The sequence below is a fragment of the Pseudomonas sp. MIACH genome (genome assembly GCF_001269925.1).
In the GTDB taxonomy this organism is placed as follows: Bacteria; Pseudomonadota; Gammaproteobacteria; order Pseudomonadales; family Pseudomonadaceae; genus Aquipseudomonas.
Genome location: NZ_LHVO01000033.1, coordinates 173015 through 286488, shown reverse-complemented (window position 1 = coordinate 286488; position 113474 = coordinate 173015). Strand labels below are relative to the sequence as shown.

Genomic DNA, 113474 nt, shown 5'->3' with positions numbered 1-113474 from the left:
TGCGCGACGTGTCCGCCATCCTCAACCCCCGGCAGCTTGCCAGCCTGGGCCTGGAAGCGAGCCTGCGCGCGCACCTGCTCAAAACCCTGGAAAACACCCCGGTGCACTGGAGCCTTGAGTGCCAGCAACGGCTGACCGGCATCCCTGAAGAAATGGCCGTGGCGGCCTTTCGCATTACCCAGGAAGCCGTGACCAACATGCTGCGCCACGCTGAGGCGCGCAATCTGCTGGTGCGCCTGCAACGCCTGCCCGAGGGCCTGTCGCTGACCATCTGCGATGACGGCCAGGGCTTTGCGCCCGCCATCAACCCCGGCCTGGAAGGTCAACGGGGCATGGCGGGCATGTCCGAGCGGATTGATCAGCTTGGCGGTTCATTATCCGTCAGCAGCCAGCCAGGCCACGGGACACGGATCGACGCGATTTTCCCCTGGGCGCCCCGCGCCCTCGAACGGGCAAGCGCCCCTAAGGTTATCGAGTGACCTGCACATTACTCCTGGTGGATGACCACGCACTGATCAGGGCAGGCATCCGTGCGCTGGTCCAGGATATTCCCGGCTACACGGTGGTCGGCGAAGCCAGCGATGGCGCGCAATTGCTGGAGCAGTTCAATACCTTGCTGCCGGATATCGTGCTGCTGGACCTGTCGATGAAGCACACCGGTGGCCTCGACGCCCTGCAGCAACTCAAGCGCGCACACCCCAAGAGCAAGGTGCTGATCCTGTCGATGCACACCGACCCGGAGCTGATCATGTGTGCGCTGGAAGCGGGTGCCCACGGCTACCTGCTCAAGGACACCACGGCCAACGAGCTGGAACACGCGCTGCTGGCCTTGCACAACAACGAGCGCTACCTGAGCCCGGCGATCGCCCATACCGTGATCAACCAGGCGCTGGTGCGCAGCCAGGGGCCCATCACGCCCGCCGGCCACAGCCATAACCTCACGGCGCGCCAATTGGAAATCCTGCGCCTGATCGTACGCGGCAAATCCACCCGCGAGATCGCCCACGGCCTGGGCCTGAGCATCAAGACCGTAGAAGCTCACCGTTCGCAAATCATGAAGCGCCTGCAGATATTCGACGTGGCGGGCCTGGTGTTATTCGCCGTGCGCGAGCAGATCATCAGCCTGGACGACTAGGGGCGAACCCACCGGCAGATGCACGCGCAGGGCCTTTGGCAAGGCCTCGAAGTGCAGGTCGTCACCTTCCAGCGGCTCGCCATCCAGGTTGATGTACAAACCCTGCGCGACCTTGATATTCACCCACGGCAGACGCGCACGCACGAACATCGCGTCCAGCTCCCAACCGTTGCCCATCAGCTCGCGCAAGGTGCCGACCACTTCCTGGGGCGCCGGCAGGATGCTGACGTCCAGCAAGCCATCATCGGCCAATGCGCCAGGGCACAGCACATGCCCGCCGCCCGCCTGGCGACCGTTACCGATGCCCAGCGCCAGCAGCTCGCCCTTCCAGTGAAAATCCGGCCCGTCCAGCTCGGCATAGGCGGCCTTCAACTCGCTGAAGCGCGTCAGGCCGGTGAACAGGTAGGCGGCGCCGCCGAGGACTTTCTTCAAATCTTCGGAGGTATTGGCGGTGACCTGACTGCCGAAGCCGCCGGTGGCCATATTCAGGAAAATTTGCCCGCCCACCTGACCGAGGTCGATTGCCCTCGCTGGCACGTCGAGCAACGCCAGGGCCCGAGCCGGCTCCAATGGCACACCGGCAGCCTTGGCAAAATCATTGGCGGTCCCCAGGGGCATCAGCACCAGGCTGGCATCGCCCTTGGCCTGGGCCATGGCCTCGGCCACATCGCGCAACGTACCGTCACCGCCACCGGCAATGATGTGGGTGTAACCACCCTCCAGGGCCTCCTTGACCAGGCGCTGGGCATCACCGCCCTCCCAGGTCACCCGCACCGCCAGCTCCCAACCTTGCTCGCGCCGGGCCAGCACGGCGCTGCGCACGTCCTCGTTGAGGGCTTGCTTGCCGTGGAGGATCAACAGTGCCTTGGGTGTGGTCATGGATGGCTTACTCCTGGATTCAAAGGTGCTTGAAGGATGTGGACCTTGGGCGACCGAAAAAAAGCCATGAATATTGAAAATTAATCCCGCGACTGGTTAGAAGTTATCCATCGCGCTGCACATCGACAGCTTGCCCTTGGGCGCAGGCTCCACGGCGACCCATTGCTTGGCGCCCGCCGGCAGTTCATGCAACTGGATCGAACAATTGGCATACATGGACGCCTGCACCATGTAATCCACCCCGGGCCGAGGCACGAAGGCCATGCTGGCGGAGCATTGCCGGGAATACTGCAATTGCCCCAGGTAATGAAAGGCGATCGGCTTGTTCGCCGGCACCACCAATTCCGACGACACCGCAGCCGCCCACGAATAAATCGGCCCAGGCATGCCCAGGCTTTCACCGTTGTGATCGGGGAAGCCCGCTTTCGTCGAGGCCATCACCCCGGCGCCCGGCACGTTCCAGTCCAGGCAGTCACGCCCCGGCACCGCCCGCACCAGACCATCGGTGATCAACCGCACGCGGGCGGTCTCGCCGGCCTGCGGTGCAACGTAACCGGTGGACAGGGAACGGATATTCGCCACCTGGCCGCAGCCGGTCAGCAGTACCAGCAACGCCACGGGAACCACACGTAAAAGGCTCATCAGCATTCAACTCGCAGAGGAATAAAGGGCCGCTTACGGCTGACGGCAATTCTGGTTGACCGACAGCTCTGGCGCCGGCTCGTACTTCACCTGCTGCAAGCCATCAGCGCCCTGGAAGATGAAGTATTTGATCCGGCAGTCCTTGAACATCGGCGAATAACCCTCAGCCCGGAAGCCTTGACCATCGACCTGCTTGGTCACCGCATTATTGCGGCTGACCACCGCCAGCACCTGGGCGTAACTCTGGCCCATCTTCACCCCCGGCTCGCCGGTGACCGTCATCGACGAGGCGCAACCGCCCAGCCCTGCCGCCGCCAATGCCAGCGCGACGCCGTACAGTCCATTGCGTAGATCGTTCATTCCTTGCTTCCTTTTAGTGATGGATCAGCGGCGGCCTTCGCACACTGGAGATTCGCCAATGCGGCCAAGCTTGCACAGGTCCAGATTATCCTTGCGGGTAAAGCCAGCGTCCTTCATGCAATAGAAGTGCTTCAGTTTCTCATCGATTGAGCCGCCGCCCGTGCCCGCCACATTGGCGTACCCGCACGCGAGCATGCTGCTCTTGACGCCTTCAACCGACACCCCGCTCTTTTGCCAATAGGTAAAATCAGGCGGCGGAGGTTGAAAGCCCCTGCCCGTGCAGCCGGTCGTTAACACCGCGCAAAAACTTAACAGCAGACACCGACTGAACATGGCGTTCTTCCTCATGGTTTAACTCGAACAAAGTGTGAGACACCGTCGGGTGAATCCCGCCAGAAAGGCTGGCAGGCTGGTCCGCCATCGCCATAGCAGTTGTGCACGGTGTTTTCGCCGCCCAGCACCTTCAGCCACTCCCATACACGAACGCTTCCCTCCGGGATCGTACCGCCTGTGCCAGCGTTAAACCCTACGCCGGGTGTTCGCGCAACGGGGTCGAAATTATGATTCTGGTACTGCAGCGCCATCGCCTCGCGTTGCTCCTCAGAACTGAACGTTGAGCGGTTCTGCAATATCCCCAACAGCGAGTCAGCCTTTTGCACCCCGTAGGCTGCACCAAAGAAGTTCATCGACGTCTGACCCAGAACGCCAGCGTTGGCGGGATCACGGGCCAATGATTCCATCGCACTGCCGGTGGTCAGCGTGCCCCGGCTGTGCCCGTCGATATGCAACCCGCTCTGACCGAACTGGACCATGTAGTCCTTGGTTTGCACGGTGGCATTGGATAAACCCCAGAAGTCATTTTCAAGGTTTTTCTGATACGCCGCGATCATCAGCTCGGACGTGAAATTGTTGGCTTTCTCAAAGTGGATCAAATATTGCGGCCCGGTATCGGCGGTGCTGTGCTGGTTAGCATATTTAGCGGCACCATCGATGTCGTTGAAAATGCCGTTGTTAGCGATATGCACCTTGCCGTCTGGCCCTTTCTTGAGGTGCTGTTTCTCTTCGTCGCTCAACTCCCGACGTTCAACCTTGCCGTCTTTATCAATCAACGCCTTGCCATCCTTGTCCTTCAAGACCTCATACACCCGCGCCTTCTCGATAAAGATCTTGCGATACGCCTCATCCGCCAACAACGAGACCTGGTGATAGAACTCACGCTTGATCTCCTGCTCGGCCTCGACCTTGCGCCCCATTTCCGCCACATCCAGGCGCTCCACGGCGGCATGGGCGGCTTCGGTGTTGCGGTTCAGGTTGGCAATTGTCTGGTCGACGGTCATGCCGCCGACCACGCGCTGGCGCTCGGCGTTGGTGATCACCAAGGTACCGGCGCTGATCGCGCTGCGGGTGTCGGTGGATTCGGAGTCGGAATCCGAGCCATTGTTGAGGCTGTTGGCGAGCAGCGCCTTGGCCGTGCCCAGCTTGCCGTCGAGCATGTCGGAACTCAGGTCGACCCCTGACGTCTTGGCGCTGGCTTCGGAAAAGTTGTGGATGTCGGATACCGTCAGCGTACCGGTGGTCAGGCTGTTCTTGCCGTCGGCGATGGCCTTGTCGGAACTGGCGATCACACCGCCCTTGAGGTCGGTATTGCCGCGCACGTTGATGTCGAAACCACCGTCGCCGGCGCGGATGCCCGATTGCTCGATCACGCTGGCGAAGTTGGACTTCTGCTTGCTGTTGGTCGAGCTGAAGCTCGCCGTAGCGGCACCGGCGCAGACCGGCGGGATACAGATGCTGATACCGGCGCTCATGCTTTTCTGCTGGGACGCAAAGGTGCTGGTGTCTTGCAGACTCTCGACATTCAAGTCGCCGCCGACGTCAGCCTTGACCTTGTCACCCGACACCACTGCGCCGCGAATCGTGGTGTCCTTGCCGGAAATCAGGCTGACCTGATTGCCGGCCGTCAGGTGGGTATTGCTCCAGACCAGGTCGTTGCCATCGGCATTGCCACGGCTCTGGGACGCCGAGGCATTGAAGCTCAGGCCATTTTTCTCGCCGCCAAAGGAGATGCCGATGCCAATGCTGCCGCTGATGCTCTTGTTGGTGCTGTGCTGCTCCATGGTGTTCTGCGCGCCCACCAGCAGGATATTGCCGTCGGCTTTCAACAACGCATCGTTGCCCGCCGTGATCTGGCTGCCCTGCACCGTCAGGTCGTTGTTGCGCGTGCCGCCACTGGACACAATCGACACATCCCCACCCGCCGCAACGGTCGAGCCGGCCGCGGTGCTGCCATTTTGTTCGCTCTTGCTCGAACTCTGGTTGGTGCCCAGGGAAATACTCAGGTTGATCCCGCCCATGGCGGCCGGATCAGCCGCCACCTGGGTATAGGCATCGCTGGCCGCCCAAGCGGTATTCAACGCCGCCAGGGTTTTCATGCGTTTGTCGTCGGTACGTTCGGCGGCCTTGTTCATGCGCTGGCCGGTTTGCACCGCATTCACGATCGGGTTGGTCAGGGTCAGGCTGACGCCCGTCTGCTTGAAGCGCTGCTCTGTCTGCATCGAGCTGAGGTTGCGCGCTTCGAGGATGTTGACCTCGGAGGCGTCGATCGACACATCCCCCTTGGGCGCGTTGACGTTGCTGCCCACCTGGCGGTACTCGCCACCCGCACTGACCAGCACATTGCCGTCAGTGGCGCCGATATTACTGGCGGCCGCCGTGCTCTGGCGCGAGCGCTCTTCATTGGTCTGACGCTGCGAGCCGATGGTGACGGCAATGGCGCCGCCGCTGAACATGCCGCTGGTTTTCACGTCCTTGCTGTGTTCTTCGCTGAGGTGCTCGGTGGCAGCCTGCACCTTGATGTCATTGCCTGCCGAAAGCAGCGTCCCCGAGGTCGAGACCACATTGCTGCCGGTGATCGCGATGTTGTTGCCGGCTTGCAGTACCGTCTGTTCACCACTCAGTGTCGCCGCCTGTGCGCTGGTCTGGCTCACCGTATCGCGGGTGGTGATGGTCTTTTTAGAGAACATGCCGTTACTGCCGGTGACCTTGTGCGCTTCATCGGCGCTGTTGAAGCGCTCGCCGGCTTCCACGTTGATATCACGCGTGGCACTGACGACCACGGCACCGGCGTCACTGCCGACTTGCGCGCCGCGCACATTCACGTCACGCCCGGCACCCAGGCGAACATCGCCGGCGCCTTGCACGGCGCTGCCGACTTCATTGCGCCCGGCTTCCTTGCGCCAGTTGCTCCCGTCCCACTGGTTAGCCTGGGTATAGGACTCACTCACGGTGCTCAAAGTGATGTCGTTACCCGCCACCAACGCGGTATTGCCGCCAGCGCCCGTGTTTTTGACCTCAGCACCTTGCAGGTTGATGTTGTTGCCGGCGGTGGCAAGCAGGTTGGCGGCAGGCGCCGAGACATAGAGCCCGGCCACGCGCGACAGGCCGGTGCGTGTGCCCTGATCGCTCTGGCTGTCGGTGGTGGTCGAACGCACATTCAGGTCATTGCCGGCACTCAGGGACAGGCGGTTGTTGGCGCTGATCAGGCCACCGATATTGTTGATGTCCTGGCTGGCACTGAGCGCCACCTCGTTGCCCTGGATCCGGCCACCGAGGTTATCAAGGTTCTGCACGCTGATGTTCACGCCGTCACGCCCGGACAGGCTGCCGGAGTTGACCAGGTCACCGCGCACATCGAGGTTCAACGTGCGCCCGGCCATCAATGCACCGGAGCCATCCACATCGCCCTCCCGGACCCGCACATACACCTGCGGCACCAGCACCTGGCGGACTTCGCCACTGGCCAGGGTGACGTCCTTGGCTACCAGCCAGACGATGTCGCTGGTCAACTGCGCCATTTGCTCGGCGGTCAGCGCCACGCCCGGAATCAGCTTCCACTGATCGGCCAGGGTTACGGCACTGTCGATCATGCCGCGATACTGCTCTTCGTCACTGGCATAGCCGTCGACAAAGCGCCGCCCGGTGAGTTGCGCCACTTGCTCGCGGATCAGCTTCTGCTCGTAGAAACCGTCGCCCAGGCGTTGCTGGGTCGCCGCCGGATCAAGGTTCAGGCGTTGCAGCATGTAGTCCGACGACAACCATTGGCGGTAATTGGCGAAACGCGGATCGGTCTCCACCAGGTAGCCGGCGGTGCTGCCGGGATTGGTGCGGAACAGGCTGCTGTTGGGCAGGTCCGGGTTGAAACCACCGGTACGAATCTGCTCCACCGCGCCGGCGGCATTCTGCTGGGTCAGCGCTTGCACCTGGCTGATCGGACTGACGGCGTAGGTTCTGCCAGCGCCGGAGAGATCACCCGTACCGACGGTGTTATCCGCGACCTTGGCCAGCACCAGTGCGCCGACCTGCGTACCCGTGCCATTGATGGCCGCGTACTCGCTGAACACGGTCGGTGTCAGCTTGATCTGCTGAATCAACGGTGCCGGCGTATACGCGGTAGTGCTGCGGCCCTGACGGTCGCGGCCCTTGCGCTGGATACGATAGAAGTTACTCAGCGTGCCGGTGTCGGTGGTGATGCGCTGGCCATCCACTTCGGTATTGATCACGCTGCCGACGTTGGCGTTCAGGGCCTGACCGGCAATGATCCGGCTCTTGTCGTTGATCACCTGGTCGGCGATCAGGGTGAGGTTGCCGCCGGCAAGCAGTTGCCCAGGGTCGGATTGGGTAATCCGCGTTTCTGTCACCTCGCGGGTGTAGTCATAGCGGTTCCAGCGGTCGTCATAGCCCTCCGGAGTGACCAGGTGCAGGACCTCATTGTTGTAGGTCGAGACCTGCTCTGGCGTGTAGCGATTGGTGGAGCCAGAGAGTTGGAATTCCTGCAGCACATCACGGGATACCACCGTCTTCTCGGTAGCAAAGTGCTCGTTGGTATTGCGAATAACCTTGGCGTTCACATTCAGGCTGCCCAGCGCTTCAACGGTCGCACTGGCATTGTTCAATTCCTGCGCCTGGCCGCTGGCGTTGCCGTTGGCATCCAGGGTCGCGCCGATCGCCAAATCGCCGGCACTGAAGATCAGGCCGTGCTCGCGGTTGTTCACCGACTGGCTGGCGATATCCAGACGGTTGCGCGCCGCAACCGTCGCGGCGACGCCCCCTTCCAGGGTGTTGTTCAGGGTCGTGGCGGCGATGGACAGGTGATCGCCGTAGATACGCCCGGTGCCCAGGTTGTTCAGCGTCGCGGTGTTGATCCGCGTGACCTCACCGTCGATCAACCCACGGTTATCCAGTTGGCTGGCCGCATTGACTTCGACCTGGCGCGCGCTGATCAGACCGCTGGCAGTGTTGTCGAGGGTGCTGGCGTTCAGGCGCAGCAGGTCACCGGCCTGGAAGCTGCCTTGGTTGGTCAAGCGCCCGCCGGTCTCGACCGTCAGGCCGCCGTTGGCCTGGAACACGCCGCTGTTGGTAAAGTCATTGGTCAGCCGAAACGTCAGGTCACCCAGGCTCAAGGCCTTGCCGCTGCCGCTGTAACGGGCACTGTCGAGTAGCAGGGATTGCCCGCCAATCAGCGTGCCCGCCGTGTTACTCACCGTCTGGCGTTTCTGGGCCAGGTCACGGTCGGCCACGGTCAGCGCACTGCCGGCCGAAACGATGCCTTGCTCGTTATCCAGGGTGCCGCTGCCGGTGATGTTCAGTGCCGCGTCGGAGACGATCGAGCCGCTGCGGTTGGTAACATCATCGGCGTCGATATTCACCGACTGCGCCTTGATGCCTTGGTTGGCGCCTTGGGTCGAGCTGTTATCGACACTGGCTGCCGTGAGCGCCAGATGGCCGTCGGCGCGCAACAGGCCGGCCTGGTTACTCAGGTGCTGGACGTCGACTTGCAAGGTTTTGGCACTGCCGATAAAGCCCTGGTCGTTGAGCAGTTGCCCGGCGCGCACATTCACCGCAGCCTGGCCAAGAATGCCGCCGCTGGTGCCGGAATTGCGGTTGCTCAGCAACTGGCCGTGAGTGTCCAGGGTCAGGCCCGACTTGGCCTGTACGGTGCCGCCATCATTGTTCAATACGCCGCTGTTGACCGTCAGCGTATCGCTGGCGTTGAGCGTGCCCTGAGCGTTGTCCAACTGCTGACCCTGGGTGTCGATCAGCAACTGCGCGCCGGTGATCACGCCGCCTTGGTTGTTCAAGCCCAGGGCGTTGAGGGTCAGCGCCTTGGCGGCTTCAAGACGGCCGCCCTGATTGTCGAGGCGTTGCCCGCGACTGTTGAGGATCAGCCCGGCGTCCACCGAACCCAGGGTGCCGCCCTGGTTGAGAATACTGTCGGCATTGACCGTCAGCGTCTTTGTGGCCGCGACGGTGCCTTGGGCGTTGTTCAACTGCCCGGCGTCAACGTCCAGCGCACCGCCGGCGGTGATCTGCCCGTTACGGTTATCGAGGCTGCCGCCGTTGAGGGACAGCTGCGCGGCGGTGACCAGTTTGCCGCGCTGATTGTCCAGGCGCTCGCGGGCGCTGACGTGCAAGTCGCCCTGCCCGCCGGATTGCACCAGGCCATCCTGATTGCCCAGCGTGTCGGCACTGACGTCAAGGCGGCCACCGCTGGCGAGGGTGCCGTTGCTGTTGTCGAGACCGTGCGCGACCGTGATGCGCATGCCCGCGCTGCTGGTCTGCACCCATTTGCCGCCGACGTTGGACAGGTCCACCGCAGTGGCGGTGATCTGTGCCGCGCCCACCTGCGCAGCATCGCTGAGCAAGGTTTGGTTGGCATTGGCGGTCAGGGCTTGGCTTGCGGTGACGCGACTGCGGCGCACATCGAGGTTGCCGGCAGTGCTGGTCAACGCCACGCTCTGGGCCGAGGTCTGGCTGTCGCTGAGGTCGACCGCTGCGGCGGTGGCGCTCAAGTGCTGTGCCGCAAGGTTTTGGCCTTTAGCCGTCAAGGTGCCGGCCGAGGTCAAGGTCAGCGAGCCGCTGCTGCCCAGCTTGCCGGTGCTGTCGACGCCAGCGGCCAGTGCGGAACCTGCCTGGCTGCGAATCGCCGACTGCGCGCCGGTGGTCGTCAGGCGCGCATTGCCCTGGGCGGACGCAATACCCTTGTTGTCGATATCCCCGGCAGAACTCAATGCCAGGTCGCCTTGGGCAAAGAGCGTACCGCTGTTATCGATGCCCTTGGCGGCCTCGGCGGTCAACTGCGTGGCGCTGCTGATCCGGCCGCTGTTCTCGATGCGGCCGTCACTGCCAATCACCACCTCGCCGGCACTGGCGCCGATCTGCCCGGCGTTGCGCACGCCGACGCCAGCACCGTTGCCCACCAGGGTGATCTTGCCGGCATACATGCCGCCCAACTGCGCCACATCGATGCCGACGGCAGGAGCGCTTGCCTGATTTTTATCGGTGGCGCCCGCCTTGATGCTCAAGTCCTTCGCCCAGATCCCAGCGTTGACTTCAACCGTACGCGCGATGATCTCGGTGTAGTCGGCGCGGGTGCTGTCCATGCCAGCCCCGCCGATGCTGACCTTGCCGCCGGAGACTTGATAGCCGCTGATCAGGCCGTTCTCGAACTGGGCGCGGCCCGTGGTCAGTGTCGCCCGGTCGGCGTTGATAAAGCCGCAGCCATCGCAGGCAATGCCCGACGGGTTGGCAATCACCACCTGGGCCTTGGAGCCTGCCACTTCGACAAACCCGCGCAATTGGCTCGGGTTGCTGGAATTGACCTCGTTGAGAATCACCCGTGCACTGCCGTTGGCCAGCGCCCGGTTGCCTTCGATCCAGCCGCCCAGTTGGGTCTGGCTGTTGGTCGCACCGTTGTTGAGGATCACGCCGCGCTTGTCCACATCGAACTGCGTATAGGTATTGCGCGACACGCCCGCCCCACTCGGCGCGGTGATATCCACCACGGGCGCGCCGTTGCCGGCGGCGCCGATCGTCGGGCGCTGACCGGCCGGCGCAGAACCGTCGACCACCACCTGGGCTTGCGCCGGCATCACCAGTGCGACCCAGCCCATCCCCACCATCAGCGCAAACCGCAGCGGTGTCAGGGTCACCACGGCGGTGCCGGGCTGGGACACGGCGCTCGCGGTGCCGGGCGCCTTGCACGCACTCTTGACGTTCTCGGCCACCACCATCATCAGGCCGCGAGCCTTGTTGAATACAATTCGATATAGATGCTTATTCATGCAGGTCCTTTGCGCGGTGGCTGATCAGAGCGCGTCGCTGGGTAACGGGTGAGTGGCAAACCAGGCTTGCGCCTCCAGGTCCAGGACGGCGATACCCTGGAAATTCATGACGCGCAGACCGCGCTCATCGCCTCGGTGGTACAGCGAACGGCAAATACGATTGGCCCACAGGCGCCGACGTAACAAGCTCATGACGCGCGGCGTATGGCCAAACGGCGCGACCCAGTCGCTGACCCACATGCGTTCGCCGCTGTTCCAGTCTTCCTGCGGCAGGCACACCGCCGGCTCGCGCAAATAACGCGCCTCGGCCTCGGCACTGAGGTTCAGCCACGACAGGAAAAACACCGGCCGCCCGTCTTCGCTGATCAAGATGAACTGGCGCAGCTTGATGGCCGGCAATAACAGGGTCGACAGGCTGTGCAACGGCGCATCCCGGTGCGCGGTCGAGTGCATCCACAGCCAGACCGCCGAGCCCAGTACCTGGGCTTCATCGATGGGGCTGTCGGCCTGTTCCGGGGCCAGCACTTGCAGGGTGTCGTGGCGCATGGGGGTCTCCTTCAAAATGACCAGTTGGCGCTGAAGCCACTGGTCACGTCGGCCGTCTGGAAGCCCTTGGGTTTTTCCAGGGGTTTGCCGGTATAGAGGTCATAGGAAAACTGCTTGTAGCCGCCGCGCAGGCCCACCACCGCACCCGCCAGGCGTCGGCCCGAAAGGTACTGGGTCGAATGCCCGCCGACTTCGCCGTAGTCCACACCCAGGTACAGTTCCTGACCGGTGTTGGCCAGGCTCAGGCCCAGGTCGTTGCTGAACGTCCAGCCGCGCTCGGCGGACAGAATCTGCTCGCCATCGAAGCCGCGCACGGTGTAGCGCCCGCCAATCGAAAAACGGTCCTGGGGGATCAGCGGCGTGCGGTTCCATTGCCCGCGCCAGCCGGCGATGTAGCGCAGCCGCTGCTCGCCCAGGGTGAACGGCAGTTGCAATTGCGCGTTGGCGGAAATCAACTGCGAGCGCGAGGTGCCTTCGCCGTTCTCTTCCTCGGGGGCGCGCAGTGCATCACGGGCACCGGTGCCACGGCGATAGCCCACGCCAAGGTCGAGGGTGCTGGCGCCGATAAACTCACGGTGATTGATCCCGGCCTGCCAGCCGGCCATGCGCCGGCGCTGCAGTTCGATTTCGGTGTCTTCGATGTAGTTGCTGGAGGTGCGGCTCCACCCGCCGACAGACACGGTGGTCTTGCGCACGGCATCGCGATAGATCACCCGCGACAGCTGGATTTCGTTGGTACGGCTGCGGCCACTGTAGGAATACGCCTGGTTAATCCCGGCAATCGTCTGGTGGTAGTCGTACTCGCTGGAGGTCAGGCTCAGTTGCCAATAATCGTAGGGCACCGAGTAATGCACGGTGTGGCCCTTGGAACCGCGGTCGCCACTCTGGCCGCCGCCCAGGTCGTGGTTGAAGCTGATGTAAAACAGATCGTTGAGGGTCGCCAGGTTATCCAGCGACAGGGCAACGTTGCCCTGATACTTGCCGGTCTGCTTGCTGCCGGAATCGTCCACCGACAGGCTGACCCGCACCGGCACCGCCTGCTTCCAGGCGATGACCACGTCGCTTTCCCCAGGCTGTGCGTTCTCGCCCTCGGCCGGGGTGATCTGCACATCCGCTTCGGCGGTGGGCACGCGCTTGAAGTTCTCCAGCGCCTGCTCGATGTCGCGCAGGTTCAGCACGTCACCGGCGGACGCGGGCATGGCGTTCCAATAGTGGGCGCGTGCGGAGGTGCCTTCGGCAAAACGGATGTGCTTGATGCGGCCCGGCACCAACACCAGCGACAAGGTGCCTTGGTTCAAATCCTGGGCTTGGGCCAGCACGCGGGTGGTGATGAAGCCCTTGGCGATAATCGCGTTCTGGATGCGTTTCATCGTCAGGTTGATGCCGGCGGCGCCGACGCAACGTCCTTGCACCGGATCATCGGACGGGTTGGCGGCGCGCAGGGCCCACTGGAAGTCTTCGGCCTGATCGCCACTGAGCACTATGCGGTCGATCTTGAAGCAGGGCGCTTCATTGCGCGGCAAGCGCAGGCCACCGGCGTTGTCTTGTGGCGCTTGCAGGCGCACGTCGGGCGAAGGCTCCAACTGCTCGCGCTGGGCGCGCTCACGCTGTTGCTGCAACAGCAATTGTTGCGCAGGTGCCTGGGGCTCAGCCGCCAGCGCCGCATAACTGGTTAGAAAACCAACAAGGGAGCAGGTCGCGACGCAAGACTGCAGCAAAACAGAGGGTTTTGTTCGAGGTAGAGCGTCGACAGACATTTCGCATCCTTGTGAATGAAACTTCCTACATGCGCAGGTTGGTCATCACAAAGACGTAAAAGTGCCATGGAGAAACATGGCACTGTGACACATTCGACACAATCAGCCGCAGCCGACACCCATGAACTTCAAGACCGAAGGCTCTAGCTTAAGGGATAGAGAGGTTTTGCACGGTATACACCGTGCAATCAGCTTTTGTGTAATTTACTCATCAACTGCGCCTCAGCCTGGGTCAAACCACACGACTGGGTCAGTTCATCCACGGTAGCGCCCATGCCCACCAACTTCGCCGCCTGGGCAAATGACAGGCTGGAAGGGTCACGCTGCTCGATCTGCGCCAGCTTGTCCGGCAACGGCGCAAGAATGGCGCGCAGTTCATGCACCTCATCCCCGACCTTCACCGCCGTCTGCTGGAAGTGATCAACCCGCTTGACCAGCTCCAGCACACGCCGATCACGCACCGCATCACGCTCGGCCTGCTGCAACGCCAATTCGCGCTGCTGGCGCATATAGCGCAGCAGAAAACCCAGGGTCCCGGCCCACAACAGGGCCAGGACAATCACCGCGACCTCAAGGAACAATCAGATGCTCTCCAGTTCCGACCATTCTTCTTCGCTCATCATTTTGTCCAGCTCAACCAGAATCAACAGTTCGTTGTTCTTGTTGCACACGCCCTGGATGAACTTGGCGGATTCCTCGTTACCCACGTTCGGCGCGGTTTCCACTTCCGATTGGCGCAGGTAAACCACTTCCGCGACGCTGTCGACCATGATCCCGACCACTTGCTTGTCGGCTTCGATGATGACGATACGGGTGTTGTCGCTGACTTCAACCGTGTCCAGGCCAAACCGCTGGCGGGTGTCGATCACCGTCACCACGTTGCCGCGCAGGTTGATGATACCCAGCACGTAGCTTGGCGCACCGGGAACCGGGGCGATCTCGGTGTAGCGCAGCACTTCCTGCACGCGCATCACGTTAATGCCGTAGGTTTCATTGTCCAGTTTGAAGGTAACCCATTGCAGGATCGGATCATCCAAACCTTGTGCGGACGCTGACTTGTTCATATCTCTGACCCCTTCAAATGCCGATGTAGGCGGCGTGTGTACGTCTTTTGGCCGCACGCGCGTGCGGCCCTTATTGTCCAATCAACTGCGTTTGTTCAGCGGCATCGCTTTAACGGCACCACTGGCGATCAACTCGGCCAGTTCGGCGACATCCAGCAATGCGCACATGTGTTCGATCACGGTGCCTGCCAGCCAAGGCCGCTGGCCCCGGTGGCTGCGCCATTTGATTTCATTCGGGTCCAGGCGCAGCGAGCGGCTGACTTGATGCACCGCCAGCCCCCACTCGTAGCCCTGCACCGAAATCACGTATTGCAAGCCTTGGCGAAAATCATCGCGGTAGCGATCGGGCATCACCCAGCGCGCGGTGTCCAGCACCTTGAGGTTACCGGCCTGGCTCGGCAGGATGCCGAGGAACCACTCCGGCTGCCCGAACAGTGGGGTCAACTCCTGGCCTTCCAGGGAATAGATCGAGCCCAGGCACACCAGCGGCACCGCAAGGGTCAACCCGGCGACGTCGAACAGCAAACATTCGAACGGTTCGGCAGCCCAGGCCGGCCGGTCATCGCCGCTCACCGGAGGTGGCGTGATGCTCGGTGGCATGTGCACTTCCACGACCGGCTCGACCACCGCAGGTGCAACAGGCATGACCACCGGAACGGCCACCGGCACAATCACCGGCGCGACATGTGCATCGCGGGCCTGTTCTTCCAGTACAGCCAACTGGAACTCATCCAGGCTGCTCGAGGACGGCACTTCGACCGCAGGCTCCAGCACCAGGATCGGTTCCGACAATTCTTCGGCGGTCGCGTCCTGCAGCAAGGCATCCAGGTAGGATTCCAGTGCCAGTTGCGGCCGGGTCTTGACCTTGAGTTCGACGGGACGATTCATCATCAAGCTACCTGTGCCACGAGCTGCTGGGACAGCAGGTGCTTGAGCAACGCTCGGTAAGCCAGCACGCCACGGCTTTTACCGTCGAACTGCGACGGCGTGAGGCCGGCACGGCTGGCATCGCGCAGACGCGTGTCCACCGGGATATAGCCATTCCAGATGGTCTCCGGGTAGGCGTCGCGCAGTACGCGCAAGGTACCGAGGGAGGCCTGGGTACGGCGGTCGAACAGGGTCGGCACGATGCTGTAGGGCAGCGCCTGTTTGCGCGAGCGGTTGATCATTGCCAGGGTGCTGACCATACGTTCCAGGCCCTTGACCGCCAGGTGCTCGGTCTGCACCGGGATCACCAGTTGCTGGCTGGCCGCCAAGGCGTTGACCATCAGCACGCCGAGCAGTGGCGGGCTGTCGATGATCGCGTAGTCAAAGTCCTGCCACAGCTGCGCCAGGGTCTTGGCGATCACCAGGCCCAGGCCGCTCTGGCCCGGCGACTGGCGTTCAAGGGTGGCCAGTGCGGTGCTGGACGGCAGCAGGGAAATACTGTCGTTGCTGGTAGGCAACAGCAATTGCCCCGGCAGGTCGGCCGGTACGTTGCCTTTGTGCAGGAACAAGTCGTAGTTGCTGTGCTCCAGCGCATCCGGGTCGTAGCCGAAATAGCTGGTCATCGAGCCGTGGGGGTCGAGGTCGACCACGACCACACGCTTGCCCGCCTCGGCCAGCAAGCCGGCTAAAGCGATGGAGGTGGTGGTCTTGCCGACTCCACCTTTTTGATTGGCAACTGCCCAGACTCTCATTCGGATGGTTCCTCCCGGTGGGCACACGCGCGACCGAGACATTGCATAGGGTTATTGAGCCGGTGACGGAGAATTGACGGCACTCTGCCGAACCGGCGGCTTTGCAGGGGCCGGTGCAGTTTGTGTGCCAGCGCGCTTCAAGGCCGCGTCCGGTGTTGCATTAGCCGTACCGGTGCCGGTCAGGCTACGGCGCACATCCAGGTTGCGTGACACCACCAATACCACCCGACGATTGCGCGCGCGGCCTTCAAGCGTGGCGTTATTGGCCACCGGCTGGAACTCGCCATACCCCACCGACGCCAGGCGCCCAGGGTTCACGCCCTGCATCGCAAGCATGCGCACGATGCTCGCGGCGCGGGCCGAGGACAGTTCCCAGTTGGTCGGGTACTGCGCGGTACTGATCGGCACATTGTCGGTAAAGCCTTCAACGTGGATCGGGTTTTCAAACGGTTTGAGGATCGCCGCCACCTTGTCGATGATGGTGAATGCCTGGTCGCTGGGCAACGCATCGGCACTGGCGAACAGCAGGCTGGAATTGAGTTCGATCTCGACCCACAACTCATTGCCGCGCACGGTCATCTGGTTGGAGCTGATCAGGTCGCCGAACGCGGCGCTGATATCGTCGGCAATGCTTTTCAGCGGGTCGCTGGTACCGCCCACGCCGGCAGCGGTTTCGTCGCTGTCGTTGACCAGCGGCTTGGCCGGGGTCACGGTCTTGGGCCGCTCTTCACCAATCGGGATCGGCTTGAGCGAACGGTCGGTGTCATTGAATACGCCGATCAGCGCCTGGGAAATAACCTTGTATTTGCCTTCGTTGATCGACGAGATGGAATACATCACCACGAAAAAAGCGAACAGCAAGGTGATGAAGTCCGCATAGGACACCAGCCACCGTTCGTGGTTGACGTGTTCTTCAGGCTCGCGACGGCGACGGCTCATTGGCGATTACCTCCGCAAAACAAATCAACTGTAGGAGCGAGCTTGCTCGCGAAAATCGTCAACGATAACGCGGGCATCCTGGATGAACGCGTTGTTCTCGGGTTTTTCGCGAGCAAGCTCGCTCCTACAGGGTTCATGACCATCAATCCATGAAGCCCTGGAGCTTCAATTCGATGGAGCGCGGGTTCTCGCCCTCGGCAATCGACAGGATGCCTTCCAGCAGCATCTCGCGGTAACGGGACTGGCGCATGGCAATCGACTTGAGCTTGCTGGCCACCGGCAACAGCACCAGGTTGGCACTGGCCACCCCGTAGATCGTCGCGACGAAGGCCACGGCAATACCGCTGCCCAACTGCGACGGATCGGCCAGGTTGCCCATGACGTGAATCAGGCCCATCACCGCCCCGATGATGCCGATGGTCGGCGCGTAGCCGCCCATGCTTTCAAACACTTTGGCGGCATTGATGTCGCGACTTTCCTGGGTGTAGAAATCCACCTCCAGGATGCTGCGGATCGCTTCCGGCTCGGCGCCGTCGACCAGCAATTGCAGGCCTTTGCGCGAGTAGCTGTCGGGTTCGGCATCAGCCACGCCTTCAAGGCCCAGCAGGCCTTCCTTGCGTGCGGTGAGGCTCCAGTTGACCACCCGGTCGATGCCACCGGCCAGGTCGACACGCGGCGGAAAAATGATCCAGATGACGATCTGCATCGCACGCTTGAACGAACTCATCGGTGACTGCAACAACGCGGCGCCCACGGTGCCGCCGATCACGATCAACGCCGCCGGGCCGTTGGCCAGGGCGCCCAGGTGACCGCCTTCGAGGTAGTTGCCGCCGATAATGGCGACAAACGCCATGATGATGCCGATCAGGCTCAAGACATCCATCAGAGGCAGGCCTCCACCAGATGCTTGCCGATGTCATCCAGGCTGTAGACGGCGTCGGCCAGGTCAGCTTTGACGATGGCCATGGGCATGCCATAGATCACGCAACTGGCTTCGTCCTGGGCCCAGATCGCACTGCCGCCCTGCTTGAGCAGGCGCGCGCCTTCACGGCCGTCGGCGCCCATGCCGGTGAGCACCACCGCCAGAACTTTGTCGCCGTAGGACTTGGCCGCCGAACCGAAGGTGATGTCCACGCACGGCTTGTAGTTGAGGCGCTCATCACCCGGCAGGATTTTGATCGCGCCACGGGCATCGACCATCATCTGTTTGCCGCCTGGGGCCAGTAACGCCAGGCCAGGGCGCAGGATGTCACCGTCCTCGGCTTCCTTGACGCTGATGCGGCACAGCTTGTCCAGGCGCTCGGCAAACGCCTTGGTGAAGGCGGCGGGCATGTGCTGGATCAATACGATCGGCGCCGGGAAGTTGGCCGGCAATTGAGTCAACACGCGTTGCAAGGCGACCGGACCGCCGGTGGAGGTGCCGATGGCGACCAGCTTGTAGGCCTTGCGCTTGGGCGCAGGCGAATGGGCAGCAGAGGCTGCCGACGTACGAACCGGCGGTGCGGCAGGCCGTGCAACCGGCGCAGGCGCCGGGCGGTTGAACGACGAACTGGTCGGTGCAGCCGGTGCAGCCACCGGTGCCGGCGCAGGGGCTGGCGCGCTGAACAGGCTGCGACGGTTGCTGCGGGAAATACTGTGGACTTTCTCGCACAGCAGTTGCTTGACCTTCTCGGGGTTGCGCGAGATGTCTTCGAAATTCTTCGGCAGGAAGTCCACCGCACCCGCATCCAACGCGTCGAGGGTCACTCGGGCGCCTTCGTGGGTCAGCGAGGAGAACATCAATACCGGGGTCGGGCAGCGTTGCATGATGTGCCGAACTGCCGTGATGCCATCCATCATCGGCATCTCGTAGTCCATGGTGATCACGTCCGGTTTCAACGCAATGGCTTGATCAATCGCCTCTTTGCCGTTGGTGGCCGTGCCGACCACCTGGATGCTTGGATCGGCGGAAAGAATTTCCGAGACGCGGCGGCGGAAGAAACCCGAATCGTCCACCACCAGGACCTTGACTGCCATAAACACTCCGTTAGGTGGGGCGGGCAAGACCGCCCTGCCCCACCAGAATCAAATACGCCGAGCGGCGTAACGCTTGAGCATGCTCGGAACATCGAGAATCAGTGCGATCCGACCGTCACCGGTAATGGTCGCACCCGACATGCCCGGGGTTCCCTGCAGCATTTTGCCCAAAGGCTTGATGACCACTTCTTCCTGGCCCACCAGTTGATCGACGACAAAGCCGATTCGCTGGGTGCCCACGGAGAGAATCACCACATGGCCCTCGCGCTGCTCTTCATGGGCAGCCGAAGCAACCAGCCAGCGCTTGAGGTAGAACAGGGGCAACGCCTTGTCCCGAACGATCACCACTTCCTGGCCGTCCACCACGTTGGTGCGTGACAGGTCGAGGTGGAAGATCTCGTTGACGTTGACCAGCGGGAAGGCAAATGCCTGGTTGCCCAGCATCACCATCAGGGTCGGCATGATCGCCAGGGTCAACGGCACCTTGATGACGATCTTGGAGCCCTGGCCCTTGGTCGAGTAGATATTGATCGAGCCGTTGAGCTGGCTGATCTTGGTCTTCACCACGTCCATGCCCACGCCACGGCCCGACACGTCGGAAATCTCGGTCTTGGTCGAGAAGCCAGGGGCGAAGATCAGGTTGTAGCACTCGGTGTCGGTCAGGCGGTCGGCGGCGTCCTTGTCCATCACGCCACGCTTGACTGCAATATTGCGCAGAATCGTCGGGTCCATGCCCTTGCCGTCATCGGTGATCGACAGCAGGATGTGGTCGCCTTCCTGTTCCGCCGCCAGGATCACCTTGCCGCCACGGGACTTGCCCGAGGCTTCACGTTCTTCCGGGGTTTCGACACCGTGGTCGACAGCGTTGCGCACCAAGTGGACCAGCGGGTCGGCCAGGGCCTCGACAAGGTTTTTGTCGAGGTCGGTTTCTTCACCCACCAGTTCCAGGTTGATCTCTTTCTTCAGTTGGCGCGCGAGGTCGCGAACCAGGCGCGGGAAGCGGCCGAAGACTTTCTTGATCGGCTGCATCCGCGTTTTCATCACCGCGGTTTGCAGGTCGGCGGTGACCACGTCGAGGTTCGACACGGCTTTCTGCATGGCTTCATCGCCACTGCTCAAGCCCAGGCGCACCAGGCGGTTACGCACCAATACCAGCTCGCCGACCATGTTCATGATGTCGTCCAGCCGCGCGGTATCGACCCGTACGGTGGTTTCGGCTTCACTGGCCGGTTTTTCCGCGACGGGTGCCGCAGCGGCACGTGCCGGAGCCGGGGCAGCAGCGGGCGCAGGCGCAGGCTTGGCGGCCGGCGCGGCAGCTTTGGCAGCGGGTTTGGCCGCAACCGGTGCCGCCGTGGCCACGGCAGCAGCCGGGGCGACTTCGGTGAACTTGCCTTTGCCGTGCAAGTCGTCCAGCAGCGCTTCGAATTCGTGATCGGAGATCAACCCATCGTCCGCAGGCTTGGCAGTGGCAGCGGGTGCTGCGGCCGTAGCGGCGACTTCCGGCAAGGCGTCGGCCGCAAAGGTGCCCTTGCCATGCAACTGGTCGAGCAAGGCTTCGAATTCGTCGTCAGTGATGTCGGTGCTGGCAGACGCGGCAGGCGCATCCACCGCAGCAGGGACAGCACCGGCAGGCGCTACGGCGTCGGCCGCGAACTGACCTTTGCCGTGCAACTGGTCGAGCAAAGACTCGAACTCAGCGTCGGTAATGTCTTCGCTGCTCGGCGCGACAGCCGGGGCAACGGCGGCCGGAGCTTCGGCCTCGGCCTTGACGGCACTGAGGGAGTTGAGCAGTTGTTCGAACTCACTGTCCGTCACATCTGCTTCAGGCTCCGCCACCGGTTCCGGTGCGGCTTCGACCACCGGCGCTGCCGTGGTGTCGGCCGGCTCTGCATAGCGCGCCAGGGCGGCCAGCAGTTCCGGAGTGGCTGCGGTGATCGGGGCACGCTCGCGAACTTCGCTGAACATGCCGTTGACCGCATCCAGTGCTTCGAGAATCACGTCCATCAACTCCGAATCAACGTGACGCTCACCCTTGCGCAGGATGTCGAACACGTTCTCGGCGATGTGGCAGCACTCCACCAGCTCATGGAGCTGGAGGAAGCCGGCGCCCCCTTTTACAGTATGAAAACCGCGAAAAATTGCATTGAGCAGGTTCGCATCATCCGGGCGGCTTTCCAGCTCGACCAGTTGTTCGGACAGTTGCTCTAAAATTTCGCCGGCCTCTACAAGGAAATCCTGAAGGATCTCTTCATCGGCGCCGAAGCTCATGTGGGTGCTCCTTAGAAGCCTAAACTGGATAACAGGTCATCTACGTCATCCTGACCTGACACAACGTCTTCACGTTTATCGGCATGAATCTGCGGACCTTCACCCTTGGCGAGATGTTTTTGTGGATCTTTTTCCGAGAGGATCGCTTCGCGGTCATGTTCGATGCCGGCAAAACGGTCGACCTGGCCGGCCATGAGCACCAATTTGAGCAGGTTGCTTTCCACTTCGGTGACCAACTGGGTCACACGCTTGATCACCTGACCAGTCAGGTCCTGGTAATCCTGGGCGAGCAGAATGTCATTGAGGTTGCTGGCAACCGTGCGGTTTTCCTGCTCGCTGCGTGACAGGAACCCTTCGACTCGACGGGCCAGCTCACGAAACTCTTCTGCACCGACTTCACGGCGCATGAAGCGGCCCCAGTCGTTGCTCAGGGCGTGGGCCTCAGTGGCCATGCCGTTGACCAGGGGCGTGGCGTTTTCCACCAGGTCCATGGTGCGGTTGGCCGCCGCCTCGGTCAGCCTGACCACATAGGACAGGCGTTCGGTGGCATCGGTGATCTGCGAAATCTCTTCGGCCTGGGGCATGTGCGGATCAATCTGGAAATTGACGATCGCACTGTGCAGCTCGCGTGTGAGCTTGCCCACTTCCTGGTACAGGCCGCGGTCACGGGTCTGGTTGAGCTCATGGATCAACTGCACCGCGTCGCCGAAATGGCCTTTTTCAAGGCTGTCGACCAACTGGTGAGCATGCTTTTTCAGGGTCGACTCAAAGTCGCCCAGTGACGTTTCTTTATGCTCCATAGCTCCCCCGCGATGGCATTAGCCGTGGATGCGTTCGAAGATCTTTTCGATCTTCTCTTTCAAGGCCTGTGCAGTGAATGGCTTGACCACGTAACCGTTGACCCCGGCTTGGGCGGCTTCGATGATCTGTTCACGCTTGGCCTCGGCGGTCACCATCAACACGGGAAGGCTGCGCAGTTTTTCGTCGGCACGCACGTGGCGCAACAAGTCGATACCGGTCATGCCCGGCATGTTCCAGTCCGTTACCAGAAAGTCGATGCTCCCGCTGTTGAGGATCGGAATCGCCGTCAGGCCATCATCCGCCTCGACCGTGTTTGTGAACCCCAGGTCACGCAACAGGTTTTTTATGATCCGCCGCATCGTTGAGAAGTCATCAACGATGAGGATTTTCATGTTCTTGTCCAATTCGACCTCCAAGCAGTCTTAAACGCGCCCAGCACCTGGACGCGCCATTTCAATCAACAGGCATTACACAACAAGGACTGCCGGGGGCACCACGGGTCGAACCCGCGAAGGCCAATCACCTTCGCGGTATCGCTTTGCAATGCTCCCCACACTGCCTGTCAGCGCGCTCGCCACTCTCCCAAACGCCCCCGCAAGCGGGCCGCGCACTGGCTGTGCAACTGGCTGACACGCGATTCGCTGACCCCCAGGACCTCACCGATTTCCTTGAGGTTCAGCTCTTCGTCGTAGTACAGCGCCAACACCAACCGCTCGCGCTCCGGCAGGTTGGCAATGGCGTCCGCCAACGCCCCCTGGAAACGTTCGTCTTCCAGGTCACGCGACGGCTCCATATGCGCGCTCGCGCCGTCCTCGTGCAGCCCTTCGTGCTCGCCGTCCTGCAACAGGTCGTCGAAACTGAACAGGCGGCTGCCCAAGGTATCGTTCAAAATCCCGTAATAATCGTCGAGACTCAATTGGAGTTCGGCCGCAACTTCGTGATCTTTAGCGTCGCGACCGGTTTTTGCTTCAATTGCCCGAATTGCGTCACTGACCATGCGCGTATTGCGGTGCACCGAGCGTGGCGCCCAGTCACCCTTGCGCACTTCGTCCAGCATCGCGCCACGGATACGGATGCCCGCATAGGTCTCGAAACTTGCACCCTTGCTTGCGTCGTACTTGGTCGACACTTCGAGCAGGCCGATCATGCCCGCCTGGATCAGGTCTTCGACCTGGACACTGGCGGGCAGGCGTGCCAGCAGGTGATAGGCGATCCGCTTGACCAGCGGCGCATAGCGCTCGATCAACTCGCCTTGACTGTCACGGGCAGACTTCTTGTACGCGTTATAGCCGTTCGCTGTCATAGCACCGGTCCTGCACTCGTCTGATGCACCAATCGCTCGACGAAAAACTCCAGATGCCCCCGAGGGTTGGCAGGCAACGGCCAGGTATCGACCTTCTGGGCAATAGCCTTGAACGCCAATGCGCATTTGGAGCGAGGGAACGCTTCGTAGACTGCACGCTGCTTTTGCACAGCCTTGCGCACACACTCGTCGTAGGGAACTGCGCCGACGTATTGTAAGGCCACATCGAGAAAGCGATCCGTGACCTTGGTCAACTTGGCGAACAGGTTGCGACCTTCCTGCGGGCTCTGGGCCATGTTGGCCAGGACGCGGAAGCGGTTCATGCCGTAGTCGCGGTTAAGCAGTTTGATCAGGGCGTAGGCGTCGGTGATCGAGGTGGGTTCATCGCAGACCACCAGCAAGACTTCCTGCGCCGCGCGCACGAAGCTGACCACGGACTCGCCGATCCCGGCGGCGGTGTCGATCACCAGCACGTCGAGGTTGTCGCCGATATCACTGAATGCCTGGATCAGGCCGGCATGCTGCGCCGGACTCAGGTGCACCATGCTCTGGGTGCCGGAGGCGGCCGGCACGATGCGGATCCCGCCAGGGCCCTGGAGCAGCACATCGCGCAGCTCACAGCGTCCCTCGATCACATCGGCAAGGGTGTGTTTGGGCGTCAGCCCCAGCAGAACGTCGACGTTCGCCAGCCCCAGGTCAGCATCCAGCAGCATGACGCGACGGCCAAGCTCTGCCAGGGCCAGGGACAAATTCACTGACACGTTAGTTTTTCCGACGCCACCTTTGCCGCCGGTCACCGCGATCACCTGTACGGGATGCATGCTGCCCATTTTATTTCTTTACCTTGTCTTGCTTAGACGCAGGCTACATGGCTTGGCCGCGTGAATCGCTTGCAGACCATCGATGTAGGTACATTTCACGGTGTTCATCGCGCCTCAACCCACCCGCTTTGCCGGGTTGTGGTAAAGGTCGGCGAACATATCGGCCATCGCTTCCTCGCTAGGCTCTTCTTGCATTTGCACGCTCACGGCGCGGCTGACCAACTGATGACGGCGCGGCAGATGCAAATCATCCGGGATCCGCGGCCCGTCGGTCAGGTAAGCAACCGGTAGTTCATGGCTGATAGCCAGGCTCAACACTTCGCCCAGGCTGGCGGTTTCATCCAGTTTGGTCAGGATGCAACCGGCCAGACCGCAACGCTTGTAGCTATGGTACGCAGCGGTAAGAACCTGTTTCTGGCTGGTGGTTGCAAGCACCAGGTAATTTTTTGACTTGATGCCGCGCCCGGCCAGGCTTTCCAGTTGCATGCGCAACGCCGGATCGCTGGCTTGCAGGCCGGCGGTGTCAATCAGCACCACACGCTTGCGCAGCAACGGATCGAGCGCGTTGGCCAGGGACTGGCCCGGGTCGACGTGGGTGACCGGCACATTGAGGATACGGCCCAGGGTCTTGAGCTGTTCCTGGGCGCCGATGCGGTAGCTGTCCATGCTCACCAGCGCGATGTTATTCGCGCCGTACTTGAGCACGTAACGCGCCGCCAGCTTGGCCAGGGTGGTGGTCTTGCCCATGCCGGCAGGGCCGACCATGGCAATCACGCCGCCCTCTTCCAGGGGTTCGATTTCCGGGGTGGCGATCATCCGCGCCAGGTGGGCCAGCAACATGCGCCAGGCCTGGCGAGGCTCTTCGATTTCGGTGGTCAGCGCCAGCAGGTCGCGGGACAACGGTCCGGACAGGCCGATGCGTTGCAGGCGACGCCACAGGTTGGCCTGTTGCGGCTTGCTGCCTTGCAGCTGGGTCCAGGCCAGCGACCCGAGTTGCACTTCCAGCAGTTCGCGCAGGCCGTTGAGTTCAAAGCGCATCGAGTCGAAGACGCGCTGGTCGACTGCGGCAGCCGGGGCTGGCGCAGCAGGACGCGGCGGTTCGATAAAGGTTGGTTCGACCAGCGGCTCGGCGGCGGTCAGCGGCAGGCCGGCGAACAACTGGCGATTGGTGGTGGCATCGCTGTCGCCACGCATGCTCAGTTCAGCCTGGGCCGAGACGATGCGCGACGCAGTCTTGCGCAGCTCGTCTTCAAGCTCCATGTTCGGCACACGCGGCGCCAACGCCGAGGGGGTGTAATCCAGGGCAGCCGTCAGCTCGACACCGCCGGCAATACGACGGTTACCGATAATCGCGGCGTCGGCGCCCAGCTCATCGCGGACCAGTTTCATGGCCTGACGCATATCGGCGGCGAAAAAACGCTTAACTTGCATAACCCACTACCCTCAGCCGTTGGGCCCTACTGTCGCGACGATAGTCACTTGCTTGTTGTCAGGAATTTCCTGATAAGCCAAAACGTGCAAATTCGGTACTGCCAGACGTCCAAACCGCGACAACATCGCCCGAACCGGGCCTGCCACCAGCAGAATCACCGGTTGGCCCTGCATTTCCTGGCGCTGTGCAGCGTCGATCAACGAACGCTGCAGTTTTTCAGCCATGCTTGGCTCCAGCAGAACGCCCTCTTCCTGGCCTTGTCCCGCCTTCTGAATACTATTGAGCAATATTTGTTCCAACCTTGGTTCCAAGGTGATCACAGGCAGCTCGGAGTCAAGCCCTACAATGCTTTGCACGATTGCGCGGGACAATCCGACACGCACTGCGGCCACCAGCGCGGCGGTATCTTGACTCTTGGCGGCGTTGTTGGCGATAGCCTCGGCAATGCTGCGAATGTCGCGCACCGGCACCTGTTCGGCCAGCAACGCCTGCAGCACCTTGAGCAGTTGCGACAGTGACAGCACGCCCGGCACCAACTCTTCCGCCAGTTTTGGCGAAGCCTTGCCCAGCAACCCCATCAATTGCTGGACTTCTTCGTGACCGATCAGCTCATGGGAGTGCTTGTACAGAATCTGGTTGAGGTGCGTGGCGACCACCGTACTGGCGTCCACCACGGTGTAGCCCAGGGACTGCGCCTGGCTGCGCTGGCTGATTTCGATCCACACCGCGTCCAGGCCAAAAGCCGGATCTTTGGCGGTGATGCCGTTGAGGCTGCCGAACACCTGGCCGGGGTTGATTGCCAGCTCGCGGTCCGGGTAGATCTCGGCTTCGGCCAGGATCACGCCCATCAGGGTCAGGCGGTAGGCACTGGGTGCCAGGTCGAGGTTGTCGCGGATGTGCACGGTGGGCATCAGGAAGCCCAGGTCCTGGGACAGCTTCTTGCGCACGCCCTTGATCCGCGCGAGCAACTGGCCGCCCTGGTTGCGGTCCACCAATGGAATCAGGCGATAGCCGACTTCCAGGCCGATCATGTCGATAGGCGTCACGTCGTCCCAGCCCAACTCCTTGGTTTCCTGGGCGCGCGCCGGGGATGGCAGCAGTTCCTGCTGGCGCGCCACTTCCTGCAGGGCCTGGACCTTGACCGCATTTTGCTTTTTCCAGAACAGGTAGGCAGCGCCGCCCGCCAGGGCCGCCATGCTCAGGAACGACACATGGGGCATGCCCGGCACGATGCCCATGATCGCCATGATGCCCGCTGCCACGGCCAGGGCCTTGGGCGAGGCAAACATCTGCCGGCTGATCTGCTTGCCCATGTCTTCGGAGCCCGAAGCACGGGTCACCATGATGGCTGCCGCTGTAGATAACAACAGTGATGGCAATTGCGCCACTAAACCGTCACCGATGGTCAGCAAGGCGTATACCTTGCCCGCATCGCCGAAGGTCATGCCGTGCTGGAAGATCCCGACCGCCATGCCGCCGATCAGGTTGATAAACAGGATCAGCAGGCCGGCGATGGCGTCACCGCGCACGAATTTGCTGGCACCGTCCATGGAGCCGTAGAACTCGGCTTCCTGGGCCACTTCCAAACGGCGGGTCTTGGCCTGGTTCTGGTCGATCAGACCGGCGTTGAGGTCGGCGTCGATGGCCATCTGTTTGCCGGGCATGGCGTCGAGGGTAAACCGCGCGCTCACCTCGGAAATCCGCCCGGCGCCCTTGGTCACCACCACGAAGTTGATGATCATCAGGATCGCGAACACCACGATACCGACCACGTAGTTACCGCCGATCACCACCTCACCGAAGGCCTGGATTACCTTACCGGCGGCGGCGTGGCCGTCTTGGCCGTGGAGCATCACCACCCGCGTGGACGCCACGTTCAGCGCCAGCCGCAGCAGGGTCGCCACCAGCAGGATCGTCGGGAACACCGCGAAATCCAGCGGCCGCAGGGCGTAGACGCACACCAGCAGCACCACGACGGAGAGGGCAATGTTGAAGGTGAAGAACACGTCCAGCAGGAACGGCGGCATCGGCAACATCATCATTGCCAGCATGACCAGCAACAACAACGGCACACCCAGATTGCCCCGCGAGAGGTCAGTCAGGGTGCCACGGGCCGTGCTGAACATTTGAGAGCGATCCACCACCGGTATTCCTCGTTTCCTTGAAGCAAACTTTTGACGCCGGGAGGCGTCCTGGAGGCGGTATTGCAAGAAGCCTTCCAACTTTGCTTTTAGTTTCGGACCTCCTCATAAAGGACACAATCCAGCGGGTATAAATCGATTGGACTGTGGGGGGGGCTTGCTCCCGATTGCTGAGTGTCAGGCACTGATGTTTTGACTGATCCACCACTATCGGGGGCAATCCCTTTCCACACTTTCGAGCGGGGGTAAGCTTTTAAAGAGGTCGTATATTCCAGGCCTGCGGGTCTTTGTGACCTTGCGAGATGTCATATTCCTCTGGCAGTAAGAGAACAATCAAACACCGAGCAATTCCACATCAAAGCAGAGTGTTGCATTTGGTGGGATTAGCCCCCCAGCGCCCCTTGCCCCATACCCAAGCTGAGGAGGGATGATCAACCTTCGCTGCCCGCCAACCTTCATTCCTTGCACACCCTCATCCCACCCACGAATAACTTGACCCGCACCCAATGCAAACACGAATGGATCGTTGCGATCACGGCTCGAGTCAAACTTGGCCCCTTGTACGCCATTTTCCCAAAGCCAACCCGTGTAATGAACGCTGACACGCTGGCCAGCCTTGGCTTCAACACCTTCACCCTCTGTCGTGTCCCCATACTGAAGACCGCTGTCGGTAGTGATCATCAGAAATCCCTCCTTCCTCAACAAGATTTACGCACGCCGTGTGCGTTCCGCCCCATCAGATCGCGATACCGTGGCGGCGGCTACTGTTAAGGTTGACAGGTAGCAAGTACAACTCACTAGCAAAGGCCCAACGGCCAACTGAGCTTATCGAGGTGAAATCGGGGCCAAATATTGGAGGGGCTTACCCCAGATAGCCGTGTGTCAGGCCAAGGGTAGGCTGCTGATACACCGCTATCGGGGTGTAGAACCGTAGACATCGTTTACATCTGAAACCGGGGACATCGTTTACACATTTGAGGCCTGGACGCGGACGTTTTCAGCCTGAGCACCTTTGGGCCCTTGGGCAACCTCGAACTCTACTTTTTGCCCCTCTTCAAGGGTTCTGAATCCGCCGCTCGTTATGGCCGAGTAGTGCACAAATAGATCGCCCCCACCGTCCTGAGTGATAAACCCAAACCCCTTCTCCGCGTTAAACCATTTCACCGTACCCGTCGCCATTGCCGTTCTCCGTACACTTCAATTAAGGGCCAGCACGGGTGTCGTCAGATCAGTTTGATGTCGCACGCATAGACGCCATCGGGCCGATGAATCATCCGAAACGACACTTTCTGACCCTCCGAAAGCAAGCGCTCACCCGAGCTGCGCGAATCTACTGACACGTCATCGCCGCCACCCTCCGGCGCAATAGAGCCTTTGCCGGTTTGCGGGTCATAAGCTTTGACTCTGCCTTTAAACAACTGCATCACCTCACATCCTGCATCGTAATGCGCAGTGCCTGAAGGCCATAGAACCGCGAGAAGGTAATGCTGGCTACTGTCAAAGTTGACAGGTCGAGGGGAGTTTTCGACGAGCGGTGGCACTATAAATGCGGGAAAGATCAGGAATCGCGACGCAACTCCGGCGGAATCGGCAGATCCTTGAGCGGATCCGGGCGCTTGCCCTTGCCGGCGCGGTATTGGCGAATCTGATAGACATACGCCAACACCTGGGCCACGGCCAGGTACAACCCTGCGGGGATCTCCTGGTCAAGGTCGGTGGAGTAGAAGATCGACCGCGCCAGCTCCGGCGATTCCAGCAGCAGGATGTCGTGGGCCACGGCGATTTCGCGGATTTTCAATGCGGTAAAGTCGCTGCCCTTGGCCAGCAGCATCGGGGCGCCGCCCTTCTCCGGGTCGTACTTGAGGGCCACGGCGTAGTGCGTCGGGTTGGTGATGATTACGTCAGCATCGGGCACCGAAGCCATCATCTTGCGCTGGGACATTTCCCGCTGCAGCTGGCGAATGCGTTGCTTGACCTCGGGACGCCCCTCCTGGTCCTTGTGCTCGTCACGCACTTCCTGCTTGGTCATCAGCAGTTTCTTGTGGCTTTCCCACAGCTGGATCGGCGCATCCACCGCCGCGATGATGATCAGCCCGGCGGCCATCCACAGCGCACTCCAGCCCACCACCTGCACGCTGTGGATGATCGCCGATTCCAGCGGTTCATGGGCGATGCGCAGCAGGTCGTCGATGTCCGACGACAACACCATCAGCGCGACGAACAGAATCAGGATGAACTTGGCCAGGGCCTTGAGCAGCTCTACCAGGGCCTTGGCGGAGAACATACGCTTGAGCCCTGCCGCGGGGTTCATGCGGCTGAACTTGGGCGCCATGCTGCCGGCGGCGAACAGCCAGCCACCGAGGGCGACCGGACCAATCAGCGCGGCCAGCAGCAAGGTGATCAAGATGGGCTGCACCGCCAATATCGCGATTTTGCCCGAGTGCAGCAGGTATTGGCCCATGGAGCCGGGGTTGAGCAACACATCGCGCGGCAAGGTGAAGTTGTGCTTCATCAGCTCCATCAGGTCCAGCGCCAGGCCGCCGCCATAGATCAGCAAGGCCCCGGACCCGGCCATCATGGTCGCAACGGTGTTGAGTTCCTTGGAGCGGGCAATCTCGCCCTTTTCCCTGGAGTCCTTTTTACGTTTCTCCGTGGGGTCTTCTGTTTTGTCCTGACCACTCTCGCTCTCGGCCATGGCTCAGCGCGCCCGTGCCAGATCGCGTAAGAACTGCAAGGCGTCGGTCGCCAGCGGTTGATACTGATTGAGAATGTCGGCCAGGCCGATCCAGAAAATCCCCATGCCCAATACCAGGGTCAGCGGGAAACCAATCGAAAAGATGTTCAACTGCGGCGCCGCACGGGTCATCACACCAAACGCAATGTTGACCACCAGCAGCGCGGTGATGGCCGGCAGCACCAGCAACAGCGACGCGCCAAGCACCCAGCCGAGGCGCCCGACCATTTCCCAGAAGTGATTGACCACCAGCCCAGAGCCCACCGGCAAGGTGGTGAAGCTTTCGGTCAACACCTCGAACGCCACCAAGTGACCGTTCATGGCCAGGAACAACAGGGTCACCAGCATGGTCAGGAATTGTCCGATCACCGCCGCCGACACGCCGTTGGTGGGGTCGACCATGGACGCAAAGCCCATACCCATCTGGATCGAGATGATTTGCCCGGCAATCACAAATGCCTGGAAGAACAGCTGCAGGGAGAAGCCCAACATGGCGCCGATCAGGATCTGCTCGGCGATCAGCATCAGGGCACTCAGGTCCAGGGCATTCACCGGCGGCATGGGCGGCAACCCGGGCACCAGCACCACGGTAATTGCCACGGCGAAATACAGGCGCACCCGGCGTGGAACCAGGGTCGTGCCGAACACCGGCATGGCCATCAGCATGGCCGTCACCCGAAACAACGGCAGGATGAACGAGGCCACCCAGGTGCTGATCTGGGTGTCGGTCAATGCCAGCAGGGAATTCATTCGATCAGCCGATCAACTGCGGAATACTGCCGTACAACTGCAGGATGTATTCCATGAAGGTTTGCACCAGCCACGGGCCGGCGACGATCAGGGTGATCAGCATCACCAACAGGCGCGGCAGGAAGCTCAAGGTCTGTTCGTTGATCTGGGTCGCGGCCTGGAACATCGCCACCAGCAGGCCCACCAACAGGCTCGGCACCACCAGCACGGCCACCATGACGGTGGTCAGCCACAGCGCTTCACGGAACAGGTCGACGGCGACTTCTGGGGTCATTGCGCTATACCCCGCCGAAACTGCCGGCCAGGGTGCCGATAATCAGCGCCCAGCCGTCCACCAATACAAACAGCATGATCTTGAACGGCAACGAAATAATCAGCGGCGACAGCATCATCATACCCATGGCCATCAGCACGCTCGCCACCACCAGGTCGATGATCAGGAACGGGATAAAGATCATGAAGCCGATCTGGAACGCGGTCTTCAATTCGGAGGTGACAAACGCCGGCACGAGGATGGTCAGCGGCGCCTGGTCCGGGGTCGCGATGTCGGTACGCTTGGACAGGCGCATGAACAGCTCAAGGTCGCTGGAACGGGTCTGCGAGAGCATGAAGTCCTTGATCGGCCCTTGCGCCCTGTCGATCGCGACCTGGGCCGTGATGGTCTCGGCCAGGTACGGTTGCAGGGCTTGCTGGTTCACCTTGTCGAACACCGGCGCCATGATGAACATCGTCAAGAACAACGCCATGCCGGTGAGGATCTGGTTCGACGGCGTCTGCTGCAGGCCCAGGGCCTGACGCAGGATCGAGAACACGATGATGATCCGCGTGAAGCTGGTCATCAGCATGACGAACGCCGGGATAAAACTCAGCGCGGTCATGATCAGCAGGATCTGCAGGCTGACCGAATATTCCTGGGCCCCGGCCGCATTGGTACCCAGCGTAATCGCCGGGATCGACAACGGGTCGGCGGCAAACGCCAACGGCGCGGCCAGCAACAGCATGAGCGTCAATAAAACGCGCATTACTTCTTATCCTTCTGATCCTTGCCCAGCAACTCCATCAGGCGCTGGGCGAATTCTGGCGTGGCGGGCTTGGACTGATCCACATTCACCGGAGTCTTGAGTACATGCAGCGGGGTAATGCGGCCGGGGGTAAGGCCCAGCAGGATCTGCTCTTCGCCCACTTGCACCAGCACCAGCCGATCCCGTGGGCCGAGGGCGCGGGAGCCGATCATTTCGATCACCTGCGCGTTGCCGGGCCCCACCTGCTGCACACGGCGCAGCAGCCAGGCCAGCACAAAGATCAGGCCGACCACCAGCAACAGGCCCAGGACCAACTGGGTCAATTGCCCACCCAGCCCAGTGCCTGCCGGCGCGGCGACCACGGCCTGGGCCACCGGCTCGGCGGCCCAGGCGTGCAATGGCAGCGCGACCAACAGTCCCACCATCAGCCGGTTCATATCAGCGCAACTTCTTGATGCGTTCGCTTGGGCTGATCACGTCGGTCAGGCGGATGCCGAACTTTTCGTTGACCACCACCACTTCACCGTGGGCAATCAGCGTGCCGTTGACCAGCACGTCCAGCGGCTCACCGGCCAGGCGGTCCAGTTCGATGACCGAGCCCTGGTTGAGTTGCAGCAGGTTGCGGATGTTGATGTCGGTGCTGCCCACTTCCATGGAGATCGACACCGGGATGTCGAGGATCACGTCCAGGTTCGGCCCATCGAGGGTCACCGGGTCGTTGTTCTTCGGCACGCTGCCGAATTCTTCCATGGGCAGGCGGTTGCCTGCCGGCGCGGTGGCGGCGTCGGCGGCCAGCAGGGCGTCGATATCGTCCTGGCCAACATCGCCGGTTTCTTCCAGGGCCGCAGCCCATTCGTCAGCCAGGGCCTGGTCTTCGGCGGAAGTGTTTTCGTGTTCGGTAGCCATTACATGTCCTCGGCGGAGCAAACATTTATAAATAGGGATCAGCGACGGTTGATCGGCTCAACCACTTGCAAAGCGAGGTTGCCCTTGTGGGACCCCAGCTTGACCTTGAACGACGGCACGCCGTTGGCGCGCATGATCATTTGTTCCGGCAATTCGACCGGGATGATGTCACCCGGCTGCATGTGCAAAATATCCCGCAGGCGCAGTTGACGGCGGGCCACGGTGGCGCTCAGGGGCACATCGACGTCCAGCAGGTCTTCGCGCAGGGCCTTGACCCAGCGTTCGTCCTGGTCGTCCAGGTCGGACTGGAAGCCGGCGTCGAGCATCTCGCGCACGGGCTCGATCATCGAGTACGGCATGGTCACGTGCAGGTCACCGCCACCGCCATCGAGTTCGATGTGGAAGGTGGACACCACAATGGCTTCGCTGGGGCCGACGATGTTGGCCATGGCCGGGTTCACTTCGGAGTTGATGTACTCGAAATTGACTTCCATGATCGCTTGCCAGGCTTCCTTCAAGTCGATGAAGGCCTGCTCCAGCACCATGCGCACCACGCGCAATTCGGTCGGGGTGAATTCCCGGCCTTCGATCTTGGCGTGACGGCCGTCACCGCCGAAGAAGTTGTCCACCAGCTTGAACACCAGCTTGGCGTCGAGGATGAACAGCGCGGTACCGCGCAGCGGCTTGATCTTGACCAGGTTGAGGCTGGTGGGCACGTACAGCGAGTGCACGTACTCGCCGAACTTCATCACCTGCACGCCACCCACCGCCACGTCCGCCGAGCGGCGCAGCATGTTGAACATGCTGATCCGGGTGTAGCGGGCGAAACGCTCGTTGATCATCTCCAGGGTCGGCATGCGTCCACGGACGATGCGATCCTGGCTGGTCAGGTCATAACTTTTGACGCTGCCGGGCTCGGCAGCCATTTCGGTCTGTACCAGACCATCGTCGACGCCATGCAACAGCGCGTCGATCTCATCCTGGGACAGCAGGTCCTGCACGGCCATGTGGTGATCCTACTGCAATACGAAGTTAGTGAAGAGCGCCTGCTCGACCACGACTTTGCCGAGTTCCTTCTGGGCCACTTCCTGCACGCTGGCAGTGACCTTCTGGCGCAGCATTTCCTGGCCCACCGGGGTGGCCAAGCTGTCGAAGCCCTGGGCGGAGAACAGCATCACCAGGTTGTTGCGGATCACCGGCATATGCACCTTGAGGGCATCCAGGTCCGACTGGTTACGCGCCAGCAACGTGATGCTCACCTGCAGGTAGCGTTGACGACCGTTCTGATTGAAGTTGGCGACAAAGGCCGGAAGCATCGGCTCGAAGATTGCCGGTTGCTTGACGTTACTGGCGTTTTCGGCGGCAGGTGCCGGCTTGCTGGCACTGCTGTGCATGATGTACCAGGTGCCGCCCACCGAGGCGCCGATGGCCAGGAGCAAGCCCACGACTATCATCAGGATAAGCTTGAGCTTGCCTTTGCCTGCGGGTGCTTTTACTGCTGCGTCGTCGCTCTTCGCCATGCCAATAATCCGTCACTATTCGGGGATTCATAGATCTACGGAAAGGCAAGAGCAAGTGTTATGCCAGAGTTGTCTGGTTGAACACAGACAACGGAACAGCACAAATCAAATGTGGGAGGGGGTTTGCCCCCTCCCACATTTGAATCTGTACTCGGCTCACATCAGGCGTAGTAATCGACGGCGCTGGAGCCGATCACAGTCGACGTCACGGGCGCCACTGCTTCAGCCACGTCAATGTGGCTGCCGCTGTCGCCGCTATCGCCACCCCGCCCGCTGCGACTGACACCCCCCGTCTGGGCCTGCTGTTGCTGCTGCTGCTCCTGGCCACGGGACTGGTCGGACACGTTCACATCCACCTGCCCCATGCCTTGCTGGGCGAACATCTCGCGCAGGCGGCCGGACTGGCTTTCGAGGGCTTCACGCACCACCGGGTGGGCGCTCATGAAGTTGACCTGGGCCTGCTGGTCAGCGGTCATGTTGACCTTGATATCCAGGCGACCGAGTTCAGCCGGCTGCAACTGGATCTCTGCCGACTTGAGGTTGGCGCTGGAGAGGTACATCACGCGGTTGACGATCTCGTCGGTCCAGCCGCTCTGGTGCATGGCCAGCGGCGCATTCGTCACCGGCGGCAAGGCATTCGCGGTTCTCGGCGTAGCCGCCTGGGTCAATGCGGCCAGGCGATTGGCAAAATCATCGACGCGGGTGTCGCTGCTCGCCTCTTTCAAGTCCTTGAGACCGCCCTCGATCAAGCCGCTGAAGGCCTTGTCACCGCCCTGGTCGGTGCTGTCCTTGGTGGCTTGCTGGTCGACCATCGTGGCCAGGCCGGCGGCAAAGTTCTGTGCGGCGGTTGGCTGGTCCTGGGTGGTCGTCGGTGCGGTTTTGGCCGGTGCCTGGCTGCTGGCCGACACATGCCCGCCCTGCTCCATCGCCAGGCGCACGGCCGGCATGGCGTCGAGGGGATCGGCTTCAGGATCGAAGGCCGGCTTGGCGTCCTCGGTGGCAGCAATGGGCGCGGTCACTACCGGCGCCGCCTTGTCATCCTTGGTCGCCGCAACGGGAGCCGGGGTTTCCACCGGCACGGCTAGCGGGGTGACCGTGGCAATCAATGCAGGGTCGACCACCGGGTCCACCGCAGGCTGCTGCGCCAGGGTGGGATCGGCAGATGCGTCGTCATCCTTACTGGCACTGTCGTCGGACGTGGCTGGCGGCTTGGCAGGCAAGGGATTGCCGCTATCGGCAACCGCTGGCGTACTGGCGGCAGGCTTGTCGTTGACCGCCGCAGGCTTGGTGCTGGTATCGGCAGGCTTGTCGCGGGCCGGCTTGGGCGAGTTGTCATCGGCCTTGACCGTGGGTTTGGAGCCTTGGCTGGCAAACACTTGAGCAAAGCCAGGGCCCTTGTCCCGTGGGTCTGCGGCCACTGCCGGTGGATTGACGGCAGGCGCTTGAGGCTTGGCCGCGGGGGCAGCCTGAAGAAGCGAGTTCGGGGCGACTGGCATAGGTAAAGGTCTCCACTGCATGGGGATCGGGGATGCAGTATCAGGAGGTAGAGCAAGAGTCGGGCCAGTTTTTTAAACGGGTCGAATCAAATCTGAAACCGCTGCCGCTCCGACTCATACATCGGCTTCACCAAGGCAAATTCATCATCAATCTGATCAACCAACGCTCCCAGGTCTGCCACCGCCTCAACCGACTCAACCTCCAGCCGCTGGCACAACTGCGCCAACCGCACCGCCCCAAGGTTGCCGCTGCTGCCCTTGAAGCTATGCGCAATCCGCCCCAGCGCCTTGGCGTCATCCCGTGCCTGGCGCAGCGCTTCGATGCGCTTCTGGGAATCATCGAGAAAGGTATCGAGCAACTTGGGGTACTCGCCTTCCATGACCTCCTGCAACCCCGACAACACGTCCAGGTCCATATGAATCTCAGCCACTTGCTCGCTCCTTGATCAAGAATCGGCGGATTATGCCAGAGCGCCCCAGCAAAACTCTACGCAGACACTGCGCCCACCGTCGGACCAGCGCACCTCGCTGCTCAGTTGGCGCACCAGGCTCAGGCCGCGCCCGGACAGGCGGTCGATATCCAGCGGCCGCGCCAGCACCTGCTCCACGTCGAAGCCTGGCCCACTGTCTTCAAGGCGCAGGCTCATCTTGCCGCCCGCTTCGGTGGGCACCACCTGCACATGCACGCGCACAAAACCGCTGTTCAACTGCGCCAGGCGTTCATTGCGCTGGCGGTAATACTCGGCAAAGCCCTGGGCATTGCGCTTGAGCCGCGAGTCCAGGCCCAGCACGCCATGTTCCAGCGCATTGGAATACAACTCGGCCATCACGCTGTAGAGCGCCCCGCTCTGCTCGCGCAGGCCATGGATCTCCAGCAGCAGTTGCAGCAGGTAGGGCAAGGGGTTGTAACGCTTGAGGGTCTCGGCACGAAACTCGAAACTCACCGCCCAATCCAGCGGGCATGACTGGCCGCTGTCGGCGTATAACGGCCCGGTGGCGCGCAGCGATTGTCCGGGCTGCAAGGTGATTTCCACCATGCTCACGTCATCCCGCGCTTCCCCGCGAAACGCCGCCAGGGCCTGTTCGATGTCCTCGAACAGGCGATCGGGGTCGCGATTGGCGGCGAAGACCTGATGCAACCGCACGGCGCCAAACAGTTGATCGTTGGCATCGGCGGTATCCAGCACGCCGTCGGAGAGCAGGAACACCCGATCACCCAGGGCCATGGGCCAGACTTCGGTGCGGTCATCGAAGGCTTGCGCCGACAGCACCCCCAAGGGCAAATGCCGCGACTGCAGCGGGGTACGCTTGCCACTGGCGATGTCATGCACATAGCCGTCGGGCATGCCGCCGTTCCACACTTCCACTACTCGCCGCTGGGTGCTCAGGCACAACAACGTGGCGCAGCAGAACATGTCCACCGGCAGGATGCGCTTGAGCTTGGCATTCATCTCTCGCAGGATCTGCACCAGGCCGTAGCCCTTGGCGGTCATGCCGTAGAACACTTCCGCCAGGGGCATGGCCCCTACCGCTGCCGGCAGGCCGTGGCCGGTGAAGTCGCCGAGCAGTACGTGCATATCGCCCGACGGCGTGTAGGCCGCCAGCAGCAGGTCGCCGTTGAACAGCGCATAGGGCGATTGCAGGTAGCGGATATTCGGCGCCGCGTTGATGCAGCCAGAGTGAGCGACTTTATCGAACACCGCCTTGGCCACCCGTTGCTCGTGCAAGAGGTAGTCATGGTGCCTGGCGATCTGGTCGCGCTGCTGCAGCACCGTGGCTTGCAAACGGCGCAGGCGGTCCATGGCGTTGATCTTGGCCGCCAGGATCAGCGGGTTGTAGGGTTTGGGCAGAAAGTCATCTCCCCCCGCATCCAGGCATTCGGCCAAGGCGGCGCTTTCGCGCAAGGACGTCAGGAAGATGATGGGGACCAGTTCCTCGCCCGCCAGCTGCTTGATCCAGCGCGCGGCGCCAAACCCGTCCATCACCGGCATCAATGCGTCCATCAGCACCAACTGCGGACGCTCGCGGGCAAATACTTCGACGGCTTCCTCGCCGTTGCTGGCAGTGAGCACGCGGTGGCCCTGACGCCGCACGATGGTCGACAGCAACAGCAGGTCGGTGGCACTGTCTTCGGCGATCAGGATCGTCAGCGCCTCAGGCGCGGGGGCCAGGGTGCTCAATTAATGTCGAACAGTTTGTCGAAGTTGGAGATGGCGAGGATCTTGCGCACATCGGAGTTGGAGTTAATCACCTGGACCTCCGCCTCTTCGCCACCGGCATGGTCCCTCAGGAGCAGGAGCATGCCCAGGGCCGAACTGTCCATGTAGGTGGTCTCTTTGAGGTCGACCACATACAACTCAGGCACCTTGTAGTAACGCTCGTAGGCGTCACGAAACGTCTGGTGACTGCCGAAATCGAACCGACCTTTGATGGCGATCGTCAACTTCTTCCCATCCAGGGATACTTCTGACTCAACTGACATGCGACTGCTTCCTTGTCATTAGCAATAGACACAAGGTGTAGCAGGCGAATGGGATACGAGCAACACCACGCGACAACTGTAGGTGCCGGCGGGGTCAGAATTGTGATTGGCGCGGCAGGCGTTGCGATAGCTCGTCGAGCAGCTTCTGCTCGCGCTTGTCTTCCAAGGCCCGCGCTTCGTCGATGTAGCGCTGCACCAGTTTACGCAGCCCCTCGACCCGGGCAAACGCTGCCTGCCAGCTCTCGCGGGCCTTATCAAGGTTGTTCTGGTGCCAGGCCAGGCTCTGGCGCTGCTGGCCGACGGCCGTTTCCAGCTGATTGAGAAATCCCTGGTAACCCATCAGCCACTGGCCCGACACCCCCTGGGTGCCGCGCTCGATCCATTGCTGCTGGTACTCGCCGCGAAAGCGCTCCAGGTCGCCCAGCTTGCTTTGCGCCAAACGGACTTGCCCCTGGAAATACCCCAGGCGCTGGACGGCGGTTTTTTCGGCCTTTTCGGCCATGTCCACCACCGGGGCCAGGCGCGCGGCGCGGCTGTTGGCCATGGCTTAACCGCCTGGCGCAGGGGCAAAGATGGACTGCAAATGCGCTTCGCTTTCACCCATGCTGATCTTGTCGTTGAGGCCCTGGCGCAAGTAGGTCACCAACTGCGGTTGCAGGGCGATCGCCAGGTCGGTGTCGCGGTCACCCCCGGCCACATAGGCGCCGACGCTGATCAGATCGCGGCTCTGTTGATAGCGCGACCACAGTTGCTTGAACTGCTGCGCACGGGCCATATGCTCCGGCGTGACCACCGCGGGCATGACCCGGCTGATGGACGCTTCGATGTCGATGGCCGGGTAGTGCCCCTCCTCCGCCAAACGCCGCGACAACACAATGTGGCCGTCGAGCACGCCCCGCGCCGAGTCGGCGATGGGATCCTGCTGGTCATCGCCTTCGGACAATACGGTGTAGAACGCGGTGATCGAGCCACCACCGGCCTCGGCATTACCGGCGCGCTCCACCAGCTTGGGCAGCTTGGCGAACACCGACGGCGGGTAGCCCTTGGTGGCTGGCGGCTCGCCGATGGCCAGGGCGATTTCCCGCTGGGCCTGGGCGAAACGCGTGAGCGAGTCCATCAGCAACAGGACGTTCTTGCCCTTGTCGCGAAAATATTCGGCGATGCGCGTGCAGTACATGGCCGCGCGCAAACGCATCAGCGGCGCATCGTCCGCAGGGGATGCGACCACCACCGAGCGCTTGAGGCCTTCTTCACCAAGGCTGTGCTCGATGAACTCCTTCACCTCACGGCCGCGCTCGCCGATCAGGCCCACCACGATGATGTCGGCCTCGGTAAAGCGCGTCATCATGCCGAGCAATACCGACTTACCCACACCCGTACCGGCGAACAGGCCCAGACGCTGGCCACGGCCGACCGTCAATAAACCGTTGATGCTGCGAATCCCCACGTCCAGCGGCACGCTGATGGGGTTGCGGTTGAGCGGGTTGATGGTGGGGCCGTCCATCGGCACCCAGTCTTCGGCCTTCATGCCGCCCTTGCCATCCAGCGCGCGACCGGCGCCGTCCAGCACACGGCCGAGCATGCTCATGCCCATGGGCAGGCGGCCGGTGTCGGCCAGGGGCACCACGCGGGCGCCGGGGGCGATGCCGGCCAGGCTGCCGACGGGCATCAGGAAAATCTTGTTGCCGGAAAAGCCCATCACCTCGGCTTCGACCTGCACCGGGTGATAGCTGTCGTCGTTGATCACCATGCAGCGGCTGCCCATGGCCGCGCGCAGGCCTTCGGCTTCGAGGGTCAGGCCAACCATGCGCAACAGACGCCCTTCGAGGATCGGCTGACCGGGCAATTCGGCGGCCTCGGCATAGCCGCCCAGGCGCTTGGCGAAACTGGTGCGATCAAGGCGCATCGGGGGCGTCCAGGTCCACGCTCAGGTCCGGCTCGGCCGGGTTCAGCGCCTGCTCGTGTTGTTGGTCAAGCAGCTTGGCCATGATCTGGCTGATGCGGGTTTCCACCGTGGCATCGATGCGGCTGTGCTCGGTCTCGACCCGGCAACCACCGGGCTGCAGCGCCGCATCTTCGACGATGCGCCAGGTTTCTTCATGGCGCTCACGCAGGGCTTTGACCTGTTCGAAATCCTGCGGGTTGATGTACAGCCGCACATTGCCGACGCCCAGGGGCAGCAGCTTGAGGGCTTCGCGCATCACGCTTTCGATCTGGCTGGAGTCCAACACCAGTTCGCGCTGGATCACCTGGCGGGTGATGTGCTGTACCAGGCCGACCATGGACTTTTCGATCTGCGAATCCTGCTCGGCGATGGGATCGAACAACGTCCCCATCAGGCGCTCCAGGCTGGCCAGCTTGACGCTCAGCGCCGCCTCGGCTTCCTGGCGCACCTTGAGGGTGGTGCTGCGAAACCCGTCTTTCTCGCCCGCGGCGAAGCCCTCGTTGTAGGCCTCTTGGCGAATGCTCTCCAACTCTTCCAGGGTCAGTGGCTGGACTTCATCCAGCGGCACCTCTTCCATTTCCACGGGAGGCTCTTCGACCGGTTCCGGCTCGGGCTCGGGCACATGCGGATCGAAGCTGGGCAACGACCAGATGTCGAACCCACCGACGTCCCGTGCGCGAATCAGATCGCTGGGCGCCTCATCTTTGTTCGACATGAGTGGCGCCTTAGATCATTTCTTCGCCGCCCTTCCCGCCGAGAACGATTTCTCCGGCTTCGGCCATACGGCGGGCAATGGTGAGGATTTCTTTCTGCGCGGTTTCCACGTCGCTGACGCGTACCGGGCCTTTGGCTTCGAGGTCGTCGCGCAACAGCTCGGACGCACGCTTGGACATGTTCTTGAAGATCTTCTCCTTGACGCCTTCGTCGGAGCCCTTCAGTGCCAGTACCAGCACGTCGGAGGACACTTCGCGCAGCAGCGCCTGGATGCCACGGTCGTCGACATCGGAGAGGTTGTTGAACACGAACATGAGGTCTTCGATCTGGCCGGACAGGGTGTCGTCGATCTCGCGGATCGAGTCCATCAACTGGCCTTCGACCGAGCTGTCGAGGAAGTTCATGATGTCGGCTGCGCGCTTGATGCCACCCAAGGTGGTCCGCGAGGCGTTCGAGTTGCCCGAGAACTGTTTCTCGAGAATCGTGTTGAGTTCTTTCAGGGCCGCCGGCTGTACGGTGTTCAGCGACGACACGCGCAGGATGATGTCCAGGCGCACTTTATGGTCGAAGTGGCCAAGCACTTCACCGGCCTGGTCCGGGTCGAGATAAGCCACCACGATCGCCTGGATCTGCGGGTGCTCGTAGCGGATAACGTCGGCGACCGCGCGCGGCTCCATCCATTTGAGGCTGTCGAGGCCGCTGGTGTTGCCGCCCAGCAGGATGCGGTCGATCAGGCCGTTGGCCTTGTCTTCGCCCAGGGCCGAGGTGAGCATCTTGCGGATGTAGCTGTCGGAGCCGACGCCCAGGCTGGTCTGGTCGCCGACGATCTCGACGAACTCGCTCATCACCTGCTCGACCTGCTCACGGTGCACATTGCGCATCTGCGCCATGGCCACGCCCACACGCTGGACCTCTTTGGGCCCCATGTGACGCAACACTTGGGCGGCGTCGGTTTCACCGAGGGACAGCAGCAGGACTGCGGCTTTATCGACCTTGGTGAGTTTGGCAACAGCGGCTCGACTATCACTCATCTGCGTTAATCCACTCTTTCACGACCTGGGCCACACGGCCCGGGTCTTCTGCTACCAGACTTTTGATTGCGTTCAACTGAGCGTCGTAACCTTCGCTCGGGCTTGGCAACAGGATGCTTTGCGGGCCACCGAGGCTGACGCGGTCGTTGGCCAGTTCGCCATCCAGGCCGCCCATGCCACCCAACTCGACATCGCTGCCACCGAAGGCTGCCAGTTGTTTCTTGCCGTTGCCGGTGATGTTGTTGAGCACCGGGCGCAGCACGCCGAACACCAGGACCAGGATGAACAACACACCCAGCACTTGCTTGACGATGTCCCAGAACCACGGCTGGGTGTAGAACGCCGCTTCGGCAATCACTTCGCCACGCTCGGCGGAGAACGGCATGTTGATCACGCTGACGCTGTCACCACGGCTGGCGTCGAAACCGACGGCGTCCTGCACCAGGCGTGTGAAGCGCGCCAATTCGTCGGCGCTCCACGGCGCACGCGTTACAGCACCGTCAGCGGCATTGACCTTGACCTGATCATCGACCACCACCGACACCGACAGGCGATTGACGCGCCCCTGCTGCTGCTTGGTGTGGCTGATGGAACGGTCGAGCTCGAAGTTCTTGGTGGACTGGTTACGCTTGTCCGCCGGGTATGGCGCAAGCATCGGCTGGCCGGTGGCCGGGTCCATGATCTGCTGGCCGTTGGCGTCCAACAGTGGCTGGCCAGGCTGGATCGCGCCAGCAGTAGCGGCAGCGCCACCGGTGGTTTGCGGCGCCGAGGCCGGGGCTGGCGGCTGGTTGCTCAGGGCACCCGGCACACCTTGCGGGCCATTGCTGGCGGTGCGTTGTTCGCTGGTGGACTGCTCACTGCGCAGGGCCGGCTGGTCCGGGTTGAACTGCTCGGAGGTCGACTCGACGGCACTGAAGTCCACATCGGCAGACACTTCCGCCTTGTAGCGGTCATTGCCCAGCACCGGTTGCAGGATGTTGTGCACACGCTGGGTGAGCATGCTTTCCATGCGGCGGCTGTAGTCGAACTGCTTGCCGGCCTGGGTCAGCGCGGAGTTTTCGGCCATGTCGGACAGCAGGTTGCCCTTCTGGTCGACCACGGTGATTTGCGACTTGCTCAGTTCGGGAACGCTGGTGGCCACCAGGTTGATGATCGCCAGCACCTGGCCAGGCTCCAGGGAGCGGCCGGAAAACAGTTCGACCAGTACCGAGGCACTAGGCTTGCGCTCGTCGCGCACAAACACCGAGCTTTTCGGAATCGCCAGGTGCACGCGGGCACCCTTGACGTTGTTGAGGCTGGAAATGGTGCGCGCCAGCTCGCCTTCCAGGCCACGACGGTAGCGGGTGGCCTCCATGAACTGGCTGGTCCCCAGGCCCTGGTCCTTGTCGAGGATCTCGAAACCGATATTGCTGTCGGACGGGGTCACGCCGGCGGCGGCCAGCTTCATGCGTGCACGGGCCACATCGTCGGCCTTGACCAGCAAGGCGCCGGAGTTGGGCTCTACGGTGTAGGCGATGTCGGCGGCGGCGAGGGTTTCCATGATCTGCTTGGAATCCATGCCCGCCAGGCTGCCGTACAACGGCCGGTAATCGGGTTGCTGCGACCACAACACCACGGCAAAACCAATCGCCACGCTGGCAGCCAGGCCGACCATCAGGCCCACCTGACGCAACATGGTCATTTCCGAGAGGTTTTCCAGGAACGACAGGCCAAACAGCGGCGGCTTGCCGTCTGCCTTGGCGGGTACGTTGTCGGAGACTGCTTCTGCCATGACTTAAATCTCGCCCTTAAACCGGCATCTGCATGATGTCTTGATAGGCCTGAACCAGCTTGTTACGCACTTGGGTCAGGGCCTGGAAGGAGACGCTGGCCTTTTGCGAGGCGACCATCACATCGGTAAGGTCCACGCCACTTTTGCCGATCTCGAACGCATTGGCCAACTGGCTGGAGGCTTGCTGAGTGTCACTGACTTTATTGATGGCCTTGCCGAGCATGTCGGCGAAGCTGCTTTGGCCCAATTCCGGCGCTGGCGCGACGGATTTCGGTTGTGCCATGGCATCCATTTGCATGGAGCGCATATCCAACATCAACCGATTGAACTCAATACCCTGGCTCATGACCTTCTCTCTCCAACCCGCAAATTTTTGACACTACGTAGCGATTACTAGGGGAGGTAGCAACAAGGGTGCCAGCTCTGTATCAACTCGTAAGAAAAGGCGACAAACCTTGTCGACCTTGTTACCGGTTACGTGGCAAACAAATACGCTTCCACATCCATCCCGGCGTCGCGCATCTGCGCCAGCTTGTAGCGCAGGGTGCGCGGGCTGATACCCAGGCGCTCGGCGGCCTCTTTGCGACGGCCACGCTCAGCGCGCAGGGTGTCGATGATCATCTGGAACTCGCGGCGACGCAGGTCGTCGCCCAGGCCTCCGGCAGGCTCCGCCTCTGCAACCACCGGCACGGGCGCCAACGTCGGCAATGGCGCTGCACCACTGCCCATGGCCAGGCAGAAATCCTGGGGTTGGATCAAGCCACCCTGCTGCAGAATCAGCGCGCGCTGGATGGCGTTGTCCAACTCCCGTACGTTGCCGGGCCAGGGATAACTGATCAGGCAGGCCTGGGCTTGCGCCGACAGCCGTGCCTGGGCGTGCTTCATTTTTTTGACGTGGTTGTTCAGCAGGCGCTCGGCCAGCGGAATGATGTCTGCCGGGCGTTCACGCAGCGGGCGCCAGGCCAGGGGGAACACCGAGAGCCGGTAGAACAGGTCTTCACGGAAGCGCCCCGCCGCCACTTCGCCAGCGAGGTCGCGGTTGGTGGTGGCGACCACACGGATATCCAGCTGGATCGGCTTGCGCGCCCCCACCCGCTCCACTTCGCGCTCTTGCAGCACGCGCAGTAGTTTGGCTTGCAGGCCCAGGGGCATTTCCGAAATTTCATCGAGCAGGATGGTGCCGCCATCGGCCTGTTCGAACTTGCCCGCCTGGGCCGCGATGGCGCCGGTGAACGAGCCCTTTTCGTGGCCGAACAGGGTGGCTTCGAGCATGTTGTCGGGGATTGCCGCGCAGTTGATGGCGATAAACGGTTGCTTGGCGCGGGTCGACTGCTGGTGGATATAACGCGCCAGCACCTCTTTACCGGTGCCGGACTCGCCGGAGATCAGCACGGTGGAATCACTGCGCGCCACGCGGGCCGCCAACTCAAGCAATTGTGCACTGGCCGGTTCGAAGGCAATCGGGCCTTCGCCTTCGTGGGCGGCAATCACGCCCAGGGCATGCCGCGCGACCAACTCGATCAGCGCTTTGGGCTCAAAGGGTTTGACCAGGTAATCCGCCGCGCCCTGGCGCATCGCGTCCACGGCTCGTTCAACCGCACCGTGGGCGGTCATCAACAGCACCGGCAGTTGCGGCTGACGCGCACGCAGCAGGCCGAGCAACTGGTGGCCGTCCATGCCGGGCATGTTCACGTCGCTGACCACCAGGCTGAAGGTTTCCTGCTCCACCGCTTCCAAGGCGTCCTCGGCAGAACCGACCGCCCGGTAGTCATGGCCCGCCAACAACAGCGTGTCAGCCAATGCTTCACGCAGGGCGCGATCGTCTTCCACCAACAGAACCTTGATAGCCATATCCTTACTCCGCGCTTGCCGCGCATGAAAACAGCGGCAAGGTCATCAATGCACAGGTGCCACGCCCCACACGGGAATGCAGCTGCAATTCGCCCTGATGGGCGCGCGCTACGGCCTTGACCACGGTCAGGCCCAGGCCGGTACCGTTGGTCTTGGTGGTGAAAAAGGGTTCACCCAAGCGCTTGAGCACCATCGGATCGATACCGCTGCCGCTGTCGCTGATACACAGGCGCAGGGTTTGCTCGCGGTTGTACAGGTGCACCTTGAGCCGCGCGCCGGGGTCGCTGGCCTGGGTGGCGTTTTCGATCAGGTTGAGCAGCGAACCCACCAGGGTGTCGCGGTTGCACAGCAACTCGCCGAGGTGGCTGTCGCACTGCCAGCGCACCTGCACGTCTTGAATATGGGTAGCGGCCGCAGCTTGCAGGGCCTGCATCAGCTCGGCCGGGGTGATGCGGTCGGTCAGCGGCAATTCGCCGCGGGCGAACACCAGCATGTCGCGCACTTGGTGCTCCAATTCATGCAGGCGCTCCTTGAGACGCCCGGCAAAACGCTGGTGGGTGGCGGCCGGCAACTGCTCATCAGTCAAATGACTGGCGTAGATCAACGCGGCCGACAACGGCGTGCGGATCTGATGCGCCAACGAAGCGACCATCCTGCCCAGGGACGACAAACGTTCGTGGCGCGCCAACTGGTCTTGCAGGTGACGGGTTTCAGTCAGGTCGTTGAGCAGCACCAGTTGCCCCGGCTCCGCGTCCAGAGAACGGGTGGCGATGGACAGGCGGCGCCCGTCCTTCAGGGAGATTTCGTGACCATCGTCCTCACGCGGCGCAAAGCAGCGGGTGATGACGTGGCGCCACAGTTCGCCTTCCAGCGGCAGGCCGAGCATGTCGCAGGCAGCCGGGTTGGCTTCACGCACGCGGCCGTCTTCATCGATGACGATCACGCCACCGGGCAACAGCGACAGCAGGTTTTGCAGGCGGTTGGCCAGGCGTTCTTTCTCGGCCAGCTCTTCCATGCGCTGGGCACTGACCACGGCCAGTTCGCCTTTAAGCTCGGAGACCCGAGCTTCCAGCAGGCTGTAGGAATCGGTCAGTTGGCTCGACATCTGGCTGAACTGCGAGAACGCCTGTTCAAGACCCTGGCGGATCGGCGGCTCTACAGGCGGAACCAGCCCCTGGATGGCAGGGGCCGAAGATAGTTGGGCGGCGTGGGGCATCATGCTCTCTCGCTTGGCTGACCGTCAGTTAAACGGAACGTTGCGAGGGCTGTAGCAATAGTTGTGCCGAAAAAAAACCGCTGAAATATCAGCGGCTTGAAAAACAGGCGTCAATCATCTGCCTGTTCATCACCTTCTTTGCGGCTCATACCGTACTTGCGCATCTTCTCCACCAAGGTGGTTCGACGGATGCGCAGGCGCTCGGCGGCACGGGCGACGATGCCGTTGGCGTCGTCCAGGGCCTGCTGGATCAACCCCTGCTCCAGGTTGCCGAGGTAGTCCTTCAAGTCCAGGCCTTCGGGCGGCAGCATCGCGGTGGAGCCGAAGTCCGGGGTGTGGCCGTTGATGGCAACGCGTTCTTCCATGTCGCTGCGCAGGCTGTCGACCAGTTGCTCGTCTTCGTCGTCGACGTAGCGGAATTTCTTCGGCAACTCGACCACGCCGATCACACCGTAGGGGTGCATGATCGCCATGCGCTCGACCAGGTTGGCCAGCTCACGGACGTTGCCCGGCCAGCCGTGGCGGCACAGGGACATGATGGCGGCGGAATTGAAGCGAATCGAGCCGCGCTTTTCATGCTCCATGCGCGAGATCAGTTCATTCATCAGCAGCGGGATGTCTTCCACGCGCTCACGCAACGGGGCCATCTCGATTGGGAATACGTTGAGGCGGTAGTACAGGTCTTCGCGGAAGCTGCCGACCTCGATCATGCTTTCGAGGTTCTTGTGGGTCGCGGCGATGATGCGCACGTCGACGCTCTGGGTCTTGTTGCTGCCCACACGTTCGAAGGTGCGCTCCTGCAGGACGCGCAGCAGCTTGACCTGCATCGGCAGCGGCATGTCACCGATTTCGTCGAGGAACAGGGTGCCGCCGTTGGCCAGCTCGAAACGCCCGGCACGGCTGGTGATCGCCCCGGTAAAGGCGCCCTTCTCGTGGCCGAACAGTTCGCTTTCGAGCAGCTCTGCCGGGATCGCCCCGCAGTTGACCGGCACAAATGGCCCGTCGCGACGCTTGGAGTGGTAGTGCAGGTTGCGCGCGACCACTTCCTTGCCGGTGCCCGACTCGCCGAGGATCAGCACGCTGGCGTCGGTGTCGGCGACCTGCTGCATCATCTGGCGCACGTGCTGGATGGCACGGCTGGTGCCGACCAGGCTGCGAAACAGGTTGGGTTCGCGGTGGCGACCGCGCTCGCGGGCCTGGTCGTACATCTCGCGATAGACCTGGGCACGGTGCAGGGAATCAAGCAATTTGCTGTAGCTGGGGGGCATTTCCAGGCTGGAAAGCACGCGGCGGCGCTGGTCTTCCGGCAGCTCGACAGAAGAAATATCACCAATCAGCAACACGGGAAGGAACTCATCCCAGGTAGACAGTGTCTTTAACAAGCCCAAAACAGCGCCTGGAGCGTTCACCGTCCCGATCAGCACACAAATGACTTCACGGCTCGATGACAATGAGTTGGCCACCTGCTGCCAGTCATGGCTACCGCAGGGCAGATTTTCTTCGCCAAGAAAATTCAAAATCACCGCCAGGTCGCGGCGGCGGACGCTATCGTCATCGATCAGCAGAATTTTGGTTTCACGCCACATGCAATAGCAACTTCCCTAGTAAAACTTCCTGCCCCGAGATTGAGGGCAATCGAGGCGCCTGTAAGACTTCTTACCTTACTAGACGTCTGAAATCTGAAAACAGCACTAGTTAAGTCAAAAAAGCTGGCACGGTCAAATTTATGACGCGCCGGTAGGATTAACTGCGCCTGTTCAGCCGAACAGATGGTAAACCTTTGACGCATTTTTCGCTTGGTTGATCTGCGACATCTCTTCAAAAATCGCCTGGCGCTCGCCGGTCGTCACCTCAAGCAATTGCTGGTACACCGCCAGCAGGCTCTCAAGCTTTTCACGCAACGCATCCTCATCCACCGGCGCTTCGCTGAGCACCTCTTCGATCACGTTGCGACAGCCCATGTCCAGCTCGCCAATGGCGTCCCAGTTACGGTCTGCCAGCGCGCCGATCAGCGCTTCACGGGTTTCATCAATGCGTTGCAGTGCTTGGCTCATGACGTATTCCTCAAGGCCCTCAGGCCCTTCTCTGCTGCGCCTTACTCGGTTGCAGCCTGTGGCACAGCGATAGCATCCCAGCCTTCTTTCACGGTAATCAGCAAACGCGCGACTTCGTCGATCATGTCGGCGTCGTTATGCAGGTTCGCTTCCATCAGACGGTTGGTCATGTACGCATACAGACTTTCCAACTGTTGGACGTAAGCCGGGTTGTCACTCTTTTCAGCATTCAGGCCGTCGCGCAGGCCGATCACGATATCGATGGCCTTGCCGAGCATCAGGCCCTTCTGTGCGATGTCGCCACGCGCCAGCGCCCCCTTGGCCTGGGCCATACGGTCCAGACCGCCTTCCATCAGCATCTGCACCAGGCGATGAGGGCTGGCTTCGGAGATCTGAGCATGGGAATTGACCTTCTGGTATTGGCGAAGGGCTCTCATGGGATTCATGTTTCTACCTCGTGACAGGCGACAGCGAAAAGGATTCTAGTAACCAATATGTCGACTGGCTCGCAAAAAGCTTTAGAGCCAGTCGTGCTCCGATAAAAAAAGGCCAGGCAGTTTGCCTGGCCTTTTTGCATCAGCAGGGGATCAAGAATTGGTTTTGACGTTGTTCAACGCATTGAGTGTGGTCATGACACTGGTGCTTTGCTGACGCAATTGGGCGACCAGGGTGTCCATGGCGTTGTATTTGGCCGACAGGCTGCTGGTGAGCAGGGTCATGCGCTCGTCGAGCGTGGCTTGATCCTTGGTCAGATCCTTCAACGTGTTCGACAAGGAGGTAGAGCGCGTCGCCAGGATCCCGGTGCTTGCCTTGGCGAAGTCATCCGTGGCGCTTTTCATCCGCGCCAGCATGCCGTCTTTGCCACTGAACATACTGTTGATGTCGGCTGCGTTGGTTTTAACTGCCGCATCCCACTTTTTGTCATCAATCGCCAGCAGGCCAGTACTCGAACTGGTGGTCACACCGAACTGAGCCAGGGACTTGAAGGCACCAGTGCCCGACAGCGCGTTGAACTCGTTACGGATCGTGCTCTGCAACGAACGCATGGTCGAGTCACCCGTCAACGCTGCCGCCGTGGTGCTGCCGTCCAGGTTCGTGGTGACCTTGGTTTCAGCGTTCATTGCCGTGATCAGGGCGTTGTAGCTATCAATGAACCCCTTGACCCCGGACTTGAGCGCCGTGTTGTTGGTGCTGACGGTGATGAGCGTGGCGTTTTTTTCGTTGGTCGTCGTGCCCGTTTTGAGCGTCGAGATGGCCACCAACTTGATGTTCACCCCGCTGAGCGCCCCTTCGATACTGTTGGTCTTGGACACAGAAGAAACACCATCGATGCTGTAGAGCGCATCCTTGGGCGGATCAACGACCGTGGCCCCCACATCCAGCCCCGAGGTGCCAGACAGCGTAAGGTCCGAGCCCGTCCCCATATTGGTCGACGTCAGGATCAATCGAGAGCCATTGGAGTCGGTCTGGATGTTGGCACTGAGCCCCGAAGTACCAAACTGGGTATTGATCGAGTCACGTACCTGCTGCAGGGTCGCGCCGGCTGGAACGCTGAGATCGTAAGCCTTGCCGGACTGACTGATGGTCAGCGTCGTCGGCTTATCAGTGGTGTTGACCACTGTCGAGGTGCCACCGCTGAAGTTTTTGCTCGACAGCTTGGACGCTTGGGCCAGTTGGTCGACGATCAGCCGGAAGCTGCCGTTCGAGGCCGTATTGCTGGCCGTCATGGTCGCCGTCTTTTCATCCGAGGACGAACCGGTCAAACCGGTGAAACTGCTGTCCTTGGTCATGGAGTCCAGGGCACCACGAAACGCATCCAGTGCAGCTTGAACCTTGCCGATCGAAGACAGCGTGGTGGTCGCTTTCGCGGACGCGGTATTGATCTGCGTCTGCTTGGGCACCTTTTCGGCGTTAACCAAGGATGTCACGATCGCTTGCGTATCGATATTCGAACCGATACCACTTACCGTTGAACCCGCCATCATCTATCTCCTGTTCGGTGGCTGCCGTTATCTTGACTTATTACGCCTCAAGCCACGACAGCAACAAGTTTCATGCCAGCTCAGGCCTTGTCGTCAAACAACAGGTTGCTTGCGCTGGAAAGGTTCTGTGCCAGCTTCAATGCCGTTTCCGACGGGATCTGGCGAATCACTTCACCACTGTCGGTGGCGATGACCTTGACCACCACACGGTGGGTGGAGTCATCAATGGAAAAGTCCAGTTTGCGCTGGGCCGCTTGTACGAATTCGCGAATATCAGTGACTGCTTTTTCCAGGTCGGCACGCTCAGGCTCTTTGCCTGTGGCCGGTGTTTCCTGGACTTTGGTGACGCTTTTGTCAGTTGCTGCTATCGGTGCAGGCGCGCTTTTAGGTGCAACCGGCGGATAAGACTGGTTCAGCTTTACACTCATGTCCATGTCCAATCTCCTCTAAACCGAAAAAACGGAAGGGCACGTAGACGCGCCCTTCCGTTAGTTACCAAGCGCTGGAATTACTGAAGCAGCTTCAGTACAGCGGATGGCAGCTGGTTAGCCTGCGACAGGATCGCGGTGGAGGCCGATTGCAGGGTTTGTTGCTTGGTCAGTTCGGCGGTTTCGGAAGCGAAGTCGACGTCCTGAACGGTGGAACGTGCAGCGGTGGAGTTCTTCTGAATGTTCTGCAGGTTGTCTGCAGTGGTAGTCAGACGGTTCTGGGTAGCACCCAGGCCCGAACGAACGCCGTCAATGGTGCCGATGGCCTTGTCGATAACAGCCAGCGCGTTTTGAGCGTTGGTAGCGTCGGTCACGTCGGTGTTAGAGATGGTGGTCTTGGTCGACGAAACGGTAGCAGCCGAGAACAAGTCCGATACACCAGTACCAGCGTCGCTCAGGGAGTAGCCTTTAGCCGAATCCAGGGAAACCTGACCGGTCACAACGATTGCAGCAGCACCCAGAGCAGCCGGGGTGGCGAATGCGCCAGCGCCGTCTTTAGCGCCAACCAGGATGTTGGTCTGGGCGTTGGCATCAGCACCAGAGAACGACAGGTTTTCGCCGGAATCCGACTTAACCGACAGGGTTTTGTTGGATTCGTCGTAGTTAACGCTGATGCCCAGTTTGGCAGCGTTCGATTTCAGCTGGTCAGCCAGGCCGGCCAGGTCCTTCACGCCGACGAAATCAACAGCATTACCGCTACCTACAGCCAGTTTGAAGTTCGACGGAGTGGCAGCGCCTACTTCCAGTTTGACTTCAGTGCTGGCGGTAGCGGTCAGGCCACCGATCGAACCGTTCAGGCCCGCAGCGATGTCTTTAGCCGAAGCGCCTGCAGCGTAAGTTACGGTTTTGGTCTGACCGTTGCCGGTAACAGTGATGTCGCCGCCAGCCAGGCCAGTTGCGCTAGGCACGATGGCCTTGGTTTTGACCTGCTGCGAACCAATGTTGTTGGCTGCAACGTTTTCCAGGCTCAGGTTGATGGTTTCGTTAGCGTTAGCGCCAACCTGGATAGCTTTGGTACCGTACGAACCGTCCAGCAGCTTCTGGCCACCGAAAGTAGTGGTTTGCGAGATACGGGTCAGTTCCGAAGTCAGGGCCTGGTATTCGTCGTTGTTCGACTTACGGTCGTCAGCGCTGAGGGAGCCAGTCGCGGAAGACAGAGCCAGGGTACGCATTTTTTGCAGGATGTCGGTCGAAGCCTGCATCGCGCCTTCAGCGGTCTGAGCGATGGAGATACCGTCGTTCACGTTTTTTACTGCTTGGCCCAGGCCGTTGATTTGGCTGGTCAGGCGGTTAGCGATCTGCAGGCCAGCAGCGTCGTCTTTAGCGCTGTTGATACGCAGGCCGGAAGACAGGCGCTGCATGGAGGTGGCCAGGGCGCCGCCGGCTTTGTTCAGGTTGCCCTGAGTAGTGATCGAAGCAATGTTGGTGTTTACTGTTAAAGCCATGACGAAATCCTCGTTGGATGGATACTGCGGCTTCCGGCCCTGGCAACCGCCGGGTGTGGCCTGAGAACCTACGTAATAGTTATCGTCGTGGTAGCCGGTTGCTTGAGGATTTTTTTGATTTTTTTTACTGGCGCCGTGCCACCCCTTGCAATTCAAGGGTTTACGCCGGCCCAAAACCCTTATTTCATTGGGTTTTCTGGCGCCAAATAAAAAACGCCGATGATCCTTCGATCATCGGCGTTTTTTTATATGCCCTGTAAAAGGGTCACGGACGATAAAGAATCGCCGATCCCCACGACAGACCCACACCAAAACCGCTGATCGCCACGCGCTTCCAGGTGGCATCCATCACATGCTTTTCCAGCAGCAGCGGAATGCTCGACGACACCGTGTTGCCAGTCTCGACCATGTCCTTGATGAACTTGTCCACCGGTGCATCTTCAAAACGGCGGGCGACGGCGTCGACAATCGCCGCACTGCCCTGGTGAATGCAGAAGGCATCGATATCGTCAGCCTTGAGGTCCGACTCATTGAGCAGCTCGTGCAAATGCGCCGGCACCTTGAGCAAGGCGAAGTTGAACACCTGGCGGCCGTTCATGAAGAACACGCCGTCGCTGACCTTGAGGTGCGGTGCGCCGGAACCGTCGGTGCCGAACTTGGACTTGCCCAGCAACCACGGTGCCTCTTCGCCCATCCAGGTGGCGGTGGCGGCATCGCCGAACAGCATGGTGGTGTTGCGGTCTTCCGGGTCGACGATCTTCGAATACGGGTCGGCGGTGATCAGCAGGCCGTTTTTCAGGCCAGTGGCTTCCATGAAGCCCTTCATTGCGTAGATGCCGTAGACGTAGCCGGAGCAGCCCAGGGAAATATCAAAGGCGGCCACGTGGGTCGGCAGGCCCAGCTTGTCCTGGACGATGGCGGCCGTGTGGGGCAAGCCCTCTTCATCGCCGTTCTGGGTGACGACGATCAGCGCGTCGATGGACTCGCGCTTCAAATCCGGGTTATTGGCAAACAAAGCGTTGACCGCCTCGACACACAGATCGGAGGTTTCCTGCGCAGCTTCCTTGCGCGGCAGGAACGCCGAGCCGATCTTGCCAATGATGAACTCTTCATCCTTGGCGAACTTGGCACCCTGGGCGTAGTTATCGATCCCGTCTGCGGGCACGTAACTGGCGATGCTTTTTATGCCAATCATTGTGGCTTCCCAATACTAAATAGCTGGAGAACACCCCGAGGACTGCGCCTGGAGTGCTGACAATAAAGGGGATAACCCCATAAAAATCTCGCTGAAAGCCGCCCCGCAAGGACCCTGTGACGACTTATCCTTTTCACACGATACAGTGAAGATGCGCTTTATGACTCACAGGTCACTCAATTTTGTGTGGTTTATGCAAAACGTTTCAACAATTTAGTCGCATAAACGACAACGGCCCGCCCTGTTTCCAGAGCGGGCCGCTTGACTTGACGCCACTTACATCTTGTTGAACAGGCTCAGCTGCGAGACCTTCACGAACGCCAATTGCGAGGCTTCCAGCATGGTTTGCTGCAGGGTCAGGTTGATCGCCGCCTCACCCATGTCGATGTTGGCCAGGTCACTCATCGTGGACTTGTTGGCCAGGCCGACACTGGTATTTTCACTGGACTGCACGGTGAGTGCGTTCTGTCGCGCACCGATGGAGCCACGCACGTTGTCTACCTGGTCGGCCGAACTGGTCAGGTTGCTGACAGCCGCGTTCAAGGCGTCCTGAAGCTTGACCCGCGCGCCCGGGATGCCGTCCGCCGGCTGTTCCAGGGCGTGACGCAGCTGGCTCAAGGTATCGAGGGCATTCTGGGTTTTCTGGGTAGTGTTGCCGACCGAAAACTGATCGCCGACATTTGGCGTACCGCTCAAATCGAAGGTAACGCCCGCCGCAGTGATGGTGTCCTTGGCGGGCGCCGTACCGGGGACGATCACGCCATTGTCGATCGGCTTGCTGTTGGGCGTGTACGGCTGGGCATAGACTTTATAAGCAGTCGGGTCGAGGTCGTCGAACTTGATCAGTACGCCGCTGTTGGGAAACGTACTCGAATAGTCGGCTGCACTGCTGATGTGAGCATTGGTCAGTTGCGTCGCCGAGGTGTTGCTCGCAGTGCGAGAGGTATTGAACGCGTCCGGCTTGGCGGCCAGGGTGAACTCGCGCCCACTGACCAGCGCATCGGCATCAGGCCCGGTGGCCACGTCGGTGAGGTCTACGGTGATATCGAACTTGACCCCGCGCACATTGATGCTGGCGCTGCCTTCCTTGGTGGAGTCGAACGTGCCATTACCTGGGAGCTGCGAGGTAATGTTGTTGTTGTCTTTGTCGGTGACCACGTACTGGGTGCTGCTGGTAAACGTCACCTTGTAGGGCTGGCCGTCAGCAAACTGCTTGGTGTAATCGATGCCCGACGTTACCAGGCCGGCCGAAATCGCGACCTTGTGGTCGTCCACCGACGAAGGCGTCGTGTAGGTGGACTGGGTGCGGCTGCCATTGACCGCCCCTTCGAGGATGGTCTTGCCCGTGTCGCTGGTGCGCACATTCAGCGTCTCGGAGACTTGCAGGCTCAGCTCGTTCTCGTCGCCCTGATAGCTATAGGTGCCATCGTTGTTGCGCGAGTACGGCGGCGTGTCGGTCTTGGAGCCGGAGAACAGATAGTTGCCCGCCGCATCCTTGCTGTTGAGCAAACCCAGCAACTGGTTTTCCAGCGCGCCCACTTCGACCGAGATGGACTTGCGGTCAGCATCACTGGTCACGCCACCCGCGCGCAGCGCCAACTGGCTGCCGGCCTGGATGGTGGTATTGATCGCATCCAGGACGCTTTCTTCGTTCGTCAGGGTATTTTGAATGCTGGTGATATTGCCGCTGTACTGGGCCAGCATGTCTTTTTGCTGTTGCAGCATCAGCAGGCGCTGGGCGGCAACCGGATCATCGGCGGCGGTCTGCACACGCACACCGGAACTCGCCTGCTGCTGGGCCTTCACTACGCTGGAATAGTTGTCCTGATACTTGACGGCACTGGTGTCGTAATACTGCTGTGTAGAAATGCGCATCGTCCCAGACTCCCTTAAAGACTATTGATCAGCGTACTGAAGGTTTCTTGCGCAGCCTTGATGATCTGCGACGACGCCGTGTAGTACTGCTGGAACTTGATCATGTCGCCCGCCTCTTCATCCAGGTTGACCTGGGATACGGAGTTGCGCGCGTTCTTGTTGGCCGTCAACAGCGCGTTGGTGGCCGTGGTATCAGTGGTGGCCGAAGCCGCCTTGGCGCCAACGGTGGACACCAGCTTGCTGTTGGCCCCTACCAGGCTCGCCCCGCCGCTGCCGTCGGCTGACACGCCCACGGTGGCCTTGGTCTGCAGGTTGAGCAGTGCCTGGGCGTTGCGGTTGTCGGACTTGCCGGTGGCATTGAACGAGAACGAAGTGCCGTCACCGTTGGCCGGCGAACCGCCCACCGTGGTGTCGAAACTGAAGCTCTTGGCTGGCGACACCAAGGCGCCGCTGGCATCACGCATCGGCACGTTGATGCTGATCTTGTTGGCCTGCCCCGGAATAATGGTGCCGGAGCCGATCGGATCACCCTGGGCGTTGCTCAGGGTGTAGGGCTGGGTGCCATCGGCCGCCGGCTTACCGAACACCATCTTCACCGGCATCGAGTGCTCAATGCCGGTACGCAGTTGTGCCGTGTCGGCGCCGCCCTGGATATCCAGCGGCACGGTGAGCGTTGGCGGCGTGAAAGTGCCGGTGCCCTGATTGGTCTTGCTGGCCTCGCCCTGCAACGGCGCAGCAAAGGCAATCTTGCTCGGGTCGGTGAGCACGGTGCCGATTTCCTTGGCGCCGTTAGCGGTCGGGCTGACCTTGAAGCTGTCACCGGCCTGCACCGCACCGCTCTTGACCGCCAGGGTAAATCCGTCGATGACCGGCGGCGGCGTGGCACTGAGGTCATAGGTGCCCATGGCCTTGCCGTCGGAGCGCAGCACCGTGACCTTGTTAAGGTTGGTACCGTCGTTGAAGCTGACCTTGTAATCGAAGTTGGTCAGTTGGCTGCTGTCCTTGATCGTTACGCCCAGGGCGCCGTCGCCGAGGTTGCCTTGGGCAGCCTGGCTACGCAGGGCAACGGACGCTGCGTTGTTGATGTCGGTAAACATCGAGGCGCCGAACTCGCCATTGAGGTCCAGGCCCTGGCCCAACTGACTGTTGAGGGCATCGGCGGTGACAATCGCGATACGGCCCAAGTCATTGATCGCCGGCATCAGCGCATCGCTGCGATAACGCAACAGACCACCGATGCTGCCGCCACTGATCACATTGCCCAAGTCAAGCGACGTACCGCCTTCCGCGTTGAGCTGGATGGTGTACTGGCTGGTGTCGCTTTTGCTCGGCACTGCAGAAATCGTATTGGAGCGGTCACCCAGCACCAGGGATTGACCGCTGCCGGTGCTGACGCTGAACACACCGTTCTTTTCAGTGGCGGTCACACCGATCAACTCGTTGAGCGAGCGCACGGCCTCGGCGCGGGAGTCCAGCAGGTTGGCCGGGGTGGTGTTCGATGAACCCTGCACCTGGGCAATCTGCTTGTTGAGGGACGCAATCGACGAGGTCAGTTGGTTGACCTGATCACTCATCGAAGTCAACTGGCTGTTGATCGTCTCTTTCTGCTGGCTCAGTTGGCTGGAAATCGAGTTGAACCGATTGCTCAGGGTCTGGGCGTTCGTGAGCAGGATCTGGCGAGCCGACGTATCGCTCGGGTTCGCCGAGGCGGTCTGCACAGCAGCGAAGAACGAGCTGAGTACGGCCGACATGCCGGTGGTCTTGTCCGACAGGGTCTTGTCGACAGCACTGATCTGGTCCAGGTAAGCCTTGGCGTCGCTATTAAGCGAAGTGCTGTTCTGGTAGGCGGTGTCGAGGTATTCGTTGTAGACCCGGCGCACATCGGCCAGGGTCGTGCCGCTGCCGATGAACACGCCGCCGTACTGGTTCGACGCATTCGCACTCTGGGTAGTCTGCTGACGCGAATAGCCGGCGGTATTGGCGTTGGCAATGTTGTTACTCAAGACCGACAACGATCCTTGAGCGGCGTTAAGCCCCGACATCCCGATATTGAGCAAACTCATGGTTCAGACCTTATAAATGAGTGGTCGCGCCCGCGGCAGCGTAATTCTGATAACTGTTCATGGTTTTAGCGATCTGCGAAATCTTGCTGGCGTAGGCCGGATCCGTTGCGTAACCGGCTTTTTGCAACTCACGCACAAACTGTTCCGGGTTGTCGGCCGACTTCACAACTTCTTTATAGCGATCATTGCTTTGCAGCAATGTCACGAGGTCATGGAAGCTGTCTTGGTAGGAGTCGTAGGAACGGAACTGCGCCGTTTCCTTGACCATCGCCCCATCACGAAACTCGCTGGTGATGGCGCGGGCCTGGCCGCCCTGCCAACTCTGACCGGCCTTGATGCCGAACAGGTTGTGGCTGCTGCTGCCATCCTCGGCGCGCATCACCGACTTGCCCCAACCGGTTTCCAGAGCCGCCTGGGCCACCAGGTACTTCGGATCGACGCCGATGCGCGCGGCAGCCGCCTTGGCCATCGGCAACATGGTGGCGACGAACTCATCCTGGGAGCTGAACGCCTTCTTCGCCGGCGCCAATGGTGGCTGGGCAACAGCGCGGCTGTAGATCTGCATGCGGTCGCTGGGCACGGCAAAACTGCGCGCGGTGCTGTTGATCACGTTGTCATCGGCAGCACTGTTGCGCAGCGGCGCGGCCTTGGCCTCGGTCGCCACTTGAGTGCTCGGCACAATGCCGGCGAGCAAGCGATCGGTGAGCTTGCTTGGCAAGGCGATCCGGCGCTGGTTCATCAGCTCCATATCGTTGCTGTGGGCAGCGGCGGCGCCGGCCTGGGGCTCGGCTACGCGGTAGGCCCACAACGGACGTTGGCCATTGGAGCGCCCCAACGGGCCCTCGGCCTGGGTGCCGGCGGCAATTTCCGTCGGTACATCGGCCTTCTTCACCGCCTCAGCCGCCGCCGGACCCTGCAAGGTGGCCGCCTGGGCTTCCACCGGTTTGTTCTTTTGCATCTGGCGCATGAGTACGTCGGCCAGGCCGATACCACCGCCTTCGCGGGACATCGACACGGCCAGTTGCTGGTCGTACATCTCTTGGTACTGCTTGGCCGCCGGGGTGTTCATCGGGTTGTCCTTACCCAGGGCCTCGGTGGCCGAACGCATGGACTTGAGCATCTCACTCAAGAACAGCGACTCGAACTCCTGCGCGACCTTGCGCATGTTGCCTTCGCTGTTCTTGTCGGCGCCGACCTTGAGCTGGTTAAGCCGGTTCAGGTCGGAGTAAGACCCCGAGTCCGCCGTGCTGCTGATACCGCTCTTGCGCATATCTATGGCCATGGCCTCAGATCACGATCAGGTCGGCTTGCAAGGCGCCGGCCTGTTTCAAAGCTTCAAGGATCGCCATCAAGTCGCCAGGCGCTGCGCCTACCTGGTTCACCGCGCGGACAATCTCATCCAGGGTGGTACCGGGACCGAACTTGAACATCGGCTTGGCTTCTTGCTGGGCATTGACTCGCGAACGTGGCACCACCGCCGTCTGGCCATTGGACAACGGCCCCGGCTGGCTGACGATCGGGTCTTCGGTGATGGTCACGGTCAGGCTGCCGTGGGTCACCGCAGCTGGCGAGACCTTGACGTTCTGGCCGATCACGATAGTGCCGGTCCGCGAATTGATGATGACCTTGGCCACCGCCTGGCCCGGATCCACCTCAAGGTTTTCCAGGATCGACAGGTAGTCCACGCGCTGGCTTGGGTCCAGCGGCGCGGTAACGCGGATCGAGCCGCCGTCGATGGCCTGGGCCACGCCAGGGCCGAGCATGTCGTTGATCTTGTCGACCACACGCTTGGCGGTGGTGAAGTCGGAACGGTTGAGGTTCAGGGTCAGGCTGTTGCCCTGGTTGAAACCGCTGGGCACGGTGCGTTCAACCGTGGCGCCGCCGGGAATCCGACCGGCCGATGGCACGTTGACGGTGATCTTCGAACCGTCGCGACCTTCGGCGTCAAACCCGCCCACCACGAGGTTGCCCTGGGCAATGGCGTAGACGTTGCCGTCGATACCTTTAAGCGGGGTCATCAGCAGCGTGCCGCCGCGCAGGCTCTTGGAGTTACCGATGGACGACACGGTGATGTCGACCACCTGACCCGGCTTGGAAAACGCCGGCAAATCGGCACTGATCGACACCGCCGCGACGTTCTTCAACTGCACATTGCCCGACCCCGCCGGCACCTTGATGCCGAACTGCGAGAGCATGTTGTTGAAGGTCTGCAGGGTGAAGGGGGTCTGGGTGGTCTGGTCACCCGTACCGTTTAGCCCCACCACCAGGCCGTAGCCGATCAACTGGTTGGAACGCACGCCGGAGATGCTGGCGATGTCTTTCAGGCGTTCGGCCTGGACGACTGCGCTCAGACTCAGCAAGAGTGCCGCCGCCATCAGCTGTTTGAGTTTCAAAGTGGCCACCTAGAAAGGGAACAGCGGGCTAAGGAAGAAACGGTCGAACCAGCCCGGCTGGCTTGCATCAGCAAAAGCGCCGGTGCCGGAGTAAGTGATGCGCGCATCGGCAATCCGCGTCGACGGTACGGTGTTGTCGGTGGAAATATCATCGGCGCGAACCATACCGGCAATACGCACCAGCTCATCACCGGTGTTGAGGGTCATCCACTTCTCACCGCGTACGGCAATGATGCCGTTGGGCAACACGTCCGCCACCGTGACGGTGATCGAACCGGTCAGGCTGTTGCCCTGCCCCGCCGCGCTCTTGCCGTTGGTGGCACGGTCGCCGCTGTAGCCGGCGCTCAGGCTCAGGTCGCCATCGCCCAGCGGATTGTTGACGTTAGGTACCGCGCCGAACAACGAGGTCAGGCCAATGCCGGCCTTGCTGGTCTTGCCGACCTGGGAGTTGGCGTTCTTGCTGGCCTGGGTCCGCTCGTTCAAGGTGATGGTGATGATGTCACCGACCCGGAACGCCTTGCGGTCGCTGTACAGGTTCTGTTCGAAACCGGCCTGGTAGATCGAGCCGTTGTTGGCCGCCGCCGGCAACGGTGTGCGTGGCAACACCGGCGCGTAGTACGGGTCATTGGGTTTTGGCGTCGGGGCGACACAGCCCGCGAGCACGGCAATCCCACTCAATGCCAGAACGGAAACATAGCGATTCATGACCCTTACCTCACGGTGTTGCAGGCGCTGTCTACGGCGCCCCATAGACTTGATTACAGATTCTGCGTTACGAACGAAAGCATCTGGTCGGCGGTGGAGATCACCTTGGAGTTCATCTCGTAGGCGCGCTGAGTGGTGATCATGTTGACCATCTCTTCAACGGTGCTCACGTTGGAGGTTTCCAAAGTGCTTTGCAGCGTGGTGCCGAAACCGTTCAGGCCAGGGGTGCCGATTTGCGGCGCGCCGCTGGAAGCGGTTTCCAGGAACAGGTTGTTACCCATGGCCTGCAGGCCGGCCGGGTTGATGAAGTCGGCGGTTTGCAGGTTGCCGATCACTTGCGACGCCGGGTTACCGGCCACGGTGATGGACACGGTGCCGTCGTTGCCGACAGTGAAGGTCTTGGCATCGGCCGGCACGATAACGGCAGGCTCCAGAGCAAAACCGTTGGCGGTGACGATCTGGCCGTTGGAGTCCAGGTGGAAAGTACCGTCACGGGTGTAAGACGTGGTCCCGTCCGGCTGCAGGATCTGGAAGAAGCCACGGCCGTTGATGGCCATGTCCAGCGGCTGGCCAGTCTGCTGCAGGTTACCGGCGCTGAAGTTCTTCTGGGTGCCGACGATCTGCACACCCGTACCCAGTTGCAGGCCCGACGGCAGTTCGCTGTCCTGGGTCGATTGGGCGCCAGGCTGTTTCTTGATCTGATAGAGCAAGTCCTGGAACTCGGCGCGGTCACGTTTGAAACCCGTGGTCGACACGTTGGCCAGGTTGTTGGAAATGGTGGTCAGGTTAGTGTCCTGGGCGGACAGGCCTGTCTTGGCAACCCATAGAGCCGGAAGCATGCTGTTCTCCTTCGTGCGCCTGTTTGTTGGCGCTGCGCTGCAAAATTAGTATTCAGTCAGTGACGCGGCTATCAGCTCATCTGCATGACGCGAGTCATGGCCTGGTCGTCTTCCTTGGCGCTGTTCATCATCTTGATGTGCAGCTCGAACTGCTTGGAGAGCGCCAACACCGCCGTCATTTCTTCAACCGCGTTGACGTTGCTCGCCTGCAGAAAACCCGAGGTCAGCTTGACGCTCGCATCGGCCACGGCCGGCTGGCCATCCTTGGTGTGGATGGTGCCGTCCAGGCCTTTATTCATATTCTTGAGGTCGGGCTGGACCAGCTTGATGCGGTCCACTTCAGCCATCACCCGAGGGCCTTCACCCATGGCGCGAATGCTGATGGTGCCGTCGGAGCCGACTTCAATCTTCTGCTGGGGCGGCACCGAAATCGGGCCACCGTTGCCCATGATCGGCATGCCGTTACCCGCGCGCAGCACGCCCAGCGCATCGACGTTCATGCTGGCGCTGCGCACGTAGGCTTCGCTGCCGTCCGGCGTTTGCACGGCCATCCAGCCGTCACCGTTGACGGCCACGTCCAAGTCACGGCCGGTCTCGATCATCGCGCCAGGCGTGAAGTCGGTGGCTGGGCGCTCGGTCATGGCAAAGGCCCGCGCCGGAAAGCTGTCACCGAACACCGGCATCGAACGCGCCTGTTCCAGGTCACGTTGAAAACCGTTGGTGGAGATGTTCGCCAAGTTGTTGGCATGAGCCTTCTGCGCCAGTGCATTCTGGCTGGCGCCGGTCATTGCCACATAAAGGTACTTGTCCACGCTTCTTCCTCTTTCTGACGCAGGCTTGCCGCCCACCGCTGTACTGATGAGGCTTAAGCAATTTGCGAACCAACTTTTCAAAACAGAGGAAAGTCGAGGCGGGGCGGGGGTTTGCGGCCAGGCAGCAGGATTGGGGAGGCTGACGATAGTCGAAAAAACGGCGGACTACTGCCGCCAGCGGCAACGCCCCCTCCCTCACCGCCTATTTGTCGGCCTTGAGAATTTCGTAATCACGCAATTTATTGGCGATGGTGGTGTGCGACACCCCCAGGCGTTTGCCCAACTGCCGGCTGCTGGAATGCTCGGCATACAGGCTTTCCAATACGGCCTTCTCGAACCGGCCGACGATCTCGTCCAGGCCGCCCTCCAGGGAAAAATCGCCAAGGGGTTGGCGCACGCCGTAGTCCGGCAAGCGAATGTGCTCGACCTTGACCGTGCCGCCCTCACACAGCGACACCGCCTGGAACAGCACGTTTTCCAATTGCCGCACATTCCCCGGCCAATGGTAGTGGCTGAGGCGATCCATCGCGGCGGGCGCCAGCTTGGGCAGCGGGCAGCCGATCTGCCGGCTGGCCTGGTCGAGAAAGTGCTCAACCAAGGGCGCGAGGCCATCGAGGCATTCGCGCAGGGGCGGGATATGCAAGGACAGCACGTTGAGGCGGTGATAAAGGTCCTGGCGGAATTCGCCACGGGCGCAGAGCTCGGACAGGTCCACCTGAGTGGCGCAGATCACCCGCACATCCAGGTAGACCTCTTCATCGCTGCCGACCCGACGAAAGCAACCGTCCTGCAGGAAACGCAGTAGCTTCACCTGCAAGCGCGAACTCATTTCCCCGACGCCATCGAGAAACAACGTACCGCCCGCCGTCAGTTCCAGCAGCCCCAGCTTGCCTTCGGCGCGCGCGCCTTCGAACGCACCGGGGCCGTAGCCGAACAGTTCGGTCTCGGCCATCGACTCGGGCAGCCCGGCGCAGTTCAGCGCCATCAACGGCGATTGCCCCCGCGGGCTGGCCAGGTGGCAGGCGCGGGCCAGCAGTTCTTTGCCGGTGCCGGTTTCGCCTTCTATTAATAGCGGCGCATCCAGGGGAGCCATGCGCCGGGCTTCACGCACCACGGCAGCCATGACCTTGGAGCTTTGGAAGATACTGTCGAAGCCGCGCAACTCCTGTTTGCGCACGTTGTAGATGCGCTCGCCCACACGGTCGGCGCGGTGCAGGGTGAGCACGGCGCCGGCCATGGCTTCGCTGTCGTCATGTTCGGAGGATTGCAGCGGCGCGATATCCGCCAGGAACACGTCACCCTTGACCTTGACCCGCAGGCCATTGATCCGCGATTTACTCGCGCGCACCAGCTCCGGTAAATCGAAGTCCTCGGCGTAGCGCGACAGCGGAATGCCCGGCACCTCGTCCACCCGCACCCCGAGCAACTGCGCGGCGGCACGGTTGGCGGCGACAATGGAGCCGCCCATGTCAATGGACAACACCGGAAACTCCAGGGCACCGAGCAAGGCATTGAGCTCCATATGCCGACGCTCACTGGGCATCAGCCCTACCCGCTTAACGCCAAACACCCCGGCAATCGCTTCGAACTGCGGGCGCAGCGCCTGGAATTGCATGTTCACCAGGTTCGGGCAGAACAGGTAAATCGCGTTGCCATGCTCGCCACCCACCTCCCCCTTGGCGACGTTGACGCCGTACTCCACCAACAGGTTGAGGATGTCCCGCAGGATGCCGATGCGGTTCTGGCAGTGCACTTTGATACGCATGAAAAGGCCCGGAAAGTGGGTAGGCGCCGCGTCTTTTTGTCGCTGGGCGCAGATAGTCGTCAAGATTATGTGACAGCTTACGGGCTTTTCACAGCCCAACTCGGCGATCAGCGGCACAACTGTAACGAATACTTTACGAAAGTCGGTAACTTTTCCTACGCATGGGCCATTCAAGCCGATGGAATCTCGCCCCGCACGGAGTATCAATAGGTTCATCGCAGGACATAACAAGAACGAATGCCTAGCAGGAGAGCCGTATGAAGCAGACGCACTACGTGGCCCGCGAGCCCGATGCGCAAGGTTTTATCCACTACCCGCCGGAAGAACACGCGGTGTGGAACACCCTGATCACCCGTCAGTTGAAGGTGATCGAAGGCCGCGCCTGCCAGGAATACCTGGATGGCATCGACAAACTCGGCCTGCCCCTGGATCGCATCCCGCAACTGGGTGAAATCAACCAAGTGCTGGCTGCCACCACCGGCTGGCAAGTCGCCCGCGTGCCGGCGCTGATTCCCTTCCAGACGTTCTTCGAATTGCTCGCCAACAAGCAGTTTCCAGTGGCGACCTTTATTCGCACCCGCGAAGAACTGGATTACCTGCAAGAGCCGGATATTTTCCACGAGATCTTTGGCCACTGCCCGCTGCTGACCAACCCGTGGTTCGCCGAGTTCACCCACACCTACGGCAAGCTCGGCCTCGCGGCCAGCAAGGAGCAACGGGTGTACCTGGCGCGCCTGTACTGGATGACCATCGAGTTCGGCCTGGTGGATACCCCCGAAGGTCGGCGTATCTACGGTGGCGGGATTTTGTCGTCACCCAAGGAAAGCGTGTACTGCCTGTCGGACGAACCCGAGCACCAGGTCTTCGACCCGCTGGAAGCGATGCGCACCCCGTACCGCATCGACATCCTGCAACCGCTGTATTTCGTGCTGCCCAACCTCAAGCGCCTGTTCGAAGTAGCGCAGGAAGACATCATGGGCATGGTCGAGCGCGGTATGCAGCTTGGCTTGCACGCCCCCAAATTTCCGCCCAAACCAAAAGCTGCTTGAACTGCGTCTTTTAAGGCCAGGTGAGTCTGTTCCCTGGCCCCGCGTTGCTTTAGGGTGACGCCACTGACCTTCACCTATTCGAATTCAGGACACCGACCATGACCACCTTGAACCAAGCCCACTGCGAAGCCTGCCGCGCCGATGCCCCGCAAGTCAGCGATGAAGAGTTGCCGGTGCTGCTCAAGCAGATCCCCGACTGGAACATCGAGGTACGCGACGGCGTGATGCAGCTGGAAAAGGTTTTCCTGTTCAAGAACTTCAAATTCGCCCTGGCCTTTACCAACGCCATGGGTGAAATCTCCGAAGCCGAAGGCCATCACCCGGGCCTGCTCACCGAATGGGGCAAGGTGACCGTGACCTGGTGGAGCCACTCCATCAAGGGCCTGCACCGCAACGACTTCATCATGGCCGCGCGCACCGACGAAGTGGCCAAGGACGCCGAGGGCCGCAAGTAATGCATTTCGATGCCATAGGCCGGGTACCCGGCGACCCGATCCTCGGGTTGATGGACCTGTATGCCCAGGACAGCAACCCGAACAAGTTCGACCTCGGCGTGGGCGTGTACAAAGACGACCAGGGCCTGACGCCGATTCCCCATTCGGTAAAACGCGCGGAGCAGCGCCTGGTCGACACCCAGGCCACCAAGACCTATATCGGCGGCCACGGCGATGCAGCCTTCGGCACACTGATCAGCGAACTGGTGCTGGGCGCCGACTCCGCCCTGCTGCGCGAACACCGTGCCGGCGCGACCCAGACCCCAGGCGGCACCGGCGCCCTGCGCTTGAGCGCTGACTTTATCGCCCACAACCTGCCCGGCCGTGGCGTGTGGTTGAGCGACCCGACCTGGCCGATCCACGAAACCATCTTTGCCAAGGCAGGGCTCAAGGTCAGCCACTACCCGTACGTGGGCGCGGATAACCGCCTGGATGTGGCGGCGATGCTGGCGACGCTCTCCACCGTGCCCAAAGGCGATGTCGTGCTGCTGCACGCCTGCTGCCACAACCCGACCGGGTTCGACCTGTCCCAGGATGACTGGCGCCAGGTGCTGCACATCGTGCGCGAACGCCAGTTGCTGCCGCTGATCGACTTCGCCTACCAGGGCTTTGGCGACGGCCTGGAGCAGGATGCCTGGGCGGTGCGCTTGTTTGCGGCTGAACTGCCGGAAGTGCTGGTCACCAGCTCGTGCTCGAAGAACTTCGGCCTGTACCGCGACCGTGTCGGCGCCTTGATCGTGTGTGCGGCGGATGCCGAGAAGCTGACGGATGTACGCAGCCAATTGGCGAATACCGCGCGCAACCTGTGGTCGACGCCGCCGGATCATGGTGCGGCGGTGGTCGCGACCATCCTCGGTGATGCCGAACTGAAAAAGCAGTGGAGCGAGGAAGTCGAAGCCATGCGTGCGCGAATCGCGCAGTTGCGTTGCGGACTGGTGGAGGCGTTGGCGCCCCATGGCCTGGCTGAGCGGTTTGCGCATATTGGGGCGCAACGCGGGATGTTTTCCTACACCGGCTTGAGTGCCGAGCAGGTCAAGCAACTGCGCGAGAAGCACAGCGTGTATATGGTCAGCTCGGGGCGGGCTAACGTGGCCGGTATTGATGCGACACGCCTGAGCCTCCTGGCCAAAGCCATCGCCGACGTATCCCACTGACGAAACCGGGACTGAAAATGTGGGAGCAAGCCCCCTCCCACATTTTGACCGCCCCCCCCCTCAGCTGGCGACCATCTCGGCTTTCAGCAGCGCTTCTTTCGCCTGCGCATCCGCCAAGCGATACAACTCGATGCTCCCGTCCCAGTGCTCGATCAACGCCGTGCACGACTCCACCCAATCCCCGCAGTTGAGGTAATCCACCTCGCCCACTTTGCGGATCTCCGCATGGTGGATATGCCCGCACACCACGCCATGCAACTCGCGCTTGGTCACTTCGTGGGCGATGGCTTCTTCGAAATCGCTGATAAAGCTCACGGCGGTTTTAACCTTGTGTTTCAGATACGCCGACAGTGACCAATAGCCATAGCCGTACCGCGCACGCCAGTGGTTCAACCAGCGGTTCAAGGTGAGGGTGAACTCATAGGCCGAGTCGCCCAGGAACGCCAGCCAGCGGTGGTAACGGGTGATCACATCAAACTGGTCGCCGTGGATCACCAGCAGATGACGGCCATCGGCCGTGACGTGCACCGCCTCGTCCACCAACTGGATATTGCCCAGGATCAGCTTGGAGTAACGGCGCAGGAATTCGTCGTGGTTACCGGTGACGTAGATCACTTCGGTGCCGCGCTTGGCCATGGTCAACAGCCGGCGGATCACGTTCGTATGGGCCTGAGGCCAATACATGCCGCCGCGCATTTTCCAGCCGTCGATGATATCGCCGACCAGGTAGACCTTGTCGGCGTGGTAGCCCTTGAGGAACTGCGATAGGTGTTCGGCCTGGCAATCCCGGGTGCCCAGGTGCACGTCGGAAATCCACAGGGTACGAACCCGCTGCTTACGGCTGGGCTTGGTGAACTCGGCACTGGTCATGGGCATCCCTCGACGCTGTTTTCGCGAGCTTGCGCCTTGGCGATTAATAGCCCATGACAGTCGTGCGTCAGTCTGATGACAACGCTCACTGGCCGCGAAGCGTTGTAGACTGGCAACCCTGCTGCCCAGGAGACCGCGATGACACCGTCGCTCACGCTACGCCACTACCTCGAAGCGCCCATCGCCCACAGCCATGACCATGCGCAGTTGGTGTTCGGCCTGTCCGGTCACCTGGACCTGGAAGTCGATGGGCGTGGCAGCCAGGTGCGTGAAAGCAGCGTGATGGTGCTGCCCTTCTGCGCCCACCATGCCTGTGGCAGTCGCGATGGCAGCCGCTGCCTGGTGCTGGATGTGCCCACGGAGCATTGGGTCCTGCAATCCTTGGGCGAGCATGCGGATGCCAGCCGCCGCCTGCTTGACCAACCGGCCCGCCTGACCCTGGATGCCCGGCAACACCAACTGGTGCAATGGCTGGCGCACAGCCCGGTGGAAGACCCACTGATCGTCCAACAGGGCGCGGTGCTGTTGCTGACCAGCCTCAATCATCCGCAGGCCCCGCAGGTGCCGGGCCGGCGCCTGCCGTATGCAGCGTTCAATGGGCATATCGAAAAGCACCTCGCCCACCCCCTTCAAGTCGCCGACCTGGCACGCATCGCCGGCCTGTCAGCGGCGCGCCTGCATGCGCGGTTCATGGCCGAGTGCGGGCAGACGCCCATGGACTACATCCGCAGCCGTCGCCTGCAACTGGCCTTGAAACTGCTGCGCGAGACGCCGCTGCCCATCGGTGAAATCGCCGAGCGGGTTGGCTACACCTCACAAAGTGCCTTTGCCGCCGCCATGCTCCGCGAATTTGGCGCCTCTCCCGGTGCGTTGCGGCGCGCCACGTAGGGCGAGCCTTGCGCTAAAAATCGCGAGTCGCACGACAGACGCACGCACCAGCACCCTCTAGACTGCGACCCTGTCACTCCCGTTGGTTCAAGGATCGCAATGACTCCCCGTTCAGCCCTCGGCGCCCTGCATATCGGCGCATTGATGTTTGGCCTTACCGGCGTCTTCGGCAAGCTGGCGGCGGCCTCGCCGGCCATCATCGTCTTCGGTCGCGCCGCGTTTGCCGTGATTGCCCTGGCAGTGTTTGCGCGCTTCGCCAGCAACGCCCCCTGGAAAACCCTGGCGCTGCAGGACTGGCGTCGCCTGCTGGTCAGTGGCGTGTTGCTGGCGGCGCATTGGGTGACGTTCTTCATTGCGGTCAAGGTGGCCGGTGTGGCCGTCGCCACGCTGGGGTTTACTGCATTCCCGGCGTTTACCGTGATCCTCGAAGGGCTGATCTTCCGCGAGCGCATTCGCGCCAATGAAATCGTACTGGTGGCCCTGGTCACCGTTGGGTTGGTGCTGGTCACGCCGGACTTCAACCTCGCCAGCGAAGCCACTGGCGGCCTGCTCTGGGGCATCGCCTCGGGGTTGCTGTTTTCCTTGTTATCGCTCAATAACCGCGCCAGCTCCGGGCGCATCCCTGCCGTACAGGCGGCGCTTTGCCAAAATGTGGTGGTCGCCCTGTGCCTGCTGCCCGTGGCTGCGCCGGGGTTGGCGGATGTGCGTGCGCTGGATTGGTTGTGGATCGGCCTGCTTGGGGTGTTCTGTACCGGCCTGGCCCATAGCCTGTTTGTCGCCAGCCTCGCGGTGATCAAGGCGCGCACCGCTTCGGTGGTGTTTGCCATGGAACCGGTCTACGGCATCACCGTGGCCTGGCTGCTGTTTGCCGAGACGCCGACCTTGCGCATGTTGTTGGGCGGCGCGTTGATCATCATCGCCATCGTGCTTTCAGGGCTGATGGGGAGTGCCAGCCAGGCCAAGCAGCCCGCTGCAACGGCCTGATCTATACTTTAAACATCCGCAACAGTCAGCCGTCGTTAAACGGATAAAGACTCCTCGACGACAGCCATGGTGTTTTCTGCAGTTGCTGCAAGCGAGTGGTCACTCCATCAACGCTATGCAGGGGTTACATCATGGAAATGCTCATCAGCTTGCTGGTTCAGATCATCAGCGGCGCCGTCGGCGGCAACTTGGCCGGCATGACCAAACAGAGCCTGGGCACCGGGCTCAATACCTTTCTCGGCGGCGTCGGCGGCCTGGTGCTCGGCCAGATTGTCTCGGCACTCACGGGCACCTCCGGCGGCGAAGCCCTGGATGTGGCAGCGGTCGGCAGCAATATCGTCGGCGGCGGTGTCGGCGGCCTGGTGCTGACCTTGGTCGTGGGCTTTATCAAGAGCAAAATGGCCGCCAAATAGCGGCGCATCCAGGGGTCACCGTCCTGCAGCGGCGGTGGCCTTTATTGGGTACGATCGTTGTGGCCCAGGTCGCGTTGCGGGTCGATCTGGTCACGCACGCGTTGCTTGAGCACCTTGGCTTCAGGGAAGCCGCCGTCGGCCTTGCGCTCCCAGATCTGCACACCCTCGCAGGTGATGCGAAACGTCCCGCCGGTTGCCGGTTCCAGCGACACTTTGCCCAGGTCCTCGGCAAACGTACTCAACAGCTCCTGCGCCAGCCACGCGGCGCGCAGCAACCACTGGCACTGGGTGCAATAGGTGATGACAATCTCGGGTTTGCTCGGCGACATAATTTGAGAGGTTCCTGGCGTAACGGGCTCGGCGGATCGGATGGCTATAATACCGGCCTTTATCGCCCAGCTTCGAGAGTCATGATGCGCCGCCTGTTGTCCTGCCTGTTCCTCTGCCTGATCCCCCTGATTGCCGATGCCGTTGAACCGCCACGCCCTAAAGTCGGCCTGGTGCTGTCCGGTGGTGCCGCCCGAGGCCTGGCGCATATCGGTGTGCTCAAGGCCCTGGAGGAACAGGGTATTCATATCGATGCGATTGCCGGCACCAGCATGGGCGCGGTGATTGGCGGGCTGTATGCGTCGGGCTACAAGATCGATGAACTGGAAAAACTTGCGCTGGGCATCGACTGGCAACAGGCGCTGTCCGACGCACCGCCACGGGAAGACGTGCCGTTTCGACGCAAGCAGGATGACCGGGATTTCCTGGTCAAGCAGAAGCTCAGCTTTCGCGATGACGGCAGCCTCGGCCTGCCCCTGGGTGTGATCCAGGGCCAGAATCTGGCGCTGCTGCTGGAAAGCATGTTCGCCCACACCAGCAACACGCGTAATTTCGACAAATTGCCAATCCCCTTCCGCGCCGTGGCCACCGATATCACCACCGGCGAGAAAGTCGTGTTCAGCAAAGGTCATTTGCCCCAGGTGATCCGCGCCAGTATGTCGATTCCGGCCGTGTTCGCGCCGGTGGAGCTGGATGGCCGGCTGCTGGTGGATGGCGGCATGACCGATAACATCCCACTGGATGTGGCGCGCGAGATGGGCGTGGACATCGCCATCGTGGTCGACATCGGCACCCCGTTGCGTTCACGCAAGCAACTGGCAACGGTGGTGGACGTGCTCAACCAGTCCATCACCCTGATGACCCGGCGCAACTCCGAGGAACAACTCAAGGCCTTGCATCCCAAGGACGTCCTGATCCAGCCGCCGCTGGCCGCCTATGGCGTGACGGACTTCGGCCGCGCCAAGGACATGATCGATGCCGGCTATCGCGCCACCCGCGCCCTCGACGTTCGCCTGGCACATTTGCGCCCCGCCGAACCGATCGACCCGCAACTGGTGGCCGCGCGCACCCCAGGCGAACGCACCCCGGTGATTACCGCGATCAAGGTGGAGAACGACTCGAAAGTCAGCGACGACGTGATCCGCTACTACATCCGCCAACCGTTGGGTGAACCGCTGGAGCTTGGCCGCCTGCAGACCGACATGGGCACTTTGTACGGCCTGGATTACTTCGAGCAGGTGCAATACCGCGTGGTGAAAAAGGGCCAGGACAACACCCTGGTGATCAGTGCACGCGGCAAACGCAGCGGTACAGACTACCTGCGCCTGGGCCTGAACCTGTCGGACGATATGCGTGGCGACAGCGCCTTCAACCTGGGGGCCAGTTACCGTATGAATGGCATTAACCGTCTCGGCGCCGAGTGGCTGACGCGGGTGCAGATCGGCGATCGGCAAGAGCTGTACAGCGAGTTCTATCAGCCGATGGATACCGGTTCGCGCTATTTCGTTGCCCCTTATCTCAGCGCCCAGGCACAGAACGTCGAGCTGATCCTCGATAATGACCCCATCTCCGAATACCGCTTGGAACGCTATGGTTTCGGCCTGAACGTGGGGCGCCAGATCGGCAACAGCGGCGAGATCCGCTTCGGCGTCGGCGAGGCTTGGGGCAAGGCGGATGTGCGCATCGGCGACCGCGACCTGCCAAGTGTGAGCTTCAGCGAAGGCTTCTATGAACTGAAGTACTCCTTCGACTCCCTGGATAACGTGTACTTCCCTCACAGCGGCGAGGATATCGGCCTGGCCTTGCGCGAATTCGAACCGGGATTGGGCTCGGACCAGCGCTATCGACAATGGGAATTCAAGCTGGACAAGGCCATGAGCCACGGTCCGGACACGCTGGTGCTGGGCGGTCGCTACGGGCGCACCCTGGATGATTCGGACGTGGTGATTTCCAGCTTCCTGCTGGGCGGTGCGCGGCAGTTGTCGGGCTTCCGCCAGGATGCGATTTCCGGGCAGAACATCAGCTTGATGCGCGCGGTGTACTACCGCCGCCTGACGCCGCGCTCCTACCTGCCGCTGGATTTCCCGCTGTACCTGGGCGCGTCCCTGGAACGGGGTCGGGCATGGAACAACGACAATGAATTCGACAGCGGCTATATCAACGCCGCGAGTATTTTCCTGGGGTTTGATACGCCGCTGGGGCCGCTGAATTTCAGCTATGGGTTTAATGATGATAATCAGAAGGCGGTGTATCTGAACCTAGGGCAAACCTTCTAACCACCCCCGTTCACACTCGCAGCTGTCGAGCCCCGGCGAGGTTCGACAGCTGCTACCGGGGACGAATCAGGACTTTTCCAGGTTCGCCAGGATGTGCCCATGCACCCGCATGCAGACACGCATATCTTCTTCGTCAACACCGACAAACAGCTCGTGACGCAAGGCGGTGGCGATAGTCTCGATCTGTTCGATCAACGGTTTGGCAGTGTCACACAGCAGGATGCGCTTGGCGCGACGGTCTTCCACCACGGCCTGGCGTTGCACCAGGCCCTGGCCTTCGAGGCTGTCGAGCAAACGGGCCAGGGTCGGCCCTTCTACACCGACGCTTTGCGCCAGCTCGCGCTGAGTGGGGGCTTCTTCGAAACGGGCCAGGTGCAGCAGCACCAGCCAACGCGCCTGGGACAGGCCCAGCCCGGCCAAACGGCGGTCGAGCTCAGCGCGCCAACCTCGGGACATTTGCGCCAGTTGCATGCCAAAACGGTGTTGATCGGTTAACGGCATAAAAAACTCATGGTTTAGACTGAAAATAAAGTATGGCTAATTATTAGTCAGCTAAGCATGAGCCATGTCACTAGGCAAGACTTGCTATGTACTGATTCGTTACATTGTCGTAATTGGCACACTAAATTTCGAATTCAGACTGCAAAGCGGCCCGCACGCAATACAAAACCCCTTCAGGAACACGCCCGGCAAACAGCGGTGCGATCTCCGCAACCGGTGGCAATTCGCCTTCTCCGTCAAGGAATGCATCCTGGATTTCGCCGAGCAGATCTTCCGGCAAATCAAGGGCCTGCTCCAGGGACAACTGCTGCTTGCCGATGGATTCGGCCAGTAAGGTGTAGACGTTTTTCTCCGAGCATTGCAGTTGGCCGGCGATCTGGATCGGGGTCATGCCGGCGCGTGCCAGGCTGATCAGTTCGTGGCGAATGTCGGCGATTTCCTTCGGTGCTTCGGCCTGGCCACCGAGCACTTCGAGGAACGCCTGACCGTAGCGCTCCAGCTTACGCGCACCCACGCCGCTGACCCGGGCCATTTCGGCCATGGTGGTGGGCTGCTCGCGCAGCATTTCCAGCAAGGTGGAGTCGGGAAAAATAACGTACGGCGGCACGCTGTGTTCCTGGGCCAGCTTGCGTCGCAGGGTACGCAGGGCTTCCCACTGTTCGCGCTCTTCGCCCCGCACAAGCTGGCTGGCCTGGCTGGTGCTGGTCTTGGCGGTCGTTTGCGGCTTGAGGTCGCGGCGCAGCTCCAGGCTCACCTCGCCCTTGAGAAGGGGCCGGCAACTGTCGTTCAGGCGCAGGCCGCCATACCCTTCGATATCGATGTCCACCAGGCCACGCGCGACCATCTGCCGGAACAACGAACGCCACTCACCTTCGGCACGGGCCTTGCCGACGCCGTAGACCGAGAGTTTTTCGTGGCCGAAGCTGCGCACTTTTTCATTGTCCTTGCCCAGCAGCACATCCACCAGATGGCCTACGCCATAACGCTGGCCGGTGCGGTAGATCGTCGAGAGTGCCTGACGGGCCGGCTCGGTGGCGTCCCAGGTCTGTACACCATCAATGCAGTTATCGCAGTGGCCGCACGGTTGCGGCATGTCCTCGTCGAAGTACGCCAGCAAGGTCTGGCGGCGGCAGCGGGTCTCTTCACACAGCGAGAGCATCGCGTCGAGCTTGTGCTGCTCCAGGCGCTTGTGGCGCTCATCGCCTTCGGAGTTCTGCAGCATCTGCTTGAGCATCACCACGTCCTGCAGGCCATAGACCATCCAGGCATCCGCCGGCAGGCCATCACGGCCGGCACGCCCGGTCTCCTGGTAATAGGCCTCAAGGGACTTGGGCAGATCCATATGCGCCACGAAGCGCACGTTGGATTTGTCGATGCCCATGCCGAACGCGATGGTGGCCACCATGATCAGGCCTTCCTCGTTGAGGAAGCGTTTCTGGTGGGCAGAGCGCGTTTCGTTGGGCAGGCCGGCGTGGTACGGCAGCGCCGGGTAGCCCTGTTCGCAGAGGAATGCGGCCACTTCATCGACCTTCTTGCGCGACAGGCAATAGACAATGCCCGCATCGCTGCGCCGCTCGGAGAGGAACGCCAGCAACTGCTTGCGTGGCTGCTCCTTGGGCACGATGCGGTAGAAAATATTCGGCCGGTCGAAGCTCGACAGGAAACGCTCAGCGTTCTGCAGGTGCAGACGCTCGACGATTTCTTCACGGGTGCGCTTGTCGGCGGTGGCGGTCAGGGCGATGCGGGGAACGTCCGGGAACAACTCCGCCAGTTGCCCGAGCTGCAAGTATTCGCGGCGGAAATCATGCCCCCATTGCGATACGCAGTGGGCTTCGTCGATGGCGAACAGGGCGATTTCCAGGCTCTGTAAAAACGCCAGCATGCGCGGTTGCACCAGGCGCTCAGGGGCCAGGTAGAGCATCTTCACTTCACCGCGCTTGATCCGCGCGGCCAGGTCGCGCTGCTGCTCGGCACTGAGGGTAGAGTTCAAGGCGGCGGCAGCCACGCCGAGCTCTTCCAGGGTCGCGACTTGGTCGTCCATCAACGCGATCAGCGGCGACACCACTACTGCCAGCCCGTTGCGCAACAACGCCGGCACCTGGAAACACAACGACTTGCCGCCGCCGGTAGGCATCAGGACCAGGGCATCGCCCCCCTTGGCCACGCGCTCAATGATCGCACCCTGGCGGCCACGAAAACTGTCGTAGCCGAAGATGTCCTTGAGGACGCGTTGAGCCTGATCGAGCATGTATAACTCCAACAAAATAGTGCCGAAATCCCTCTGTACAGGCTGGCCGAAAAAATGCGGCGTCACGGAAAATAATCCGTAAGCGAAGTTTTCTCGGTCTGGCGCTTGGCCTGCAGGGGCATCACAAAACGCGGCAGTATACCCGAGCGTCATCCGGCAAAGGGCGCCGCTGACGAATTGCAGCCTGTCTCAAAAACCTGGCAAATATGCATGCCGACTGGCTTGGGCGCGCAAGAAAGCCTAGAATTCAGCATCGTTTATTCCCAAGGTAGTCCTTCAATGTCCTTCGCTGAGCAACTAACCCGCCTGCAAGCCTTCCTCGACGCCGATGAGCTGCATGACGAGGCGCTGGACTACGTGGCCGCCCACGGCTACCTGACCGCCCTGTCGATCTGCTCCGATATCGTTCCCGACCGTGAATGGATCGACGCGCTGTTCGCCGAAGAACCGCATTACGCCGACGCCGCCCAGCGCGAAGAAATCGAATCCACCCTGCTGGCCCTCAAGGCCCACATCGGTCGTCAACTGGCCTCCGATGAGGAGTTCGAACTGCCGTGCGAGCTGGACCTGGGTGAAGACCCGGACGACTCCGACCTGCGCGGCTGGTGCATTGGCTTTATGGAAGGGGTGTTCCTGCGCGAAGCGGCCTGGTTCGAATCCGCCGAGGAAGAAGTCAGCGAAATGCTGCTGCCGATCATGGTCGGTTCGGGGCTGTTTGAGGAGGAAGCTGAGTTTTCCGATATCGCCGCCGACGCCAACCTGATGGACGACATGATCGTTCAGATCCCGGAAGCCCTGACCGCGCTGTACCTGCTGTGCAACGCCCCTGACGAAAAACCGGCGATCCTCAAGCCACGCCACCACTGAGTCGCTTGCCCGTGACACCCATGGGCAATCGCTCGCTGCTCCTGCGCTACGTGCTGCTGGCCATCGGCTGGCTGAGCGTAGCGTTGGGAGTAATCGGTATTTTCCTGCCGGTATTGCCGACCACGCCCTTCCTCCTGCTCGCCGCCGCCTGCTTCGCTCGCAGCTCCCCGCGTTTCTACCAGTGGCTGGTGGAACACCCGCGCCTGGGCCCCTGGATTCGTGATTATCTGGATGGCAACGGCATCCCGCTCAAGGGCAAGGTCTACGCCATCGGCTTGATGTGGTTGAGTATCGGTTTTTCCTGCTACCTGGTGCCATTGCCATGGGCCCGCGGGTTCATGCTGACCAGCGCCGTGCTGGTGACAATCTACATCCTGCGCCAGAAAACCCTGCCACCGCGCTAAACGCCCACTGCGACATTAGATCCCACACGACCTTGGTCGACACTGACTAACCCCAGGCATCATGCGAGACTGTCCAACCGGGCCTGGAATGCCTGGGTGTTCTTATGCTCGGAGTTACCATGACGCTGTCCAGCGGGCTGATCGCCGCCGTTGCCCTGGCCTATATGGCCATTATGTTTGCCATCGCCTTCTACGGTGACCGTCGCCGTGCGCCATTGCCGCCGCGTATGCGTGCCTGGGTGTACAGCCTGTCGCTGGCAGTTTATTGCACCAGCTGGACCTTCTTCGGCGCCGTAGGCCAGGCCGCCGAACAACTGTGGGCGTTTTTACCGATCTACCTTGGACCGGTGCTGTTGCTGGTGCTGGCACCCTGGGTGCTGCAGAAGATGATCCTGATCAGCAAGCAGGAAAACATCACCTCCATCGCCGACTTCATCGCCGCACGCTACGGCAAATCCCAGTCCCTGGCGGTGGTGGTCGCGCTGATCTGCCTGGTGGGCGTGCTGCCCTATATCGCCCTGCAACTCAAAGGCATCGTGCTGGGGGTCAACCTGCTGATCGGTGCTGGCGCGGACACCACCGGCACCCGAGCGCAAGACACCGCCTTGATCGTGTCCCTGGTACTGGCGCTGTTCACCATTGTGTTCGGTACGCGCAACCTCGACGCCACCGAACACCACCGTGGCATGGTGTTGGCGATTGCATTTGAATCCCTGGTCAAGCTGTTCGCGTTTCTCGCAGTCGGCGCGTTTGTGACCTACGGCCTGTACGACGGTTTCGGCGACCTGTTCAGCCAGGCGATGCTCGCACCACGCCTGGAGGAATACTGGAAGGAAACCATCAACTGGCCATCGATGGTGGTGCAAACCGGTGTCGCCATGATGGCGATCATCTGCTTGCCTCGGCAGTTCCATGTGACGGTCGTGGAGAACATCGACCCCCAGGATTTGCGCCTGGCCAAGTGGGTATTCCCGGCCTACCTGATTCTTGCCGCGCTGTTTGTAGTACCGATCGCCTTGGGCGGCAAAATGATGCTGCCCGGCTCGGTGCTGCCGGACTCCTACGTGATCAGCCTGCCCATGGCCGAGGCTCATCCGGCCCTCGCCGTGCTGGCGTTTATCGGCGGCGCGTCGGCGGCCACCGGCATGGTGATCGTGGCGAGCATTGCCTTGTCGACCATGGTCTCCAACGACATGCTGCTGCCCTGGTTGCTGCGCCGTTCCAGCGCCGAGCGACCGTTCGAAGTGTTCCGTCACTGGATGCTGTCGGTGCGCCGGGTCAGCATCGTGATCATCCTGCTGCTGGCGTATGTCAGCTACCGCCTGCTGGGCTCTACTGCAAGCCTGGCGACCATCGGCCAGATCGCCTTTGCCGCCGTGACCCAACTGGCACCGGCCATGCTTGGCGCGCTGTACTGGAAACAGGCCAACCGGCGTGGCGTGTTCGCCGGGTTGGCGACCGGTACGTTCCTGTGGTTCTACACCTTGGTCCTACCGGTTACGGCGAAAAGCCTGGGCTGGTCTCTCGCCCTTTTCCCAGGACTGACGTGGATGCATTCGCACCCGCTGGGCTTGTCCGTCACCTCACTGACCTTGGGCACGGTGTTCTCTCTGGCAGGTAACTTCACGCTGTTTGTGTGGGTGTCGATGCTGTCGCGTACGCGCGTGTCGGAACACTGGCAAGCCGGGCGCTTTATCGGCCAGGAAATCAGCCAGCGCGCCAATGCCCGCTCGATGCTGTCGGTACAAATCAGTGACCTGCTCAGCCTGGCCGCGCGTTTTGTAGGTGAAGAACGCGCCCAGCAGAGCTTTATCCGCTTCGCCTATCGCCAGGGCAAAGGCTTTAACCCCAACCAGAATGCCGACAACGACTGGATCGCCCACACCGAGCGATTACTGGCCGGTGTCCTCGGCGCCTCTTCGACCCGCGCCGTAGTAAAAGCCGCCATTGAAGGGCGGGAAATGCAACTGGAGGACGTCGTACGCATCGCCGACGAAGCGTCGGAAGTACTGCAATTCAACCGCGCGTTGCTGCAAGGCGCCATCGAGAACATCACCCAGGGCATCAGTGTGGTGGACCAGTCCCTCAAGCTGGTGGCCTGGAACCGACGTTACCTGGAGTTGTTCAATTACCCCGACGGGCTGATCAGCGTAGGCCGACCGATTGCCGACATCATTCGCTACAACGCCGAGCGCGGTTTATGCGGGCCGGGCGAGGCCGAAGTGCACGTGGCGCGCCGCCTGCACTGGATGCGCCAGGGCCGAGCGCATACATCCGAGCGCTTGTTTCCGAATGGGCGGGTGATCGAGCTGATCGGCAACCCGATGCCGGGCGGTGGTTTTGTCATGAGCTTCACCGACATTACCGCGTTCCGCGAAGCCGAGCAGGCCCTCACCGAGGCCAACGAAGGCCTTGAACAACGCGTGACCGAGCGCACCCACGAATTGTCGCAGCTCAATGTGGCGCTCACCGATGCCAAAGGTGTGGCCGAGTCCGCCAGCCAGTCGAAGACCCGCTTCCTCGCGGCGGTCAGCCATGACCTGATGCAGCCGTTGAACGCCGCACGCCTGTTCTCCGCCGCCCTCTCCCACCAGAACGACGGCCTGTCCAGCGAAGCCCGGCAACTGGTGCAGCACCTGGACAGCTCGCTGCGCTCCGCCGAAGACCTGATCAGCGACCTGCTGGATATCTCGCGCCTGGAAAACGGCAAGATCAATCCGCAGCGCCAGCCGTTTGCACTCAATGAGTTGTTCGACACCCTCGGCGCCGAATTCAAGGCCCTGGCCCAGGAGCAAGGCTTGCGCTTCCGTCTGCGCGGCAGCCGCGTGCGCGTCGACAGTGACATCAAGTTGCTGCGGCGGATCCTGCAGAACTTCCTGACTAACGCTTTCCGATATTCCGATGGCTCGGTGCTGCTCGGCGTACGCCGGCGCAAGGGCGAGCTGTGCCTGGAAGTCTGGGACCGTGGCCCAGGTATCCCGCAGGATAAACAGAAGGTGATCTTCGAAGAGTTCAAGCGCCTGGACAGCCACCAGACCCGCGCCGAGAAAGGCCTGGGCCTGGGCCTGGCGATTGCCGACGGCCTGTGCCGGGTACTGGGCCATCGCCTGAGCGTGCGCTCATGGCCCGGCAAGGGCAGCGTGTTCAGCGTGCGCGTGCCGCTGGCGCGCAACCAGGCCAGCCCACAGGTCAAAGCCGTACAAGAAAACGGCCTGCCCATGAGCGGTGCACAAGTGCTCTGCGTAGATAACGAGGAAAGCATCCTGATCGGCATGCGCAGCCTGCTGACGCGCTGGGGCTGTGAGGTGTGGACCGCCACCGATCAAGCGCAATGTGCAGCGTTACTGGCGCAAGGCATACGCCCGCAACTGGCGCTGGTGGATTACCACCTTGATCACGGTGAGACCGGTACGGAGTTGATGGGCTGGCTGCGCGCAGAACTGGCGGAGCCGATTCCCGGCGTGGTCATCAGCGCCGATGGCCGCCCGGAGATGGTGGCCAAGGTGCATGCAGCGGGGCTGGATTACCTCGCCAAGCCGGTGAAGCCAGCCGCGCTGCGGGCGCTGCTGAGTCGACACTTACCTCTATAAACCGAATGTACCCAGTCAAAATGTGGGAAGGGGCTTGCCCTCCCAGCTTTCGGATTGTGTTTATTCGGGAAGGTGCGCGACGCCGTCAGCGTCGGTCATCGCCCGCTCCAGCAGATCCGCCGGCAGGCTTTTGCTGGCACGCGCACCGAGCAACCTTAACTGCTCGGTACGGCTGACCAGATTTCCGCGCCCATCTGTCAGCTTGTTTCGCGCCGCGCTGTAAGCCTTATCCAACTGCTGAAGACGATTGCCCACTTCGTCCAGATCCTGGATGAACAGCACGAACTTGTCGTACAGCCAACCGGCGCGTTCGGCGATTTCGCGGGCGTTCTGGCTTTGACGCTCTTGCTTCCAGAGGCTGTCAATCACGCGCAGGGTAGCGAGCAACGTCGTAGGACTGACGATCACGATATGACGGTCGAACGCCTCTTGGAACAGATTCGGTTCAGCCTGCAAGGCAGCGGAAAAAGCGGCTTCGATCGGCACGAACAGCAACACGAAATCCAGGCTGTGCAAGCCTTCCAGGCGTTTGTAGTCCTTGCCGGCCAAGCCTTTGACGTGATTGCGCAGCGACAGCACGTGTTGCTTCAGGGCCTCTCGACCGATCACCTCGTCATCGGCCGCGACGTACTGCTGATACGCCGTCAGGCTGACCTTGGAATCCACCACCACCTGCTTGTCACCGGGCAACATGATCAGCACATCCGGCTGGAAGCGCTCGCCGTCCGGACCCTTCAAGCTGACTTGGGTCTGGTACTCGCGGCCCTTCTCCAAACCTGCGTGTTCCAGCACCCGTTCGAGGATCAACTCGCCCCAGTTGCCCTGGGTCTTCTGGCCCTTGAGGGCGCGGGTCAGGTTGGTCGCTTCGTCTGACAGACGCAAGTTCAGTTGCTGCAGGCGTTCAAGCTCCTTGGCCAGGGAAAAGCGCTCGCGGGCCTCGTTCTGGTAGCTTTCTTCCACGCGTTTTTCGAAGGACTGGATGCGCTCCTTCAAGGGATCGAGCAACTGGCCCAGGCGCTCCTGGCTGGTCTCGGCAAAGCGCTGTTCACGCTCATCGAAAATCTTGCCGGCCAACTCAGCGAACTGCGCACGCAACTCGTCCCGCGAGCCTTGCAGGTCGGCGAGGCGCTGCTGGTGGCTTTCCTGCTGCTCGCGCAGCTCGGCGCGCAAGGCGGCAGAGAGTGCGTCGAGGCGGCGCAATTCGGTTTCCTTGGCGCTGCGGTCAAGGTTCCAGGCGTGGGCGGCGTCGCGGGCGTTGTCGCGGTCGATCTGCAACAGCTCGACTTCACGGCGCACAGCAGCGAGATCGGCCTGTTTGGCGGCATTGGCCTGGCTCAAGTCGCTGATTTCATCGCGACTGGCATCCAGTTGGGCGGCAAGGCCTTCCTGGGCCAGTTGCGCAGTGGCCAGGCGCTCTTCGAGCAGTTCCCAGCCGGTGGTCCGCGCGGTCAACCGCCGCTGAATCTGCCAGCACACCGCCAATAAAGGCACTGCGGCACCAGCCAGGCCCAGGGCAATACTGGTCCAGTCAAAAACCATAGCCATTTCCGCCATCACCGAAAAGGAGCAAGGTTAACCAAGCGTAGAGCGTGAGGACAGCTCAGTCTTCGACCTGACCCAGTTCTCGTTGGGCGCGGCGGTCACCGGCACGGGCGGCCAGGCGCAGCAGGTCGTGGCCGATGCGGCGGTCGCGGGCGTTGCCGCACTCACGGCACATCAATTGGCCCAGGCGGCTTTGCGCAGCAACCACGCCCTCGCGGGCCGGCTGCTTGAGCAAGCGCCCGGCGAAATGCTTGACGTTGGTGCTGTGCCCCAGGCGTGGGCTGTCGAGCAACCACAGGGCGACTTTCAAGGAAAAGCGCTTGGGTGCGGTAACAGTTTGCGGGGTGTCGGTAACAGAAGGTGATACTGAGCGAAACTTCATAAAGCACTGTGGGACAGAACGGAAGGCGCGCCACTCTACTCTTTTTTTCGTACAGGTAAAGCTGAAAAAAACCTGCACGCCCGTTCTAGAGCAAGCGCTCGGGACAATCCACAGAAGCTGTGGATAACTCAGTGGACAACCTCCCTTTAACTCGCGCAAAGGCCCATGGAACGGGGCCCGCAGTCAAACTGACGATTTTTTCACCAATAAAAAAAAGCCAGATTTTTCATTGACTTAAATTTTCATTGCAGGCAAATGGCGGTCCTGCCTAGCACTTGACAGCCTGGTTACACACGCCGCAACTAATGTGCACAAGTACCGATCCGACGGTTATATCAACGGCTTTTTTTGAAGCGACTGGCTTCAAAAATGTTACCGCTGAGGCAAAACAGGGACTTTTCAAATCTTTATCGGCTCGCCACACTGCCCGACGGGCAAGGCAACGCTGAGTGGGTCGATGAAAGGAATTCTGTTATTCGCCGTGTTGTTACTGGTTATCTGCGCCATTTCATTGGGGATCAATGGTGCTCTGCCATCCCCGGATGGGGCCTTGTTTGCGATCGCCATCCTGTTATCAGCCGCGTTCACCGCCGCGAGTCTGTGTATCGAGTTGGGTGAGGGGCGTATCAATGACATGGCTGATGTGGTGAAAGTGGTCGAGACCGGCCAATCCCTGCGCCTGACCCTCGCCGCCTACGCGCTGGGCTGCTCGCTGGCAGCCGCGATCACAGTGCTGGTTTATCGCGGTCTACTGGGCGCTTGATTAAAGTTTTTTGACTGACCACTTCCCTTACCTGTTTCAATCCGTTACTATCCGCAGCGTTAGTACCAAGCTGAAAGTCAATTCTGGTCGAACAACTCCCTTGAACAACATGGGATCGATCACCTCGATGGTTTCCAGGTATCACTTGCGACGACACTGCCTTTGAACAAGCAAAGGGTGCCGCGAAGTTTTCATACTCTGACCGAACCAACCTGCAAATTGATCAGGATCTTCACCCTGGGCCCAGAACCTTTGCCCCTGTTGTGTTGCCTGCCCTCCTAAGTACCTACCTGCCAGCCCAAGCGCGCCTAACTTATTAGCGCTTCAAACTGGCTGCTTTGTTCCAGTCGGGTTCTTCGTTTGATCAATGGTGATCAACGTTACTGGAACGTTTTAACGTTGCACGGTTCTTATCCGTGTCATTTGTAGGAACACCAATAATATGTCCGCTATCCATACTCAGGATGCCATTCGCACCCTCACCAACGCTTTTGCTCCAATGAACTGCCTGATCATGGCCGCTCGCAAAGGCTGCTTCAGCTTCACCCTGGTCAACGAACACGGCATCGCTCGTCACAGCGAACGCCTGTACCCCGATCAATACTCCAGCGCAGAACCGCTGCAGGCAGTGATCGAACGTACTCGCCAGGCACTGGTTGCCTGATCGACCAAAGTCGCTGAAACACAAAAAACCCTGTTTAAAACGCAGGGTTTTTTATTGCCCGCAATTCACGCTGTGGGCCTTTTTACTAAGTTCAAATCGATATAAACGTTATAACTGGATGAGGAAGATGTTTTAAAAACAGTCCTTTACCTCATGAATATGACACTACACTTCAACTCAAGCGGCATGATCCGCTTCCGACGAGCCTGAGATCCGATCCACTGCTGCCAAGCCCCCCCCTTCTCAGGACTCGTCGACCACTTTCACGGATTGAGGCGTGTATGGGTATCGCAGCCAGTGAATTGTGTCGTTACGTAATCCGGCCGACGTTGACCTACCTCGGTCGGCAGAGCCCAACGGCTGAGTCCTTGCTGCTGGGTATTGCGGCCAGCCAGTCGGAACTGGGTTCCGCTCTGCACGATCGACGCGGCCACGGCCTGTACAGCATCACCGAACCTCGCCATCGCGCCTTGTGGGATAACTACCTGGCGCTCGACCCCGAACGTGCCAGCCTGGTACGCGGGCTCGCCAGCCAACATGCCTTTCTCAGTGCGCCCCAACTGGAACTCACCGTAAACCTGCGTTATGCCACGGCTATCGCCTGGCTGCTGGTTGAACAACACAGCCCCGCCCTGCCACCCCCGGGTGATGTTTTGGCCATGGCGCGTATCTGGAAAGAAATATTTCACCCTCAAGGAAGGCTGCGGGATTTCACCCAAGCCTGGCAAACCTGTGTTTCCCCCATGAATCACGCGGTTTGCTGACCGGGCAATTTGCAAGATTCGCCAAAAACACTGAATTTTGGTCGGATTGTCCTACAAAACCGCTCTATCTCCTGCATTACAGCCTATAGCGCGATGTTAATTTTATTGATACTTTCCGCTGCGGTGATCACCACGGAGTTCTAATAATGAAAAAAGTAATGCTCAAGACCACACTTAGCCTCGCCGTTGCCATGGCATCCTCCCAACTGTTCGCAAGCGGTTTCGCACTGAACGAACAGAGCGTCAGCGGGATGGGTACGGGTTTCGCAGGTCGCTCCTCTTCTGCCGATGATGCAAGCACTGTCTACGGTAACCCGGCCGGTATGTCGCGCTTGAATGGCCAACAAATCACCGGTGGTGTCGCTGCCATTGATGCGTCGACCGATATCAGCAATACCGGTGGCAACTCTCGCGGCTCCAACAAAGGCGACATGGTTCCGTTCACCGCGGTGCCATTCGGTTTCTACACCAACAAACTCAACGATCAGTGGGCTATCGGCTTCGGTGTATACGCACCGTTCGGCCTGGTGACCGACTATGAAAACGGCTTCCAGGGTCGCGGCTTCGGCAGCAAGAGCGAAGTGAAGGTCATGACCTTCCAGCCAACTGTCAGCTATGCGTTCAATGATCGTGTATCCATCGGCTTTGGCCCGACCATCAACCGGATTTCCGGTGTGCTTGAGTCGGACAAGACCCTTAGCCCGCTTGCCTCCGATACCAACGTAAAAATCAAGGGTGACGATACAGCCCTGGGTTTCAACGTCGGCGTATTGGTCCAGGCCACCGACACCACACGCGTGGGCCTGACCTACCACTCGAAGGTCAAGTACAAGCTCGAAGGCCACACCACCGTCAGCGGGCCAGCGGCCACTCAGCCATTCCTGCGTAACAACCGTTACGACGCCTCGCTGAAAATCGACACCCCAGAGTCCTACGATCTGTCCGTCACCCAAGACCTGACCGACGCCTGGAAACTCTATGGCGGTGCAACCTGGACGCGTTGGAGTCGCCTGAAAGAGATCACCGTCAACAACGAAGGCGTAACGGCTGCCGGCGGCTTGCTGGCGCCAACCCAACTAGGTTCCATCACCGAAGAACAAAATTGGCACGACACTTGGGCCTACGCCGTGGGTACCTCGTATCAGTTGACCAAGCAAGTCGTGCTGCGTACTGGCCTGACCTTCGACCAATCCCCGACCAACAACACCGATCGTTCGCCGCGCATCCCGACTGGCGACCGTACGATCTTCAGCGTGGGCCTGGGCTACAAAGTCATGGATAACATGACAGTCGACCTGGCGTATTCGTATCTGAAAGAAGAAGACGTCAAGATCAACCAAACTGCTGACGCCCCGTCGACAGCCAGTTACCGCGCCAAGTACGAAAACAGTGCCAACGGTTTCGGCCTCGGCATGACCTACACCTTCTGATCCAGACGGGTGTAAAAAAGCCCCGCTCTCCTGCAAAGGAGGCGGGGCTTTTCAATGGGCGTTAATCAGGGTTTGGACGCTATGGCCTGCTCCACAGCCTTGATCAGATCAGGGCTGTCCGGCTTGGTGAGGCTGGAGAAATCGGCAATCACCTTGCCCTGGCGATCCACTACATACTTGTAGAAATTCCACTTCGGCGCATTGCTATGCTGCGCCAATACCTTGAACAGGTGCACCGCGTCCGGCCCCTTGACCTTCTGCGGCTCGGTCATGGTGAAGGTCACGCCGTAGTTCACGTAGCAGACCTTGGCAGTTTCTTCGCCGGTCTTGGCTTCCTGCTTGAAGTCATCGGAGGGCACGCCGATCACCTCCAGCCCTTCATCCTTGTAGCGTTGATACAGTGCTTCGAGCCCCTTGAATTGCGGCGCGAACCCGCAAAAGCTCGCGGTGTTGACGATAACCAAGGGCTTGCCGGCAAAACGTTGGCACAGGTCGATGGATTCCTTGGCACGCAGCTTGGGCAATTGCCCCTCCAGCAACGGCGGGCAATCGGCAGCCAACGCCACGCCGCCAAAAGCAGCCATAAGCACAGGTACAGCAAGCCAGCGCATCTGCATGTCGAAAGGTCCTATAAAGAGTTCAGGAATCGAACTTAACAGATCGACATACCCAGTTGCATCAACGCCAGGCCACCGCGTTGCCAGCCCCACCAGGCCAGGGCCAGCAACAGCGCTATCGCTACTGCCCCGCCGAACCAATACCAGGTCGCACTCATGTCGCCTCCATCTGCGCCTGCAATCGCGCCACCGGCCGCTCACGCACCGGCCAATTCAGGGCTGCGGCGAGCACACTCAAGAGGATCGCCACTTGCCAGATCAAATCGTAGTTACCGGTTCGATCATAGACCACCCCGCCCAACCAACCGCCAAGGAACGACCCGAGCTGGTGGAAAAGGAACACGATCCCACCGAGCATGGACAGGTTTCGCACCCCAAACAGCGTGGCGACCGTGCCGTTGGTCAGCGGTACCGTGGACAGCCACAGGAAGCCCATGGCCATACCGAACAGGTAGGCCGTGACTTCGGTCACCGGTGCCCACAGGAACAGCATGATCACCACCGCGCGCAGCAGGTACAACCCGGTCAACAGGCGTGGCTTGGACATACGCCCGCCGAGCCAGCCGGCGGTGTAGGTGCCGAAGATATTGAACAGCCCGATCAGCGCCAACACCGTGGTGCCGACCGTCGCCGGCAAGTGCTGGTCCACCAGATAGGCCGGCAGGTGCACACCGATAAACACCACCTGGAAACCGCAGACGAAAAAGCCGAAGGCCAGCAACCAGAACCCGGAGTGGGAGCAGGCTTCCTTCAAGGCTTCACGCAGGGTTTGCTGGCCAGCCATCACCGGCAGCGGGCGGTCCTTGAGCATGCTCACCAGCGGCAGGATCAGCGCCACCATCAGGCCCAACACCAGCAAAGCCGCCGACCATCCCAGCCAACTGATCAAGCCCAAGGTACCCGGCACCATGGCGAACTGGCCGAACGAACCGGCAGCACTGGCAATGCCCATGGCCATGCTGCGCTTTTCCGGCGCCACGGCGCGGCCGACCACGCCCAGAATCACCGAAAACGACGTGCCGGACAGGCCGATACCGATCAGCAAGCCCGCACTCAAGGACAACGACCACGCCGAATCCGACATGCCCATCAACACCAGGCCTGCGGCGTATAACACGCCGCCGACAAACACCGCCTTGGTCGCGCCGAAACGGTCGGCCAAGGCACCGGTAAACGGCTGCGCCAGGCCCCAGATCAGGTTCTGCAAGGCGATGGCAAAGGCAAAGGTCTCACGGCCCCAGCCGAATTCGCTGCTCATCGGCGCCAGGAACAGGCCGAAACCGTGCCGCACGCCCAGGGACAACGCCAGGATCAGCGCACTCCCCACAAGGATCCAACCACTGGTGCGCCACATCGACGTCATTTCTTATTCTCCGTTCGCGGGTATATACCCGCTTGTGTTCGAACAAACCCGCCTTCAGGCGAGTTCATCCAGCAAGGCCAACAGGGTTTCGCGTTTTTCCGCGCCGAGTTGATCGATCAATTTCTGTTGCGCCGCCTCCCAGGCCGGCAACGCGGCGGCCAAGCGTTGCTCGCCGGCCTCGGTCAGTAACACCAGACGGTTGCGCAGGTCGTTGCCCTCGACCAGTTGCACCAGCCCTTCGCACTCCAGCACCCGCAGGTTGCGCCCCAAGGTGCTGCGATCCAGGCCCATGGCGTCGGCCAGGCTGGAAATGCTCGGCTGATCGAGGCGCTGCAGGTTGCACAGCAAAGAATACTGGGCGACGTTGATTCCGAAGCCATCGAGGGCGCCGTCGTAATGCCTGCTGACGCCACGGGCGGCACGTCGCAGGTTGGTACATAAACATTGGGAGGCAAGCATGGAACGTGTATATACCCGCGATTATTGAAATGCAAGAAAGTGTTACAGAGCCAGGCCCACCAATACGGCGACTTCCAGCAGTTCCAGCAGCGCGCCAGCAGTGTCGCCGGTGGTGCCGCCGAGCCGATTGATCATCAGTTGGCGCAGCCCCATAAAGCACAGTGCAGCGAGCAACACGGCCATCCCACCGCTGAAACCACCGATCAGGATGCACCCCAGGCCACTGAGGATCAGTACCTGTTGACCGACGACGCGCGGTAAATGATCCGACAGGGCCTGACCCAATCCGCCCGCTCGCACATAGCGCGTGGTGAGAAACAATGCCAGCATCGACGCCCGCCCGATCAACGGCGCGAGGATCAACGCCGCACCGTTGTGCTGCTCGATCAAGGCCACCAGCGCGGTGAACTTGAGCAGTAACACCAGGCCCAGGGTGACCACGGCAATCGGCCCGCTGCGCGGGTCTTTCATGATGCTGAGGGTGCGCTCGCGGTCGCCGAAACCACCGAGCCAGGCATCGGCGCTGTCCGCCAGGCCATCGAGGTGCAAGCCGCCACTGAGCAGCACCCAGGCCGTCAGCAGCAGCGCGGCGTGCAACAACAGCGGTGATCCGACCAACAACGTATTGAGGCCCCACAGCAGCACGCCGAACAGCAACCCGACCAGCGGATAAAACAGCAGCGAGCGCCCAAGCTCATGGGGTTGCGGCATGCCCGGCAGACGAATAGGCAAACTGCTGAGAAATTGCAGCGCGATCCAGAACGGCAGCATGCTCAGATTCCTTCCTTCAACACGCCATCGGCGCCGACCTGGAGGCTGAACAACCCGCCATGAGCGACTTCGACATTCAGCAACTGCTCACGGGGCAGACCGCGCGCCTGAGCCAACAGCAAGCGCATCACCCCGCCGTGGCTGATCAGCAGCACACGCTCACCGGCATATGCCTTATGCAGGCGCAGGACGGCGCCCAAAACCCGTTGGGAAAACTCGCCGACCGGTTCGCCCTGGGGCGGCGTGAAGCTATAGGGATCGGCCCAGAACCGGCCGAGGCCTTCGGCATCGGTCTCCATCAGCGCTGCCGCACTCTGCCCTTCCCAGGCACCGAAGTGCAGTTCTTGCAGATCCTTTTCCAGGCTCACCGGCAGATGCAGCCGCGCACCCAACTCATCGGCGAAGCGCGCGCAGCGTTGCAACGGCGAACTGATCAGCCGGTCCCAAGGCCCCTGTGCCAGCACGGCGGCGCGCATCTGTTCCCAGCCCTTGGCGGTCAACGCATCGTCCAGGCTGCCGCGCAGGCCGCCGCCCAGCTCGGTTTCGCCATGGCGCAACAGGTCCAGATGCAAGGTCATGCCGGACGGTCTGCCACGGCCGCTTCGGCAAACGTCGCCATCTGCCCATGCAGCGCACACGCCAGGCGCAGCAACGGCACCGCCAACGCCGCGCCACTGCCCTCGCCCAGGCGCAGGCCCAGTTCCAGCAACGGCTGTGCATCAAGGCTCTGCAAGACATGGCGATGGCCAGGCTCGGCACCGCGATGGCCGAACAGCAGCCAGTCGCGGCACGCCGGGTTCAAGCGCGTGGCGACCAGCGCCGCGACGGTGCAGATAAACCCATCCACCAGCACCACAATGCCTTCCTGGGCGCAGGCCAGATAAGCGCCCACCAAGGCAGCGATTTCAAAGCCGCCGAGATTGAACAGGGTGTGCAGCGCATCCCCACGCTGCGCGGCATGCAAGGCGAGTGCGCGCTCGATCACCGCCACCTTGTGACTGACGCCCTGGGCATTCAACCCGGTGCCTGGGCCTGTCAGGTCGGTCACCTGGCAATCGAGCAAAGCACAGGCCAGCGCACTGGCGGCGGTGGTGTTGCCAATGCCCATCTCACCGCCGACAAACAACTGCGCACCGCGTTCACGGGCGCGCAGCACACTGTCGCGACCCGCCTGCAATGCCAATCGGCCCTGGGCGCCCGTCATTGCCGGGCCCTTGACGAAATTGGCGGTGCCCGCGCCGATATTCAGGTGACGGACGCCGGGCAGGCTCAGCGAAGGGGTCACCGTACCGAGGTCGACCACTTCCAACTGCGCATCCAGTTGCCGCGCCAATACACTGATGGCCGCACCACCACTGACAAAGTTATGCAGCATCTGCCCGGTCACTTCCTGGGGAAACGCCGATACCCCTTCGGCAACCACGCCGTGATCACCGGCAAAGATGGCGATCCACAGCTGATCCACCGACGGTTTGACCTGGCCCTGCAAACCGGCCAATTGCACCGCCAACGCCTCCAACTGGCCGAGGGAGCCGGCCGGCTTGGTCAATTGCTGCTGGCGCGCCAGAGCTTGTTCGTACGCCGAGGCGTCAATCGCCTTACACGGGTTGAGCCACCAGGTGTCAGTCATAACGCAGTACCTTTCAACGTCAGGGGCAGGCCGGCAACCGTCAGGACAACACGCTGACACCGCTCGGCCAAGGCTTGATGCAGCCAACCGGCTTCATCCACATAGCGGCGAGTCAATTCGCCCAGCGGCACGACACCCAGACCGGTCTCGTTGCTGACAAAAATAATTTCACCCGGTAGCACGGCCAGGGTTTCCAGCAATTGATCGCGCTCAAACGCCAGGCGCTCCGCGTCTTCGAGCATCAGCAAATTGGTCAGCCACAGGGTCAGGCAATCCACCAACAGGCAACGACCGGGCGCAGCGTTTTCGCGTAGCACACGCGCCAGCTCGACAGGTTCCTCGATCAAACCCCAGTGATCCGGGCGGCGCTCGCGATGCAAGGCAACGCGGGCATTCATCTCGCCGTCAAGCGGTTGGCTGGTGGCGATATAGATGACGGGCAAAGCGCTGTCGCTGGCGAGCTTTTCGGCCAGGCGGCTTTTGCCGGAACGAGCGCCGCCTAAAATCAGTTGAAGCATGAGCCCCCCCCTACCCACCCACCACTCCACGATGCGAAGCGAGTCGTTTTTGATCTGGCTTTTGATCCTGCTTTTGATCTGAAGTCGCCCCGTAAACCACGCTGGCCGAACGCAGGCTTGAATCCGTGGGTAACCCGGCAGGACGCCGGGTTAGCCGCACTGGGCCAGGGATGGCCCATTGCGGCGGCCCACGGATTCAAGCCGGAGTGAGGGCACACCGAGCCCAAGCGAGGTGCCGAGTGGTGGGGCGAAGGCCTTTTGCTTACTTTTGGGCCTTTCCAAAAGTGAGCCGCTGTAAGAGCGGAACCATAAGTGGCCGTTACCGCAGGAATGGATATGTACACCGAAAGCCCTCTCCCACATTTGAACCGTGTGTACACCCTTAAACCCCACACAGTTTGCGCAACAAATCGGTGTCCAAATGGTTCTCCACCAGATCCGCCAGGCGCTCGATATCACGTTCGCGCAGGGCGTGGTAGTCCACCGCCTGCACATCCTGCAACCCGGCCCAGCGCAGCAACGCACAGCAGGCCGCCGGGGTCTCGAACAAGCCATGCAAATACGTGCCAAGAATCTGCCCATCAGCACTTTGCGCGCCGTCACTGCGACCGTCATCCAGCAGCACGGCGGCGTTCGACAGGGCAGCGCCGCACGTCACGCCCGCATGGATCTCATACCCACTGACCTCGGCATCTTCCAGCAACAAACGCCCACGCACATTGCGCAGCTGTTTCTCTGCTTCCAGGGTCGTGCTGAATGCCAGCAGACCCAGGCCGTCGCTGGAACCGGCTGACCCTTCCAGGCCCAACGGGTCGTGCACCTGTTCACCAAGCATCTGCAAGCCGCCGCAAATCCCCAGCACCTTGCCGCCGTAGCGCAAGTGCCGCGCCACGGCGGTGTCCCAGCCATTGGCGCGCAGGTACGCGAGGTCGCTGCGCACGCTTTTCGAGCCGGGCAGGATGATCAGGTCGGCGGCCGGAATCGGCTGGCCCGGCCGGATAAACTGCAAATCCACCTGGGGATGCAGGCGCAGCGGATCGAAATCCGTATGGTTGCTGATGCGCGGCAACACCGGCACCACTACTTTGAGCACCTGCGCCGCCTTGTCGATCTGGCGTTGGTCGATGCCGTCCTCGGCTTCCAGGTGCAGGTCCATCACGTAGGGCAATACGCCCACCACCGGTTTGCCGGTGCGTGCCTGCAACCAATCCAGGCCGGGTTGCAGCAGTGCGATGTCGCCGCGAAAGCGGTTGATGATGAAGCCCTTGACCCGCGCCTGTTCGCTGGGCGAGAGCAGTTCCAGGGTGCCAACCAGGTGGGCAAATACGCCGCCACGATTGATATCGGCAATCAGCAGCACCGGGCAGTCGACGGCCTCGGCGAAGCCCATGTTGGCGATGTCATTGGCGCGCAGGTTGATCTCCGCCGGAGAGCCTGCGCCTTCCACCATCACCACCGGGTAGCTTTCGCTCAAGCGCGCGTGGGAGGCCAGTACCGCCTGCATCGCGATGGCTTTGTAGTCGTGATAGGCCACCGCGTTCATGCTGGTCACGGCGCGGCCATGGATGATCACCTGGGAGCCCGTGTCGCTGTTGGGCTTGAGCAGCACCGGGTTCATATCGGTGTGGGGCGCCAGGTTGGCCGCTTGGGCCTGCACGGCCTGGGCGCGGCCAATCTCGCCGCCTTCGGCCGTCACGGCGCTGTTGAGCGCCATGTTCTGCGGTTTGAACGGCGCCACGGCGATGCCCTGGCGCACCAGCCAACGGCATAAGGCGGTCACCAGGGTACTTTTGCCGGCATCGGAGGTGGTGCCTTGCACCATCAGCGTACTCATGACGCGTCCCTGTAGGCCGCCAGCGCTTCGTCGAGACGCAACCAGTCGGCCTCGGTGCCGGGCAGGCCAAAACGCACACTGCTGTCGTGCACAAACAGGCGCAGCAGGATGCCGCGCTGGGCCATGAATTCGTGCATGCGCTCAGCGTGTGGGGTGATTAGCCATTGGAACAACGCGCAGCCGCCCTGGGGTTGAAAGCCATGGCGCTCAAGTATTTCAAACAGGCGCTGGCCGGCCTCGATGCAGCGCGCTCGCTGCCGCGCATGGCCAGCGGTATCGCGCAGGCACACTTGACCCAGCACCCGCGTCGGCCCGCTGACGGCCCACGGCCCGACCTGTTCGGCCAGCAACTTAAGCAACCTGCGTTCGGCCAGCACAAAGCCCAGGCGCACACCGGCCAGGCCGAAAAACTTGCCAAACGAGCGCAGCACAATCAAGCCGACCCGATGGGCCTGACTCGCCAGGCTCAACTGCGGGGTGACATCCATAAACGCTTCGTCCACCACCAGCCAGCCGCCGCGCTGGGCCAGCCTTGTGTGCCAGTCCAGCAGGCGTTGCGGGGGCAGGCTGAGTCCGGTGGGGTTATTGGGGTTGACCACCACCAGCACGTCGAGGCCATCGAGGAAAAAATCGACTTCCTGCTCCTGCACTTCGCGCACCACGTAACCGGCGCGGCGCCAGGCTTCGGCGTGCTCGGCATAGCACGGCGACAGCACGCCGACCTTGCCGGCACGGCGCAGGCGCGGCAGCAACTGGATCGCCGCCTGGGAGCCGGCCACTGGCAGGAGATGGGCAGCGCCGTAATACTCGCTGGCCGCTTGTTCCAGGCCGTCGTCGGATTCCGGCAAGCGCGCCCAGGCCCGCAGCGGAATCTCCGGGATCGGCCAGGGCCAGGGCGCGAGGCCGCTGGAAAGGTCCAGCCAATCGGCCTCGGCGATCCCGTACTGAATCGCCGCCTTGCGCAGCCGGCCACCGTGTTCAAGCATAAAATTGCCCCCCCACGCATAGAATCAGCAACCACAACCATACGCCGCGCTGCACCAGCTGCCAGCCGCGGTCGATGGAATCGGCATCCGCCGCCGGGCCTTCGCCCAACTGCGGACGATGATGCACCTCGCCGTGGTAAATCGCGGCGCCACCCAGCTCAACGCCCAACGCACCGGCGCCGGATGCCATCACCGGCCCGGCATTCGGGCTGTCCCAGGTCGGTCCCTGAGTGCGCCAGCATTTGAGGGCCAGGCGGGTTTTGCCGAGCACGGCGTAGGTTAAAGCCACCAGACGTGCAGGAATATAGTTGAGTACATCGTCGATCTTGGCGGCAGCCCAGCCGAAGCGTTCGAAGCGTTCGTTGCGATAGCCCCACATGGCGTCAAGGGTGTTGCTCAGACGGTAGAGCACCACGCCCGGCACGCCGGCGACGACAAACCAGAACAGCGCGGCAAACACCGCATCGCTGCCGTTTTCCAGCACCGACTCGGTGGCGGCGCGGGCGACTTCGGTGCGGTCCAGTTCGCTGGTCTGGCGGCTGACCAGGTAGCTCACCCGTGTGCGGGCCGCGTCCAGGTCGTCGCTGCGCAGGGCCTGGGCCACCGGGATTACATGTTCGCCGAGGCTGCGCATGCCGAGGGCGCAGTACAGCGCGAGGATTTCCAGTATCCAGCCGATATATGGCGCCCACGACAACGCGGTGGCCAGCAGGGTCAACGGCACCACGGCGATAAACCACGCGGTCACGCCATGGCTGCGCCAGCCACGGCCACCGCTGTTGAAACGTTGTTCGACACGCCCGGCAAAATTGCCGAACGCCACCAGCGGATGCCAGCGCCTGGGCTCGCCCAGCAGCGCATCCAGCGCCACCGCAGCCACACACAGCAAGGCCACACTCATTGACTCACTCCCCACACATTCTCATACAACATCTCACTCAATGGCCGAGGTTCGGTCCAGCCTTCGAGCTGCAACATCGGTGCCGGGTAAAATTCCGTCACCGGCCCCAGGCACAAGACCGCCAGTGGTTTCGCGCCGGGCGGCAGGCCCAGCAGGTCGGCCAGGGCCTGGGGCTCGAACAACGAGACCCAGCCCATGCCCAGCCCCTCGACCCGCGCTGCCAGCCACAGGTTCTGGATCGCACAGGACAGTGACGCCAGGTCCATCTCCGGCAAGGTGCGCCGCCCGAAGATGTGGCGCTCACGGTCATCCATCAACGCTGCCACCAGCACTTCGGCGCAGTCGTGGATGCCTTCGACCTTGAGTTTCATGAACGCGTCGGAGCGCTCGCCCAACGCCTCGGCGGTGCGCACGCGCTCTTCTTCCACCAGCTGTTGAATCTGGCTTCGCAACGCGCGGTCGCTGATGCGGATAAACCGCCAGGGCTGCATCAGGCCAACGCTGGGGGCCTGGTGCGCGGCCTGGAGCAGGCGATGCAGCAATTCGGGGGCTACCACGCCGCCGCTGAAATGGCGCATGTCGCGGCGTTCGGCGATGGCGCGGTAGACGGCGTCGCGGTCGGCCTGGGGGAAAGCGTTGTCGGTCATGGCCCTACCGGGGGCAAGCCCCCTCCCACAGTGGATAGGGTTTGAGCTCGGTCCGGCGCAAACAAGGCGGCCACCGCAGTCGGATTCGACGGGAAATAGAAGTGCACGTAAGAGGCCGTCATCCGCCCCTGCCGGAAGACCGCTTCGGCACCGCGCCCACCGTTCGGGCTCAGGCCGCGGGCAATCGGCTGCCATTCGGTGCTGGTCAGGGAATGGTGGTACGTGTGCCCGCGCAGCACACCTTCGGGCAATTCGACGCTTTGCAGGGCCAGGGCCGCGAGTTTCTTTTGCATCACCGCATCGCCCTGGAGCAGGCCAAGCAGTTCAGCACGTTTGCCGTCCACGTCGGTGAGCGAGTCCAGCAGGTAGAGCATGCCGCCGCACTCGGCGAGCAACGGCTTGCCGGCGGCGTGGTGCGCACGAATGGCAGTGAGCATCGGGGTATTGTCGGACAGCGCCTGGTGGTGCAATTCCGGGTAACCACCGGGCAAATAGAGGCTGTCAGCCTCGGGCAGCTGGCGATCATGGATCGGCGAGAAAAACGTCAGTTCGGCGCCCATCGCCCGCAGCAGGTCGAGGCTGGCGCCATAGGTGAAGGCGAAGGCTTCGTCACGGGCCACGGCAATGCGTACACCGGCCAGCAATGGCTCGGCGGCGATCACTTGCGGTGCGGCGAAGGTTACCGGTGGCGGCAACGCGACTTCACAGCTGCTGCCCAGTGCCTGGGCGGCGGCGTCCAGGCGCACGTCGAGATCGTTCAGTTCGCTGGCTTGCACCAGGCCCAAATGGCGGCTGGGCAGTTCAATCCCGGTTTCGCGGGACAGTGCGCCATACCAGCGCAAGCCTTCGGTGAGGCTGCCTTCCAGCAGTTGCGCATGGCGCAGGGTACCGACGCGGTTGGCCAGCACGCCGGCAAACGGCAAGTCCGGCTGATAGCGCGCCAGGCCCAGGGCCAGGGCGCCAAAGGTCTGGGCCATGGCGGTGCCATCGATCACGCCGAGCACCGGCACGCCGAAATGCCGCGCCAGGTCGGCGCTGGACGGTGTGCCATCGAACAGGCCCATCACGCCTTCGATCAGGATCAGGTCGGCCTCCCCCGCCGCTTCCCACAGCAGGCGGCGACTTTCCTGCTCGCCCACCATCCACATGTCCAATTGATACACCGGCGCACCGCTGGCGCGTTCGTGGATCATCGGGTCCAAGAAGTCCGGGCCGCATTTGAACACGCGCACCTTGCGCCCCAGGTTGCGGTGCAAACGGGCCAGCGCGGCGGTGACGGTGGTTTTGCCCTGGCCGGACGCCGGTGCGGCGATCAGGACGGCTGGGCAATGGCGGGGCTGATTCAAAGTTCGACGCCCTTCTGTGCCTTGATACCGGCCTGGAATGCGTGCTTGAGCATGCCCATTTCGGTGACGGTGTCGCCCATTTCGATCAATTCAGGCTTGGCGCCACGGCCGGTGACCACCACGTGCTGCATCGGCGGACGGGCTTGCAGGTCGCTGAGTACCTGATCGAGGTCGAGGTAGCCATGCTTGAGGGCGATGTTCAGCTCATCCAGCACCACCAGGCCGATGGTGGGGTCTTGCAGCAGTTCACGGGAGACGGCCCAGGCGGCTTCGGCGGCGGCGATATCGCGCTGGCGGTCCTGGGTTTCCCAGGTGAAGCCTTCGCCCATCACATGGAAACGCACTTGTTCGGGGAAGCGACGGAAGAACAACTCCTCACCGGTGCTGTTGCGCCCTTTGATGAACTGCACCACACCGCACTGCATGCCGTGGCCCATGGCGCGCGCGAGCATGCCGAATGCCGAGCTGCTCTTGCCTTTGCCGTTGCCGGTCAGCACGAGCAGCAAGCCGCACTCATTGGGGGAATTGGCGATGCGCTCGTCGATCACGGCTTTTTTGCGCAGCATGCGCGCCAGGTGGCGTTCGTCGCGGTCGGGGGTATCGGTCATGGCAGCTCTCCGTTGGGGCTGGACAAAAACGGCAGGCAGGAAAAAACAGACAGCCAAGCATCGCCCACCGTGATGCTGTTGGATGATCCAGGCCGGTCTCCGGGCTCATGAGTGGCGCTCCCTATGTAGAAAGCAGGCCGACGATGCGCCTTCCCATATCGTCAGGCGATACAGTGGCCAATGGCAGCGTCTTGACTCATTTACCGTTGCGGGGGCAGCGCCGGAATCGCGGCAGCACTGTGTACAAGTGCGCTCACTCACCGGCTTCCCTGTTTCACTCTGTCGACCCACAGGTCACAGAGCACCTGAAACAAGCCGCGAAGGTTAGTGGGTTGGGGGTGGAGCGTCAATTAAAGCTGGCGTTGCACTTGAACCATCGCCTCGCCGCTCTCCTCTACCCTTACAGGTATCCAGGAGAACACCATGCATAAAACCAGACTCGCCCTACTGATCATGCTCGCCGGCACCCTCGCCGCCTGCGGTGAAAGCTCCACCCTGCAGGTGTCCGATGGCACCGGGCCGTCGCCCCATCTGCCGGAGCCGAACAAAACCCTGATTCCCACCGTGAACATCGCCCCGGCTATCGGTTGGCCGCAGGGCGCGAAGCCGACAGCAGCGGCCGGCACCCAAGTGGCGGCGTTCGCCGAAGGCCTGGACCACCCGCGCTGGCTGTATGTACTGCCCAACGGCGATGTGCTGGTGGCAGAAACCAATGCGCCGCCCAAACCGGATGATTCCAAGGGCATTCGCGGCTGGGTCATGGAAAAAGTCATGGGCCGTGCCGGTGCCGGGGTGCCAAGCCCGAACCGCATCACCCTGCTGCGCGATGCCGATCACGATGGCGTCGCCGAGACCCGCACGGTGTTTCTGGAGAACCTCAATTCACCGTTCGGCATGACACTGGTCGGCAATGACCTGTACGTGGCCGATTCGGACAAGCTGCTGCGCTTCCCCTATCAAGCGGGCGAAACCGCGATCAAGGGCGCGGGCACCAAGGTAGTCGACCTGCCGGGCGGCCCGTTGAACCACCATTGGACCAAGAACGTGATCGCCAGCAAGGACGGCAGCAAGCTGTACGTGAGCGTCGGTTCCAACAGTAATGTCGGCGAAAACGGTCTGGAGGCGGAACAGGGCCGGGCGGCGATCTGGGAGGTGGATCGCGCCAGCGGCGAGCACCGCATTTTCGCTTCCGGCCTGCGCAACCCTAACGGCATGGCCTGGGAACCCCAGAGCGGCAAGCTGTGGACCGCAGTGAACGAGCGCGATGAGATCGGCAGCGATCTGGTGCCGGACTACATCACCTCGGTCAAGGACGGCGGTTTCTATGGCTGGCCTTTCAGCTACTACGGCCAGCATGTGGATGTGCGCGTCACGCCGCAGAATCTGGACCTGGTCGCCAAGGCCATCGCGCCGGACTACGCGGTGGGGCCACACACCGCATCTTTAGGCCTGACGTTCGCCGAGGGCAGCAAACTCCCGGCGCCGTTCAGCAATGGCGCGTTCATCGGCCAGCATGGCTCGTGGAACCGCAAGCCGCACAGTGGCTACAAGGTGATCTTCGTGCCATTCGAGGGTGGCCAGCCTAAAGGTCAGCCGGTGGATGTGCTGACCGGATTCCTCGACAAAGATGAGAAAGCCATGGGTCGGCCGGTGGGTGTGGTGATTGATCAGCAGGGGGATTTGCTGGTAGCGGATGATGTGGGGAATAAGGTCTGGCGGGTGTCGGCGGCTCAATAAACGCCTCCAGAAGCAACATAAAACCAATGTGGGAGGGGGCACCCCTCCCACATTTAGTTCGGTGTTTGGTTCAGGGATTACGTGCCAGGTTTGCTGGCAACACACGCTTGGCGCTCAGATAGGCATTCTGCCAATACGCCTTGGACAAGGTATCCAGCTTCACCGTACCGCCGGTTTGCGGCGCATGGACAAAGCGGCCTTCGCCCACATAGATGCCGGCGTGGCTGACCTGGGAACCGCCACCGGTGGCAAAGAACAGCAGATCGCCGGTCTGCAGGTTCTGCTCGCTGACATCCTGGGCGCGCATCACGATCAGCTCGCGGGTGGTGCGCGGCAGGGAGATGCCGGCGGCGTCACGGAACACGAAGCCGATCAGGCCGCTGCAATCAAACCCCGAGTCCGGCGTGTTGCCGCCCCAGCGATAAGGGGTGCCGACCAAGCCCAATGCACGAAAGAGCACGTCTTCGGCAGCAGGCGAGAAACTTTGGCTGGAATAGGTGAACACCGGCTTGGGCTTGACCGCAACGGGAGCGGGCGGCGGCCGACTGGCGCAGGCGCTGATAAGCGCGGCGCAGAGGATAAGGAGCAGGCGGGCTGAGGTCGACATGTGCAGAACAATCCGGGTCTGGATGCGGCTTTCGCTGCCGAACGCTGAAAACCAGAACGCGCAAGCAAAGCTCGCGCGAACGGATTACAACAATGTCCAGGGATTCTAGCGCTTACACGTCAAACTTCAAGTATCACTTTAAGTTTACTTACTGGCGGTAACCGTAGTCGGGGCCATGGCAAGTGCGCGCTTGGCTTCGATGAAGGTTTTGCTCCAGTAGCTGTCGCCCAGGCTGTCGACTCGAACACCGCCACTGCGACGGCTGCTGGAGTGGATAAACTGGTTATCGCCCAGATAGATACCGGCGTGACTCACACGACCACGGCCTGCAGTACTGAAGAAAAGCAGATCGCCAGGCTTGAGGTTGTTGCGTGCGACCAACGGTGCTTTCACGTTGATCATTTCGCGAGTGGAGCGTGGCAGGTTCATGCCAGCTTCTTCACGAAACAGGTAGCCGATGAAGCCGCTGCAGTCGAAACCAGCTTCAGAGGTACCGCCGAAACGGTAACGGGTACCGATCAGGGACATGCCGCGTTCAAGGATGCTGTCGGCCAGAACTGGAAGCTGGTAAGGCTTGTTGCCGGAGAAATCGGCCAGTTCCTTTTCGGTTGCTTGCTCTTCTTTATAAAGCGTCTCTTCATAAACAGAAGCAGACTGCGCAGCAACGAATTTTGCCTGGGACTGTTGTTGAGTTTTTTGCTGTTCAACCACCTGTTGAGGGTGGGAGGCGCAACCAAACAACAGGGTAACGAGTGCGAGGGGCACGAGGGGTGCGAAGCGATTTAGCATGGGCACGACCGTGACTAGATGTGTAAAGAAGCCGAGACTATGCCCTCTATCACATCCATTTGCAAATTCAATCGTGATATATGTGACTTCTTGTTTGGACTATGACATCTAAGCCCTTAACACCCCATGCAACCCATTTGCGTGGCCAAACCGGCCCAAACGCGGGTTTTCTGGCGCCTGAAATTCGCCAAAAACCCCGAAAACAAAGGGCCGGCTACCAGCCGAGGGTTTCCTTGAGGAAGGGAATAGTCAGCTTGCGCTGGGCCTGCAAAGAGGCTTGGTCGAGCTGTTCGAGCAAATCGAACAACGCGCTCATGCTGCGGGTCCCACGGGTGAGGATAAAGTGCCCCACCTCGTCGGTGAGGTGCAGGCCGCGACGGGAGGCGCGCAATTGCAGAGCGCGCAATTTGTCTTCGTCGGAGAGTGGGCGCATCTGAAAGATCAGCGCCAGGGTGAGGCGCGACTTGAGGTCGGCCAGCTTGACCGGCAACTCCCGTGGCGAGGTAGATGCAGCGATCAACAGGCGCCGACCACTGTCACGCAAGCGGTTGAACAGGTGAAACAGCGCCTCTTCCCAATCGGCCTTGCCGGCCACTGCCTGCAGATCGTCCAGGCATACCAGTTCATATTGCTCAAGGTTGTCGAAGATGCCGATGCCTCGATCCATCAACTCCGCCAGCGGCAGGTAGACCGCCGGCTCGCCCATCTGCTCGAAACGCAGGCAAGCGGCCTGCAACAGGTGGGTACGCCCCACGCCGTGTTTGCCCCACAGATAGATCAGGCTTTCGGTCCACCCGGCGTCGGCTTCGCAGAGCCGCTCGACATAGCCGAGTGCAGCGGCATTGGCGCCTGGGTAGTAATTGATAAAGGTGGCGTCATCACGCAGACGCACACCTAAGGGCAGCTGAATCGGTTTCATGCTGACTGAACGGCTCCCATCGAACCGTTAGTGGCCTCTGTGTAAAGTTTGCAAAGTTTATACCCGTGACGCCGGGCGCACAATGCAGCAGACCACAAGCAAAATCAAAGGTTTGCGTTAACTTGCCGGTTTTACGTGGATTGTTTGACGCCCTACCCCCCCTAAACAACAAACCCGGCCGAAGCCGGGTTTATGACGCAACGGTTACAAGTCGGGGTCTTCGACGCCCGTATAGGCATCGGATTCCTTGTACAGATCGTGCACATGGCGCACCAGCACCATGATCACCGCCGCCACTGGCAGCGCCAGCAGGATCCCGGTAAAGCCGAACAGCTCGCCGCCGGCCAGGATCGCAAAAATCACCGCCACCGGATGCAGGCCAATCCGATCCCCCACCAGCAATGGCGTCAGCACCATACCCTCCAGGGCCTGGCCCACCATGAACACCGCGACAATCCCCAGCATCGGGTACAGGTCGCCACCAAACTGGAACAGCCCAGCCACCAACGCCGCGCCGATACCGATCACAAAGCCCATATACGGCACGATAGCGGCGAGACCGGCGATCAGACCGATCAACAAGCCCAGCTCCAGGCCGATAGCCATCAAGCCCGCCGCATAGATGATCCCCAGCGCCAGCATCACCAGCAACTGGCCCCGCACAAAGGCGCCAAGCACCTCATGGCACTCGCCGGCCAGGGACACGATGCGTTCCTCGCGGTCACGGGGCAACAGGCTGCGGATCTTGGCCATCATGATGTCCCAGTCGCGCAGCAGGTAGAACGCCACCACCGGGATCAGCACCAGGTTGGTCAGCCAGCCGATCAGCGCCAGGCTGGAGGCGGTCGCCTGGCTGAGTACCACGCTGACAATGTCAGTGGTCTGGCCCATATGCTCGCTGATTGCGGCCTTGACCTTATCGAACTTCCAGAACCCATCCGCCAAGCCCAACTTGGCCTGGACCCACGGCATTGCCGTGTGCTGCAGCCAGTCGAGCATCTGCGGCGCCAGCTCGTAGAGACGAAACAGTTGCTTGGCCAGCATCGGCACCAGCACCAGCACCAACGCGGTGATGATCAACGTGAACAGCGCAAACACCGCAACCACACCCAAGGTCCGCGACAGACCGGCTTTCTCCAGACGATCCACCACGGGATCGAACAGATAGGCGAGCAGCAACGCAACCAGGAACGGCGTCAGGATCGAATGCAGCAAGAACACAAAAACGCACAGCAGGACGAACCCACCCAGCCACACCCAACGACGCGTATCCGCCATAACCCACTCCATTACTTGCTTCTATCTATATAGGAAGAATTTTTACCAACGAAAGCGCAGTTGCGCCTGGGGCTCAGGAGCCGCTGACGGTTGCGTGCCATCCGCCACGGGCTGCTGCGCCGGGGCCTCACCTGCCGGCACTTCCTGCAACTTGGCCAGGCTCAACTGAGTGCGCAACTGCTCGGCGCTGCCATGGACCCGATACACAATGCGATCGCCCTCCACGCGCTGCGGCTGGCCGCCAAACGGTTCCAGCAGATGACCCAGCGCCGCATAGCGCTCCAGGTTCATGCCCTGCACTTCCAGCAATTGCTCGGTGCTCACGCCAGGCTTGACGGCAAAGCGCGGCGCGAGTTTCTGGCTGATCGCCAGCATGACCGCATCGGCCACCGCGCCAGTGTCGGTGCCTTGCGCGGTGCCCTGCTCACTCTTGTCACCCAGCCACAGGCGCCATTTGGCCTGCCATTGATTGCCTTCCTGGCGTGCGTGCACGGCGAGCAAGGCGTCGGCGCCGTAGCGCTCGGAAGCGGCGCGCAACGGCGTGGCGTCGGCATTTTCCAGATTCGGCGGCGTAGCGACGACCTGCTCATCCAGGTCCCCCAGCGGCAGGCGCAACGGCAGGCCACGGTGTTGTGCGGCACGGCGCAGCGCTTGGGCGGCAGCCTGGCCATCACCGACCAGGCTGCTGCCTTCGGTGGAGTCGTTCAGCCACCAGCCAAGGATCGACGGCCGGTTGCTGCCCCAGACCGACAGACCCGCGTCACGCAAGGCGCGATCAGTGCTGACCGGGTCGAAGTCCACTTGCAGGCTCTCGGGTGGGCCGGCGTCGTAGCCGTATTGGCTGATAATTTGCTGCGGGTCCTTGCGAATCGCCGCCAGGCCCGGGCCGTCGGCGGCCTTGGCGTCACCGGTGAGGCGGATTACAAGGGTCTGCACCGCGCGCTGGGTGGCCTGGTCGCGCTCCTGCGGGGACTGACTGCTTACCGGTTCAAGTACTTGATAGAGGCCATTGAGGGTTTCGGCATGACTCGCCAGGCTGACCAACGACAAGCAGCCTACAAAGAAGAATTTACACAGACGCATGGAGGATTCCCGAACAACAGATTTAGCGGCTGGAACAGACCGCGTGAACTCGGTTTGCCAGGGCTGTGACCACAGCGACCGGTAAAACATTCACAGGGTCTCGGTAAGTTTTCGCAACGTCATAACGATAGCGGATTCAAGGCTATACCTTAATACGCGCCTGGGCAGACAGGATTAGCATTTTTTTAACCCGTTTTTTTAGTCTATGTGGCCCTGCCCGTCGGCCCGAGGATGGCCGCTGCCCCTCAAGCCTGATAAAATCGCGCGCCTTCGCAGACCGTCAACGGCTGGGCCTTTTACCAAAAGCGCCTGCCCGCTCGGTCGTTACCCCTGAATCCCCCCTAAAGGCCTGGATCATGAGCAAGCAACCCTCCCTGAGCTACAAGGACGCCGGTGTAGACATCGACGCCGGTGAAGCATTGGTCGAACGCATCAAGAGCGTCGCCAAGCGCACTGCGCGCCCCGAAGTCATGGGCGGCCTGGGCGGTTTTGGCGCCCTCTGCGAAATCCCGGCCGGCTACAAGCAGCCTGTACTGGTTTCCGGCACCGACGGTGTAGGCACCAAGCTGCGCCTGGCACTGAACCTGAACAAGCACGACAGCATCGGCATCGACCTGGTGGCCATGTGCGTCAACGACCTGGTGGTATGCGGCGCCGAGCCGCTGTTCTTCCTCGACTACTATGCCACCGGCAAGCTCAACGTCGAGACCGCCACCCAGGTGGTGACCGGCATCGGCGCCGGCTGTGAACTGTCGGGTTGCTCCCTGGTCGGCGGCGAAACCGCTGAAATGCCAGGCATGTACGAAGGCGAAGACTACGACCTGGCCGGCTTCTGCGTCGGCGTGGTGGAAAAAGCTGACATCATCGACGGCTCCAAAGTCGCTGCCGGCGACGCCCTGCTCGCCCTGCCATCTTCCGGTCCGCACTCCAACGGCTACTCGCTGATCCGCAAGATCATCGAAGTGTCCGGTGCCGACATCGAGAACATCCAGCTCGACGGCAAACCGCTGACCGACCTGCTGATGGCCCCGACCCGCATCTACGTCAAGCCACTGCTCAAGCTGATCAAGGACACTGGCGCGGTCAAGGCCATGGCCCACATCACCGGTGGCGGCCTGCTGGACAACATCCCGCGCGTCCTGCCAAAAGGCGCCCAGGCGATTGTCGACGTGGCCAGCTGGCAGCGTCCTGCGGTATTCGACTGGCTGCAAGAGAAAGGCAACGTCAACGAAACCGAAATGCACCGCGTGCTGAACTGCGGTGTGGGCATGGTGATCTGCGTGGCACAAGAACACGTTGAAACCGCGCTGAACGTTCTGCGCGAAGCCGGCGAGCAACCTTGGGTCATCGGCCAGATCGCCACCGCCGCCGAAGGCGCTGCTCAGGTTGAACTGAAGAACCTCAAGGCGCATTGATGTCCCAGACCTGTGATGTCGTGGTGCTGCTCTCCGGCACCGGCAGTAACTTGCAGGCCCTGATCGACAGCACGCGCACCGGCGACAGCCCGGTGCGCATCGCTGCGGTGATCTCCAACCGCAGCGACGCCTACGGCCTGCAACGCGCCCGTGACGCGGGTATCGAAACCCGCTCGCTGGATCACAAGGCTTTCGAAGGCCGCGAGGCCTTCGACAGCGCCTTGGTCGAACTGATCGACGCCTTCAACCCCAAACTCGTGGTACTGGCCGGTTTCATGCGCATCCTCAGCGCTGATTTCGTGCGGCACTATGAAGGGCGCCTGCTGAATATCCACCCGTCCCTGCTGCCCAAGTACAAAGGCATGCACACGCACCAGCGCGCGCTGGATGCCGGTGACAGCGAGCATGGCTGCAGCGTGCACTTCGTCACCGAGGAACTCGATGGCGGGCCTCTGGTCGTACAGGCAGTGGTTCCGGTAGAGTCAGACGACTCGGCGCAGACACTTGCGCAACGGGTTCATACCCAGGAGCACAGGATTTACCCGCTGGCTGTTCGCTGGTTTGCCGAGGGGCGGTTGATTCTTGGTGACCAGGGTGCATTATTGGACGGTCAGTTACTTGCGGCCAGCGGCCACTTGATTCGAACCTAGGAGATTTTATGCGTCGCGCCTTGCTCTTCGCTTTTGCGCTGTTCGCCTTGCCTGCCGTGCAAGCGGCAGATCTACACCCGTTCTCCGCCAGCTACACCGCAGACTGGAAACAGTTGCCCATGAGTGGTTCGGCAGAACGCAGCCTGACCAAAAACGGTGACGGCACCTGGACCTTGAATTTCAAGGCCTCCATGATGATCGCCAGCCTGACCGAAACCAGCGTAATCCTGTTTGACAAGGACACCCTGCAACCGAAGAGCTACGCCTTCGAACGCGGCGGCCTGGGCAAGACCAAGAAGATCAACCTGGATTTCGACCCATCGACCAAGAAAGTCACCGGGTTTGAAAACAAAGACGCGGTCAACGTCCCGTTGCAAAGCGGCATGCTCGACAAGTCGACCTACCAGTTGGCCCTGCAGCGCGACGTGGCTGCCGGCAAGAAAAGCATGAGCTACAACGTGGTTGAAGGCACCGACGTCGACACCTACGACTTCCGTGTGATCGGCCCGGAAAAAGTCCAGACCAAGGTCGGCAGCATTGACGCGATCAAGGTTGAGCGCGTGCGTGACCCGACTCAAAGCAAGCGCATCACCCAGATGTGGTTTGCCAAGGACCAGGGCGGCATCCTGGTTGCCCTGCGTCAGGTTGAGACCGACGGCAAGGAATACAACATCATGCTGCAAGACGGTACCGTTGACGGCAAGGCTGTCAAAGGCAACTGAGTGCGCGGATGAGCTGAACAAGAGCCTCGCTGAATGCGGGGCTTTTTTTCGTCTGGGGGTTTTGGGTTCAAGTCTCTGCCGTCATCGGGAGCAAGCCCCCTCCCACAGGGGAAAGGGTTCGCAGTTCAAATGTGGGCTTGCTCCCGATGGCACCCAACATGAAACTTCTGTCATAAACCTCTAAAGCGGTTTACTTAGCAAGCTAACAAACCGTATAAAAAGACCTGCGACGACTTGCCGCAGACCCACCAGAAATTGGAGCAAGCAGATGACTGTAAAAGTAACTGAACGCGACGACGAACATATGTCCCACGAAGCACTGGGCCATGGGATTCACATCTGGGATGTACATCAGCAAGACATGCTGGTCGGCATGTTTCACAACGAGAGCGATGCTCATAATTATAAAAACGAGCTTGAATCGCTTGAGATGAAACGCCAGGCACAAAGCTCCTGAAATTCTGAAATCCTGCAGGCACCCGGCCCCACACAGCAGCTGGAGTGCCTGCAAACAAAAACCCCGCCTTTTGAGCGGGGTTTGTTGTTTTACAGCCTTACCACATCAGATCATCCGGGATCTGGTAAGCGGCGTACGGATCATCCTCATCCGGCACCTGGCTTTCGGTGAGGATATTGAGCTGCACGATACGCTCCGGTGCGCGCTCCTGGATCTTCAGCGCGGCTTCACGCGGGATCACCTCGTATCCACCACCGTGATGCACGATGGCCAGGGAGCCGTTGCTCAGCTTGTTGCGCATCAACGTGTTGACCGACAGGCGCTTGACCTTCTTGTCATCCACGAAGTTGTAGTAGTCCTCGGTCGTGAGCTTAGGCAGGCGCGAGGTTTCGATCAGTTGCTTGACCTGGGCCGTACGGGCCTTGGCCTCGGCTTTTTCCTGTTGCTGACGGTTCAGCTCCTGGTCACGCTTGACCTTCTCGGCCTGCGCCTCGGCGGCCAGGCGAGCCTGGGTATCATCGGCCTCGATCTGGCCCTTGTGGACCAGCCGCTGCTGCTTCTGTTTCTCTTTGCCGACCTGCTTGGCCTGCTTTTGGTTGACCAGACCTGCTTTGAGCAACTGGTCGCGAAGGGAAAGGCTCATGGTGCTTACTCACTTAGGCAACTGCTCAACCGCAGCTGGACACGTTCTTTTCCTGACGTTTGGCTTCGCCCCACAGGGCGTCCAACTCTTCGAGGGTGCAATCTTCTATGGGTTGGTGTGCATCGCGCAATGCCTGTTCGATAAATCGGAAACGTCGTTCGAACTTGGCATTGGCGCCACGCAGCGCGGTTTCCGGGTCGACCTTGAGGTGACGGGCCAGGTTGACCGCCGCGAACAGCAGGTCACCGACTTCATCGGCGATGGCCACCGCGTCGTTATCGGCCATGGCTTCGAGCACTTCGTCCAGTTCTTCGCGCACGTTATCCACCACCGGCAAGGCCGATGGCCAGTCGAAGCCGACCTGGCTGGCGCGCTTCTGCAACTTGGCGGCCCGGGACAAGGACGGCAAGGCAGTCGGCACGTCGTCCAGCAGGGACAGTTGCTCCGGTGCGTCGGATTTTTCCGCGCGCTCCTCGGCCTTGATCTGCTCCCAACGCTCCTTGACCTGTTCTTCGCTCAGTTGAGGAATATCCAGCGGCGCATACAGATCGCCGGTCGGGAACACATGGGGATGACGGCGAATCAGCTTGCGGGTGATGCTGTCGATCACCCCGGCAAATTCGAAACGCCCCTCTTCACGCGCCAGCTGGCTGTAATACACCACCTGGAACAACAGGTCGCCCAACTCACCTTGCAGATGATCAAAGTCGCCGCGCTCGATGGCGTCGGCCACTTCGTAGGCCTCTTCCAGGGTGTGCGGGACAATGGTGGCGTAGGTTTGCTTGATGTCCCACGGGCACCCGTATTGCGGGTCGCGCAGGCGGCTCATGAGGTGCAGCAGGTCTTCAAGTGAATACATCAGTCTGTGTCCGATCAGTGTGGGAGGGGGCTTGCCCCCTCCCACATTTAGCCTGCATTCATTCCGCGAATCATGGAGTACGGTTGCGCCGCGTCTCAATGATGTTCGGCAGCTGGGAAATCCGTCCCAGCAACCGCCCCAGAGCGTCCAACCCCGGAATCTCGATGGTCAGGGACATCAGCGCGGTGTTGTCCTCTTTATTCGAGCGGGTATTGACCGCCAGCACGTTGATGCGCTCATTGAGCAGCACTTGCGAGACGTCACGCAGCAGGCCGGAACGGTCGTAGGCACGGATGATGATGTCCACCGGATAGGTGAGCACCGGCACCGGGCCCCAGCTGACCTGGATAATCCGCTCAGGCTCGCGCCCACCCAGTTGCAGCACCGAGGCGCAGTCCTGACGGTGAATGCTCACGCCACGGCCCTGGGTGATGTAGCCGACGATGGCATCCCCCGGCAACGGCTGGCAGCAGCCGGCGATTTGCGTCAGCAGGTTGCCGACGCCCTGGATCTGGATATCGCCGCGCTTGCCGGGCTTGTAGCCGGTGGCTTTGCGCGGGATCAGCTCCAGTTGTTCGTTGCCGCGCTCCGGCTCGACCAGTTGCTGGGCCAGGTTGACCAATTGCGCCAGGCGCAGGTCGCCGGCACCGAGGGCGGCGAACATGTCTTCGGCAATCTTCATGTTGGCTTTTTCGGCCAACTTGTCGAAGTCCACCTGCGGCAGGCCCAAGCGGCCCAGCTCGCGTTCGAGCAGGGTCTTGCCGGCGGCGACGTTCTGGTCGCGCGCCTGCAGCTTGAACCAATGCACGATCTTCGCCCGCGCCCGCGATGTGGTGATGTAGCCCAGGTTCGGGTTCAGCCAGTCGCGGCTCGGCGTGCCGTGCTTGCTGGTGATGATCTCGACCTGCTCGCCGGTTTGCAGGCTGTAGTTGAGCGGTACGATGCGCCCGTTGATCTTGGCGCCCCGGCAGTTATGGCCGATCTCGGTGTGAACGCGGTAGGCAAAGTCCAGCGGCGTGGCGCCCTTGGGCAAGTCGATGGCATGGCCGTCGGGGGTGAAGATGTAGACCCGGTCCGGCTCGATGTCCACGCGCAACTGTTCGGCCAGGCCGCCGATGTCGCCGAGTTCTTCGTGCCATTCCAGCACTTGGCGCAGCCAGGAGATTTTCTCCTCGTACTGGTTGGACCCGGCCTTGACGTCGGTGCCCTTGTAGCGCCAGTGCGCGCACACGCCCAGTTCTGCCTCTTCGTGCATGGCGTGGGTGCGGATCTGCACTTCCAGCACCTTGCCCTCGGGGCCGATCACGGCGGTGTGCAGCGAGCGATAGCCGTTTTCCTTGGGGTTGGCGATGTAGTCGTCGAACTCCTTGGGAATGTGCCGCCATAGCGTATGGACGATACCCAGCGCGGTGTAGCAGTCGCGCATTTCCGGCACCAGCACGCGCACGGCGCGCACGTCGTAGATCTGGCTGAAAGCCAGGCCCTTGCGCTGCATTTTGCGCCAGATCGAATAGATGTGTTTGGCGCGACCGCTGATGTCGGCATCGACCCCGGTGGCCTGCAACTCGGCGCGCAACTGGCCCATCACGTCGCTGATAAAGCGCTCACGGTCGAGCCGCCGCTCGTGCAGCAGCGTGGCGATCTGTTTGTATTGATCAGGTTCGAGGTAGCGGAAGGACAAGTCCTCCAGCTCCCACTTGATATGGCCGATACCCAGGCGGTGGGCCAGCGGCGCGTAGATGTCGAAGACTTCGCGGGCGACGCGGTTGCGCTTTTCGTCGTCGGCGGTCTTCACCGCACGGATCGCGCAGGTGCGTTCGGCCAGCTTGATCAGGGCGACACGTACGTCGTCGACCATTGCCACCAGCATCTTGCGCAGGTTTTCCACCTGGCCCTGGGTGCCCAGCACCATGGACTGGCGCGGGCTGAGGCTGGCGCTGATGGCGGCCATGCGCAGCACGCCGTCGATCAGCTTGGCCACCACCGCACCAAAACGCTGGCTGACGGTCGGCAACTGGATGTGCCCTTCACGCACGCCGCGATAGAGCACGGCGGCGATCAGCGAGTCCTGGTCCAGCTTGAGATCGGCAAGGATCTCGGCGATCTCCAACCCGGTGCGAAAGCTGGAAGTGCCTTCGGCCCACAGGTTCTTGGCTGCATTGTCTTGTTGCTCAGACTCACGAGCGAACTCGCAGGCTGCTTTCAAGGCTTCACGGTCCAGTGCCGGGTCGACACTGATGGCATGATCCAGCCATGCCTCGAGATTGATACTGCCGTCGGTGTTGATCGGCTGGTGTGCTCTCACCTGTACCATCTTGCTTACCTTCCCTACGACGCACCTTGGATGCGCCAAAATCATCGCCGACCTTTTTACTGCGAACTCCGTGGCAGATCATAGGCCTTGGAGATCGCAGGCCAGTCGGATTAAACGGGCATCCTAGCCCGCTTCAAATAACGCCATGGCCTCGACATGCGCTGTCTGCGGAAACATGTCGAGGATCCCGGCACGTTTTAGCCGGTAGCCTTGCTTGACCAGCTCAACCGTGTCCCGCGCCAGCGTCGCCGGGTTGCAGGACACATACACCAGGCGCTTGGCCCCCAGGGTGGCGAGCTTGCGCACAACCTCCAGGGCACCATCGCGGGGTGGGTCCAAGAGTACCGCAGAAAAGCCCTGTTTGGCCCATTCCGCGTCAGTCAAAGGCTGAGACAAATCGGCCTGAAAAAACTGCGCATTATGCAAATTGTTACTGACGGCATTCTGTGCCGCCCGGTCCACCATGGTCTGCACACCTTCCACCGCCACCACTTCGCGCACCTGTTTCGCCAGCGGCAGGGCAAAGTTGCCCAGGCCGCAGAACAGGTCCAGCACCCGCTCATCAGGCTGCGGCGCCAGCCAGTCCAGGGCCTGGGCCACCATCGCCTGGTTGACCCCGGCGTTGACCTGGACAAAATCCCCGGGTCGGTACGCCAGCTCCAAGTCCCATGGGTCCAACCGGAAACCCAGTGACTGATCAGGCTCAACAGGTTCCGGCTGGCCTTCGCCATGCAGCCACAACTGGGCTTCATGGAAGCTACAAAATTCTTTCAGGATCAGCAGGTCCGCGTCCGACAACGGCGCCATATGCCGCAGCAACACAGCGACGGACGAGCCACTGAACAACTCCACATGCCCCAGGGCCTGAGGTTTGCTCAGGCGGCGCAGCATGTTCGGCAGACGCTGCATGATCGGTTGCAAGGCCTGTACCAGCACCGGGCAATCATCGATGGCGACGATGTCCTGGCTGGCCACGGCGCGGAAACCCACTTCGAGTTTTTTCGCCTTGGCATCCCAGCGCACGGCCACGCGGGCGCGGCGTCGGTAAGCGAATTCCGGCCCACTCAACGGTGCGGCCCACTCTTGCGGTTCGACACCGGCCACGCGGGACAGTTGCTCGGCGAGCATGCGCTGTTTAAGGGCGAGCTGTTCGTCATGGGGCAAGTGCTGCACGCTGCAACCGCCACAGCGGCCGAAGTGTGCGCACGGTGCCGGGCGACGCAGTTCGCTGGCCTTGAACACGCGTTCGGTGCGGGCCTCGACCACTTTGCCATGGGTGCCCAACACCCGCGCTTCAACCTCTTCGCCGGCCAGCGCACCGTTGACAAACCAGGTGCGACCTTCAAAGAACACGATGCCGCGGCCGTCGTTGGCCAGGCGCTCGATGGTCAGGCGTTGCTTCTTGCCCACGGGAATCTGTGGGGCCCGGCTGCCGCCCGTCGGTTGGAAGCGCAGGCCTCTCTCGTGCTTGGCCATCAGTTGGGTTCGTCGAAAATGCCGGTCGACAGGTAACGGTCGCCTCGGTCACAGATGATCGCGACGATCACCGCGTTTTCCACTTCCCGGGACAAGCGCAACATACCCGCCACGGCGCCGCCGGATGACACGCCGCAGAAGATGCCTTCTTCACGCGCCAGGCGGCGGGTGGTGTCTTCGGCTTCACGCTGGGCCATGTCGATGATGCGGTCCACGCGCGTCGCGTTGTAGATCTTCGGCAAGTACTCTTCGGGCCAGCGACGAATGCCTGGGATGGC

Annotated in this window: 110 protein-coding genes and 1 riboswitch (2 of these 111 running past the window's edge); of the genes, 21 read left to right on the top strand and 89 right to left on the bottom strand. The window is 61.4% G+C overall.

What is annotated here, in order from left to right; translation table 11 throughout:
* Both AD670_RS14470 and AD670_RS14465 read left to right on the top strand, forming a co-directional pair.
* A protein-coding gene (locus AD670_RS14470) for a sensor histidine kinase (RefSeq protein WP_053133321.1) crosses the window boundary here: on the top strand, positions 1-479 show its 3' portion. Its footprint begins 415 nt before the window's first position; 479 of the gene's 894 nt are visible here — the last part of the coding sequence; its start codon lies off the left edge, out of view; its stop codon occupies positions 477-479.
* Positions 476-1135 (top strand): response regulator transcription factor, encoded by a 660-nt coding sequence (locus tag AD670_RS14465; protein ID WP_053133318.1) that lies wholly within the window; start codon positions 476-478, stop codon positions 1133-1135. Before AD670_RS14470 ends, AD670_RS14465 begins: the two co-directional genes overlap by 4 nt.
* On the opposite strand, the gene yegS is transcribed toward AD670_RS14465, so the two are convergent.
* The 59 genes from yegS to AD670_RS14165 form a co-directional block, all read right to left on the bottom strand.
* Positions 1094-2014, bottom strand: coding sequence for a lipid kinase YegS (gene yegS / locus AD670_RS14460; protein ID WP_053133315.1), 921 nt, complete (start codon positions 2012-2014; stop codon positions 1094-1096). The genes AD670_RS14465 and yegS overlap by 42 nt on opposite strands.
* Positions 2015-2110: 96 nt before the next feature.
* Positions 2111-2656, bottom strand: coding sequence for a hypothetical protein (locus AD670_RS14455; RefSeq protein ID WP_053133312.1), 546 nt, complete (start codon positions 2654-2656; stop codon positions 2111-2113).
* A gap of 33 nt (positions 2657-2689) precedes the next feature.
* On the bottom strand, positions 2690-3016 hold the full coding sequence (locus tag AD670_RS14450; protein WP_053133309.1) for a hypothetical protein: 327 nt from the start codon (positions 3014-3016) through the stop codon (positions 2690-2692).
* A 24-nt stretch (positions 3017-3040) separates the two neighbouring features.
* Positions 3041-3349 carry a hypothetical protein gene (locus AD670_RS14445; protein WP_053133393.1) on the bottom strand — a complete coding sequence of 103 codons (309 nt, stop codon included), beginning with the start codon at positions 3347-3349 and terminating at the stop codon, positions 3041-3043.
* 11 nt (positions 3350-3360) lie between these two features.
* Positions 3361-11136: a hemagglutinin repeat-containing protein gene (locus tag AD670_RS14440; RefSeq protein ID WP_053133306.1), complete on the bottom strand. Its 7776-nt coding sequence runs from the start codon at positions 11134-11136 to the stop codon at positions 3361-3363.
* A 24-nt stretch (positions 11137-11160) separates the two neighbouring features.
* Positions 11161-11682 (bottom strand): toxin-activating lysine-acyltransferase, encoded by a 522-nt coding sequence (locus AD670_RS14435; RefSeq protein ID WP_053133303.1) that lies wholly within the window; start codon positions 11680-11682, stop codon positions 11161-11163.
* An 11-nt stretch (positions 11683-11693) separates the two neighbouring features.
* Entirely contained in the window at positions 11694-13439 is a 1746-nt protein-coding gene (locus tag AD670_RS14430) for a ShlB/FhaC/HecB family hemolysin secretion/activation protein (RefSeq protein WP_256243907.1), read from the bottom strand.
* 188 nt (positions 13440-13627) lie between these two features.
* Positions 13628-14020: a DUF2802 domain-containing protein gene (locus AD670_RS14425; protein WP_053133297.1), complete on the bottom strand. Its 393-nt coding sequence runs from the start codon at positions 14018-14020 to the stop codon at positions 13628-13630.
* Entirely contained in the window at positions 14021-14503 is a 483-nt protein-coding gene (locus AD670_RS14420; RefSeq protein WP_005790025.1) for a chemotaxis protein CheW, read from the bottom strand.
* 81 nt (positions 14504-14584) lie between these two features.
* On the bottom strand, positions 14585-15391 hold the full coding sequence (locus AD670_RS14415; protein ID WP_053133294.1) for a CheW domain-containing protein: 807 nt from the start codon (positions 15389-15391) through the stop codon (positions 14585-14587).
* Positions 15392-15393: 2 nt separating this feature from the next.
* Positions 15394-16182 (bottom strand): ParA family protein, encoded by a 789-nt coding sequence (locus AD670_RS14410; protein WP_053133291.1) that lies wholly within the window; start codon positions 16180-16182, stop codon positions 15394-15396.
* 51 nt (positions 16183-16233) lie between these two features.
* Positions 16234-17121, bottom strand: a complete 888-nt coding sequence (gene motD, locus AD670_RS14405; RefSeq protein ID WP_053133289.1) for a flagellar motor protein MotD — start codon at positions 17119-17121, stop codon at positions 16234-16236.
* A gap of 142 nt (positions 17122-17263) precedes the next feature.
* The gene (locus AD670_RS14395) at positions 17264-18004 is read right to left on the bottom strand and encodes a flagellar motor protein (protein WP_032887912.1); all 741 of its coding nucleotides are present in this window, start codon (positions 18002-18004) and stop codon (positions 17264-17266) included.
* Positions 18004-19137 carry a chemotaxis response regulator protein-glutamate methylesterase gene (locus tag AD670_RS14390; RefSeq protein ID WP_053133283.1) on the bottom strand — a complete coding sequence of 378 codons (1134 nt, stop codon included), beginning with the start codon at positions 19135-19137 and terminating at the stop codon, positions 18004-18006. Before AD670_RS14390 ends, AD670_RS14395 begins: the two co-directional genes overlap by 1 nt.
* Before the next feature lie 48 nt (positions 19138-19185).
* Positions 19186-21405 carry a chemotaxis protein CheA gene (locus AD670_RS14385; RefSeq protein ID WP_053133280.1) on the bottom strand — a complete coding sequence of 740 codons (2220 nt, stop codon included), beginning with the start codon at positions 21403-21405 and terminating at the stop codon, positions 19186-19188.
* Between the two features lie 11 nt (positions 21406-21416).
* Positions 21417-22205 (bottom strand): protein phosphatase CheZ, encoded by a 789-nt coding sequence (locus AD670_RS14380; protein WP_053133277.1) that lies wholly within the window; start codon positions 22203-22205, stop codon positions 21417-21419.
* 18 nt (positions 22206-22223) lie between these two features.
* The gene (locus AD670_RS14375) at positions 22224-22598 is read right to left on the bottom strand and encodes a chemotaxis response regulator CheY (RefSeq protein WP_160385018.1); all 375 of its coding nucleotides are present in this window, start codon (positions 22596-22598) and stop codon (positions 22224-22226) included.
* Between the two features lie 170 nt (positions 22599-22768).
* Complete coding sequence (gene fliA, locus AD670_RS14370) at positions 22769-23509, bottom strand: RNA polymerase sigma factor FliA (RefSeq protein ID WP_015885174.1); 741 nt, start codon at positions 23507-23509, stop codon at positions 22769-22771.
* Positions 23506-24339, bottom strand: a complete 834-nt coding sequence (gene fleN / locus AD670_RS14365) for a flagellar synthesis regulator FleN (RefSeq protein WP_003192912.1) — start codon at positions 24337-24339, stop codon at positions 23506-23508. The genes fliA and fleN overlap by 4 nt, the downstream gene beginning before the upstream one ends.
* 105 nt (positions 24340-24444) lie before the next feature.
* Positions 24445-25761, bottom strand: coding sequence for a flagellar biosynthesis protein FlhF (gene flhF, locus AD670_RS14360; protein ID WP_053133274.1), 1317 nt, complete (start codon positions 25759-25761; stop codon positions 24445-24447).
* Between the two features lie 12 nt (positions 25762-25773).
* On the bottom strand, positions 25774-27888 hold the full coding sequence (flhA, locus tag AD670_RS14355) for a flagellar biosynthesis protein FlhA (RefSeq protein ID WP_262417292.1): 2115 nt from the start codon (positions 27886-27888) through the stop codon (positions 25774-25776).
* A gap of 348 nt (positions 27889-28236) precedes the next feature.
* Positions 28237-28584, bottom strand: coding sequence for an FKBP-type peptidyl-prolyl cis-trans isomerase (locus AD670_RS14350; protein ID WP_053133271.1), 348 nt, complete (start codon positions 28582-28584; stop codon positions 28237-28239).
* A gap of 285 nt (positions 28585-28869) precedes the next feature.
* Positions 28870-29082 carry a cold-shock protein gene (locus tag AD670_RS14345; protein ID WP_053133269.1) on the bottom strand — a complete coding sequence of 71 codons (213 nt, stop codon included), beginning with the start codon at positions 29080-29082 and terminating at the stop codon, positions 28870-28872.
* Positions 29083-29126: 44 nt separating this feature from the next.
* The gene (locus AD670_RS14340; RefSeq protein ID WP_053133267.1) at positions 29127-29327 is read right to left on the bottom strand and encodes a cold-shock protein; all 201 of its coding nucleotides are present in this window, start codon (positions 29325-29327) and stop codon (positions 29127-29129) included.
* Between the two features lie 134 nt (positions 29328-29461).
* On the bottom strand, positions 29462-30598 hold the full coding sequence (flhB, locus tag AD670_RS14335) for a flagellar biosynthesis protein FlhB (RefSeq protein ID WP_053133265.1): 1137 nt from the start codon (positions 30596-30598) through the stop codon (positions 29462-29464).
* Between the two features lie 3 nt (positions 30599-30601).
* On the bottom strand, positions 30602-31387 hold the full coding sequence (gene fliR, locus AD670_RS14330) for a flagellar biosynthetic protein FliR (RefSeq protein WP_053133263.1): 786 nt from the start codon (positions 31385-31387) through the stop codon (positions 30602-30604).
* A gap of 4 nt (positions 31388-31391) precedes the next feature.
* Entirely contained in the window at positions 31392-31661 is a 270-nt protein-coding gene (gene fliQ, locus AD670_RS14325) for a flagellar biosynthesis protein FliQ (protein ID WP_027603863.1), read from the bottom strand.
* Between the two features lie 4 nt (positions 31662-31665).
* The gene (gene fliP / locus AD670_RS14320; protein WP_053133261.1) at positions 31666-32409 is read right to left on the bottom strand and encodes a flagellar type III secretion system pore protein FliP; all 744 of its coding nucleotides are present in this window, start codon (positions 32407-32409) and stop codon (positions 31666-31668) included.
* Complete coding sequence (gene fliO, locus AD670_RS14315) at positions 32409-32846, bottom strand: flagellar biosynthetic protein FliO (RefSeq protein ID WP_053133258.1); 438 nt, start codon at positions 32844-32846, stop codon at positions 32409-32411. Before fliO ends, fliP begins: the two co-directional genes overlap by 1 nt.
* Position 32847: 1 nt before the next feature.
* Complete coding sequence (fliN, locus tag AD670_RS14310; protein ID WP_027603860.1) at positions 32848-33315, bottom strand: flagellar motor switch protein FliN; 468 nt, start codon at positions 33313-33315, stop codon at positions 32848-32850.
* A 38-nt stretch (positions 33316-33353) separates the two neighbouring features.
* The gene (fliM, locus tag AD670_RS14305; protein WP_053133255.1) at positions 33354-34322 is read right to left on the bottom strand and encodes a flagellar motor switch protein FliM; all 969 of its coding nucleotides are present in this window, start codon (positions 34320-34322) and stop codon (positions 33354-33356) included.
* A 9-nt stretch (positions 34323-34331) separates the two neighbouring features.
* Positions 34332-34835, bottom strand: a complete 504-nt coding sequence (fliL, locus tag AD670_RS14300) for a flagellar basal body-associated protein FliL (RefSeq protein ID WP_053133252.1) — start codon at positions 34833-34835, stop codon at positions 34332-34334.
* Positions 34836-34996: 161 nt separating this feature from the next.
* On the bottom strand, positions 34997-36331 hold the full coding sequence (locus AD670_RS14295) for a flagellar hook-length control protein FliK (protein WP_053133249.1): 1335 nt from the start codon (positions 36329-36331) through the stop codon (positions 34997-34999).
* Positions 36332-36417: 86 nt separating this feature from the next.
* A complete protein-coding gene (locus AD670_RS14290; protein WP_053133247.1) occupies positions 36418-36762 on the bottom strand; it encodes an Hpt domain-containing protein in 345 nt (114 codons plus the stop codon).
* Between the two features lie 30 nt (positions 36763-36792).
* Positions 36793-38511, bottom strand: a complete 1719-nt coding sequence (locus AD670_RS14285; protein ID WP_053133244.1) for a fused response regulator/phosphatase — start codon at positions 38509-38511, stop codon at positions 36793-36795.
* Positions 38508-38813, bottom strand: a complete 306-nt coding sequence (locus AD670_RS14280; protein ID WP_053133241.1) for an STAS domain-containing protein — start codon at positions 38811-38813, stop codon at positions 38508-38510. The genes AD670_RS14285 and AD670_RS14280 overlap by 4 nt, the downstream gene beginning before the upstream one ends.
* A gap of 94 nt (positions 38814-38907) precedes the next feature.
* Positions 38908-39357 (bottom strand): flagellar export protein FliJ, encoded by a 450-nt coding sequence (fliJ, locus tag AD670_RS14275; RefSeq protein ID WP_053133238.1) that lies wholly within the window; start codon positions 39355-39357, stop codon positions 38908-38910.
* A 3-nt stretch (positions 39358-39360) separates the two neighbouring features.
* Positions 39361-40719: a flagellar protein export ATPase FliI gene (gene fliI, locus AD670_RS14270; protein WP_053133234.1), complete on the bottom strand. Its 1359-nt coding sequence runs from the start codon at positions 40717-40719 to the stop codon at positions 39361-39363.
* Entirely contained in the window at positions 40709-41473 is a 765-nt protein-coding gene (fliH, locus tag AD670_RS14265; RefSeq protein ID WP_053133231.1) for a flagellar assembly protein FliH, read from the bottom strand. Before fliH ends, fliI begins: the two co-directional genes overlap by 11 nt.
* Before the next feature lie 10 nt (positions 41474-41483).
* On the bottom strand, positions 41484-42503 hold the full coding sequence (gene fliG / locus AD670_RS14260) for a flagellar motor switch protein FliG (protein ID WP_048720872.1): 1020 nt from the start codon (positions 42501-42503) through the stop codon (positions 41484-41486).
* Positions 42496-44274, bottom strand: coding sequence for a flagellar basal-body MS-ring/collar protein FliF (fliF, locus tag AD670_RS14255; RefSeq protein WP_053133228.1), 1779 nt, complete (start codon positions 44272-44274; stop codon positions 42496-42498). The genes fliG and fliF overlap by 8 nt, the downstream gene beginning before the upstream one ends.
* A gap of 16 nt (positions 44275-44290) precedes the next feature.
* Positions 44291-44620, bottom strand: a complete 330-nt coding sequence (gene fliE, locus AD670_RS14250; protein WP_053133226.1) for a flagellar hook-basal body complex protein FliE — start codon at positions 44618-44620, stop codon at positions 44291-44293.
* Between the two features lie 128 nt (positions 44621-44748).
* Positions 44749-46125, bottom strand: coding sequence for a sigma-54 dependent transcriptional regulator (locus AD670_RS14245; protein WP_053133223.1), 1377 nt, complete (start codon positions 46123-46125; stop codon positions 44749-44751).
* A 4-nt stretch (positions 46126-46129) separates the two neighbouring features.
* The gene (locus tag AD670_RS14240; RefSeq protein ID WP_053133387.1) at positions 46130-47341 is read right to left on the bottom strand and encodes a PAS domain-containing sensor histidine kinase; all 1212 of its coding nucleotides are present in this window, start codon (positions 47339-47341) and stop codon (positions 46130-46132) included.
* A gap of 110 nt (positions 47342-47451) precedes the next feature.
* Positions 47452-48927: a sigma-54 dependent transcriptional regulator gene (locus tag AD670_RS14235; RefSeq protein ID WP_053133220.1), complete on the bottom strand. Its 1476-nt coding sequence runs from the start codon at positions 48925-48927 to the stop codon at positions 47452-47454.
* 171 nt (positions 48928-49098) lie between these two features.
* Complete coding sequence (gene fliT / locus AD670_RS14230) at positions 49099-49395, bottom strand: flagellar protein FliT (RefSeq protein ID WP_053133217.1); 297 nt, start codon at positions 49393-49395, stop codon at positions 49099-49101.
* A gap of 41 nt (positions 49396-49436) precedes the next feature.
* Positions 49437-49841, bottom strand: a complete 405-nt coding sequence (gene fliS, locus AD670_RS14225; protein ID WP_027603845.1) for a flagellar export chaperone FliS — start codon at positions 49839-49841, stop codon at positions 49437-49439.
* Positions 49842-49982: 141 nt separating this feature from the next.
* A complete protein-coding gene (fliD, locus tag AD670_RS14220) occupies positions 49983-51377 on the bottom strand; it encodes a flagellar filament capping protein FliD (protein WP_053133214.1) in 1395 nt (464 codons plus the stop codon).
* Between the two features lie 80 nt (positions 51378-51457).
* Positions 51458-51811 (bottom strand): flagellar protein FlaG, encoded by a 354-nt coding sequence (locus tag AD670_RS14215; protein WP_053133211.1) that lies wholly within the window; start codon positions 51809-51811, stop codon positions 51458-51460.
* 74 nt (positions 51812-51885) lie between these two features.
* Complete coding sequence (locus tag AD670_RS14210; protein WP_053133208.1) at positions 51886-53310, bottom strand: flagellin; 1425 nt, start codon at positions 53308-53310, stop codon at positions 51886-51888.
* Between the two features lie 265 nt (positions 53311-53575).
* Positions 53576-54505, bottom strand: coding sequence for a ketoacyl-ACP synthase III (locus AD670_RS14205; protein WP_053133205.1), 930 nt, complete (start codon positions 54503-54505; stop codon positions 53576-53578).
* 276 nt (positions 54506-54781) lie between these two features.
* A complete protein-coding gene (locus AD670_RS14200; protein WP_053133202.1) occupies positions 54782-56380 on the bottom strand; it encodes a flagellar hook-associated protein 3 in 1599 nt (532 codons plus the stop codon).
* Positions 56381-56394: 14 nt separating this feature from the next.
* Positions 56395-58443: a flagellar hook-associated protein FlgK gene (gene flgK / locus AD670_RS14195; RefSeq protein WP_053133199.1), complete on the bottom strand. Its 2049-nt coding sequence runs from the start codon at positions 58441-58443 to the stop codon at positions 56395-56397.
* Between the two features lie 10 nt (positions 58444-58453).
* Positions 58454-59725, bottom strand: coding sequence for a flagellar assembly peptidoglycan hydrolase FlgJ (gene flgJ / locus AD670_RS14190; RefSeq protein WP_053133196.1), 1272 nt, complete (start codon positions 59723-59725; stop codon positions 58454-58456).
* 4 nt (positions 59726-59729) lie between these two features.
* Entirely contained in the window at positions 59730-60818 is a 1089-nt protein-coding gene (locus tag AD670_RS14185) for a flagellar basal body P-ring protein FlgI (protein ID WP_053133384.1), read from the bottom strand.
* Positions 60819-60845: 27 nt separating this feature from the next.
* Positions 60846-61541, bottom strand: a complete 696-nt coding sequence (gene flgH, locus AD670_RS14180; RefSeq protein ID WP_010208725.1) for a flagellar basal body L-ring protein FlgH — start codon at positions 61539-61541, stop codon at positions 60846-60848.
* A 53-nt stretch (positions 61542-61594) separates the two neighbouring features.
* Positions 61595-62380, bottom strand: coding sequence for a flagellar basal-body rod protein FlgG (gene flgG / locus AD670_RS14175; protein WP_025855853.1), 786 nt, complete (start codon positions 62378-62380; stop codon positions 61595-61597).
* A 71-nt stretch (positions 62381-62451) separates the two neighbouring features.
* Complete coding sequence (locus tag AD670_RS14170) at positions 62452-63192, bottom strand: flagellar basal body rod protein FlgF (RefSeq protein WP_053133193.1); 741 nt, start codon at positions 63190-63192, stop codon at positions 62452-62454.
* Positions 63193-63394: 202 nt separating this feature from the next.
* Positions 63395-64957 (bottom strand): sigma-54-dependent transcriptional regulator, encoded by a 1563-nt coding sequence (locus AD670_RS14165; RefSeq protein WP_053133190.1) that lies wholly within the window; start codon positions 64955-64957, stop codon positions 63395-63397.
* A gap of 257 nt (positions 64958-65214) precedes the next feature.
* Here AD670_RS14165 and phhA point away from each other — a divergent pair, with 257 nt between their 5' ends.
* The 3 genes from phhA to AD670_RS14150 all read left to right on the top strand — a co-directional run bounded on the left by phhA (position 65215) and on the right by AD670_RS14150 (position 67654).
* Positions 65215-66006, top strand: coding sequence for a phenylalanine 4-monooxygenase (gene phhA, locus AD670_RS14160; RefSeq protein WP_053133187.1), 792 nt, complete (start codon positions 65215-65217; stop codon positions 66004-66006).
* A gap of 98 nt (positions 66007-66104) precedes the next feature.
* Positions 66105-66461, top strand: a complete 357-nt coding sequence (locus AD670_RS14155) for a 4a-hydroxytetrahydrobiopterin dehydratase (protein WP_010208721.1) — start codon at positions 66105-66107, stop codon at positions 66459-66461.
* Positions 66461-67654: an amino acid aminotransferase gene (locus AD670_RS14150; RefSeq protein WP_053133184.1), complete on the top strand. Its 1194-nt coding sequence runs from the start codon at positions 66461-66463 to the stop codon at positions 67652-67654. Before AD670_RS14155 ends, AD670_RS14150 begins: the two co-directional genes overlap by 1 nt.
* 60 nt (positions 67655-67714) lie before the next feature.
* Here AD670_RS14150 and AD670_RS14145 read toward each other — a convergent pair whose 3' ends face one another.
* Positions 67715-68524: a UDP-2,3-diacylglucosamine diphosphatase gene (locus AD670_RS14145; RefSeq protein WP_053133181.1), complete on the bottom strand. Its 810-nt coding sequence runs from the start codon at positions 68522-68524 to the stop codon at positions 67715-67717.
* A gap of 138 nt (positions 68525-68662) precedes the next feature.
* Between AD670_RS14145 and AD670_RS14140 the strand changes: the two genes are divergently transcribed.
* From AD670_RS14140 to AD670_RS14130, 3 genes are all read left to right on the top strand, one after another.
* The gene (locus AD670_RS14140; protein ID WP_053133178.1) at positions 68663-69412 is read left to right on the top strand and encodes an AraC family transcriptional regulator; all 750 of its coding nucleotides are present in this window, start codon (positions 68663-68665) and stop codon (positions 69410-69412) included.
* Positions 69413-69511: 99 nt separating this feature from the next.
* A complete protein-coding gene (locus tag AD670_RS14135; RefSeq protein WP_053133175.1) occupies positions 69512-70396 on the top strand; it encodes a DMT family transporter in 885 nt (294 codons plus the stop codon).
* Between the two features lie 131 nt (positions 70397-70527).
* Complete coding sequence (locus tag AD670_RS14130; RefSeq protein WP_053133172.1) at positions 70528-70809, top strand: hypothetical protein; 282 nt, start codon at positions 70528-70530, stop codon at positions 70807-70809.
* Between the two features lie 41 nt (positions 70810-70850).
* Here the strand turns inward: AD670_RS14130 and AD670_RS14125 are convergent, their stop codons facing one another.
* Positions 70851-71138: a SelT/SelW/SelH family protein gene (locus AD670_RS14125; protein WP_053133169.1), complete on the bottom strand. Its 288-nt coding sequence runs from the start codon at positions 71136-71138 to the stop codon at positions 70851-70853.
* A gap of 84 nt (positions 71139-71222) precedes the next feature.
* Here AD670_RS14125 and AD670_RS14120 point away from each other — a divergent pair, with 84 nt between their 5' ends.
* Positions 71223-73412, top strand: coding sequence for a patatin-like phospholipase family protein (locus tag AD670_RS14120; protein WP_053133165.1), 2190 nt, complete (start codon positions 71223-71225; stop codon positions 73410-73412).
* A gap of 66 nt (positions 73413-73478) precedes the next feature.
* Here AD670_RS14120 and AD670_RS14115 read toward each other — a convergent pair whose 3' ends face one another.
* Both AD670_RS14115 and recQ read right to left on the bottom strand, forming a co-directional pair.
* Positions 73479-73913, bottom strand: a complete 435-nt coding sequence (locus tag AD670_RS14115; RefSeq protein ID WP_053133162.1) for a MarR family transcriptional regulator — start codon at positions 73911-73913, stop codon at positions 73479-73481.
* A 121-nt stretch (positions 73914-74034) separates the two neighbouring features.
* Entirely contained in the window at positions 74035-76161 is a 2127-nt protein-coding gene (gene recQ, locus AD670_RS14110) for a DNA helicase RecQ (protein WP_053133159.1), read from the bottom strand.
* 279 nt (positions 76162-76440) lie between these two features.
* Here recQ and AD670_RS14105 point away from each other — a divergent pair, with 279 nt between their 5' ends.
* From AD670_RS14105 to AD670_RS14095, 3 genes are all read left to right on the top strand, one after another.
* Positions 76441-77028 carry a YecA family protein gene (locus AD670_RS14105; RefSeq protein WP_053133157.1) on the top strand — a complete coding sequence of 196 codons (588 nt, stop codon included), beginning with the start codon at positions 76441-76443 and terminating at the stop codon, positions 77026-77028.
* A gap of 20 nt (positions 77029-77048) precedes the next feature.
* Positions 77049-77432, top strand: coding sequence for a YbaN family protein (locus AD670_RS14100; protein WP_027603821.1), 384 nt, complete (start codon positions 77049-77051; stop codon positions 77430-77432).
* A gap of 119 nt (positions 77433-77551) precedes the next feature.
* Complete coding sequence (locus AD670_RS14095) at positions 77552-81022, top strand: PAS domain-containing hybrid sensor histidine kinase/response regulator (protein WP_053133154.1); 3471 nt, start codon at positions 77552-77554, stop codon at positions 81020-81022.
* Positions 81023-81082: 60 nt separating this feature from the next.
* Here the strand turns inward: AD670_RS14095 and rmuC are convergent, their stop codons facing one another.
* Both rmuC and AD670_RS14085 read right to left on the bottom strand, forming a co-directional pair.
* Positions 81083-82447 (bottom strand): DNA recombination protein RmuC, encoded by a 1365-nt coding sequence (rmuC, locus tag AD670_RS14090; RefSeq protein ID WP_172681476.1) that lies wholly within the window; start codon positions 82445-82447, stop codon positions 81083-81085.
* Positions 82448-82622: 175 nt separating this feature from the next.
* The gene (locus AD670_RS14085) at positions 82623-82946 is read right to left on the bottom strand and encodes a hypothetical protein (RefSeq protein ID WP_043293316.1); all 324 of its coding nucleotides are present in this window, start codon (positions 82944-82946) and stop codon (positions 82623-82625) included.
* Between the two features lie 457 nt (positions 82947-83403).
* Here AD670_RS14085 and AD670_RS14080 point away from each other — a divergent pair, with 457 nt between their 5' ends.
* From AD670_RS14080 to AD670_RS14065, 4 genes are all read left to right on the top strand, one after another.
* Positions 83404-83709 carry a hypothetical protein gene (locus tag AD670_RS14080; RefSeq protein WP_053133149.1) on the top strand — a complete coding sequence of 102 codons (306 nt, stop codon included), beginning with the start codon at positions 83404-83406 and terminating at the stop codon, positions 83707-83709.
* Between the two features lie 442 nt (positions 83710-84151).
* Entirely contained in the window at positions 84152-84373 is a 222-nt protein-coding gene (locus AD670_RS14075) for a hypothetical protein (RefSeq protein WP_010563939.1), read from the top strand.
* Between the two features lie 281 nt (positions 84374-84654).
* Positions 84655-85137 (top strand): hypothetical protein, encoded by a 483-nt coding sequence (locus tag AD670_RS14070; protein WP_053133146.1) that lies wholly within the window; start codon positions 84655-84657, stop codon positions 85135-85137.
* A gap of 146 nt (positions 85138-85283) precedes the next feature.
* Entirely contained in the window at positions 85284-86567 is a 1284-nt protein-coding gene (locus AD670_RS14065; RefSeq protein ID WP_053133143.1) for an OmpP1/FadL family transporter, read from the top strand.
* A 65-nt stretch (positions 86568-86632) separates the two neighbouring features.
* Here AD670_RS14065 and AD670_RS14060 read toward each other — a convergent pair whose 3' ends face one another.
* From AD670_RS14060 to cobO, 14 genes are all read right to left on the bottom strand, one after another.
* Entirely contained in the window at positions 86633-87184 is a 552-nt protein-coding gene (locus AD670_RS14060) for a glutathione peroxidase (RefSeq protein WP_053133140.1), read from the bottom strand.
* A 35-nt stretch (positions 87185-87219) separates the two neighbouring features.
* Positions 87220-87342: a hypothetical protein gene (locus tag AD670_RS31985; RefSeq protein ID WP_256243906.1), complete on the bottom strand. Its 123-nt coding sequence runs from the start codon at positions 87340-87342 to the stop codon at positions 87220-87222.
* Positions 87339-88538: an MFS transporter gene (locus AD670_RS14055; RefSeq protein ID WP_172681475.1), complete on the bottom strand. Its 1200-nt coding sequence runs from the start codon at positions 88536-88538 to the stop codon at positions 87339-87341. Before AD670_RS14055 ends, AD670_RS31985 begins: the two co-directional genes overlap by 4 nt.
* Positions 88539-88601: 63 nt before the next feature.
* Entirely contained in the window at positions 88602-89006 is a 405-nt protein-coding gene (locus tag AD670_RS14050; RefSeq protein WP_053133135.1) for a MarR family winged helix-turn-helix transcriptional regulator, read from the bottom strand.
* 42 nt (positions 89007-89048) lie between these two features.
* Positions 89049-89777 carry an adenosylcobinamide-GDP ribazoletransferase gene (locus AD670_RS14045; RefSeq protein ID WP_053133132.1) on the bottom strand — a complete coding sequence of 243 codons (729 nt, stop codon included), beginning with the start codon at positions 89775-89777 and terminating at the stop codon, positions 89049-89051.
* A gap of 2 nt (positions 89778-89779) precedes the next feature.
* Entirely contained in the window at positions 89780-90355 is a 576-nt protein-coding gene (cobC, locus tag AD670_RS14040) for an alpha-ribazole phosphatase family protein (protein WP_053133129.1), read from the bottom strand.
* A complete protein-coding gene (gene cobT / locus AD670_RS14035) occupies positions 90352-91407 on the bottom strand; it encodes a nicotinate-nucleotide--dimethylbenzimidazole phosphoribosyltransferase (protein ID WP_053133126.1) in 1056 nt (351 codons plus the stop codon). Before cobT ends, cobC begins: the two co-directional genes overlap by 4 nt.
* The gene (gene cobU / locus AD670_RS14030; protein WP_053133123.1) at positions 91404-91925 is read right to left on the bottom strand and encodes a bifunctional adenosylcobinamide kinase/adenosylcobinamide-phosphate guanylyltransferase; all 522 of its coding nucleotides are present in this window, start codon (positions 91923-91925) and stop codon (positions 91404-91406) included. Before cobU ends, cobT begins: the two co-directional genes overlap by 4 nt.
* Positions 91926-92307: 382 nt before the next feature.
* Complete coding sequence (locus tag AD670_RS14025) at positions 92308-93759, bottom strand: cobyric acid synthase (protein WP_053133120.1); 1452 nt, start codon at positions 93757-93759, stop codon at positions 92308-92310.
* Entirely contained in the window at positions 93756-94745 is a 990-nt protein-coding gene (gene cobD, locus AD670_RS14020) for a threonine-phosphate decarboxylase CobD (RefSeq protein WP_053133118.1), read from the bottom strand. Before cobD ends, AD670_RS14025 begins: the two co-directional genes overlap by 4 nt.
* Positions 94738-95646: an adenosylcobinamide-phosphate synthase CbiB gene (gene cbiB / locus AD670_RS14015; RefSeq protein ID WP_053133115.1), complete on the bottom strand. Its 909-nt coding sequence runs from the start codon at positions 95644-95646 to the stop codon at positions 94738-94740. The genes cobD and cbiB overlap by 8 nt, the downstream gene beginning before the upstream one ends.
* On the bottom strand, positions 95643-96293 hold the full coding sequence (gene bluB, locus AD670_RS14010; RefSeq protein ID WP_053133111.1) for a 5,6-dimethylbenzimidazole synthase: 651 nt from the start codon (positions 96291-96293) through the stop codon (positions 95643-95645). Before bluB ends, cbiB begins: the two co-directional genes overlap by 4 nt.
* Positions 96290-97639 carry a cobyrinate a,c-diamide synthase gene (locus AD670_RS14005; RefSeq protein ID WP_053133108.1) on the bottom strand — a complete coding sequence of 450 codons (1350 nt, stop codon included), beginning with the start codon at positions 97637-97639 and terminating at the stop codon, positions 96290-96292. The genes bluB and AD670_RS14005 overlap by 4 nt, the downstream gene beginning before the upstream one ends.
* Positions 97636-98247, bottom strand: a complete 612-nt coding sequence (cobO, locus tag AD670_RS14000) for a cob(I)yrinic acid a,c-diamide adenosyltransferase (protein WP_027603802.1) — start codon at positions 98245-98247, stop codon at positions 97636-97638. Before cobO ends, AD670_RS14005 begins: the two co-directional genes overlap by 4 nt.
* Before the next feature lie 72 nt (positions 98248-98319).
* Positions 98320-98571, bottom strand: a riboswitch (cobalamin riboswitch).
* A gap of 99 nt (positions 98572-98670) precedes the next feature.
* Here cobO and AD670_RS13995 point away from each other — a divergent pair.
* Positions 98671-99984, top strand: a complete 1314-nt coding sequence (locus tag AD670_RS13995) for a sorbosone dehydrogenase family protein (RefSeq protein WP_053133106.1) — start codon at positions 98671-98673, stop codon at positions 99982-99984.
* 70 nt (positions 99985-100054) lie between these two features.
* Here the strand turns inward: AD670_RS13995 and AD670_RS13990 are convergent, their stop codons facing one another.
* The 5 genes from AD670_RS13990 to AD670_RS13970 form a co-directional block, all read right to left on the bottom strand.
* Complete coding sequence (locus tag AD670_RS13990) at positions 100055-100591, bottom strand: C40 family peptidase (RefSeq protein WP_053133102.1); 537 nt, start codon at positions 100589-100591, stop codon at positions 100055-100057.
* 144 nt (positions 100592-100735) lie between these two features.
* On the bottom strand, positions 100736-101380 hold the full coding sequence (locus tag AD670_RS13985; RefSeq protein WP_053133099.1) for a C40 family peptidase: 645 nt from the start codon (positions 101378-101380) through the stop codon (positions 100736-100738).
* A 214-nt stretch (positions 101381-101594) separates the two neighbouring features.
* Complete coding sequence (gene hda / locus AD670_RS13980; protein ID WP_027603798.1) at positions 101595-102299, bottom strand: DnaA regulatory inactivator Hda; 705 nt, start codon at positions 102297-102299, stop codon at positions 101595-101597.
* A gap of 204 nt (positions 102300-102503) precedes the next feature.
* Complete coding sequence (locus AD670_RS13975) at positions 102504-103577, bottom strand: AI-2E family transporter (protein WP_053133096.1); 1074 nt, start codon at positions 103575-103577, stop codon at positions 102504-102506.
* A gap of 42 nt (positions 103578-103619) precedes the next feature.
* Positions 103620-104660 (bottom strand): DUF2066 domain-containing protein, encoded by a 1041-nt coding sequence (locus AD670_RS13970; RefSeq protein ID WP_053133093.1) that lies wholly within the window; start codon positions 104658-104660, stop codon positions 103620-103622.
* A gap of 356 nt (positions 104661-105016) precedes the next feature.
* Here AD670_RS13970 and purM point away from each other — a divergent pair, with 356 nt between their 5' ends.
* The 4 genes from purM to AD670_RS13950 all read left to right on the top strand — a co-directional run bounded on the left by purM (position 105017) and on the right by AD670_RS13950 (position 107904).
* Entirely contained in the window at positions 105017-106075 is a 1059-nt protein-coding gene (gene purM, locus AD670_RS13965) for a phosphoribosylformylglycinamidine cyclo-ligase (RefSeq protein WP_017527563.1), read from the top strand.
* Positions 106075-106725: a phosphoribosylglycinamide formyltransferase gene (purN, locus tag AD670_RS13960; RefSeq protein WP_053133089.1), complete on the top strand. Its 651-nt coding sequence runs from the start codon at positions 106075-106077 to the stop codon at positions 106723-106725. The genes purM and purN overlap by 1 nt, the downstream gene beginning before the upstream one ends.
* 8 nt (positions 106726-106733) lie before the next feature.
* Positions 106734-107447 carry a DUF3108 domain-containing protein gene (locus tag AD670_RS13955; protein ID WP_053133086.1) on the top strand — a complete coding sequence of 238 codons (714 nt, stop codon included), beginning with the start codon at positions 106734-106736 and terminating at the stop codon, positions 107445-107447.
* Between the two features lie 268 nt (positions 107448-107715).
* Positions 107716-107904 (top strand): hypothetical protein, encoded by a 189-nt coding sequence (locus AD670_RS13950; RefSeq protein WP_053133082.1) that lies wholly within the window; start codon positions 107716-107718, stop codon positions 107902-107904.
* Positions 107905-108001: 97 nt separating this feature from the next.
* Here AD670_RS13950 and AD670_RS13945 read toward each other — a convergent pair whose 3' ends face one another.
* The 5 genes from AD670_RS13945 to cysM form a co-directional block, all read right to left on the bottom strand.
* Positions 108002-108547: a DUF2058 domain-containing protein gene (locus AD670_RS13945; protein WP_010208656.1), complete on the bottom strand. Its 546-nt coding sequence runs from the start codon at positions 108545-108547 to the stop codon at positions 108002-108004.
* A 25-nt stretch (positions 108548-108572) separates the two neighbouring features.
* Positions 108573-109406 (bottom strand): nucleoside triphosphate pyrophosphohydrolase, encoded by an 834-nt coding sequence (gene mazG, locus AD670_RS13940; RefSeq protein WP_053133079.1) that lies wholly within the window; start codon positions 109404-109406, stop codon positions 108573-108575.
* A 70-nt stretch (positions 109407-109476) separates the two neighbouring features.
* The gene (gene relA, locus AD670_RS13935; RefSeq protein ID WP_027603791.1) at positions 109477-111720 is read right to left on the bottom strand and encodes a GTP diphosphokinase; all 2244 of its coding nucleotides are present in this window, start codon (positions 111718-111720) and stop codon (positions 109477-109479) included.
* Positions 111721-111843: 123 nt separating this feature from the next.
* Positions 111844-113196: a 23S rRNA (uracil(1939)-C(5))-methyltransferase RlmD gene (rlmD, locus tag AD670_RS13930; protein ID WP_053133076.1), complete on the bottom strand. Its 1353-nt coding sequence runs from the start codon at positions 113194-113196 to the stop codon at positions 111844-111846.
* A protein-coding gene (gene cysM, locus AD670_RS13925; RefSeq protein ID WP_053133073.1) for a cysteine synthase CysM crosses the window boundary here: on the bottom strand, positions 113196-113474 show its final stretch. It continues 624 nt past the right edge of the window; only the last 279 of its 903 coding nucleotides appear in the window; the start codon falls outside the window, past its right edge; it ends in the stop codon at positions 113196-113198. The genes rlmD and cysM overlap by 1 nt, the downstream gene beginning before the upstream one ends.

Excerpts from the sequence above, each read along its gene's own strand:
- yegS (WP_053133315.1), bottom strand. The coding sequence starts at position 2,014 with ATGACCACACCCAAGGCACTGTTGATCCTCCACGGCAAGCAAGCCCTC.
- AD670_RS14455 (WP_053133312.1), bottom strand. The coding sequence starts at position 2,656 with ATGAGCCTTTTACGTGTGGTTCCCGTGGCGTTGCTGGTACTGCTGACC.
- AD670_RS14450 (WP_053133309.1), bottom strand. The coding sequence starts at position 3,016 with ATGAACGATCTACGCAATGGACTGTACGGCGTCGCGCTGGCATTGGCG.
- AD670_RS14445 (WP_053133393.1), bottom strand. The coding sequence starts at position 3,349 with ATGTTCAGTCGGTGTCTGCTGTTAAGTTTTTGCGCGGTGTTAACGACC.
- AD670_RS14440 (WP_053133306.1), bottom strand. The coding sequence starts at position 11,136 with ATGAATAAGCATCTATATCGAATTGTATTCAACAAGGCTCGCGGCCTG.
- AD670_RS14435 (WP_053133303.1), bottom strand. The coding sequence starts at position 11,682 with ATGCGCCACGACACCCTGCAAGTGCTGGCCCCGGAACAGGCCGACAGC.
- AD670_RS14430 (WP_256243907.1), bottom strand. The coding sequence starts at position 13,439 with ATGTCTGTCGACGCTCTACCTCGAACAAAACCCTCTGTTTTGCTGCAG.
- AD670_RS14420 (WP_005790025.1), bottom strand. The coding sequence starts at position 14,503 with ATGAACAAGTCAGCGTCCGCACAAGGTTTGGATGATCCGATCCTGCAA.
- AD670_RS14415 (WP_053133294.1), bottom strand. The coding sequence starts at position 15,391 with ATGAATCGTCCCGTCGAACTCAAGGTCAAGACCCGGCCGCAACTGGCA.
- AD670_RS14410 (WP_053133291.1), bottom strand. The coding sequence starts at position 16,182 with ATGAGAGTCTGGGCAGTTGCCAATCAAAAAGGTGGAGTCGGCAAGACC.
- motD (WP_053133289.1), bottom strand. The coding sequence starts at position 17,121 with ATGAGCCGTCGCCGTCGCGAGCCTGAAGAACACGTCAACCACGAACGG.
- AD670_RS14395 (WP_032887912.1), bottom strand. The coding sequence starts at position 18,004 with ATGGATGTCTTGAGCCTGATCGGCATCATCATGGCGTTTGTCGCCATT.
- AD670_RS14390 (WP_053133283.1), bottom strand. The coding sequence starts at position 19,137 with ATGGCAGTCAAGGTCCTGGTGGTGGACGATTCGGGTTTCTTCCGCCGC.
- AD670_RS14385 (WP_053133280.1), bottom strand. The coding sequence starts at position 21,405 with ATGAGCTTCGGCGCCGATGAAGAGATCCTTCAGGATTTCCTTGTAGAG.
- AD670_RS14380 (WP_053133277.1), bottom strand. The coding sequence starts at position 22,205 with ATGGAGCATAAAGAAACGTCACTGGGCGACTTTGAGTCGACCCTGAAA.
- AD670_RS14375 (WP_160385018.1), bottom strand. The coding sequence starts at position 22,598 with ATGAAAATCCTCATCGTTGATGACTTCTCAACGATGCGGCGGATCATA.
- fliA (WP_015885174.1), bottom strand. The coding sequence starts at position 23,509 with ATGACAGCGAACGGCTATAACGCGTACAAGAAGTCTGCCCGTGACAGT.
- fleN (WP_003192912.1), bottom strand. The coding sequence starts at position 24,339 with ATGGGCAGCATGCATCCCGTACAGGTGATCGCGGTGACCGGCGGCAAA.
- flhF (WP_053133274.1), bottom strand. The coding sequence starts at position 25,761 with ATGCAAGTTAAGCGTTTTTTCGCCGCCGATATGCGTCAGGCCATGAAA.
- flhA (WP_262417292.1), bottom strand. The coding sequence starts at position 27,888 with ATGTTCAGCACGGCCCGTGGCACCCTGACTGACCTCTCGCGGGGCAAT.
- AD670_RS14350 (WP_053133271.1), bottom strand. The coding sequence starts at position 28,584 with ATGATCACTACCGACAGCGGTCTTCAGTATGGGGACACGACAGAGGGT.
- AD670_RS14345 (WP_053133269.1), bottom strand. The coding sequence starts at position 29,082 with ATGGCGACGGGTACGGTGAAATGGTTTAACGCGGAGAAGGGGTTTGGG.
- AD670_RS14340 (WP_053133267.1), bottom strand. The coding sequence starts at position 29,327 with ATGCAGTTGTTTAAAGGCAGAGTCAAAGCTTATGACCCGCAAACCGGC.
- flhB (WP_053133265.1), bottom strand. The coding sequence starts at position 30,598 with ATGGCCGAGAGCGAGAGTGGTCAGGACAAAACAGAAGACCCCACGGAG.
- fliR (WP_053133263.1), bottom strand. The coding sequence starts at position 31,387 with ATGAATTCCCTGCTGGCATTGACCGACACCCAGATCAGCACCTGGGTG.
- fliQ (WP_027603863.1), bottom strand. The coding sequence starts at position 31,661 with ATGACCCCAGAAGTCGCCGTCGACCTGTTCCGTGAAGCGCTGTGGCTG.
- fliP (WP_053133261.1), bottom strand. The coding sequence starts at position 32,409 with ATGCGCGTTTTATTGACGCTCATGCTGTTGCTGGCCGCGCCGTTGGCG.
- fliO (WP_053133258.1), bottom strand. The coding sequence starts at position 32,846 with ATGAACCGGCTGATGGTGGGACTGTTGGTCGCGCTGCCATTGCACGCC.
- fliN (WP_027603860.1), bottom strand. The coding sequence starts at position 33,315 with ATGGCTACCGAACACGAAAACACTTCCGCCGAAGACCAGGCCCTGGCT.
- fliM (WP_053133255.1), bottom strand. The coding sequence starts at position 34,322 with ATGGCCGTGCAGGACCTGCTGTCCCAGGATGAGATCGACGCGCTGTTG.
- fliL (WP_053133252.1), bottom strand. The coding sequence starts at position 34,835 with ATGGCGAAGAGCGACGACGCAGCAGTAAAAGCACCCGCAGGCAAAGGC.
- AD670_RS14295 (WP_053133249.1), bottom strand. The coding sequence starts at position 36,331 with ATGCCAGTCGCCCCGAACTCGCTTCTTCAGGCTGCCCCCGCGGCCAAG.
- AD670_RS14280 (WP_053133241.1), bottom strand. The coding sequence starts at position 38,813 with ATGTCAGTTGAGTCAGAAGTATCCCTGGATGGGAAGAAGTTGACGATC.
- fliJ (WP_053133238.1), bottom strand. The coding sequence starts at position 39,357 with ATGGCCAACAGCCGCGCCGCGCGCCTGGCCCCGGTGGTGGACATGGCC.
- fliI (WP_053133234.1), bottom strand. The coding sequence starts at position 40,719 with ATGCGCCTTGATCGCACCAGTTTCGCCAAGCGCCTGGGCGGCTATGCC.
- fliH (WP_053133231.1), bottom strand. The coding sequence starts at position 41,473 with ATGTCGAACAAAGATGAGGCGCCCAGCGATCTGATTCGCGCACGGGAC.
- fliG (WP_048720872.1), bottom strand. The coding sequence starts at position 42,503 with ATGAGTGATAGTCGAGCCGCTGTTGCCAAACTCACCAAGGTCGATAAA.
- fliF (WP_053133228.1), bottom strand. The coding sequence starts at position 44,274 with ATGGCAGAAGCAGTCTCCGACAACGTACCCGCCAAGGCAGACGGCAAG.
- fliE (WP_053133226.1), bottom strand. The coding sequence starts at position 44,620 with ATGAGCCAGGGTATTGAGTTCAATCGGTTGATGTTGGATATGCGCTCC.
- AD670_RS14245 (WP_053133223.1), bottom strand. The coding sequence starts at position 46,125 with ATGGCTATCAAGGTTCTGTTGGTGGAAGACGATCGCGCCCTGCGTGAA.
- AD670_RS14240 (WP_053133387.1), bottom strand. The coding sequence starts at position 47,341 with ATGCCCCACGCCGCCCAACTATCTTCGGCCCCTGCCATCCAGGGGCTG.
- AD670_RS14235 (WP_053133220.1), bottom strand. The coding sequence starts at position 48,927 with ATGTGGCGTGAAACCAAAATTCTGCTGATCGATGACGATAGCGTCCGC.
- fliT (WP_053133217.1), bottom strand. The coding sequence starts at position 49,395 with ATGAGCCAAGCACTGCAACGCATTGATGAAACCCGTGAAGCGCTGATC.
- fliS (WP_027603845.1), bottom strand. The coding sequence starts at position 49,841 with ATGAATCCCATGAGAGCCCTTCGCCAATACCAGAAGGTCAATTCCCAT.
- fliD (WP_053133214.1), bottom strand. The coding sequence starts at position 51,377 with ATGGCGGGTTCAACGGTAAGTGGTATCGGTTCGAATATCGATACGCAA.
- AD670_RS14215 (WP_053133211.1), bottom strand. The coding sequence starts at position 51,811 with ATGGACATGAGTGTAAAGCTGAACCAGTCTTATCCGCCGGTTGCACCT.
- AD670_RS14210 (WP_053133208.1), bottom strand. The coding sequence starts at position 53,310 with ATGGCTTTAACAGTAAACACCAACATTGCTTCGATCACTACTCAGGGC.
- AD670_RS14205 (WP_053133205.1), bottom strand. The coding sequence starts at position 54,505 with ATGATTGGCATAAAAAGCATCGCCAGTTACGTGCCCGCAGACGGGATC.
- AD670_RS14200 (WP_053133202.1), bottom strand. The coding sequence starts at position 56,380 with ATGCGCATTTCTACACAGCAGTATTACGACACCAGTGCCGTCAAGTAT.
- flgK (WP_053133199.1), bottom strand. The coding sequence starts at position 58,443 with ATGAGTTTGCTCAATATCGGGATGTCGGGGCTTAACGCCGCTCAAGGA.
- flgJ (WP_053133196.1), bottom strand. The coding sequence starts at position 59,725 with ATGGCCATAGATATGCGCAAGAGCGGTATCAGCAGCACGGCGGACTCG.
- AD670_RS14185 (WP_053133384.1), bottom strand. The coding sequence starts at position 60,818 with ATGGCGGCGGCACTCTTGCTGAGTCTGAGCGCAGTCGTCCAGGCCGAA.
- flgH (WP_010208725.1), bottom strand. The coding sequence starts at position 61,541 with ATGAATCGCTATGTTTCCGTTCTGGCATTGAGTGGGATTGCCGTGCTC.
- flgG (WP_025855853.1), bottom strand. The coding sequence starts at position 62,380 with ATGCTTCCGGCTCTATGGGTTGCCAAGACAGGCCTGTCCGCCCAGGAC.
- AD670_RS14165 (WP_053133190.1), bottom strand. The coding sequence starts at position 64,957 with ATGCGTATCAAAGTGCACTGCCAGAACCGCATCGGCATCCTGCGGGAC.
- phhA (WP_053133187.1), top strand. The coding sequence starts at position 65,215 with ATGAAGCAGACGCACTACGTGGCCCGCGAGCCCGATGCGCAAGGTTTT.
- AD670_RS14155 (WP_010208721.1), top strand. The coding sequence starts at position 66,105 with ATGACCACCTTGAACCAAGCCCACTGCGAAGCCTGCCGCGCCGATGCC.
- AD670_RS14150 (WP_053133184.1), top strand. The coding sequence starts at position 66,461 with ATGCATTTCGATGCCATAGGCCGGGTACCCGGCGACCCGATCCTCGGG.
- AD670_RS14145 (WP_053133181.1), bottom strand. The coding sequence starts at position 68,524 with ATGACCAGTGCCGAGTTCACCAAGCCCAGCCGTAAGCAGCGGGTTCGT.
- AD670_RS14140 (WP_053133178.1), top strand. The coding sequence starts at position 68,663 with ATGACACCGTCGCTCACGCTACGCCACTACCTCGAAGCGCCCATCGCC.
- AD670_RS14135 (WP_053133175.1), top strand. The coding sequence starts at position 69,512 with ATGACTCCCCGTTCAGCCCTCGGCGCCCTGCATATCGGCGCATTGATG.
- AD670_RS14130 (WP_053133172.1), top strand. The coding sequence starts at position 70,528 with ATGGAAATGCTCATCAGCTTGCTGGTTCAGATCATCAGCGGCGCCGTC.
- AD670_RS14125 (WP_053133169.1), bottom strand. The coding sequence starts at position 71,138 with ATGTCGCCGAGCAAACCCGAGATTGTCATCACCTATTGCACCCAGTGC.
- AD670_RS14120 (WP_053133165.1), top strand. The coding sequence starts at position 71,223 with ATGCGCCGCCTGTTGTCCTGCCTGTTCCTCTGCCTGATCCCCCTGATT.
- AD670_RS14115 (WP_053133162.1), bottom strand. The coding sequence starts at position 73,913 with ATGCCGTTAACCGATCAACACCGTTTTGGCATGCAACTGGCGCAAATG.
- recQ (WP_053133159.1), bottom strand. The coding sequence starts at position 76,161 with ATGCTCGATCAGGCTCAACGCGTCCTCAAGGACATCTTCGGCTACGAC.
- AD670_RS14105 (WP_053133157.1), top strand. The coding sequence starts at position 76,441 with ATGTCCTTCGCTGAGCAACTAACCCGCCTGCAAGCCTTCCTCGACGCC.
- AD670_RS14100 (WP_027603821.1), top strand. The coding sequence starts at position 77,049 with ATGGGCAATCGCTCGCTGCTCCTGCGCTACGTGCTGCTGGCCATCGGC.
- AD670_RS14095 (WP_053133154.1), top strand. The coding sequence starts at position 77,552 with ATGACGCTGTCCAGCGGGCTGATCGCCGCCGTTGCCCTGGCCTATATG.
- AD670_RS14085 (WP_043293316.1), bottom strand. The coding sequence starts at position 82,946 with ATGAAGTTTCGCTCAGTATCACCTTCTGTTACCGACACCCCGCAAACT.
- AD670_RS14080 (WP_053133149.1), top strand. The coding sequence starts at position 83,404 with ATGAAAGGAATTCTGTTATTCGCCGTGTTGTTACTGGTTATCTGCGCC.
- AD670_RS14075 (WP_010563939.1), top strand. The coding sequence starts at position 84,152 with ATGTCCGCTATCCATACTCAGGATGCCATTCGCACCCTCACCAACGCT.
- AD670_RS14070 (WP_053133146.1), top strand. The coding sequence starts at position 84,655 with ATGGGTATCGCAGCCAGTGAATTGTGTCGTTACGTAATCCGGCCGACG.
- AD670_RS14065 (WP_053133143.1), top strand. The coding sequence starts at position 85,284 with ATGAAAAAAGTAATGCTCAAGACCACACTTAGCCTCGCCGTTGCCATG.
- AD670_RS14060 (WP_053133140.1), bottom strand. The coding sequence starts at position 87,184 with ATGCAGATGCGCTGGCTTGCTGTACCTGTGCTTATGGCTGCTTTTGGC.
- AD670_RS31985 (WP_256243906.1), bottom strand. The coding sequence starts at position 87,342 with ATGAGTGCGACCTGGTATTGGTTCGGCGGGGCAGTAGCGATAGCGCTG.
- AD670_RS14055 (WP_172681475.1), bottom strand. The coding sequence starts at position 88,538 with ATGTGGCGCACCAGTGGTTGGATCCTTGTGGGGAGTGCGCTGATCCTG.
- AD670_RS14050 (WP_053133135.1), bottom strand. The coding sequence starts at position 89,006 with ATGCTTGCCTCCCAATGTTTATGTACCAACCTGCGACGTGCCGCCCGT.
- AD670_RS14045 (WP_053133132.1), bottom strand. The coding sequence starts at position 89,777 with ATGCTGCCGTTCTGGATCGCGCTGCAATTTCTCAGCAGTTTGCCTATT.
- cobC (WP_053133129.1), bottom strand. The coding sequence starts at position 90,355 with ATGACCTTGCATCTGGACCTGTTGCGCCATGGCGAAACCGAGCTGGGC.
- cobT (WP_053133126.1), bottom strand. The coding sequence starts at position 91,407 with ATGACTGACACCTGGTGGCTCAACCCGTGTAAGGCGATTGACGCCTCG.
- cobU (WP_053133123.1), bottom strand. The coding sequence starts at position 91,925 with ATGCTTCAACTGATTTTAGGCGGCGCTCGTTCCGGCAAAAGCCGCCTG.
- AD670_RS14025 (WP_053133120.1), bottom strand. The coding sequence starts at position 93,759 with ATGAGTACGCTGATGGTGCAAGGCACCACCTCCGATGCCGGCAAAAGT.
- cobD (WP_053133118.1), bottom strand. The coding sequence starts at position 94,745 with ATGCTTGAACACGGTGGCCGGCTGCGCAAGGCGGCGATTCAGTACGGG.
- cbiB (WP_053133115.1), bottom strand. The coding sequence starts at position 95,646 with ATGAGTGTGGCCTTGCTGTGTGTGGCTGCGGTGGCGCTGGATGCGCTG.
- bluB (WP_053133111.1), bottom strand. The coding sequence starts at position 96,293 with ATGACCGACAACGCTTTCCCCCAGGCCGACCGCGACGCCGTCTACCGC.
- cobO (WP_027603802.1), bottom strand. The coding sequence starts at position 98,247 with ATGACCGATACCCCCGACCGCGACGAACGCCACCTGGCGCGCATGCTG.
- AD670_RS13995 (WP_053133106.1), top strand. The coding sequence starts at position 98,671 with ATGCATAAAACCAGACTCGCCCTACTGATCATGCTCGCCGGCACCCTC.
- AD670_RS13990 (WP_053133102.1), bottom strand. The coding sequence starts at position 100,591 with ATGTCGACCTCAGCCCGCCTGCTCCTTATCCTCTGCGCCGCGCTTATC.
- AD670_RS13985 (WP_053133099.1), bottom strand. The coding sequence starts at position 101,380 with ATGCTAAATCGCTTCGCACCCCTCGTGCCCCTCGCACTCGTTACCCTG.
- hda (WP_027603798.1), bottom strand. The coding sequence starts at position 102,299 with ATGAAACCGATTCAGCTGCCCTTAGGTGTGCGTCTGCGTGATGACGCC.
- AD670_RS13975 (WP_053133096.1), bottom strand. The coding sequence starts at position 103,577 with ATGGCGGATACGCGTCGTTGGGTGTGGCTGGGTGGGTTCGTCCTGCTG.
- AD670_RS13970 (WP_053133093.1), bottom strand. The coding sequence starts at position 104,660 with ATGCGTCTGTGTAAATTCTTCTTTGTAGGCTGCTTGTCGTTGGTCAGC.
- purM (WP_017527563.1), top strand. The coding sequence starts at position 105,017 with ATGAGCAAGCAACCCTCCCTGAGCTACAAGGACGCCGGTGTAGACATC.
- purN (WP_053133089.1), top strand. The coding sequence starts at position 106,075 with ATGTCCCAGACCTGTGATGTCGTGGTGCTGCTCTCCGGCACCGGCAGT.
- AD670_RS13955 (WP_053133086.1), top strand. The coding sequence starts at position 106,734 with ATGCGTCGCGCCTTGCTCTTCGCTTTTGCGCTGTTCGCCTTGCCTGCC.
- AD670_RS13950 (WP_053133082.1), top strand. The coding sequence starts at position 107,716 with ATGACTGTAAAAGTAACTGAACGCGACGACGAACATATGTCCCACGAA.
- AD670_RS13945 (WP_010208656.1), bottom strand. The coding sequence starts at position 108,547 with ATGAGCCTTTCCCTTCGCGACCAGTTGCTCAAAGCAGGTCTGGTCAAC.
- mazG (WP_053133079.1), bottom strand. The coding sequence starts at position 109,406 with ATGTATTCACTTGAAGACCTGCTGCACCTCATGAGCCGCCTGCGCGAC.
- relA (WP_027603791.1), bottom strand. The coding sequence starts at position 111,720 with ATGGTACAGGTGAGAGCACACCAGCCGATCAACACCGACGGCAGTATC.
- rlmD (WP_053133076.1), bottom strand. The coding sequence starts at position 113,196 with ATGGCCAAGCACGAGAGAGGCCTGCGCTTCCAACCGACGGGCGGCAGC.